General features: G+C 68.5%; 81 protein-coding genes and 1 pseudogene. 37 read left to right on the forward strand and 45 right to left on the reverse strand.

Going from position 1 to position 91,445, the window contains the following annotated elements:
- Window positions 1–165, reverse strand: a pseudogene (locus BFF94_RS31150) (ISL3 family transposase); the annotation flags it as partial.
- 176 nt (window positions 166–341) lie between these two features.
- On the opposite strand from BFF94_RS31150, the gene BFF94_RS31155 reads away from it, so the two are divergent.
- The 8 genes from BFF94_RS31155 to lnt all read left to right on the forward strand — a co-directional run bounded on the left by BFF94_RS31155 (window position 342) and on the right by lnt (window position 8,654).
- Window positions 342–1,274, forward strand: a complete 933-nt coding sequence (locus BFF94_RS31155) for a LysR family transcriptional regulator (RefSeq protein WP_128844826.1) — start codon at window positions 342–344, stop codon at window positions 1,272–1,274.
- 214 nt (window positions 1,275–1,488) lie between these two features.
- Window positions 1,489–2,862 (forward strand): tRNA (N6-isopentenyl adenosine(37)-C2)-methylthiotransferase MiaB, encoded by a 1,374-nt coding sequence (gene miaB / locus BFF94_RS31160; protein ID WP_128844824.1) that lies wholly within the window; start codon window positions 1,489–1,491, stop codon window positions 2,860–2,862.
- A gap of 29 nt (window positions 2,863–2,891) precedes the next feature.
- Window positions 2,892–3,938: a PhoH family protein gene (locus tag BFF94_RS31165; RefSeq protein ID WP_128844822.1), complete on the forward strand. Its 1,047-nt coding sequence runs from the start codon at window positions 2,892–2,894 to the stop codon at window positions 3,936–3,938.
- 130 nt (window positions 3,939–4,068) lie between these two features.
- Window positions 4,069–4,845 carry an rRNA maturation RNase YbeY gene (ybeY, locus tag BFF94_RS31170; RefSeq protein ID WP_128844820.1) on the forward strand — a complete coding sequence of 259 codons (777 nt, stop codon included), beginning with the start codon at window positions 4,069–4,071 and terminating at the stop codon, window positions 4,843–4,845.
- Window positions 4,846–4,857: 12 nt separating this feature from the next.
- Window positions 4,858–5,490 carry a gamma-glutamylcyclotransferase gene (locus tag BFF94_RS31175; RefSeq protein WP_128844818.1) on the forward strand — a complete coding sequence of 211 codons (633 nt, stop codon included), beginning with the start codon at window positions 4,858–4,860 and terminating at the stop codon, window positions 5,488–5,490.
- A 71-nt stretch (window positions 5,491–5,561) separates the two neighbouring features.
- Complete coding sequence (locus tag BFF94_RS31180; protein ID WP_219140199.1) at window positions 5,562–5,711, forward strand: hypothetical protein; 150 nt, start codon at window positions 5,562–5,564, stop codon at window positions 5,709–5,711.
- A 311-nt stretch (window positions 5,712–6,022) separates the two neighbouring features.
- The gene (locus BFF94_RS31185; protein WP_021160150.1) at window positions 6,023–6,910 is read left to right on the forward strand and encodes a CorC family transporter; all 888 of its coding nucleotides are present in this window, start codon (window positions 6,023–6,025) and stop codon (window positions 6,908–6,910) included.
- Window positions 6,911–6,962: 52 nt separating this feature from the next.
- Window positions 6,963–8,654, forward strand: a complete 1,692-nt coding sequence (gene lnt / locus BFF94_RS31190; RefSeq protein ID WP_219140200.1) for an apolipoprotein N-acyltransferase — start codon at window positions 6,963–6,965, stop codon at window positions 8,652–8,654.
- Window positions 8,655–8,756: 102 nt separating this feature from the next.
- Here lnt and BFF94_RS31195 read toward each other — a convergent pair whose 3' ends face one another.
- Window positions 8,757–10,379, reverse strand: coding sequence for a tetratricopeptide repeat protein (locus BFF94_RS31195; RefSeq protein WP_219140201.1), 1,623 nt, complete (start codon window positions 10,377–10,379; stop codon window positions 8,757–8,759).
- 333 nt (window positions 10,380–10,712) lie between these two features.
- On the opposite strand from BFF94_RS31195, the gene glyQ reads away from it, so the two are divergent.
- Genes glyQ through BFF94_RS31220 form a run of 5 tightly spaced genes read left to right on the forward strand, consistent with a single transcriptional unit; the run spans window position 10,713 to window position 16,155 of the window.
- The gene (gene glyQ / locus BFF94_RS31200; protein WP_128844280.1) at window positions 10,713–11,717 is read left to right on the forward strand and encodes a glycine--tRNA ligase subunit alpha; all 1,005 of its coding nucleotides are present in this window, start codon (window positions 10,713–10,715) and stop codon (window positions 11,715–11,717) included.
- Window positions 11,718–11,739: 22 nt separating this feature from the next.
- On the forward strand, window positions 11,740–13,839 hold the full coding sequence (glyS, locus tag BFF94_RS31205) for a glycine--tRNA ligase subunit beta (protein ID WP_128844283.1): 2,100 nt from the start codon (window positions 11,740–11,742) through the stop codon (window positions 13,837–13,839).
- 10 nt (window positions 13,840–13,849) lie between these two features.
- Window positions 13,850–14,413, forward strand: a complete 564-nt coding sequence (gmhB, locus tag BFF94_RS31210; protein WP_128844286.1) for a D-glycero-beta-D-manno-heptose 1,7-bisphosphate 7-phosphatase — start codon at window positions 13,850–13,852, stop codon at window positions 14,411–14,413.
- 43 nt (window positions 14,414–14,456) lie between these two features.
- Window positions 14,457–15,221, forward strand: a complete 765-nt coding sequence (locus BFF94_RS31215) for a lysophospholipid acyltransferase family protein (protein WP_128844288.1) — start codon at window positions 14,457–14,459, stop codon at window positions 15,219–15,221.
- 46 nt (window positions 15,222–15,267) lie between these two features.
- A complete protein-coding gene (locus BFF94_RS31220; RefSeq protein ID WP_219140202.1) occupies window positions 15,268–16,155 on the forward strand; it encodes a M48 family metallopeptidase in 888 nt (295 codons plus the stop codon).
- A gap of 112 nt (window positions 16,156–16,267) precedes the next feature.
- Here the strand turns inward: BFF94_RS31220 and gloA are convergent, their stop codons facing one another.
- The gene (gene gloA, locus BFF94_RS31225; RefSeq protein ID WP_128847323.1) at window positions 16,268–16,657 is read right to left on the reverse strand and encodes a lactoylglutathione lyase; all 390 of its coding nucleotides are present in this window, start codon (window positions 16,655–16,657) and stop codon (window positions 16,268–16,270) included.
- A gap of 399 nt (window positions 16,658–17,056) precedes the next feature.
- On the opposite strand from gloA, the gene BFF94_RS31230 reads away from it, so the two are divergent.
- On the forward strand, window positions 17,057–17,992 hold the full coding sequence (locus BFF94_RS31230) for a DMT family transporter (protein WP_128847321.1): 936 nt from the start codon (window positions 17,057–17,059) through the stop codon (window positions 17,990–17,992).
- A gap of 105 nt (window positions 17,993–18,097) precedes the next feature.
- Here BFF94_RS31230 and rsmA read toward each other — a convergent pair whose 3' ends face one another.
- Genes rsmA through BFF94_RS31250 form a run of 4 tightly spaced genes read right to left on the reverse strand, consistent with a single transcriptional unit; the run spans window position 18,098 to window position 23,746 of the window.
- The gene (rsmA, locus tag BFF94_RS31235; protein ID WP_128847318.1) at window positions 18,098–18,925 is read right to left on the reverse strand and encodes a 16S rRNA (adenine(1518)-N(6)/adenine(1519)-N(6))-dimethyltransferase RsmA; all 828 of its coding nucleotides are present in this window, start codon (window positions 18,923–18,925) and stop codon (window positions 18,098–18,100) included.
- A gap of 49 nt (window positions 18,926–18,974) precedes the next feature.
- Window positions 18,975–19,964, reverse strand: coding sequence for a 4-hydroxythreonine-4-phosphate dehydrogenase PdxA (pdxA, locus tag BFF94_RS31240; protein ID WP_219140203.1), 990 nt, complete (start codon window positions 19,962–19,964; stop codon window positions 18,975–18,977).
- Window positions 19,965–19,975: 11 nt separating this feature from the next.
- Window positions 19,976–21,334 (reverse strand): peptidylprolyl isomerase, encoded by a 1,359-nt coding sequence (locus BFF94_RS31245; protein WP_128849515.1) that lies wholly within the window; start codon window positions 21,332–21,334, stop codon window positions 19,976–19,978.
- Between the two features lie 51 nt (window positions 21,335–21,385).
- Window positions 21,386–23,746, reverse strand: a complete 2,361-nt coding sequence (locus BFF94_RS31250) for an LPS-assembly protein LptD (RefSeq protein ID WP_128849512.1) — start codon at window positions 23,744–23,746, stop codon at window positions 21,386–21,388.
- A 212-nt stretch (window positions 23,747–23,958) separates the two neighbouring features.
- Between BFF94_RS31250 and BFF94_RS31255 the strand changes: the two genes are divergently transcribed.
- A complete protein-coding gene (locus BFF94_RS31255; protein ID WP_128849509.1) occupies window positions 23,959–25,008 on the forward strand; it encodes an aminoglycoside phosphotransferase family protein in 1,050 nt (349 codons plus the stop codon).
- Window positions 25,009–25,048: 40 nt separating this feature from the next.
- Window positions 25,049–25,768 (forward strand): N-acetylmuramate alpha-1-phosphate uridylyltransferase MurU, encoded by a 720-nt coding sequence (murU, locus tag BFF94_RS31260; RefSeq protein WP_219140204.1) that lies wholly within the window; start codon window positions 25,049–25,051, stop codon window positions 25,766–25,768.
- A 153-nt stretch (window positions 25,769–25,921) separates the two neighbouring features.
- Here the strand turns inward: murU and BFF94_RS31265 are convergent, their stop codons facing one another.
- Window positions 25,922–27,793 (reverse strand): ABCB family ABC transporter ATP-binding protein/permease, encoded by a 1,872-nt coding sequence (locus BFF94_RS31265; RefSeq protein ID WP_128849503.1) that lies wholly within the window; start codon window positions 27,791–27,793, stop codon window positions 25,922–25,924.
- Between the two features lie 177 nt (window positions 27,794–27,970).
- On the opposite strand from BFF94_RS31265, the gene BFF94_RS31270 reads away from it, so the two are divergent.
- Window positions 27,971–28,366, forward strand: a complete 396-nt coding sequence (locus tag BFF94_RS31270; RefSeq protein ID WP_128849498.1) for an acyl-CoA thioesterase — start codon at window positions 27,971–27,973, stop codon at window positions 28,364–28,366.
- A 37-nt stretch (window positions 28,367–28,403) separates the two neighbouring features.
- Here BFF94_RS31270 and BFF94_RS31275 read toward each other — a convergent pair whose 3' ends face one another.
- Entirely contained in the window at window positions 28,404–28,886 is a 483-nt protein-coding gene (locus tag BFF94_RS31275) for a nitrate reductase associated protein (RefSeq protein ID WP_128849495.1), read from the reverse strand.
- A gap of 115 nt (window positions 28,887–29,001) precedes the next feature.
- Here BFF94_RS31275 and fdhD point away from each other — a divergent pair, with 115 nt between their 5' ends.
- Window positions 29,002–29,856, forward strand: coding sequence for a formate dehydrogenase accessory sulfurtransferase FdhD (fdhD, locus tag BFF94_RS31280; protein ID WP_219140205.1), 855 nt, complete (start codon window positions 29,002–29,004; stop codon window positions 29,854–29,856).
- Window positions 29,857–29,931: 75 nt separating this feature from the next.
- Here the strand turns inward: fdhD and BFF94_RS31285 are convergent, their stop codons facing one another.
- The 18 genes from BFF94_RS31285 to BFF94_RS31370 form a co-directional block, all read right to left on the reverse strand.
- Window positions 29,932–30,699 carry an enoyl-CoA hydratase gene (locus BFF94_RS31285; RefSeq protein WP_128849492.1) on the reverse strand — a complete coding sequence of 256 codons (768 nt, stop codon included), beginning with the start codon at window positions 30,697–30,699 and terminating at the stop codon, window positions 29,932–29,934.
- Window positions 30,700–30,791: 92 nt separating this feature from the next.
- On the reverse strand, window positions 30,792–31,991 hold the full coding sequence (locus tag BFF94_RS31290; protein ID WP_128849490.1) for an acetyl-CoA C-acyltransferase: 1,200 nt from the start codon (window positions 31,989–31,991) through the stop codon (window positions 30,792–30,794).
- Window positions 31,992–32,102: 111 nt separating this feature from the next.
- Entirely contained in the window at window positions 32,103–34,538 is a 2,436-nt protein-coding gene (locus BFF94_RS31295; protein ID WP_128849487.1) for a 3-hydroxyacyl-CoA dehydrogenase/enoyl-CoA hydratase family protein, read from the reverse strand.
- A gap of 113 nt (window positions 34,539–34,651) precedes the next feature.
- The gene (locus tag BFF94_RS31300) at window positions 34,652–36,439 is read right to left on the reverse strand and encodes an acyl-CoA dehydrogenase C-terminal domain-containing protein (RefSeq protein WP_128849484.1); all 1,788 of its coding nucleotides are present in this window, start codon (window positions 36,437–36,439) and stop codon (window positions 34,652–34,654) included.
- 58 nt (window positions 36,440–36,497) lie between these two features.
- On the reverse strand, window positions 36,498–37,097 hold the full coding sequence (locus tag BFF94_RS31305) for a TetR/AcrR family transcriptional regulator (protein ID WP_128849481.1): 600 nt from the start codon (window positions 37,095–37,097) through the stop codon (window positions 36,498–36,500).
- Window positions 37,098–37,299: 202 nt separating this feature from the next.
- Complete coding sequence (clsB, locus tag BFF94_RS31310; protein ID WP_128849478.1) at window positions 37,300–38,574, reverse strand: cardiolipin synthase ClsB; 1,275 nt, start codon at window positions 38,572–38,574, stop codon at window positions 37,300–37,302.
- On the reverse strand, window positions 38,571–39,065 hold the full coding sequence (gene nudB, locus BFF94_RS31315; protein ID WP_128849476.1) for a dihydroneopterin triphosphate diphosphatase: 495 nt from the start codon (window positions 39,063–39,065) through the stop codon (window positions 38,571–38,573). The genes clsB and nudB overlap by 4 nt, the downstream gene beginning before the upstream one ends.
- Before the next feature lie 158 nt (window positions 39,066–39,223).
- Complete coding sequence (aspS, locus tag BFF94_RS31320) at window positions 39,224–41,026, reverse strand: aspartate--tRNA ligase (RefSeq protein ID WP_128849474.1); 1,803 nt, start codon at window positions 41,024–41,026, stop codon at window positions 39,224–39,226.
- 67 nt (window positions 41,027–41,093) lie between these two features.
- A complete protein-coding gene (locus BFF94_RS31325) occupies window positions 41,094–41,744 on the reverse strand; it encodes a DUF502 domain-containing protein (protein ID WP_162285585.1) in 651 nt (216 codons plus the stop codon).
- A gap of 61 nt (window positions 41,745–41,805) precedes the next feature.
- Window positions 41,806–42,153, reverse strand: coding sequence for an FmdB family zinc ribbon protein (locus BFF94_RS31330; RefSeq protein ID WP_219140206.1), 348 nt, complete (start codon window positions 42,151–42,153; stop codon window positions 41,806–41,808).
- A 95-nt stretch (window positions 42,154–42,248) separates the two neighbouring features.
- A complete protein-coding gene (locus tag BFF94_RS31335) occupies window positions 42,249–42,875 on the reverse strand; it encodes a class I SAM-dependent methyltransferase (RefSeq protein ID WP_128849468.1) in 627 nt (208 codons plus the stop codon).
- A 17-nt stretch (window positions 42,876–42,892) separates the two neighbouring features.
- On the reverse strand, window positions 42,893–44,470 hold the full coding sequence (gene ubiB, locus BFF94_RS31340) for a ubiquinone biosynthesis regulatory protein kinase UbiB (RefSeq protein WP_128849465.1): 1,578 nt from the start codon (window positions 44,468–44,470) through the stop codon (window positions 42,893–42,895).
- A gap of 12 nt (window positions 44,471–44,482) precedes the next feature.
- A complete protein-coding gene (locus BFF94_RS31345) occupies window positions 44,483–45,109 on the reverse strand; it encodes a ubiquinone biosynthesis accessory factor UbiJ (protein WP_128849462.1) in 627 nt (208 codons plus the stop codon).
- Between the two features lie 164 nt (window positions 45,110–45,273).
- On the reverse strand, window positions 45,274–46,314 hold the full coding sequence (locus BFF94_RS31350; protein ID WP_219140207.1) for a Tim44 domain-containing protein: 1,041 nt from the start codon (window positions 46,312–46,314) through the stop codon (window positions 45,274–45,276).
- Window positions 46,315–46,355: 41 nt separating this feature from the next.
- On the reverse strand, window positions 46,356–47,087 hold the full coding sequence (gene ubiE / locus BFF94_RS31355) for a bifunctional demethylmenaquinone methyltransferase/2-methoxy-6-polyprenyl-1,4-benzoquinol methylase UbiE (RefSeq protein WP_128850208.1): 732 nt from the start codon (window positions 47,085–47,087) through the stop codon (window positions 46,356–46,358).
- Between the two features lie 52 nt (window positions 47,088–47,139).
- The gene (locus BFF94_RS31360) at window positions 47,140–47,553 is read right to left on the reverse strand and encodes a gamma-butyrobetaine hydroxylase family protein (RefSeq protein WP_034179009.1); all 414 of its coding nucleotides are present in this window, start codon (window positions 47,551–47,553) and stop codon (window positions 47,140–47,142) included.
- Window positions 47,550–47,993 (reverse strand): HIT family protein, encoded by a 444-nt coding sequence (locus tag BFF94_RS31365; RefSeq protein WP_128850210.1) that lies wholly within the window; start codon window positions 47,991–47,993, stop codon window positions 47,550–47,552. The genes BFF94_RS31360 and BFF94_RS31365 overlap by 4 nt, the downstream gene beginning before the upstream one ends.
- Before the next feature lie 85 nt (window positions 47,994–48,078).
- Window positions 48,079–52,113: a DUF3683 domain-containing protein gene (locus tag BFF94_RS31370; RefSeq protein ID WP_128850213.1), complete on the reverse strand. Its 4,035-nt coding sequence runs from the start codon at window positions 52,111–52,113 to the stop codon at window positions 48,079–48,081.
- A 577-nt stretch (window positions 52,114–52,690) separates the two neighbouring features.
- On the opposite strand from BFF94_RS31370, the gene ilvA reads away from it, so the two are divergent.
- Window positions 52,691–54,214, forward strand: a complete 1,524-nt coding sequence (gene ilvA, locus BFF94_RS31375) for a threonine ammonia-lyase, biosynthetic (RefSeq protein ID WP_128850215.1) — start codon at window positions 52,691–52,693, stop codon at window positions 54,212–54,214.
- Between the two features lie 11 nt (window positions 54,215–54,225).
- Window positions 54,226–55,050 (forward strand): NADPH-dependent 7-cyano-7-deazaguanine reductase QueF, encoded by an 825-nt coding sequence (gene queF, locus BFF94_RS31380; protein ID WP_128850217.1) that lies wholly within the window; start codon window positions 54,226–54,228, stop codon window positions 55,048–55,050.
- 115 nt (window positions 55,051–55,165) lie between these two features.
- Here the strand turns inward: queF and BFF94_RS31385 are convergent, their stop codons facing one another.
- The 3 genes from BFF94_RS31385 to BFF94_RS31395 form a co-directional block, all read right to left on the reverse strand.
- Entirely contained in the window at window positions 55,166–55,552 is a 387-nt protein-coding gene (locus tag BFF94_RS31385; RefSeq protein WP_011353171.1) for a RidA family protein, read from the reverse strand.
- A gap of 126 nt (window positions 55,553–55,678) precedes the next feature.
- Window positions 55,679–57,160, reverse strand: a complete 1,482-nt coding sequence (locus tag BFF94_RS31390; RefSeq protein WP_128850219.1) for an N-acyl-D-amino-acid deacylase family protein — start codon at window positions 57,158–57,160, stop codon at window positions 55,679–55,681.
- Window positions 57,161–57,162: 2 nt separating this feature from the next.
- Entirely contained in the window at window positions 57,163–58,101 is a 939-nt protein-coding gene (locus BFF94_RS31395; protein WP_128850221.1) for a MurR/RpiR family transcriptional regulator, read from the reverse strand.
- Window positions 58,102–58,221: 120 nt separating this feature from the next.
- Here BFF94_RS31395 and BFF94_RS31400 point away from each other — a divergent pair, with 120 nt between their 5' ends.
- Window positions 58,222–59,502: an amino acid deaminase gene (locus BFF94_RS31400; RefSeq protein ID WP_128850223.1), complete on the forward strand. Its 1,281-nt coding sequence runs from the start codon at window positions 58,222–58,224 to the stop codon at window positions 59,500–59,502.
- A gap of 168 nt (window positions 59,503–59,670) precedes the next feature.
- The gene (locus BFF94_RS31405; RefSeq protein WP_219140208.1) at window positions 59,671–60,252 is read left to right on the forward strand and encodes a DJ-1/PfpI family protein; all 582 of its coding nucleotides are present in this window, start codon (window positions 59,671–59,673) and stop codon (window positions 60,250–60,252) included.
- 121 nt (window positions 60,253–60,373) lie between these two features.
- Here BFF94_RS31405 and BFF94_RS31410 read toward each other — a convergent pair whose 3' ends face one another.
- Window positions 60,374–60,820 (reverse strand): MarR family winged helix-turn-helix transcriptional regulator, encoded by a 447-nt coding sequence (locus tag BFF94_RS31410; protein WP_128850227.1) that lies wholly within the window; start codon window positions 60,818–60,820, stop codon window positions 60,374–60,376.
- 43 nt (window positions 60,821–60,863) lie between these two features.
- Entirely contained in the window at window positions 60,864–62,459 is a 1,596-nt protein-coding gene (locus tag BFF94_RS31415) for an MDR family MFS transporter (protein WP_128850229.1), read from the reverse strand.
- A gap of 106 nt (window positions 62,460–62,565) precedes the next feature.
- Between BFF94_RS31415 and BFF94_RS31420 the strand changes: the two genes are divergently transcribed.
- Window positions 62,566–63,408: an EcsC family protein gene (locus BFF94_RS31420; RefSeq protein WP_128850231.1), complete on the forward strand. Its 843-nt coding sequence runs from the start codon at window positions 62,566–62,568 to the stop codon at window positions 63,406–63,408.
- Here the strand turns inward: BFF94_RS31420 and BFF94_RS31425 are convergent.
- The 5 genes from BFF94_RS31425 to BFF94_RS31445 form a co-directional block, all read right to left on the reverse strand.
- Complete coding sequence (locus tag BFF94_RS31425) at window positions 63,378–64,340, reverse strand: alpha/beta hydrolase (RefSeq protein WP_219140209.1); 963 nt, start codon at window positions 64,338–64,340, stop codon at window positions 63,378–63,380. The genes BFF94_RS31420 and BFF94_RS31425 overlap by 31 nt on opposite strands.
- Before the next feature lie 89 nt (window positions 64,341–64,429).
- Window positions 64,430–64,864: a CHRD domain-containing protein gene (locus tag BFF94_RS31430; protein ID WP_128850233.1), complete on the reverse strand. Its 435-nt coding sequence runs from the start codon at window positions 64,862–64,864 to the stop codon at window positions 64,430–64,432.
- Between the two features lie 339 nt (window positions 64,865–65,203).
- Window positions 65,204–65,977 carry a class II aldolase/adducin family protein gene (locus tag BFF94_RS31435; RefSeq protein ID WP_128850235.1) on the reverse strand — a complete coding sequence of 258 codons (774 nt, stop codon included), beginning with the start codon at window positions 65,975–65,977 and terminating at the stop codon, window positions 65,204–65,206.
- A 146-nt stretch (window positions 65,978–66,123) separates the two neighbouring features.
- Window positions 66,124–67,746 (reverse strand): phospholipase D family protein, encoded by a 1,623-nt coding sequence (locus BFF94_RS31440; RefSeq protein ID WP_219140210.1) that lies wholly within the window; start codon window positions 67,744–67,746, stop codon window positions 66,124–66,126.
- 199 nt (window positions 67,747–67,945) lie between these two features.
- Window positions 67,946–68,662: a FadR/GntR family transcriptional regulator gene (locus BFF94_RS31445; RefSeq protein ID WP_128850237.1), complete on the reverse strand. Its 717-nt coding sequence runs from the start codon at window positions 68,660–68,662 to the stop codon at window positions 67,946–67,948.
- A 128-nt stretch (window positions 68,663–68,790) separates the two neighbouring features.
- Between BFF94_RS31445 and BFF94_RS31450 the strand changes: the two genes are divergently transcribed.
- The 4 genes from BFF94_RS31450 to BFF94_RS31465 are packed head-to-tail and all read left to right on the forward strand — an operon-like array spanning window position 68,791 to window position 73,525.
- Entirely contained in the window at window positions 68,791–69,594 is an 804-nt protein-coding gene (locus BFF94_RS31450; RefSeq protein ID WP_219140211.1) for a (Fe-S)-binding protein, read from the forward strand.
- Window positions 69,591–70,316, forward strand: coding sequence for a LutC/YkgG family protein (locus BFF94_RS31455; RefSeq protein ID WP_219140212.1), 726 nt, complete (start codon window positions 69,591–69,593; stop codon window positions 70,314–70,316). Before BFF94_RS31450 ends, BFF94_RS31455 begins: the two co-directional genes overlap by 4 nt.
- The gene (locus BFF94_RS31460; protein WP_128842708.1) at window positions 70,313–71,758 is read left to right on the forward strand and encodes a LutB/LldF family L-lactate oxidation iron-sulfur protein; all 1,446 of its coding nucleotides are present in this window, start codon (window positions 70,313–70,315) and stop codon (window positions 71,756–71,758) included. Before BFF94_RS31455 ends, BFF94_RS31460 begins: the two co-directional genes overlap by 4 nt.
- 60 nt (window positions 71,759–71,818) lie before the next feature.
- Window positions 71,819–73,525 (forward strand): lactate permease LctP family transporter, encoded by a 1,707-nt coding sequence (locus tag BFF94_RS31465; RefSeq protein WP_128842707.1) that lies wholly within the window; start codon window positions 71,819–71,821, stop codon window positions 73,523–73,525.
- 102 nt (window positions 73,526–73,627) lie between these two features.
- Here the strand turns inward: BFF94_RS31465 and loiP are convergent, their stop codons facing one another.
- The 5 genes from loiP to BFF94_RS31490 all read right to left on the reverse strand — a co-directional run bounded on the left by loiP (window position 73,628) and on the right by BFF94_RS31490 (window position 77,941).
- A complete protein-coding gene (gene loiP, locus BFF94_RS31470) occupies window positions 73,628–74,389 on the reverse strand; it encodes a metalloprotease LoiP (protein WP_128842706.1) in 762 nt (253 codons plus the stop codon).
- A 199-nt stretch (window positions 74,390–74,588) separates the two neighbouring features.
- A complete protein-coding gene (locus BFF94_RS31475) occupies window positions 74,589–75,371 on the reverse strand; it encodes a glycosyltransferase family 2 protein (protein WP_219140213.1) in 783 nt (260 codons plus the stop codon).
- Window positions 75,372–75,487: 116 nt separating this feature from the next.
- Window positions 75,488–76,741 (reverse strand): chorismate transformation FkbO/Hyg5 family protein, encoded by a 1,254-nt coding sequence (locus BFF94_RS31480; protein ID WP_219140214.1) that lies wholly within the window; start codon window positions 76,739–76,741, stop codon window positions 75,488–75,490.
- An 88-nt stretch (window positions 76,742–76,829) separates the two neighbouring features.
- Entirely contained in the window at window positions 76,830–77,546 is a 717-nt protein-coding gene (gene fabG, locus BFF94_RS31485; protein ID WP_219140215.1) for a 3-oxoacyl-ACP reductase FabG, read from the reverse strand.
- A gap of 110 nt (window positions 77,547–77,656) precedes the next feature.
- Window positions 77,657–77,941 (reverse strand): phosphopantetheine-binding protein, encoded by a 285-nt coding sequence (locus BFF94_RS31490; protein WP_128848640.1) that lies wholly within the window; start codon window positions 77,939–77,941, stop codon window positions 77,657–77,659.
- A 554-nt stretch (window positions 77,942–78,495) separates the two neighbouring features.
- Here BFF94_RS31490 and BFF94_RS31495 point away from each other — a divergent pair.
- The 10 genes from BFF94_RS31495 (at window position 78,496) to BFF94_RS31540 (ending at window position 88,896) form a co-directional block, all read left to right on the forward strand.
- Window positions 78,496–79,149, forward strand: coding sequence for a COG4648 family protein (locus BFF94_RS31495; RefSeq protein WP_219140216.1), 654 nt, complete (start codon window positions 78,496–78,498; stop codon window positions 79,147–79,149).
- A 64-nt stretch (window positions 79,150–79,213) separates the two neighbouring features.
- A complete protein-coding gene (locus BFF94_RS31500; RefSeq protein WP_219140217.1) occupies window positions 79,214–80,974 on the forward strand; it encodes an AMP-binding protein in 1,761 nt (586 codons plus the stop codon).
- On the forward strand, window positions 80,971–81,948 hold the full coding sequence (locus BFF94_RS31505) for a lysophospholipid acyltransferase family protein (protein ID WP_219140218.1): 978 nt from the start codon (window positions 80,971–80,973) through the stop codon (window positions 81,946–81,948). The genes BFF94_RS31500 and BFF94_RS31505 overlap by 4 nt, the downstream gene beginning before the upstream one ends.
- Window positions 81,945–82,610 carry an outer membrane lipoprotein carrier protein LolA gene (locus BFF94_RS31510; protein ID WP_128848232.1) on the forward strand — a complete coding sequence of 222 codons (666 nt, stop codon included), beginning with the start codon at window positions 81,945–81,947 and terminating at the stop codon, window positions 82,608–82,610. The genes BFF94_RS31505 and BFF94_RS31510 overlap by 4 nt, the downstream gene beginning before the upstream one ends.
- Window positions 82,610–85,078, forward strand: a complete 2,469-nt coding sequence (locus BFF94_RS31515) for an MMPL family transporter (RefSeq protein ID WP_219140219.1) — start codon at window positions 82,610–82,612, stop codon at window positions 85,076–85,078. The genes BFF94_RS31510 and BFF94_RS31515 overlap by 1 nt, the downstream gene beginning before the upstream one ends.
- Window positions 85,075–85,968, forward strand: a complete 894-nt coding sequence (locus BFF94_RS31520) for a polysaccharide deacetylase family protein (protein ID WP_219140220.1) — start codon at window positions 85,075–85,077, stop codon at window positions 85,966–85,968. The genes BFF94_RS31515 and BFF94_RS31520 overlap by 4 nt, the downstream gene beginning before the upstream one ends.
- Window positions 85,969–86,031: 63 nt before the next feature.
- A complete protein-coding gene (locus tag BFF94_RS31525; RefSeq protein WP_219140221.1) occupies window positions 86,032–87,243 on the forward strand; it encodes a beta-ketoacyl-[acyl-carrier-protein] synthase family protein in 1,212 nt (403 codons plus the stop codon).
- An 8-nt stretch (window positions 87,244–87,251) separates the two neighbouring features.
- Complete coding sequence (locus tag BFF94_RS31530; RefSeq protein ID WP_219140222.1) at window positions 87,252–88,067, forward strand: beta-ketoacyl synthase chain length factor; 816 nt, start codon at window positions 87,252–87,254, stop codon at window positions 88,065–88,067.
- The gene (locus tag BFF94_RS31535) at window positions 88,067–88,570 is read left to right on the forward strand and encodes a hotdog family protein (protein WP_219140225.1); all 504 of its coding nucleotides are present in this window, start codon (window positions 88,067–88,069) and stop codon (window positions 88,568–88,570) included. The genes BFF94_RS31530 and BFF94_RS31535 overlap by 1 nt, the downstream gene beginning before the upstream one ends.
- Window positions 88,571–88,596: 26 nt before the next feature.
- Complete coding sequence (locus tag BFF94_RS31540; RefSeq protein ID WP_246637463.1) at window positions 88,597–88,896, forward strand: hypothetical protein; 300 nt, start codon at window positions 88,597–88,599, stop codon at window positions 88,894–88,896.
- Window positions 88,897–88,986: 90 nt separating this feature from the next.
- Here BFF94_RS31540 and BFF94_RS31545 read toward each other — a convergent pair whose 3' ends face one another.
- The 3 genes from BFF94_RS31545 to BFF94_RS31555 form a co-directional block, all read right to left on the reverse strand.
- The gene (locus BFF94_RS31545; RefSeq protein WP_219140223.1) at window positions 88,987–89,193 is read right to left on the reverse strand and encodes a hypothetical protein; all 207 of its coding nucleotides are present in this window, start codon (window positions 89,191–89,193) and stop codon (window positions 88,987–88,989) included.
- Window positions 89,194–89,302: 109 nt separating this feature from the next.
- Window positions 89,303–90,046 carry an acetoacetyl-CoA reductase gene (gene phbB, locus BFF94_RS31550; RefSeq protein WP_128847183.1) on the reverse strand — a complete coding sequence of 248 codons (744 nt, stop codon included), beginning with the start codon at window positions 90,044–90,046 and terminating at the stop codon, window positions 89,303–89,305.
- A gap of 217 nt (window positions 90,047–90,263) precedes the next feature.
- On the reverse strand, window positions 90,264–91,445 hold a 1,182-nt coding region (locus BFF94_RS31555; protein ID WP_219140224.1), incomplete at its 5' end, for an acetyl-CoA C-acetyltransferase.

Consider the following 91,445-nt stretch of genomic DNA (forward strand, 5'->3'; position numbering starts at 1 on the left):
GTGGATCTGCTGGCAGCGCGCCCCGCATTGTTCGCAGTACATCACCTTGCTGACCGGCTTCAGATACAGCGACAGCGTGTGGCTTTCTCCTTCCGGCCATTCCACCCGCTCTAACCGATAGCCGGTCCAGCAACCCAGCGCTTGAAGTGCCTTGCGATCGAGCAATTCTTCCTCCTGACCTCCTAAAGTCAGGCGTCAGATTACGCAATCGCCCTCAAACCCTCCACGGTTTCCTGCGAAGAACCAAAAAAAACGGGATGTGCGCGCATTGTCCCGAAGACGCCTATATTTGATAATTGGCTTGGCATTTGAACCATTTTCAAAAATTTCTGGAAAATCGCATGGACCGACTGGGCGATATCCGGTTGTTCGTCGAGGCGGCGGAACTGGGCAGCCTGTCCGCTGCCGGGCGCAAGCTGAACCTCACGCCGGCCGCCGCGAGCGCGCGCCTCGCGAAACTCGAGGCGGCGGTCACGACCCGGCTGTTCGACCGTTCGACCCGGCAGTTGCGGCTCACCGACGAGGGCCGCCTGTACCTGAACGGGTGCCGGCAGGCGTTGCAGGCGCTCGACGACGCAAACGCGCTGCTGCAGGCCGGCCGCAACGTCGTCGGCGGCCGCGTGCGGCTGTCGGCAACGTCCGATTTTGGCCGCCGCCGGCTGCTCGACTGGCTCGACGAATTCACCGCGCGCTACCCGGACGTGACGTTCTCGCTGACGGCGTCCGACTCGACGGTGAACCTGTGGCAGGACGAGATCGATCTCGCGATCCGCTTCGCCGCGCCGCCCGACGGCGCACTGATCGCACGCCGGCTCGCCGCCGACCGGCGCGTGCCGTGCGCGGCGCCGTCGTTCGTCGAACGCCACGGCACGCCGCGCGATCCGCACGATCTGGCCCGCTTTCCGTGCAACGTGATCACGGTGGCATCCGGGCCGATGAACACGTGGCGCTTCACGCGCGGCGACGACACGCAGACCTGCACGGTGCCGCTCGCCACTGCGTTCGAGACCAACGACGGCGGCCTCGCCCGCGAGTGGGCGCTGCGCGGCAACGGCATCGTGCTGAACTCGATCTGGGATGTCGCCGACGACATACGCGCCGGGCGGCTCAAGGTCCTGCTGCCCGACTGGCGGCACCAGGGCGCGCCGCTGCACGCGATCTACCCCGGCAAGCGCTACATGGCGCCGCGCGTGCGCGTGCTGCTCGACTTCCTCGTCGAACGCTTCGCGCGCGAGGAAGCCGCGCTCGACGACCTGCTGAACGCGTGCCGCTGACGGCCGGCGCGCCGCCGCCAAGGGGTCGGGACCTGACAGGCGGCGGCGCGCGGCCGCAACCCGCCACCGGTCCGGGGCGGCGTGAAAAGCTATAATGGAAAGCTTTCCCGACGGCTCTTCATGCTTGGCGCGCGCAATCTGCGCGCAGCGCACGGCCGTCCCGATTCACCCTTGACGACGCCCCCAGGTCAACCACTGCGAACGGCGAATCCCCATGACCAAGAAAGTTTACGTAAAGACCTTCGGCTGCCAGATGAACGAGTACGACTCGGACAAGATGGTGGACGTGCTGAATGCGGCCGAGGGCCTCGAAAAGACCGATACGCCGGAAGACGCGGACATCATCCTGTTCAACACGTGCTCGGTCCGTGAAAAGGCGCAGGAGAAGGTGTTCTCCGATCTCGGCCGCGTGCGCGAGCTGAAGGAAGCGAAGCCCGGCCTGCTGATCGGCGTCGGCGGCTGCGTCGCGAGCCAGGAAGGCGCGTCGATCGTGTCGCGCGCCCCCTACGTCGACCTCGTGTTCGGCCCGCAAACGCTGCACCGCCTGCCGCAGATGATCGACGCGCGCCGCGCGAGCGGCCGCGCGCAGGTCGACATCACGTTCCCCGAGATCGAGAAGTTCGACCACCTGCCGCCCGCGCGCGTCGAGGGGCCGAGCGCGTTCGTGTCGATCATGGAAGGCTGCTCGAAGTACTGCAGCTACTGCGTGGTGCCGTACACGCGCGGCGACGAAGTATCGCGCCCGCTCGACGACGTGCTGACCGAAGTGGCCGGCCTCGCCGACCAGGGCGTGCGCGAAGTCACGCTGCTCGGCCAGAACGTGAATGCATACCGCGGCGCGCTGACGGCCGGCTCGTCCGACATCGCCGATTTCGCGACGCTGATCGAATACGTCGCCGACATCCCCGGCATCGAGCGGATCCGCTACACGACGTCGCACCCGAAGGAATTCACACAACGCCTGATCGACACCTACGCGAAGGTGCCGAAGCTCGTGAGCCACCTGCACCTGCCCGTCCAGCACGGCTCCGACCGCATCCTGATGGCGATGAAGCGCGGCTACACGGTGCTCGAATACAAGTCGGTGATCCGCAAGCTGCGCGCGATCCGCCCCGACCTGTCGCTGTCGACCGACATGATCGTCGGCTTCCCCGGCGAGACCGAGGACGATTTCGACAAGATGATGGCGCTCGTGCACGACATGAGCTACGACACGAGCTTCTCGTTCATCTACAGCCCGCGCCCCGGCACGCCGGCCGCGAACCTGCACGACGACACGCCGCGTGAAGTGAAGCTCAAACGCCTGCAACATCTGCAGGCGACCATCGAGGAAAACGTCGCGCGCATCAGCCGGTCGATGGTCGGGAAGGTCGAGCGGATCCTCGTCGAGGGCCCGTCGCGCAAAGACCCGAACGAACTCGCGGGCCGCACCGAGAACAACCGGGTCGTGAATTTCCCGGCGCCGCTCGCGTCGCACCCGCGCCTGATCGGCCAGATGATCGACGTGAAGATCAACCATGCGTACCCGCACTCGCTGCGCGGCGAGCTCCTGCTCGTCAGCGACGACGCGAGCGCGGCCACCCACTGACTGACGTTCCACAGGAGCCCGACGCTACTTTGAAGACCGTCCAAGCACTGGAATTCACCGCACCGCGCGACGACAACGCGCGCCTCGCCAACCTCTGCGGCCCGCTCGACGAGAACCTGCGGCAGATCGAACAGGCGCTCGACGTCACGCTCGCGCGGCGCGGCCACCGGATCACGATCCGCGGGCGCGGCGCCAAGCTCGCGCACGCCGCGCTCGAAAACTTCTACAACCGCGCGCGCGATCCGCTGTCGGTCGACGACATCCAGCTTGCGCTGGTCGAAGTGCGCCACACGGCCGGCAACGGCCGCCAGGACACGCTCGACGTGCGCTTTCGCGGCGACCCCGACCATCCGTTCGACGAACCCGTCGTGCAAATCGACGACGAAGCGCCGGGCGAAGAGCCCGGGCCGAAGCTGTATACGCGGCGCGCCGACCTGCGCGGCCGCACGCCCGCGCAGCGCGAATACCTGAAGCAGATCCTGTCGCACGACGTGACGTTCGGCGTCGGGCCGGCCGGCACCGGCAAGACTTACCTCGCGGTCGCGTGCGCGGTCGACGCGCTCGAGCGCGACCAGGTCAAGCGGATCGTGCTGACGCGCCCGGCCGTCGAGGCCGGCGAACGGCTCGGCTTCCTGCCGGGCGATCTCGCGCAGAAGGTCGATCCGTACCTGCGTCCGCTGTACGACGCGCTGTACGACCTGCTCGGCTTCGACAAGACCGCGAAGATGTTCGAGCGCCAGATGATCGAGATCGCGCCGCTCGCGTACATGCGCGGCCGCACGCTGAATCACGCATTCATCATCCTCGACGAGGCGCAGAACACGACGCCCGAGCAGATGAAGATGTTCCTCACGCGGATCGGCTTCGGCTCGAAGGCGGTCGTGACCGGCGACACGAGCCAGGTCGACCTGCCGCGCGGCCACAAGAGCGGCCTCGTCGAGGCGCAGCAGGTGCTCGGCGGCGTGCGCGGCATCGCGCTCACGCGTTTCACGAGCGTGGACGTCGTGCGCCATCCGCTCGTCGCGCGCATCGTCGAGGCATACGACGAATTCCACGCGCAGCACCAGGACGGCTGACCGGCGGCGCCCGTGCGCTGCCCCGGCCCGGCCCGCCAGACGGCGCGCCGGGCTTTTTTTCGCCCGCGCGAATTCGGGTGCGATCGGCCGTTTGGTGTATCCTCAACGCGTCCCAATCGCCGCACGCGTCATGAAATCCTCCCGTTCCCGCAAGTCCGGGCGCGCCCAGTCCGCCGCGCCCGAATCTCCCCGCCTTTCGCTGTTCGATGCGAAGGGCAAGGCCCGGACCGTCAGCGCGCAAGGGCTGCGGATCGACTTCCCGGACGGTCGCAGCCTGATGTTCGACCTGTCGGGCAGCTCGGGCGACGCGGCCGTCGCGATCGTCGCGCAGCACAACGATCCGGCGATGCGCGCGAAGCTCGCGCTGCAGCCCGAGCACTACGACAGCGTGACGCTGCACGTGGGCGCCGAACTCGCGCCGCGCGAAGACGAAATCGAAGACGAGCTGCGCGCGCCGGAACTCGACCTGTCCGTGCAGTACGGCGACGAGATCACGAGCGACGTGCGCAAGACGTGCCCCAAGCGCAAGCTGATCGCCGAATGGATCGAGCCGGCGCTGTTCGCCAGCGCGCAGCTCACCGTGCGCTTCGTCGGCGAAAACGAAGGCCGCACGCTGAACGCCGGCTACCGCCACAAGGACTATCCGACCAACGTGCTGACCTTCGCATACGACACGGCGCCCGACGGCACCGTGATCGGCGACCTCGTGCTGTGCTGCCCGGTCGTCGAGAAGGAAGCGCACGACCAGGGCAAGCCGCTCACGGCCCACTACGCGCACCTGCTGGTGCACGGCGCGCTGCACGCGCAGGGCTACGACCACGAGACGAGCGACGAGGACGCGGCCGAAATGGAAGCGCTCGAAGTCGACATCCTCGCGAAGCTGGGCTTCCCGAACCCGTACCAGTAAGCCGGCCGCACGATGCGCAACGCCGCGATGCTCCCGCCCGCCTATCCGCCGTCGATCGGCGACGGGCGCTTGCTGACGGAAGACGAGCTCGCGGCATCGCTCGCGCACACGATGCGCGACTGGGACGGCCGGCAGGATCTCTGGCTGTTCGGTTATGGCTCGCTGATCTGGAACCCGGGGCTGCCGACCGTCGCCGCCGTGCGCGGCAAGGTGCACGGCTACCATCGCGGGCTCTACCTGTGGTCGCGCGTGAACCGCGGCACGCCCGAACGCCCGGGCCTCGTGCTCGCGCTCGATCGCGGCGGCTCGTGCTCGGGCATCGCGTTCCGGCTCGCGGGCCCGACCGCGCAGCCGCACCTCGAGACGCTGTGGAAGCGCGAAATGCCGATGGGTTCGTACCGGCCCGCGTGGCTGCCGTGCTCGCTCGAGAACGGCGAACGCGTGAACGCGCTCGCGTTCGTGATGCGCCGCGACGTACCGACCTATACGGGCAAGCTGTCCGACCCCGTCGTGAAGGCAGTGTTCGGCTGCGCGGCCGGCCGCTACGGCACGACGCTCGACTACGTGAGCCGCACGGTCGACGCGCTGCGCGCGAGCGGCATCCCCGATCGCGCGCTGGAAGGGCTGCTCGCGCGATGCCGGTGACGCGACACGACGCCCGGCTTGGCCGCCATGCGATGCCGCCCCGCCCGCGCATTCGAATCAGGACACTACCGATGAAACCGTCACACTGGTCGCATTGCAAGGTCGCCGCGCTGATCGTCGCCGCGAGCGTCGCGCTGTCCGGCTGCGGGATATTGGGCTGCGGCGGCGCCGCGACCAACGGCGCGGCCGCCGGCGGCTGCTCGACCGGCATGCGGTTCTGAACCGCGGCCCGGCGGCGCCCGCGTGCGGCAGAATGTCGCCGCCACGGGCGGCGTCGGCCGGACGCCTTCCCGCTTCGCGCCTGCCCGCCCTTCCCGGTTCCGTTTTTTGCCGCCGCTGCCCCACCGCCCTTTTTCTGGGATAGGATGGACCCGAGGACGGTGTCGCGCCCCGGCGCGGCCGTCCGCGAGCGAGGCCCGCGCGAGCTGCCCGCCCTGGCCGTGCGGCCGGGGTGACACGGCCGCGTCGTGCCCTTGGTGTATCCTTGCCTACTCCGTGACAGCGCGCCCCGGCACGACCCGGGCGCACCACCATGAACGATTCGTATCCCAGTCGTAAGCCAACCGACAAACCGCAAGAAAAGCGCTCGCTGCTCGAGCGCCTGACCGACTTCATCTCGCCCGAGCCCGAATCCCGCGGCGAGCTGCTGGAAATCCTCCAGGACGCCCACGAACGCAACCTGATCGACGCCGATTCGCTGTCGATGATCGAAGGCGTGTTCCAGGTATCCGACCTGTGCGCGCGTGACATCATGGTGCCGCGCGCGCAGATGGACGCGATCAACATCGCCGACAAGCCCGAGGATTTCATCCCGTTCGTCCTCGAAAAGGCGCACTCGCGCTACCCCGTGTACGAGGAAAACCGCGACAACGTGATCGGCGTGCTGCTCGCGAAGGATCTGCTGCGCTTCTACGCCGAAGAAGAGTTCGACGTGCGCGGGATGCTGCGCCCGGCCGTGTTCATTCCCGAATCGAAGCGCCTGAACGTGCTGCTGCACGACTTCCGCGTGAACCGCAACCACCTCGCGATCGTCGTCGACGAGTACGGCGGCGTCGCGGGCCTGATCACGATCGAGGACGTGCTCGAACAGATCGTCGGCGACATCGAGGACGAATACGACTTCGACGAAGAAGCCGGCAACATCATCTCGGGGCCGGACGGCCGCTACCGCGTGCGCGCGCTCACCGAGATCGAACAGTTCAACGAGACATTCGGCACCGATTTCCCCGACGACGAAGTCGACACGATCGGCGGCCTGATCACCCATCATTTCGGACGGGTTCCGCACCGCGGCGAAAAGCTGCAGCTCGGCAACCTCGTATTCGAAATCCAGCGCGGCGATGCGCGCCAGGTTCATGTGCTGCTGGTGCGCCGCAACCCGCTCGCCAGCCGTCGCGCCGAAACCTCGCACGAGGACTGACCGTCCCGCGCCAGCCGCGTCTCCTTCAACCGCTCGCCCACTTCCGCTTCACATGGACGATCCGATCCCGTCCCGCCCGGCTGGCGGCCTTCTCGCGCCGGCGCCCGGCCGCGCGCTGCCGCGCTGGCACTATCCGGCCGCGCTGCTCGCCGGCGCAGCCAATACGCTCAGCTTCGCACCGACGCCGCACGGCGGCTGGCTGCAACTCGTCGTATTCGTCTGGTTTTTCGCGCAACTGACGCGCACGTCGAGCTGGCGCGGCGCCGCGCTCACGGGCGGCGCGTTCGGCTTCGGCAACTTCATCAGCGGCGTCTGGTGGCTCTACATCAGCATGCACGTGTACGGCGAGATGGCCGCGCCGCTCGCGGGCGGCGCACTCGTGCTGTTCTCGCTGTACCTGTCGCTGTACCCGGCGTTCTCCGCCGGGCTGTGGTCGTTCTGCGCGGGCCACGCGTGGCATCGCCGCGAGCCCGACCCGCGGCCGTTCTCGCCGACCTGGCACGGCGCGTTCGCATTCGCGAGCGCGTGGGCCCTCGGCGAATGGCTGCGCGGCACCGTGTTCACCGGCTTTCCTTGGCTCGCGAGCGGCTACCCGCAGGTCGACGGCCCGTTCGCGGGCTTCGCGCCGGTCGCCGGCGTGTACGGGATCGCGTGGGTGCTCGCGCTGTTCGCCGCGCTGGTCGTGCAGTCGCTTGCCGCCGCGCGCCCGTCGCCCGCACGTGAAAGCGCGGCCGGCGGCAGTGCGCGCATCCGCGTCGCCGCGCCGGCCGGCATCGCCGTCGCGCTCGTCGCGGCCGGCCTCGGGCTGTCGCAGGTCACGTGGACCGTGCCCGCGAACACGCCGCTCACCGTGCGGCTGCTGCAGGGCAACGTGAAGCAGGACATCAAGTTCGAGGAAGCGGGCATCGACGCGGCGATCAAGATGTACACGCAGATGATCATCGAGAAGCCCGCCGACCTGATCGTCACGCCCGAGACCGCGATCGCGGTGATGATCCAGGAGCTGCCCGAGCCGTTCGCCGTCGCGATCCGCAAGTTCAGCGACACGACGGGCTCGGCCGTGCTGTTCGGCGCGGTCGGCGCATCGGTGACCGAGGACGGCCGCTACGTCGACTATACGAACAGCCTGTACGGCGTGACGCCGAACTCGCGCGACATCTATCACTACGACAAGCATCACCTCGTGCCCTTCGGCGAATTCATCCCGTGGGGCTTCCGGTGGTTCGTCAACCTGATGAAGATGCCGCTCGGCGACTTCGCGCGCGGCGCGCCCGTGCAGAAGCCGTTCCTGGTCCACAACCAGCCCGTGATGGCCGACATCTGCTACGAGGACTTGTTCGGCGAGGAAATCGCCGCGACGATCCGCGACAACCCGCAGCCGCCGGGCGTGCTCGTCAACGTGACGAACCTCGCGTGGTTCGGCGACACGATCGCGCTCGACCAGCACCTGCAGATCGCACGGATGCGTTCGCTCGAGACGGGCCGGCCGATGCTGCGCTCGACCAACACGGGGATGACGGCCGCGATCGATGCGCGCGGCCGCGTGCTCGGCCAGTTGAAGCCGTTCACGATCGGCTCGCTCGACGTGCGGATCGAAGGCACGAGCGGCTTCACGCCGTACGTGACGAGCGGCAACAACATCGTGCTCGCGGTGTCGTTCGTGCTGCTCGCGTTCGGCTTCACGTTCGGGCCCGGGCTGCGCCGGCGCAACGGCCGGAACAACGGCGGCGATAAGCCGGCATGACGCAACCGGCGGCCGCTGCGCACTGCGTGGAGGCCGCCGCCGCACGCGGCGGTGCGTGAGCGCGAACCGGCCGGCCGCTCAGGCCTGCCGGGCCGATCGAGCCTACCGTGCGGCCAGGCTCCGCAGGTCGCGGCTCACGTCCTCCATCACCGGTTCCCACGCGCCGAACGTTCGTTGCCGGTACAGCGTGGCGGTCGGATACCACGGGCTGTCGGTGCGTTCGAGCAGCCACGGCCAGTGCGGATTCACGTCGAGCAGCACCCACGTGCGCGCACCCAGCGCGCCCGACAGGTGCGCGACCGACGTGCACACCGTGATCACCAGATCCAGCGCGCCGATGAACGCGGCCGTATCGTCGAAACTCTTCAGTTCGGCCGTGAAGTCTTCGATCGCAAAACCGGCCGCGCGCGCCGCGGCGACATCCGCGTCCGCGCCCGGCTGCAGCGAATGAAACGCGACGCCGTCGATCCCGCGAAACGCATCGGCATAGCGCTCGAGCCCGACGCGCCGGAACGGATTGCGCTGGTGTCCCGCGCTGCCCGTCCACACGAGCCCGACCTTCAGCCGGCCGTCGCCGGCGAGCCGCGCGCGCCACGCGTCGCGCGCGTGCGAATCGGCCCGCAGGTACGGCACCGACGACGCGAGCGTCGACGTCTCCATCCCGAGCATCAGCGGCAGGCCGATCAACGGCACTTCGTAGTCGAAGGCGGGCAACACGTCGATGCCGCCGCCCGCGCTGAACGCGTCCGCGTGTGCGCCGAGGCTGCGTTCCATCAGCGCGCCCACCTGCGGAAACGTGTTCCACGCGAGCCGGCCGCCCTCCCGGTGCACGCGCTCGGCGAGCGGTGCGACGAAGCGGGCGAACTGCAGCACGTCGCCGAGCCCCTGCTCGCCCCACACGAGCAGCGTCTTGCCCGCGAGCGGCTCGCCCTGCCAGCGCAGGCCCGGCAACGCCGGCCGGCGGCCGCGCAGTTCGCCGGCGCCGTCCCAGCGCGCCTCGTGGCCGCGCCAGCCGGCCGCGAAGTTGCCGCGCACGAGCCGGATGATCGCGAGGTTGAAACGGAACGACGCGTCGTCGGGCGCCAGATCGCACGCGCGCGCCGCGTAACGCTCCGCGTCGTCCCAGCGCTGCGCCTCCTTCATCGCCATCGCGATGTTGTTCATCGCGAGCGCATTGTCGGGCGCGATCTCCGCGAGCCGCGCCGCGCACGCGAGCGCACCGTCGAGGTCCTGCGTCGCAAGCCGCGCGACGACCAGGTTGATCCACGCCTGCACGTCGAGCGGATCGGCCGCCACGGCCCCTTCGAGCAGCGCGATTTCCTCGCGGCGGTCGCCGCCCGACAGCCGCAGCGCGATCGCGAGGTTGTTGCGCAGCGACGGCCAGCCCGGATCGAGCGCATGGGCGGCGCGGTACGGCGCGATCGCGTCGGCGTGACGGCCGAGCATCTGCAGCGCATAGCCGTGATTGAAGCGGGCACCGGCATCGGGATACACGCGCGCCGCGCATTCGGCCAGCGCGAGCGCGTCGGCCGTGCGCTGCCGCGCGACGAGCGCCGCGGTGAGCTGCGCGAGCGCGGCCATGTCGACGGCATGCAGATGGCCGGCGGCGCTCAGCCAGAGCGCGTGCGCATCGCGCTCGCCGCGCGAGCGCGCGTCGGCGGCCTGCCCGAGCAGCGCAAGCAGCGGCGGCATCAGCGGAATGAGGAAGTCGTGCGTATCGTCCATGCGGTCCGGGCTCGGCAATCGGTGGCGCGGCAGGCGTCGCGCGCACCGCAATACGCGCATCTTAACGCCCGCGGAACGCGGTGCGGCAAGCGCATCGCGACGCCGCACGCGTGAGCCCACCGCACGCATCGGCCACCCGCGCACAGGCAGCGTGCGAGCCACGGGAACGCCGCCGACGGCCCCTTCATCCGTGTTCCGGCCGCATCCGGTCGCCGATCCGGTAAAATTACGCGTTTCAGCACACTAACAAGCCGCGCCGCCGCGCGAGCCGACCCTCCGGCCCCTGCCCGGAGCGCCGCCCGCAACGGAGCGCCAGCGCCACGAAGGCTCTTCATGCTTACGTTTCAGCAAATCATCCTGACGCTGCAGTCCTACTGGGACAAGCAGGGTTGCGCTCTGCTCCAGCCCATCGACATGGAAGTCGGCGCGGGCACGTCGCACGTCCACACGTTCCTGCGCGCGGTCGGCCCCGAGCCGTGGCGCGCCGCCTACGTGCAGCCGTCGCGCCGCCCGAAGGACGGCCGCTACGGCCAGAACCCGAACCGCCTGCAGCACTATTACCAGTACCAGGTCGTGCTCAAGCCGGCACCGGAGAACATCCTCGACCTGTACCTCGGCTCGCTCGAGGCGCTCGGCTTCGACCTCCAGCAGAACGACGTGCGCTTCGTCGAGGACGACTGGGAAAACCCGACGCTCGGCGCGTGGGGCCTCGGCTGGGAAGTGTGGCTGAACGGGATGGAAGTCACGCAGTTCACGTATTTCCAGGAGGTCGGCGGCCTCGAATGCAAGCCGGTGCTCGGCGAGATCACGTACGGCCTCGAGCGCCTCGCGATGTACCTGCAGAAGGTCGAGAACGTGTACGACCTCGTGTGGACGGAGTGGGAAGAGCAGGGCCCGAACGGCCCCGAGCTCCGCCGCCTGTCGTACGGCGATGTCTACCACCAGAACGAGGTCGAGCAGTCGACCTACAACTTCGAGCATGCGAACGTCGACCTGCTGTTCACGTTCTTCAACAGCTACGAAGCGGAAGCGAAGAAGATGATCGACGCGCAGCTCGCGCTGCCCGCATACGAACTCGTGCTGAAGGCCGGCCACACGTTCAACCTGCTCGACGCGCGCGGCGCGATCTCGGTCACCGAACGCGCGGCGTACATCGGCCGCATCCGCGCGCTGTCGCGTCTCGTCGCGCAGGCTTACTACGACTCGCGCGAGAAGCTCGGCTTCCCGATGCTCGGCAACCCGCCGGGCGTGCCGGGCCTCACCACCGATGCCCAGGACGCCGCACAGCCGGCATGGGCGCCGCCGCTCAAGGTCGAACGCAAGATCGATCAGGACTGACGAGACGAGATTTATTCCAATCATGACGCACAATCATCCCGCCCCCCTGCTCGTCGAACTGCTGACCGAAGAGCTGCCGCCGAAGGCCCTCGCGCGCCTCGGCGACGCATTCGCCGAAGGTCTCGCGCAACGCCTCGCGGCGCGCGACCTCATCGACGGCGAACTCGTGTTCGAACGCTACGCCACGCCGCGCCGCCTCGCCGTCGTCGTGCAGAACGTGCGCGCCGTCGCGCCTGAAAAGCAGGTCCGCGAAAAGGTCCTGCCCGTGTCGGTCGCGCTCGACGCCGAAGGCAAGCCGACGGCCCCGCTCGCGAAGAAGCTCGCGGCGCTCGGCCACCCGAACCTGTCGATCGCCGATCTCGAGCGCGCGCAGGACGGCAAGGCCGAAGCGTTCTTCGTCAACTACTCGGCAGCCGGCTCGACGCTCGCCGACGGGCTGCAGGCCGCGCTCGACGAAACGCTCGCGAAGCTGCCGATCCCGAAGTTCATGACCTACCAGCGCCCGGACGGCTCCGACGTGAAGTTCGTGCGCCCGGTGCATCGCCTGACGGTGCTGCACGACGATCGCATCGTGCCCGTCACCGCGTTCGGCATCGACGCCGGCGACACCACGCTCGGCCACCGCTTCCTGTCCGACGGCCTCGTCGCGATCCAGCATGCGCGCGCCTACGCCGACACGCTGCGCGACAAGGGCCGCGTGATCGCGCACTTCGCCGATCGCCGCGAAACGATCCGCACGCAGCTGAACGAACACGCGAACGGCGACACGGTCGTGATGCCCGAAGCGCTGCTCGACGAAGTGACGTCGCTGGTCGAATGGCCGGTCGTCTACCCGTGCCGCTTCGAGGACGAATTCCTGCAGGTTCCGCAGGAATGCCTGATCCTCACGATGCAGACGAACCAGAAGTATTTCGCGCTGACCGACATCGACGGCAAGCTGCGCTCGCGCTTCCTGATCGTGTCGAACATCGAGACGAAGACGCCGGGCGAGATCATCGAAGGCAACGAGCGCGTCGTGCGCCCGCGCCTCGCCGATGCAAAGTTCTTCTTCGAGCAGGACAAGAAGAAGCCGCTCGCCGAGCGCGTGCCGCAGCTCGCGAACGTCGTGTATCACAACAAGCTCGGTTCGGCGCTCGCGCGCGTCGAGCGCCTCGAGGCGCTGGCCGGCGAGATCGCGTCCGCGATCGGCGCCGACGCCGCGCATGCGAAGCGCGCCGCGCGCCTCGCGAAGGCCGACCTGCTGACCGACATGGTCGGCGAGTTCCCGGAGCTGCAGGGCACGATGGGCACGTACTACGCGCGCCACGACGGCGAAGCCGACGACGTCGCGCTCGCATGCGCCGAGCACTACCAGCCGCGCTTCTCCGGCGACGCGCTGCCGACCACGCCCGTGTCGACCTCGGTCGCGCTCGCCGACAAGCTCGAGACGATCGTCGGCATCTGGGGCATCGGCCTCGCGCCGACCGGCGAGAAGGATCCGTTCGCGCTGCGCCGCCACGCGCTCGGCGTGCTGCGCCTGCTGCTCGAGAAACAGTTGCCGCTCGATCTCGTGTCGCTGCTGCGCACGGCCCATGCACGCTTCGAAGGCGTGCCGGGCGTGGCCGAATCGACCGATGCGATCCTCGCGTTCTTCATGGACCGCCTGCGCGGCCTGCTGCGCGAGCGCGGCTATTCGGCCGGTGAAATCGACGCGGTGCTGAGCCTGAACCCGACGCGCGTCGACGATCTCGTCGCGCGCCTCGACGCGGTGCGCGAATTCACGCACCTCGCGGAAGCCGAAGCGCTCGCGGCCGCGAACAAGCGGATCTCGAACATCCTGAAGAAGTCGGAAGGCGGCGCGAACGGCGCGGTGCAGCCGACGCTGCTCGTCGAGGCCGCCGAGAAGGCGCTGCACGAACAGCTCGCGGCCGTGACGCCGCACGTGCAGTCGCAGCTCGAGGCGCGTGCGTACACGGGCGCGCTGTCTGCGCTCGCCGCGCTGCGTGCGCCGGTCGACACGTTCTTCAACGACGTGATGGTCAACGCGGACGATCCCGCGCTGCGAGCGAACCGTCTCGCGCTGCTGTCCGCGCTGCACCAGCAGATGAACTGCGTCGCCGACATCTCGAAGCTCGCCGCATAAGGGCCGCACGATGCCGATCAGCCCCAACCGAAAGCTCGTCGTCCTCGACCGGGACGGCGTGATCAACGTCGATTCGGATGCGTTCATCAAGACGACCGACGAATGGATCGCGCTACCCGGTAGCCTCGAGGCCATCGCCCGGCTCAACCACGCAGGCTATCGCGTGGTCGTCGCGACCAACCAGTCCGGCATCGGTCGCGGGCTGTTCGACATGGCCACGCTCAACGAGATGCACCTGAAGATGCATCGCGCGGCGGCCGCGGTCGGCGCGCGCATCGATGCGGTGTTCTTCTGCCCGCATACGGCCGAGGATCACTGCGACTGCCGCAAGCCGAAACCCGGCATGATGCAGATGATCGCCGAACGCTTCGAGATCGATCCCGATCACACGCCGGCCGTCGGCGATTCGCTGCGCGACCTGCAGGCCGGCGTCGCGGTCGGCTTCCAGCCGCACCTCGTGCTGACCGGCAAGGGCAAGAAGACGCTCGCCGCGGGCAATTTACCGCCCGGCACGAAGGTCCACGACGACCTGCGCGCGTTCGCGCTCGATTTCCTTTCACACGAATACGAGTGATGCGGCCGCCGTGCGCATCCTCCCTAACGCCAGACCGACGCCGATGCGCTTCATCCGCTCCCTGCTGCTGCTGATCTACTTCATCCTGTACACGGTGCCGTACGCCACCGCGTGCTTCATCGCGTTCCCGTTCATGCGCCCCGACGCGCGCTACTGGATGGCGGCCGGCTGGTGCAAATCGACGCTGTGGGTCGTGCGCTGGCTGAACGGCATCCACTACCGCATCGAAGGGATGGACAACCTGCCCGACGGCCCGGCCGTGCTGCTGTCGAAGCACCAGTCCGCGTGGGAGACGCTCGCGTTTCCGGCGCTGATGCCGAAGCCGCTCTGCTACGTGTTCAAGCGCGAGCTGCTGTACGTGCCGTTCTTCGGCTGGGCGCTCGGGCTGCTGCACATGGTCAACATCAACCGCAAGGAAGGCAAGAACGCGTTCCACTCGGTGATCCGCCAGGGCAAGAAGCGCCTGTCGGAAGGCGCATGGATGATCATGTTCCCCGAAGGCACGCGCACGCCGGTCGGCAAGCAGGGCAAGTACAAGACGGGCGGCGCGCGCTTCGCGATCGAAACCGGCGCGCCGGTCGTGCCGATCGCGCACAATGCAGGGCGGGTGTGGCCGCGCAACTCGTTCACGAAATTCCCGGGCGTCGTCACCGTGTCGATCGGCAAGCCGATCCCCAGCGAGGGGCTGACGCCCGATGCATTGAACTCGCAGGTCGAGGCATGGATCGAAGCGGAAATGCGCCGCATCGATCCGGATTCGTATCGCCAGGCGGGCAATGCCGGCACGCGCGATGCCGCGCGTGCCTGACGCCTCCGGATTGCAGCCGTTGCGTACGACAAAAAGAAGCGAACTGATGAAACAGCGTCCGCGGCCACGGCCAGCCGTCGTGGCCCTCGATCATCGCCAGATGGACCTGCCGCTCTTCGACGGGCCGGCCGCCGCACCGTCGGCGCCCGCCACGCCGCCGGCGCCGCCCGCTGCAGCGCCCGCCGCGCCCCTCGATCCGGGCCCGGCGCCCGACCGCTCGCGCGTACGCACGTTCGCGCTCGACAGCCGCGTCCTCGAATACCGCCTGAAGCGCTCGGCGCGCCGCACGATCGGCTTCACGATCGACGGCAGCGGGCTGTCGATCACCGCGCCGCGTTGGGTCACGCTCGCCGACATCGAAGCCGCGATCTCCGAGAAACAACGCTGGATCTTCGCGAAGCTCGCGGAGTGGAAGACGCGCACCGAGCAGCGCGCGCTGCCGCAGATCGACTGGCGCGACGGCGCGCAGCTCCCGTATCTCGGCAAGACGGTGACGATCGCGCTCGGTGCGGGCGCCGTCGCGTTCGACGCCGATGCGCTGCGGCTCTCGCTGCCGCTACCCGCGCAGGCCGACATGCAGCAGATCAAGGATCGCGTGCAGGGCTGGCTGCAGGGCGAGGCAAAGCGGATCTTCGGCGAACGCCTCGTGGTCTACGCGGAAAAGCTCGGCGTCACGTATTCGATGGTCGCGCTGTCGTCGGCCGCGACGCGCTGGGGCAGTTGCTCGAGCGACGGCAAGATCCGCCTGAACTGGCGGCTGATCCATTTCCCGATGTCGATCATCGACTACGTGGTCGCGCACGAGCTGTCGCACCTGCGCGAAATGAACCACAGCCCGGCCTTCTGGCAGACCGTCGAATCGATCTTCCCCGAGTTCCGCGAGGCACGGCACACGCTCAAGCATCACCCGCCCGAGCTGCTGCCGTCGCTGTAAGCACACGGCGGCACGCGCGCAAACGCGCACGGGCGGTGCGGGTTCCCCCGCACCGCCCGTGTTTCGTATCGCCGCGGCACACATCGCGCGCCGCGGCCCGTTCATCCGGCGCTCAGTGCGCCTTCTTCTGGATGAACTCGATCTTGTAGCCGTCCGGATCCTCGACGAACGCGATCACGGTCGTGCCGTGCTTCATCGGGCCCGCTTCGCGCGTGACCTTGCCGCCTTGCGCCTTGATCTTCTCGCACGCCGCATACGCGTCGTCGACTTCGAGCGCCAGGTGGCCGAAACCGTTGCCGAGATCGTAGGCCGGCGTATCCCAGTTATGGGTCAGCTCGATCACGGTGCCCGTGCTTTCGTCCTCATAGCCGACGAACGCGAGCGTGAACTTGCCTTCCGGATAGTCGTCGCGGCGCAGCACCTTCATGCCGAGCAATTCGGTGTAGAACTTGATCGAGCGGTCGAGATCGCCGACTCGCAGCATCGTATGCAGCAATCGCATGTGTTGTACTCCTGTGGGGCCTTTCCAGAACCGGGAACTCTACCAGAGTCGGGTGAACTTCGCCGGGGGCGCCTAGCCGGGGGCGCCTAGCCGGGGGCGCCTAGCCGGGGGCGCCTAGCCGGGGGCGCCTGGCCGGGGCGGCCGATATGGCGCATGGGCCCGACATGCCCGGGCACGAGTACGCCGGCAGAACCGGTCGCGCCCGACCTCCCCCTCTGGCCTGCCGATCGGGTACCATCTTCCACCTCGCACCAAAAGCGGGCATGTGCTCCCCGCCCGAACGCGACCACCCATCCTCCGATACAGCCACACTGCCGTGCGAAACCGCCGATTCGAGCACACCGGACGCGCCCCTCATCCGACCTCACTGCCGCCATGCCGGATTGGCGAGGCCCGCCGATGACCACGCTCGCCGCCGCCCCCATGCGCCGCGCGCTCGACACACGCGCCGTCGGCCTGATGCTGCTGCTATGCGCGGTCTGGGGCTTCCAGCAGGTCGCGATCAAGAGCACGAACGCCGCCATCGCGCCGATGTTCCAGGCGGGGTTGCGCTCGGTGATCGCCGCGGTGCTGCTGTGGGGCTGGGCCCGCTCGCGCGGCACGCCGCTGTTCCAGGCGGACGGCACGTTCACCGCGGGCCTCGCGGCCGGTGCGCTGTTCGCCGGCGAATTCATCTGCGTGTTCTTCGGGCTGACGCTGACGAGCGCATCGCACATGGCGATCTTCCTGTACACAGCGCCATGCTTCACCGCGCTCGGCCTGCACCTGTTCGCGCCAGGCGAACGGCTGCAGCGCACGCAATGGGCCGGCGTCGGCCTTGCATTCGCCGGGATCGCGCTCGCGTTCGCGGACGGTTTCCTGAAGCCGCGCGCGCCCGGTGCGTCCGTGCTGGCGGGGCTGGCCGGCGACGCGCTCGGGATTCTCGGCGGTGCGATGTGGGCCGCGACGACCGTCGTCGTGCGCTCGACGGCGCTCGCGCGGGCGAGCGCAAGCAAGACGCTGTTCTACCAGCTCGCGGTGTCGGCGGTCGTGCTGGTCGCGCTTGCCGCACTGTTCGGCCAGATGTCGTTCGCGCACGTCACGCCGGTCGCGGTGGCGAGCCTCGCGTACCAGTCGGTGATCGTCGCGTTCGTCAGCTACCTGTCGTGGTTCTGGCTGCTGACGCGCTACAGCGCGTCGCGGCTGTCCGTCTTCACGTTCCTGTCGCCGCTGTTCGGCGTCGCATTCGGCGTGCTGCTGCTCGGCGAATCGGTCGGCTGGCGCTTCATGTCCGCGGCCGCGCTCGTTCTGACCGGCATCGCGCTCGTCAACGCGCCGCCGCGCCGGCGGGCGTGACGGCCGCCAGCCGCCCGGCATGCACCACGCGCCCCCATAGTGAAAAAGGCTGCCCCGCGGGGCAGCCTCCTCGACACATCCGGTGCGCGGCGTGCGCCGCGCGCGTCATCCGGCCTTGCGCACCGCCGCGAGCGCCTGCGCGACGCCGACGTATTCGGCCACGCTCACGTCCTCCGCACGGCGCGCGAGATCGAAGCCGAGCGCGTCGAAATCGATCGTCTCGCGGTAGTCGCCGAGCGTATTGCGCAGCATCTTGCGGCGCTGCGAGAACGCGGCGGTGACGATTTCGCCGAGCAGCACGGGATCGACGTCCGGCAATTCGTGCAGCTCGTACGGAATCATCCGGACGATCGCAGAATCGACCTTCGGCGGCGGCTGGAACGATTCCGGCGGCACGTCGAGCATCTTTTCCATCACGTAGCGGTACTGCAGCATCACCGACAGACGCGAAAACGCCTTCGTGCCCGGCTCCGCCACCATCCGTTCGACGACTTCGTTCTGCAGCATGAAATGCTGGTCGATGACCGCATCGGCGAACGTCATCAGGTGAAACAGCAGCGGACTGGAAATGTTGTACGGCAGGTTGCCGACGATCCGCAGCGACGGCTTGTCGCCGGGCGCCGCGAGCGAACGGAAGTCGAACGCGAGTGCGTCGCCCGCGTGCAGCTCGAGCAGCGCGCCGAAGCGCTGTTGCAGGCGCCCGATCAGGTCGCGGTCGAGCTCGACCGCGTGCAGCGGCGACTCGGGCGTCGCAAGACGCTCGATCAGCGGCCCGGTCAGCGCGCCGAGCCCGGGGCCGATCTCGACCATGCGCTGGCCGCGCGCGGGACCGATCGTCGATACGATCGAGTCGATCACACCGTGATCGACGAGGAAGTTCTGCCCGAAGCGCTTGCGCGCGAAGTGGCCTTGGTGCTGTCTGCTGTTCGACATCGACTGAGTAAAACGAAAAATACGACGAATGGAGTCTGGGCGGGCTGCGTCAGGCCGCGCGGCGATGGCGTGCCATCGTAACGGCCGTGTCGAGCGCGGCAATCATGCTGCCCGGATCCGCGCGGCCCGTGCCGGCCAGGTCGAGTGCGGTACCGTGATCGACCGACGTACGGATGATCGGCAGCCCGAGCGTCACGTTGATGCCCTCGCCGAACGTCGCGTACTTCAGCACGGGCAGCCCCTGGTCATGGAACATCGCGAGCACGCAATCGGCGTCGGCGAGATGGCGCGGCTGGAACAGCGTGTCGGCCGGATACGGGCCGCGCGCGTCGATGCCCTGCGCGTTCGCGCGTGCCAGCGCCGGCGAGATCACGTCGATTTCCTCGCGGCCGAGATAACCGTTCTCGCCCGCATGCGGGTTCAGGCCCGTCACGAGGATGCGCGGCGCGGCCAGACCGAAGTCGCGCCGCAGGTCGCGATCGATGATCGCGAGCGTCTCGACGAGCCCATCGACCGTCAGCGCGGCCGACACGTCCTTCAGCGGCAGGTGCGTCGTCGCGAGCGCGACGCGCAGCGGCCTGTCGCCGGTGCCCGCCAGCATCATCACGACACGCGGCGTATGCGTGCGCTCCGCCAGGTATTCGGTGTGGCCGGTAAACGGCACGCCCGCATCGTTGATCGTGCTCTTCTGCAGCGGCGCGGTAACGATCGCGTCGTACCGGCCCGCCAGCGCGCCGTCGATCGCCGCATCGAGCAGCCCGAGCACGTACCGGCCGTTCGCCGCGTCCAGCTTGCCCGCGTGCGCGGGCACGGCGAGCGCGTGATGCGCGACCGACACCGGTCCGCCGCCGGCAAGCGCGGCCTGGCCGGCGCCGACGGCCGCCGCACGCGCGTCGAGCAGCGCCGCATCGCCGAGCACGGTGAAATGCGCGTCGGGCCAGCGCTGCGCGGCGTCACGCAGCGCCTGCACGGTCAGCTCCGGGCCGACCCCTGCGGGTTCGCCGGTCGTGATCGCGATCTGCAGCGCGGGTGTCGTCACCTGAAGCTCGCTCAGTTCGCCGGGCCGGCGCCGCCGATCTTGTACTGCACGTACGACGAATCGCGCAGCTCGCGCAGCCAGTCGGCATACGCCTGCTCGGCCTTGCGCTGGCCGATCGCCTGACGCGCGATGTCCATCTGCTGCTGCACCGAGCCTTCCGCGTCGCGGCGGCTCAGCACCTGGATCAGGTGATAGCCGTACTCGGTACGAATCGGCTGGCTGACCTGGCCGTCCTGCAGGTTGTTCATCGCGCGCTCGAATTCCGGCACGGTCTCGCCCGGGCTGATCCAGCCGAGATCGCCGCCCTGCGACGCCGAACCGTCCTGCGAGTAGGTGCGCGCGAACTTCGCGAAATCGCCGCCGGCCTCGACCTGGTTGCGGATGTCGGCCAGTTGCTGGCGCGCCTGGCCTTCCGACTTGCCTTCGCCCACGCGCAGCAGGATGTGGCGCACGTGCGTCTGGACGATCTTCGGTGCCGCGGCGGTCGCGCCCTGGCTCTGGCGGCGGTCGACGAGACGCACGATCTCGAAGCCGTCCGGCACGCGGATCAGCGTCGGGTTGACCTGGCCCGGGCGCAGCTTCGATGCGGCGTCGACGACGTCGGCCGGCAGCGCGCTCGGCGCCTTGAAGCCGAGGTCACCCCCCTTCTTCGCGTCGTTCGCTTCCGAATTGTTCTTCGCGAGCCGCTCGAAATCGGCGCCCGACTTCGCCTGCTGCAGCAGTGCTTCCGCCTTCTTCTGCGCGGCTTCGATGTCGGCCTGCGGCGCGTTGGCCGGTGCCTTGACGAAGATGTGCTGGAACCGCAGGTCCTGCTGCTGCGCCGCATTCGGCCCGCGCTGGCTCGCGATGTAGTTCGCGACCTCGGCGTCCGACACGGTGATCTTGCCGTCAACCTCGCGCTCGCGCAGCTTCGACAGCATCAGCTCGGTACGCGCGTCGCTCGTGAAGATGCTCCAGGGCACGCCTTGCGCCTCGAGACGCGCGCGGTACTGTTCGAGCGTCATCCCGTTCGCTTGCGCGAGGCGCTGCAGCGTGGACTGGACGGTCGCGTCGTCGATACGGATCCCGTCGTCCTTGGCCTTTTGCACCTGGATCCGCTCGAGCACCATCTGGTTCAGCACCTGCGCGCGCAACTGGTCGTCCGGCGGCACGGGTGCGTTCTGCTGCTGCAGCCGGCGCGCGATCAGGCCGGCGCGCTGGTCGAGTTCGCGGCCCGTGATCACGTCGTTGTTGACGACCGCGACGACTTCGTCGGCGAGCCGCGCACCTTGCGAACCGAGTGCCTGCGCCGCGGCCGGCGCGGCGGCGAGCAGTGCGGCGGACGCGGCGAGGCTGGACACGACTGCCGCGAAACGAAGGGTTTTCTTCATTGCCACTGAAACTCCATTGAAATCGTGCTGACCGGTGCAGACAAGCCGGCGTTACTCGTAGTTGCTGAAGCGGGACATCGGCGGCGGCGGCGGCGGCAGCGGCGTATAGCCCGGCACCCCGGCGCGGAATGCGGACACGAGGCCGTTATCGACGGTCGACAAGCCCTTGAGCGTCAGCTGCATCATGAATCGCGTCGACGAGTTCTGCTGTCCCGACGAATTGATGCCGTTCGCAGCCCGCTGCACCCCGACCCCGAGCGCCCAGCAATCCGCGTCGTATTGTAAGCCGACCAGACCGTCGACCACGCGATCGCCGGCGAGATCGTAGTTGAAGCGGCCGATCGCATACAGGCGGCGCGTGAGCGGCCATTGCGCGGACACCAGGAACTGGTTGATCGGCTGGTTGTCGAGCGTCGTGTTCGAGCGCGTATAGCGGTAGCCGACGTTGATCACGCGGCGCTCACCCGGGCTGTAGCCGAAACCGACGCTCGATTTCACGAGCTGGTTGTTGTTCTGGTTGTACTGGAACGCCGTCTCCGACATGAAGCCCGAGCCGAGCTTCAGCGCGGCGCCGACGATCAGGTCGGAGTGGCGCGCCAGCACGGCGCTCTGACCGGAATTCAGCGTGACGCGCTGATCGGCGAAGTAGTACTGCTGCGCGATCACGAAGCGCGCACGCTCGTCGCCGGTGCGCGGATCGATGAAGCGCGACGTGAGGCCGGCCGTGATCCGGTTCGCATCGGCGATCCGGTCGTTGCCGACGAACGTGTTCGGCTGGTAGATCTCCGCGAGGCCGAAGTCCGATTCCGCGGTGTCGAACAGCGGCGCGTTCGACTGGTCGCGATACGGCGTGTACACGTAGTACAGGCGCGGCTCGAGGGTCTGGATGAAGTCCTGGCCGAACAGGCGCACCGAGCGGTCGAAGATCAGGCCCGTATCGAAGCTCACGGTCGGGATCGACTCGGTGAAGCGCTTCGGGCTGTTCGGCGTGCCCGACGACAGGTGGTTCAGGTCGTACGACGCGAAGTGGTACTGCACCTTCGGCACGACGAAGTAGCCGGGGCCGTACACACCGTACGCGATGTACGGGTTGAAGACGATCCGGTCGCCTTCGGTCGCATCGCCCGTCGTGATGCGGAACCGCGAATAGTCGGCTTCCGCGCCGAAGTCGAACCCGCCGACGTTGTACTTCGTGTACTTCACGTTCAACTGCGGCTCGCGGCTGTACGGCGCGATCGACGGCGGCAGCGTCTGCCAGTGCTGGTAGCGCGCAAGCACCGACCACGGGCCGTTGTTGTACGTGAGGCCCGCTTCCTGCTGGTACAGCGTCTGCGTCCCGTTGATGAACTGGTTCATCGAACCAAGTTGTTCGGGATACGTGTTGTCCGAGACCTTGTTGTAGTAGACGTAGCCGCCGAACCCGCCGCCGAAGTTCTGCTGGTGCTGCCAGTAGATCGCGTAGCGGTTGCGGTGCTCGAGCCGGTCATTCGGCAGGTAGTTGGCCGTAAACGTGCCCGAATACGACGGCGACAGGTAGCGGAACGTCGCCTCGGCCATCACGCCGCGCCGCGAGATGATGCGCGGCGTGAGCGTCAGGTCGCGGTTCGGCGCGATATTGAAGTAGTACGGCAGCGTCAGCTCGAACCCGTTGCTCGAGTTCACCGAGAACGTCGGCGGCAGCAGGCCGCTGCGCCGGTCGCCCGACAGCGGGAACGTCATCCACGGGCTCGCGAAGATCGGCACGCCCTGGAAGAACAGCACGCCGTTGCGCGCGGTGCCTTCGTCGGCGCCCGTATCGAAGTCGAAGCGGCTGCCCTTGATGTACCACGCCGGGTCCGTCGAGCACTGGCACGCCGTGTAGGTACCGTTGACGAACACCGAGCGCTCGTTGTCGACCATGTCGACACGCTCCGCGCTGCCCGAGCCGCCCGTCACGTTGAAGTGGTACTTCGGCGCCGTCATGAAGCCCTGGTTCGCCTCGATCTTCAGATGCGCCTCGGGGCCGACGAACGACGTGCCGGAATTGACCACCTTGACCTGGCCGTACGCATCGGCCATGTCGGTATCCTGATCGTAGTGGATCGCGTCGGCCTTCACGACGACGTCGCCGCGCCGCAGCTCGGCCGAACCCTTGGCGGCCAGGTCCTGTTCGGCCGTGCCGCTCGTGTGGTCGGCGATCACGAAGGCGGACGGCTTCGCGCCGTCCTTCAGCGGACGATCCTCGAGCTGGGGCGCGAGACGCAGATCCCACGGCGAGTCGAGCGGCTGCGGCTGCGCGGCCGCACCCGACAGCTGCGCGTACGACACGGCCGGCACGAGGCCGGGCACGGCCAGGAGCGCGAGCGCGAGCCGCCGTTTGCGCGGCACCCCGTCACCGGGGAAAACATTCGGGAATAGCGGTTTGGGCGGCATCTATCGTTTGGCGAATCGCCCCTTGTCAACCGCGCCTTCACCCACGGCCAGCCGCGCCGTCGAACCGTGACTGCGGCTGAGCGCAAACCGGGGAGGCGATCGGGCGGACGGCGCGACAGGCGGCGGGCCTGCACGGCGGAAGCTGACGCGGGGCGCGTCAAAAAAGTCGTGGGGTATTATATGGCAAGACGTTCCCCCCTCCCCCGAGTTTCATGACGCCCCCATCCGCCGCATCCCAGTCCGACGCCCGCCTCGAAGCGCTCACCGCGTGGCTGCAGCCGCTCGCCGAGCGCTACACCCTCGACCTGTCGACCCTCGCACCCGCGTCGTCGGACGCCAGTTTCCGCCGCTATTTCCGTGTCGCGTCGGCCACGAGCCCAGGCGGCGCGCTGATCGCCGTCGACGCGCCGCCGCCCGAGAAGTGCCGCGAATTCGTCCAGGTCGCGCAGTTGCTCGCCGCGGCCGGCGACCACGTGCCGGATGTGCTGGCCCACGATTTCACCGCGGGTTTCATGCTCGTGACGGACCTCGGCCGCACGTCGTACATCTCGGTGCTCGATCCGGCCGACCCGGCCGCCGCGCGGCCGCTGATGCGCGAAGCGCTCGACGCGCTGATCCGCTTCCAGCTCACGTCGAAGCCCGACGTGCTGCCGCCGTTCGACGAGGCGTTCCTGCGCCGCGAAATGGAACTGCTGCCCGAATGGTACGTCGGCCGCCACCTCGGCAAGCCCGTCACCGATGCGATGCGCGGCACGCTCGACCGCACCTTCGCGCTGCTGGTCGCGAGCGCGCACGCGCAGCCGCAGGGTTTCATGCTGCGCGACTTCATGCCGCGCAACCTGATGGTCTGCGAGCCGAACCCGGGCGTGCTCGACTTCCAGGACGCGGTCTACGGGCCACTGACGTACGACGTCGTGTCGCTGCTGCGCGACGCCTTCATCAGTTGGGACGAGGAGTTCGAGCTCGACTGCTTTGCGTACTACTGGGAAAAGGCGAAAAAGGCCGGCCTGCCGGTCGACCCCGATTTCGGCGAGTTCTACCGCCAGCTCGAATGGATGGGGCTGCAGCGCCACATCAAGGTCCTCGGCCTGTTCGCACGCATCAATTACCGCGACGGCAAGCCGCACTACCTGAACGACCTGCCGCGCTTCCTCGCGTATGCGCGCAAGGTCGCGCTGCGCTATCGCCCGCTCGTGCCGTTCGCGAAGCTGCTCGACGAACTCGAGGGCAACGCAGCGGCCGACGTGGGCTATACGTTCTGACCGTCCCGACCGTCCCAATCGTCCCGATACCCAGCCGAACATGAGCAACACCCTGACCACGGCGATGATCTTCGCCGCCGGACGCGGCGAACGGATGCGCCCGCTGACCGACACCCGCCCGAAGCCGCTCCTCGAAGCGGGCGGCAAGCCGCTGATCGTGTGGCAGATCGAAGCGCTCGCGCGTGCGGGCATCGAGACGATCGTGATCAACCACGCATGGCTCGGCGAGCGGATCGAGGCCGCGCTCGGCGACGGTTCGCGCTGGGGCGTGCGGCTCGCGTATTCGGCCGAGGGCGAAGCGCTGGAGACCGCAGGCGGCATCGCGCAGGCGCTGCCGCTGCTCGAACGCGACGGGCGGCCGACGGTGTTCGCGGCGGTCGCGGGCGACGTGTTCTGCGCATTCGACTACCGGACGCTCGCCGCACACGCCGCGCGCATGGCCGCGCTCGACGCCCCCGCGATGCATCTCGTCATGGTGCCGAACCCGCCGTTCCATCCGGCCGGCGATTTCGTGCTCCACGACGACGGCCGGCTGTCGCTCACCGGCGCCCCGCGCGTCACGTTCGGCAGCATCGGCGTCTACGACACGCGGATGTTCCGCGACATCGTGCCCGGCATGCACCGCGCGCTGTCGCCCTACTTCAAGGCGACCATCGAGGCCGGCCGCGCGAGCGGCGAATTATATGAAGGCATCTGGGAAAACGTCGGCACACCCGCGCAGCTCGGCGAACTCGACGCGCGGTTGCGCGCCGCGGGCTGAGTAAGCGCCCGGCGTGCAACCGCCGGGCAAGCGGCCCGGCCGGCGTGAGGCCATCCGGCGCCATGCCCGACCCGCACGTCGGCACCACCCGCGCCCCGTCTTCCGGGAAACCGCCCTGCCAGCCGCACGCCGCAACCTGCGGCGCGCGTGGACTCAAGCGGCCTCGGCCTCTTCCCCGCCGGCCGCCGCGCGCTGCTGCTGCAGCGCCCACATCTGCGCATACAGCCCGTCGGCGCGCACGAGTTCGTCGTGCGTGCCGCGCTCGACGATCCGTCCGTGGTCCATCACCAGGATCTGCTGCGCGTGCACGACCGTCGACAGCCGGTGCGCGATCACGAGCGTCGTGCGATGCCGCGCGATCTGGTCGAGTTCATGCTGGATCGCGCGCTCCGAGCGCGAATCGAGCGCCGACGTCGCTTCGTCGAACAGCAGCACCGGCGGATCCTTCAGCAGCGTGCGCGCGATCGCGACGCGCTGCTTCTCGCCGCCCGACAGCTTCAGCCCGCGCTCGCCGACCGGCGTGTCATAGCCCTTCGGCAAGCTTTCGATGAAATCGTGGATGTGCGCGGCGCGCGCGGCCGCGATCACCTCGTCGCGGGTCGCGGTCGGCCGGCCGTACGCGATGTTGTAGTAGATCGAGTCGTTGAACAGCACGGTGTCCTGCGGCACGATCCCGATCGACGCGCGCAGCGAGTCCTGCGTGACGTCGCGAATGTCCTGGCCGTCGATCCGGATCGCGCCGCCCGCCTGCCGGTCGAGATCGTAGAAGCGGAACAGCAGGCGCGACAGCGTCGACTTCCCCGAGCCGCTGTGGCCGACCACCGCGGTCGTCGTGCCCGCGTCGACCGTGAACGTCACGTCGTGCAGGATCTGCCGCTCCGGCTCATAGGCGAAGTTCACGTGTTCGAAGCGCAGTTGCGCGCCGGTCACCGCGAGCGGCCGCGCATCGGGCCGGTCCGCGACTTCCTTCGCGGCCGACAGCAGCCCGAACATCCGGTCCATGTCGGTCAGGCTCTGCTTCAGCTCGCGATAGACGACGCCGAGGAAGTTCAGCGGGATATAGAGCTGCAGCATGAACGTGTTGATCAGCACGAGATCGCCGAGCGTCAGCTTGCCTGCGAGCACGCCCTGGGTCGCGCGCCACAGGATGAACACGAGCCCCGTGCCGATGATCGCCTGCTGGCCGAAGTTCAGCACCGACAGCGAGTTCTGCGAGCGGATCGCGGCCTTCCGGTAGCGCTTCAGGTTCTCGTCGTAGCGCTGCGCCTCCCACTCCTCGTTGCCGAAATACTTCACCGTCTCATAGTTGATCAGCGAATCGATCGCCCGCGAGTTCGCGCGCGAATCGAGTTCGTTCATCGTGCGGCGGAAATGCGTGCGCCAGTTGGTGACCTTCACGGTGAACACGATGTACGTGACCAGCGCCGCGAACGTCACGTATGCGTAATAGGCCTCGTACTTGACCACGAAGAAGCCGAGCACGAGCCCGACCTCGACGAGCGTCGGCAGGATGCTGTACAGCGAATAGGAAATCAGTTGCTGGATGCCGCGCGTGCCGCGTTCGATGTCGCGCGACATGCCGCCTGTCTGGCGCTCCAGATGAAACCGCAGCGACAGCCCGTGCAAGTGCCGGAACACCTGCAGCGCGAGCTGGCGCACCGCGCTCTCGGTAACCTTCGAGAACAGGATCTCGCGCAGCTCGGTGAACAGCGACGTCGACAGCCGCACGAACGCATACGCGACGACCAGCAGCCCGACGCCGCCCGCGAGCACGATGGCCGCCGACTGTTCGGCGCGGCCGAGCGCGGTGATCTGTTGCACGTAGGACAGGTGGTCGACGATGCGCTTCATCACGACCGGCACGCCGAGGTTCGCGACCTTCGCGCCGATCAGGCAGCCGAGCGCGAGCGCGACGCGCCATTTGTAGGTGACGAGGTACGGCAGCAGCGACCGGATGGTCTGCCAGTCGTTGCGGGGCCCGGTCGAAGCCGGCGCGGGCTCGCCGGAAGCAGGAAATCGGCGCATGGAGGGGGAAGGATCGGCGGCGGTGCCGGGCGCATGTATCGGCGACCGGCTCGCGCGCTTTCTCGTACAATTTGCGGACGTTGTATTGTCGCAGAAGCCGCTTCGCGCCGCTGCCGGCGGCCTCGCCGGCCGGCCTGCGCGTGGCGGCGCATTTATTACAGGATGAAAGCCCCCGCCATGACCGATTCGACCCTCGAACTCCCGCAAAAGCAGCCCGCGCTGCGCGTCGTCCCGCAACCGCACGACGCGAATGTCCACGGCGACGTGTTCGGCGGCTGGATCATGTCCCAGGTCGACATCGCCGGTTCGATCCCCGCGAGCCAGCGCGCGAACGGCCGCGTCGCGACGGTCGCGGTCAACTCGTTCGTGTTCAAGCAGCCGGTGTTCGTCGGCGATCTGCTCAGCTTCTACGCGACCATCACGCGCACCGGCAACACGTCGATCACGGTCGACGTCGAGGTGTACGCACAGCGCATGCGCCTGATGGGCGAAATCGTGAGGGTCACCGAAGCGACGCTCACGTACGTCGCGACCGGCCCGGACCGCAAGCCGCGGCCACTGCCGCCGCTCTGACCGGCGAGCGCCGCGCGACGGCGCGGCACGCGTCCCGTCAGTGCGTGGCCGTCAGCCCGAACTCCCGCATCGCGGGCAGGAAATCGTGATTCAGCTTCGGCTTGCGCGACAGCTTCACCAGCACGTAGCGCTGGAACGGCGCGAGCCGCTGCCACTGTGCGAGCTCGGGCGCCGTCAGCCCGGCCAGCGCGCTCTGCTGCACGAGCGACGCCGGCACCGTGTCGACGGCGCGCCAGCTCGGCAGCTCGTCCGGCTGGAACCACGACGGTTCCAGATCGGCGTGCGTGCGCAGCATTTCGAACAGCGCGTGATCGAAGTTGGGCTCGATCGCGATGTCGTCGTCGGCCGGAAAGCACGCGAGCAGCTTGCGGTCCTCGAGCGGCAGCAACTGCCACTGCTCGAGCGAAATCCGCAGACCGAAACGGTCGAGATTGAAACGCACGATCATCGGGATGTACGTCAGGTTTTCCGACGAATCGTGTTCGAAGTTGAATAGCAATGGAGCGTCGCTGAGTCCCATGGTCGTTACCTGATGTGGCGGATGCCGGCGCGGCTGGCCTGCCTGAGGTATTTTAGAACCTCTGCGCGCGGGCGGCGGACACGATTGTCGCCGGCCGTGCTTCGAACCAACGGGAGTGCTCGTGAATCCGACCGAATCCGGTGAACTGCGCGACGAACCGCGCACCGAACCGCGCGGCGCGATCGAATTGTCCGTTCGCCGCACGCGCGGCGGCGCCGTCGAAACCGCGCACGACTACGTGGGCCAGGAATGGCCCGTCGCCCTCGTTTTCAACGGCATCTCGCATGCGGTGATGATGTGTACGCCGTGCGACCTCGAAGCGTTCGCGGTCGGCTTCGCGATCTCGGAAGGGATCGTCGCGCGCGGCAGCGACATCAAGGACATCGAGGTGATCCTGCACGCCGACGCGCCGCTGCCGCACGCGGAGGTCCACCTTGAGGTCGTCCAGCAGGCGTTCGCCGCGCTGAAGGACCGGCGCCGCGCACTCGCGGGGCGCACGGGCTGCGGCGTATGCGGAATCGAAAGCATCGACCTGCTCGACCTTGCGCCCGAACGCGTGCCCGACACGGACTTTCTCGCGCGCCTCGCGCCCGACGCGCTGGCGCGCGCGGCACATGCGCTGCCGGCCCACCAGGCGCTTACGCAGCTCACGGGCGGCCTGCATGCGGCCGCGTGGTGCGACGCAACAGGCGCGATCGGGATCGCGTTCGAGGATGTCGGCCGCCACAACGCGCTCGACAAGCTGATCGGCTCGCTCGTGCTGTCGCGCGCCGACGCGACCGACGGCTTCGTGTTCCTGTCGAGCCGCGCGAGCTACGAGCTCGTGCGCAAGGCCGCCCGGGTCGGCATCCCGCTGGTCGCGACGATCTCCGCGCCGTCGTCGCTCGCGATCGAGATCGCGAAGGCGGCCGGCTTGCGGCTCGTCAGCTTCTGCCGCGAAACCGGCCACGTCGACTACGGCACAGCCTGATCGCGAACGCGGGCGCGCGCCGGCGATCCGCCGCCGGCGCGCGCCCGCGATCCGCCGCCGGCGCGACCTGCTCCGTCAGTCGAACTGACGGAAATCCGGCTTGCGCTTCTCGAAGAACGCCGTCATCGCCTCGCGCGCTTCCGGCGCGCGCAGCATCGCGGCGAAGTGGCCCGCTTCCTCGGCCATCCGTGCGGGCGTCGCCACGCCGCCCGTATCCTTCAGCAGCGCCTTCGTCACGCGCAGCGACGCCGCCGGCAGCGCCGCGAGCTTCGCCGCCTGCTTCGCCGCGAACGCGTCGAGCTCGGCAGCCGGCAGCACGCGGTTGACGATGCCGATCCGGTACGCTTCCAGCGCGTCGAACGCCTCGCCGAGCAGCAGCTTCTCGGCGGCGACCTGATGGCCGGCCAGGCGCGGCAGCAGCGCACTCGACGCGGCTTCCGGGCACAGCCCGAGCTGCGCGAACGGCAGCGAGAACGTCGCGGTATCGGCCGCGTAGACCAGATCGCAGTGCAGCAGCATCGTTACGCCGACACCGATCGCGAGGCCCGGCACCGCGGCCACGATCGGCTTGCCCGCGCTGCTGATCCGCGCGAGAAACTGGAACACCGATGCGGTGTCGTCCTTCGGCGGCGACTTCAGGAAATCCTCGAGATCGTTCCCCGCGCTGAAATTGCCGTCGCTGCCGCGCAGCAGGATCACGCGGACCGCCTTGTCTTCCTGCGCATCGGCGAGCGCATCGGCCATCGTCTGGTACATCGCCGCCGTCAGCGCGTTCTTCTTCGCCGGGCGCGCGATCGTGATCGTCATCACGCCTTCGGCGCGTTCCACTTGAATTTCGGCCACAACCGTCTCCTTTGACTTTCCTCTACCGGAATGAAAAAACGGTGCGCGAGCTCGTGGCCCGCGCACCGTCGTCGCTTTTCGTCGCGTCCCGCTTACAGGCGTTCGATGATGCCCGCGGCGCCCATGCCGGTGCCGACGCACATCGTGACCATCCCGTACTTCAGGTTGCGGCGGCGCAGGCCGTGCACGACGGTCGCCGCGCGGATCGCGCCGGTCGCGCCGAGCGGGTGGCCGAGCGCGATCGCGCCGCCCAGCGGGTTGACCTTCGACGGGTCGAGGCCGAGATCGCGAATCACCGCCAGCGACTGCGCGGCGAACGCCTCGTTCAGCTCGATCCAGTCGAGATCGTCCTGCTTCAGGCCCGCGGCCTTCAGCGCGGCCGGAATCGCTTCCTTCGGACCGATGCCCATGATTTCCGGCGGCACGCCGCGCACCGCGAAGCTCACGAAGCGCGCGAGCGGCGTCAGGTTGAATTCCTTGAGCACCTTCTCCGACACCACGAGCAGCGCGCCCGCGCCGTCCGACGTCTGCGAGCTGTTGCCGGCCGTGACCGAACCCTTGTTCGCGAACACCGTGCGCAGCTTCGCGAGGCCTTCGATCGACGTATCCGCGCGCGGACCTTCGTCGAGCGCGATCTCGCGCGTCTTCACGTCGACTTCGCCCGTCGCGAGGTTCGGGAAACGCTCGGTGAGCGTGTACGCGGCGATCTCGTCGTTGAACTCGCCGGCCTGCTGCGCGGCGAGCGCCTTGCGGTGCGACTCGACCGAGAACGCGTCCTGGTCTTCGCGGCTCACCTTCCACTGATCGGCGACGCGCTCGGCCGTCAGGCCCATCCCGTAAGCGATGCCGAAATCTTCGTTGCGATCGAAGATGTGCGGCGACATCGACGGCTTGTTGCCCATCATCGGCACCATGCTCATTGATTCGCAGCCGCCCGCGAACAGCGCGTCCGACTCGCCGACGCGGATGCGGTCGGCCGCCATCGCGAGCGCCGTGATGCCCGACGCGCAGAAGCGGTTGACCGTCACACCGCCGACCGTCTGCGGCAGGCCCGCGAGCAGCGCGCCCATCCGCGCGACGTTCAGGCCCTGCTCGGCTTCCGGAATCGCGCAGCCGATGATCGCGTCCTCGATCAGCTTCGTGTCGAAGCCGGGCACCTGCGCGACCGCCGACCTGATCGCGTGAACCAGCAGCTCGTCGGGGCGCGTGTTCTTGAAGACACCGCGCGGGGCCTTGCCGATCGGCGTGCGGCTGGCGGCGACGATGTATGCGTCTTGCAGTTGTTTGCTCATTTGAAGCTCCTGTCGGCCCGAGTTGGCGCTTCAGCGCTTACTCAGGCCCCATGCCTTGGCGATCGGCCGGAGTCGGTGCGTTAGCGCCGACTCCGGCCTCGAACACAGTCCTCAGTTACGCACCGGCTTGCCGGTCTGCAACATGCCCATGATCCGTTCCTGCGTCTTTTGCGTGCCGAGCAGCTCGACGAACGCGCGGCGCTCCAGCGCGAGCAGCCACTGCTCGTCGACGAGGCTGCCGGCTTCGACGTCGCCGCCGCACACGGCTTCGGCGATGCGGCTCGCGATCAGGTAGTCGTGGTCGCTGATGAAGCGGCCGTCGCGCATGTTGACGAGCGATGCCTTGATCGTCGCGATCGCCGAGCGGCCCGCGACCGGCACATCCTTCGCCCGCAGCGGTGCACGGTAGCCGGCTGCGGCCAGCGCACGCGCTTCCTTCTTCGCGGTGTCGAGCAGCTCGAACACGTTGAAGATGATCGTGTCGGACGGCTTCAGGTAGCCCATCGCGCGCGCATCGTGCGCGGACGCCGAGACCTTCGCCATCGCCGCGTTCTCGAACGACTTCGTGACGAACTTCAGGATGTCGGTGGTCGCGTTCGCGGCCGTGGCGGCGTCCGCCGCGCGCAGCGCCGCTTCCTTCAGGCCGCCGCCCGCCGGCACGAGGCCGACGCCCACTTCGACGAGACCGATGTAGCTCTCGACGTGCACGACGCGCTTCGCGCTGTGCAGCATCAGCTCGCACCCGCCGCCGAGCGCGATGCCCGACACGGCCGCGACGACCGGCACGTTCGCGTACTTCACGCGCAGCATGCCTTCCTGGAACTTCTTCACGAACGGCTCGATGCCTTTCGCGCCGCCCATCATGAACGCGGGCATCGCCTCTTCGAGGTTCGCGCCGGCCGAGAACGGGCCGCCCGGCGTGCCGAGCTTCAGCGACGTCGGCTGCCAGATCACCACGCCCTTGTAGTCCTTCTCCGCGAGCTCGATCGCCTGCACGAGGCCGTCGATCACGCTCGGCCCGATCGTGTTCATCTTCGACTTGAACGACACGATCACGACGTCGTCTTCACCGGCACGGTCGTCGACCCATGCGCGCACCGCGTCGGTCTCGAACAGCGTCTTGCCGTACGACTTCGGATCGGCTCCCGCTTCGCCGAGCAGCGGCGCGCGGAATACCTGCTTGCCGTAGACCGCGAGGTCCGAGCGCGGCACGAAGCGCTGCGCCGCCGGCGCCCACGAGCCTTCGGCCGTATGCACGCCGCCCTTCTCGGCGACCACGCCTTCGAGCACCCACGACGGCAGCGGCACGTTCGCGAGCGCCTTGCCGGCCGCGATGTCTTCCTGCACCCACTCGGCGACCTGCTTCCAGCCGGCAGCCTGCCAGCCTTCGAACGGGCCTTCGTTCCAGCCGAAACCCCAGCGGATCGCGAGGTCGACGTCGCGCGCGTTGTCGGCGATCGATTCGAGATGCACGCCGATGTAGTGGAACACGTCGCGGAAGATCGACCACAGGAACTGCGCGTGCGGATGGTCCGTCTCGCGCAGCAGCTTCAGGCGCTCGGCCGGCGGACGCTTCAGGATGCGGCCGACGGTTTCGTCGGCCTTCGCGCCGGCGTCGACGTAGCTGCCCGTCTTCGCGTCGAGCACCTTGATCGCCTTGCCTTCCTTCTTGTAGAAACCGCCGCCCGTCTTCTGGCCGAGCGCGCCCTGCTTCACCAGTTCGGCGAGCACGGCGGGCGTCTGGTAGACCGGGAAGAACGGATCATCGGCGAGGTTGTCCTGCATCGTCTTGATCACGTGCGCCATCGTGTCGAGGCCGACCACGTCCGCGGTGCGGAACGTCGCCGACTTCGCGCGACCGAGGCGGCTGCCCGTCAGGTCGTCGACTTCGTCGAAGCGCAGGCCGAACTTCGCGGCCTCGGTGATCACCGCGAGGATCGAGAAGATGCCGACGCGGTTCGCGATGAAGTTCGGCGTGTCCTTCGCGCGCACGACGCCCTTGCCGACGATGCTCGTCAGGAACGTCTCGAGCTGGTCGAGGATCTCCGGACGCGTATGCGCGGTCGGGATCAGCTCGACGAGGTGCATGTAGCGCGGCGGGTTGAAGAAGTGCACGCCGCAGAAGCGCGACTTCAGCTCGTCCGAGAAACCTTCGGACAGCTTCGTGATCGACAGGCCCGACGTGTTGGTCGCGAAGATCGCGTTCGGTGCGATGTGCGGCGCGACCTTCTTGTACAGGTCGTGCTTCCAGTCCATCCGCTCGGCGATCGCCTCGATCACGACGTCGCACTCGGCGAGCTTCGCGATGTCGTCTTCGTAGTTCGCTGCTTCGAGGTACTTCGCGTCGTCCTTCACGCCGAACGGCGCGGGCGACAACTTCTTCAGGTTCTCGATCGCCTTCAGCGCGATCGCGTTTTTCGGGCCTTCCTTGGCCGGCAGGTCGAACAGCAGCACCGGCACGCGCGCGTTGATGAGGTGCGCGGCGATCTGCGCGCCCATCACGCCGGCGCCCAGCACGGCGACCTTGCGAATCAGGAAATTGCTCACGGGATGTCTCCGGATGGTGTCGTGCAGCGCGGGAGGTGAGGGCTGCACGGCGTAGTGAGTACCAGGAACCGTTGCGTTCGGGCGGCGCGCATCGCGCACCGCCCGGACTCGCGTCAGAACAACGATTCGTCGACTTCCATCAGCGTCTTCGAGCCGGCGCGCGCGGCGCGGATCGTCGACGCCGTCTCGGGCAGCAGGCGCGCGAAGTAGAAGCGGGCCGTCGCGAGCTTCGACTTGTAGAACGGATCGCCCGATGCTTCGTTGTCGAGTGCGAGGCGCGCCATCCGCGCCCAGAAGTACGAGAACACCAGATGGCCGACGGTGCGCAGGTACGGTACGGCGGCAGCGCCGACTTCGTCCGGGTTCTGCATCGCCTTCATGCCGATTTCCATCGTCAGCTTCTGCACCTTGTCGCCGATGTCGGCGAGCGGGTTGATGAACTCGGCCATCTCCGGCTTCACACCTTCGGCTTCCGCGAATTCCGTGACGAGCTTGCCGAACTTCTTCAGCTTCGCACCCATGTCGCCGAGCACCTTGCGGCCCAGCAGGTCGAGCGACTGGATCGAGTTCGTGCCTTCGTAGATCATGTTGATCCGCGCGTCGCGCACGTACTGCTCCATGCCCCACTCGGAGATGAAGCCGTGGCCGCCGTAGATCTGCATCGCGTGGTTCGTGCACTCGAACGCGTTGTCGGTCAGGAACGCCTTGATGATCGGCGTGAGCAGCGCGACGAGGTCGGCCGATTCCTTGCGCACCGCTTCATCGCCGTGCGACAGTTCCTTGTCGATCTGCAGCGCCGACCAGTAGGTGAACGCGCGCGCACCTTCCGCGTAGGCCTTCTGCGTGAGCAGCATGCGGCGCACGTCCGGGTGCACGATGATCGGGTCGGCCGGCTTGTCCGGTGCCTTCGGGCCCGTCAGCGAGCGCATCTGCAGGCGCTCCTTCGCATACGCGAGCGAGTTCTGGTAAGCGACCTCCGTGAGGCCGAGGCCCTGCGCGCCGACGCCGAGGCGGGCCGCGTTCATCATCACGAACATCGCGTTCAAGCCCTTGTTCGGCTCGCCGACCATCCAGCCCTTCGCGTTGTCGAGGTTGATCACGCAGGTTGCGTTGCCGTGGATGCCCATCTTGTGCTCGATCGAGCCGCACTTGACGCCGTTGCGCTCGCCCGGCGCGCCCGACGCATCGGGAACGAACTTCGGCACGATGAACAGCGAGATGCCCTTCGTGCCCTGCGGCGCTTCCGGCAGGCGCGCGAGCACGAGGTGGACGATGTTCTCCGCCATGTCGTGTTCGCCGCTCGAGATGAAGATCTTCGTGCCGCTGATCGAGTAGGAACCGTCGCCGTTCGGTTCAGCCTTGGTGCGCAGGATGCCGAGGTCGGTGCCGCAGTGCGGTTCGGTCAGGCACATCGTGCCCGTCCATTCGCCCGTCACGAGCTTCGGCAGGTAGGCCTTCTGCAGTTCCGGCGAGCCGTGCGCGTGCACGCATTCGTACGCGCCGTGCGACAGGCCCGGATACATCGTCCATGCCTGGTTCGCCGAATTCATCATTTCGTAGAGCGCGTTGTTCACGAACGCGGGCAGGCCCTGGCCGCCGTAGTCCGGATCGCAGCCGAGCGCCGGCCAGCCGGCCTCGACGTATTGCCGGTAGGCCTCCTTGAAGCCGGTCGGGGTCTTCACGACGCCGTCGCCTTCATACGTGCAGCCTTCGCGGTCGCCGACCTGGTTCAGCGGGAACAGTACCTCGGAGCAGAACTTGCCCGCTTCCTCGAGGACCTGGTTGATCGTGTCGGCGTCGAGGTCCGCATGCCGCGGCATTTGCTTGACCTCGGCTTCGACGTTCAGAAGCTCGTGCAACACGAATTGCATGTCGCGCAGCGGCGCGGCGTACTGTCCCATGACTCTCTCCAAAGGTGGGCAAAACGGCTCGAGCTCCTGGCGGGCGGGTCACGCGCCGCTAACGGCTCTCGCTCTGATACGAAACAATCGTCTTTTCCAGCGCGGCCCACGTGAGGCGCACGGCATCCGGCGAATGCAGGAAGCGCGCGTCGTGATGCAGACCGAGCGTGAAGCTGTACAACTCGAAGAGCATCAGGTCCGGATCGGTGTCCGGGCGCAGATGCCCCTCTTCCATCGCCTGCGAAATCGCGCGCAGCAACGCCGCACGCCAGGCTGTCACGCTCGCGATCAACTGCTCGCGCACGGGGCTGTCCGGCCGGTCGTCGTACTCCACTGCACCGCTGATGTAGATGCACCCGGTCGTCACCTCCTGGATGCGCTTCTCGATCCAGCGCGCCAGCATCGCCCGCAGACGCGGTAGACCGCGCGACTCGCGCAGGCTCGGAAAGAACACCTCGTTTTCGAAACGATGGTGATACTCGCGGACGACCTCGACCTGCAGGTCCTCGCGCGATCCGAAGTGCGCGAACACGCCGCTCTTGCTCATCTGCATGCGCTCGGCCAGCAGGCCGATCGTCAGCCCCTCCAGCCCATCACGGCTGGCGAGGTCCAAAGCAGCTTCAAGTATCGCGGCACGCGTCTGTTCGCCTTTTCGCATAGCTATTTCTATAACCGTTCGGGGGTTCGAATAAAATCGAACGGCCGTACTATTATTGAGTGCGGCCGCTCGCGAAACAAGGAAATTATTAGAAACCGGTGTCTAACCGAGCCGCTATTTTGCGCGATTCCGGCGGGACCGGAGCGGCTTTTCCGCACGAACGTGCGGACAGATTTTTTGAAGCGAACGCTTAGTCGCAGCCTTAGTCGTAACTGCCGACCGTCAGCGCCTTCATCACGAGGCGGTAGGTGTTGTACGCGAGCCAGTTCAGCATACGCTCGATGCGCGGCCGTGCGGCGTACCGGGCGGCGTCGATCTCCCGGCCATCGGCGAACGCGGCCGCGATCGCGTCGCGCAGTTCGTTCGTGACTGCATCGTAGCGCACCAGCACGACGTTCGCTTCATTGTTCAGCATCAGGCTCAGCGCGTCGAGGTTCGACGAGCCGACCGTCGCCCAGTTGTCGTCGATCACGGCCACCTTGCCGTGCAGCATCGTCTTGTCGTATTCGGCGACGCGCACGCCCGCGCGCAGCAGCGCGTGATAGAGGAACGGCACGGCCGTATCGAGCGCCGCGAACTCCTTGCGGCCGATCAGGATCCGCACGTCGACGCCGCGTCGCGCGGCGCCCGTCAGCGCGCGGCGCAGCTTGCGGCCCGGCATGAAGTACGGATTCGCGAGCAGGATCTGCTGACGCGCCTGGCCGATCGCCGCGAGATAGGCCTTCTCGATCGCGCGGCGGTTCACGACGTTGTCGCGCGCGACGAACGCGACGCTCGGCTCCGTCACGACCCGCAGCGCGCCGGCCTTGATCCAGCGGTGGCTGCGCATCCAGCGCCGGAACATGTCGGGGAACGCTTCGCCGCCGTGCAGCCCGGCCGCGTATTGCGCATACGGCTTGTGGCCGAACCGGATCCGGTGCCATTGCAGCTCGAACGCGGCGCGCACGTCGGACACCGCGGGCCCCGCCATCTCGACCGCGAAATCCCAGCGCGGAAACGGCAGCGTCGTGCCGTTTTGCGCGTAGTCGTCGATGATGTTGATGCCGCCGCAGAACGCGCTCGCGTGATCGATCACCGCGAGCTTGCGGTGCGTGCGGGAGAAGCCGAAGCGGCCGAACAGGAAACGGTTGTAGATGCAGTGCTCGACGCCGGATTGCACCCACGTGTCGAACAGCGGCAGGCGCGCGGTACCGATGCCGTCGGTGATCACGCGCACGCGCACGCCGCGCTGCGCCGCGCGGATCAGCGCGTCCGACACCGGCCGGCCGGCCGCGTCGTCGCAGAAGATGTAGGTTTCGAGCATCACCTGCTCGCGCGCGGCGTCGATCCGTTCGATCAGCGAGTGGAAGAATTCGCCGCCGGTCTCGCACAGCCGCACGGTGTTGCCCGACGTGAATGCGAGCCGCGACGCGGAACCGCGTTCCTGCAGGAACATCTGCCGCAATTGCGCGAAGCGCTTGCGGGTCTCCGCATTCATGCGGACGAGCCGTGCGGCACCCGCGCGAGTGCCACGCGCACGGGCAATTGCAGGATCGCCTCGGCATTCGACGGCGAGAAGCAGCGCGCGGCCGCCTCGCGGAACGGCAGCCATGCATGGTCGACATGCTCGCGCGGCGACAGCGTCACGTCGACACGGCGCGGCACGCACAGGCCGAACCAGTGCTCGACGTTGCGCGTGACGCCCGGCGCATAGCGGTGCAGGTATTGCGGATAGATCGTGTATTCGATCCGGTGGCGCCAGTCGACCAGCGCGGTGGCCGGCACGTCCGCCGTGCCGACCGAAATGCCGGTTTCCTCCGCGACTTCGCGCGCGGCCGTGAGCGCGAGCGGCTCGTCGAGCGCGTCCTTCGAGCCGGTTACCGATTGCCAGAAATCGGGCTGGTCGGCACGCTTGATCACGAGCACATCGAGGTCGGGCGTGTAGATCACGACGAGAACGGATTCGGGGATTTTCGGCGGCTTCGTCATCTTTGTTTCACGCGGCACGGGGCCGTGCGTCGGCCATGTGCTCCGAACGTGCGGCAAGTGCTGCGACTGTACCGCAAAAAATGAAAAAGGCGCATCGCGGCGCCTTGTTCATGTGCGTCGTGTGCGCGTCGCCGCACACACGACCTGCGCGACGCGCGTTACGCCTTCGGCTGCTCCGGCTGACGCAGACGGATGTGCAGTTCGCGCAGCTGGCGCTCGTCGACCGGGCTCGGCGCCTGCGTGAGCAGATCCTGCGCACGCTGCGTCTTCGGGAACGCGATCACGTCGCGGATCGAGTCGGCACCGGCCATCATCGTGACGATACGGTCGAGGCCGAATGCGATACCGCCGTGCGGCGGCGCACCGTACTGCAGCGCGTCGAGCAGGAAGCCGAACTTGAGCTGAGCCTCTTCCGCGCCGATCTTCAGCGCGCGGAACACCTTGCTCTGCACTTCCTCGCGGTGGATACGCACCGAGCCGCCGCCGATTTCCCAGCCGTTCAGCACCATGTCGTAGGCCTTCGCGAGGCAGCGGCCCGGATCGGTCTCGAGGTACTCGAGGTGCTCGTCCTTCGGGCTCGTGAACGGGTGGTGCGCAGCGACGTAACGGGCATCTTCGTCGTCGTATTCGAACATCGGGAAGTCGACGACCCACAGCGGCTTCCAGCCGGCCTGGACGAGGCCGCTTGCCTTGCCGAATTCCGAATGGCCGATCTTCAGGCGCAGCGCGCCGAGGCTGTCGTTGACGACCTTCGCGCGGTCGGCCGCGAAGAAGATGATGTCGCCGTCTTCGGCGCCCGTGCGCTCGAGGATCGCCGCGATCGACGCGTCGTGCAGGTTCTTGACGATCGGGCTCTGCAGGCCGTCGCGGCCCTTCGCCTTTTCGTTGACCTTGATCCAGGCGAGGCCCTTCGCGCCGTAGATGCGCACGAATTCCGTGTAGCCGTCGATGTCGCCGCGCGACAGTTCGCCGCCCTTCGGCACGCGCAGCGCCGCGACACGGCCGTCCTTCGCGTTGGCCGGCGTGCTGAACACCTTGAAGTCGACGTCCTTCATCGCGTCGGTGAGCTCGGTGAATTCGAGCTGCACGCGCAGGTCCGGCTTGTCCGAACCGAAACGCGCCATCGCTTCCGAGTACGGCATCACCGGGAAGGTCGCGTCGAGCTCGACGTCGATCGTCGTCTTGAAGATGTGACGGATCATGTCTTCGAACAGGTCACGGATTTCCTGCTCGCCGAGGAACGACGTCTCGCAGTCGATCTGCGTGAATTCCGGCTGGCGGTCGGCGCGGAGGTCTTCGTCGCGGAAGCACTTGGTGATCTGGTAGTAACGGTCGAAGTTCGCGACCATCAGCAGCTGCTTGAACAGCTGCGGCGACTGCGGCAGCGCGAAGAACTGGCCCGCGTTCACGCGCGACGGCACGAGGTAGTCGCGCGCGCCTTCCGGCGTGCTCTTCGTCAGCATCGGCGTTTCGATGTCGATGAAGCCCTGCTCGTCGAGGTACTTGCGCGCCTCGATCGCGACGCGGTAACGCAGGCGCAGGTTGTGCTGCATCTGCGGACGGCGCAGGTCGAGCACGCGGTGCGTGAGGCGCGTCGTTTCCGACAGGTTGTCATCGTCGAGCTGGAACGGCGGCGTGACCGACGCGTTCAGCACGGTCAGCTCGTGGCACAGCACTTCGATCTTGCCGCTCTTCAGCCCGGCGTTGACCGTGCCTTCCGGACGGTTGCGCACGAGGCCCTTCACCTGCACGCAGAACTCGTTGCGCACGCCTTCGGCGGTCGCGAACATCTCCGCGCGATCCGGGTCGCACACCACCTGCACGAGGCCTTCACGATCGCGCAGGTCGATGAAGATCACACCACCGTGATCGCGGCGGCGCTGCACCCAGCCGCACAGCGACACGGTTTGGCCCAGCAGGTGTTCGGTCACGAGACCGCAGTATTCAGTACGCATCGACATGATGTTTGCTTTCGTTCGGTTTAATCAACGGGCGCCGCGACGCGCGGCCCGGGCGATGATTCTTTACTTACAGCGGCGGCTCGACGGGGCGGCGGGCGGGCGCCGGAGCCGGCGCCGTAGGCGCCACGACGCCCATCGAGACGATGTACTTGAGCGCGGCATCGACCGACATGTCGAGTTCGATGACTTCGCTCTTCGGCAGCATCAGGAAGAAGCCCGACGTCGGGTTCGGCGTCGTGGGCACGTACACGCTCACGTACTCTTCCGTCAGATGGTTGACCACGTCGCCGCCGGGCGTGCCGGTCAGAAACGCGATCGTATACGAGCCGCGGCGCGGGTATTCGATCAGCAGCGCCTTGCGGAACGCGTTGCCGCTGCTCGACAGCAGCGTGTCCGACACCTGCTTGACGCTCGTGTAGATCGGCCCGACGACCGGGATGTGACGCACGACCGCGTTCCACCACGTGACGAGCTTCTGGCCGATGAAGTTCCGCGTGGCCAGGCCGACGACGAAGATGAACGCGAGCGTCAGCACCGCGCCGATCCCCGGCAGGTGGAAGCCGAGCAGCCGCTCGGGCTGCCACGATTCGGGCAGCAGGAGCAGCGTCTGGTCCATCGTACCGATGATGAGACCGAGCACCCACAGCGTGATCGCGAGCGGGACGAGAACCAGCAGGCCGGTCAGAAACACCGATTTCAGGGTCGTCTTTTTCATCATCTGCCGTCAATGAACCGCGCCTGCGGCGCGGATTGGTCGCGACCCGGGCGGGCCGCGACGGTCAACTGCTGGCGGCGGGCGCTGCAGCCGGGGCGGGCGCGGCGCTCGTCGTCGTGCTTTCGGAACTGCTCGCCGCAGCCGGCGCGGCCGCTGCGGGTGAAGCTTCCGCCGGAGCTGCCGGCGCCGCGTCGCCCGACGCCGTCGGCGGCGCGCTGGCACCAGCCGAACCGCCGCGGAAATCGGTGACATACCAACCCGAACCCTTCAGCTGGAAGCCTGCGGCAGTGACCTGCTTGCGAAACGCATCCTTCCCGCATTCCGGGCACTGCGACAGCGGCACGTCGCTCATCTTCTGGAGCACGTCCTTCGCGAAGCCACACGCTTCGCATCGATAGGCGTAGATCGGCATGATATTTTTCCCGCAGAAACTGGAAACGGCTTGCAAAACCTTGAATTATAGCTGAAACCCCGGCGCACTCCGGCAATGACCGCGACGCCCGGGCATCAGCGGCGGCGCCACGTGAGCCAGCGCTCGTGCCCTTCGAATACGGCCAGCGAATCGGTCACGGGCAAATCCTCGATCAGTTCGAAGTGCGGCGAGAGCAGCGCGTCGAGTTCGGCGCGCTCGATCCCGAACGGCGGCCCCTTCGGTTTCGCCATCAGGAAGAAATAGCCGGCCAGCAATCCGTCCGCGGGCAGCAGCTCGGCCATCCGTGCCGCATAGTCGGCGCGCATACCCGGCGGCAGCGCGCACAGGAACGCGCGCTCGTACACCCACTGCACGTCGAACGGCGGCCGGTACGCGAAGAAGTCGGCCTGCTCGACGACGTCCGCGTGCGCACCGAGCTGCGCCTTCGCGGCGGCCACCGCCTGCGCGGCGAAATCGATCGCACGCACGGGCCAGCCGGCCTGCGCGAGCCATCCGGCCTCCTGCGCACTGCCGCAGCCGGGAATCAGCACCGTGCACGGCTCGAGCCGGTGCGCGAATACGCGAAAGCCGTCGGGCACGCCGCCGAATTCCCACGGCGTCACGCCGCGCTCGAAACGCTCGTCCCAGAACGATGCGTTGCCGGGGTCGCGCGTCGCGAAATCGGCGGCCGCCGGTGCGGCCGGTTGCTTCGGATCGGACATCGCCCTGCTCCTTTCGGTCATGTGCCGTACGCAAGCGCGAGCAGCACGCGCGCGACGAGCGCCCCGACGCCGACGGCAAGGCCGAAGATCAGCAGCGCCTGCAACAGCCGGTTCGTGCGTTTCTGCTCGATGAGGATCTGGCGCATCAGGTCCTCGCTCGCGGCGCGCGGCGCGTCATGGCGCGCCGCCATCGCGTGGTGGATCAGGCGCGGCAGTTGCGGCAGCGTCTTGCTCCACTGCGGCGCCTCGACCTTGAAGCGCTCGTACCAGCCGCGCAGGCCAATCTGCTCGGTCATCCAGCGCTCGAGGTACGGCTTCGCGGTCTTCCACAGATCGAGTTCGGGGTCGAGCGAGCGGCCGAGCCCTTCGACGTTCAGCATCGTCTTCTGCAGCAGCACGAGTTGCGGCTGGATCTCGACGTTGAAGCGGCGCGACGTCGAGAACAGGCGCATCAGCACCTGGCCGAGCGAGATGTCCTTCAGCGCACGGTCGAAATACGGCTCGCACACGGCGCGGATCGCGCTTTCGAGCTCCTCGACGCGCGTCTCGGGCGGCACCCAGCCCGATTCGAGGTGAAGCGTCGCGACGCGGTGGTAGTCGCGCTTGAAAAATGCGAGAAAGTTCTGCGCGAGGTAGTTCTTGTCGAAATCGGACAGCGCGCCGACGATCCCGAAATCGAGCGCGATGTAGCGGCCGAACGTGTTCGGGTCGAGGCTCACCTGGATGTTGCCGGGGTGCATGTCCGCGTGGAAGAAGCCGTCGCGGAACACCTGCGTGAAGAAGATCTCGACGCCTTCGCGCGCGAGCTTCTTGATGTCGACGCCGGCCGAGCGCAGCGTCTCGACCTGGCTGATCGGCACGCCGGTCATGCGCTCCATCACGAGCACCTGCGACGTCGAGAAATCCCAGAACATCTCGGGCACGAGCAGCAGGTCGAGGCCCGCGAAGTTGCGGCGCAACTGGCTGCCGTTCGCGGCCTCGCGCATCAGGTCGAGCTCGTCGTGCAGGTATTTGTCGAATTCGGCGACGACCTCGCGCGGCTTCAGGCGCCGGCCGTCGGCCCACATGCGCTCGGTCCAGATCGCGATGTCGCGCATCAGCGCGAGGTCGGAGTCGATCACGGACAGCATGTTCGGGCGCAACACCTTGACGGCAACGGCCTTGCCCGCGTGCACGCCCTCCTTGAGCTTCGCGAAATGCACCTGCGCGATCGACGCGCTCGCGATCGGCTCACGCTCGAATTCGTCGAACAGCTCGTCGACCGGCGCGCCGAGCGACTTCTCGATGATCGCGATCGCGACCGCCGAATCGAACGGAGGCACCTGGTCCTGAAGCTTCGCGAGTTCGTTCGCGAAATCGACCGACAGCAGGTCGCGGCGCGTCGACAGCACCTGGCCGAACTTCACGAAGATCGGGCCGAGGCTTTCGAGCGCGTGGCGCAGCCGCACGGCGGGCGGATCGGAATAGCGGCGGCCGATGGTCGTGATCCGCAGCAGCAGTTTCACGCGCCGGTCGTCGATCCGGGACAGCATGACTTCGTCGAGACCAAAGCGGATGACGGTGTAGACAATCTTGATAAAACGGAAAATGCGCATGCCCTGCGGCCCTCAGTGCGCGCCGCGCGGGCCGGAACCCGTGCGCGCGCCGATTTTTTGTTCGAGTCGCTCGACCCGCTTTTCGACCCGCGCGAGCGCATCGCGTGCGCGCGCCAGTTCGGCGTCGAAGCCGCCGAGCGACGCGCGCCGGACGACTTGCGGGTTCTCGTCGAGCCAGTATTCGGCGACGGTATCGAGCATGTTGCGGCCGGTGCGTCGCGCGCGGGCACCGGCGTCGCGCACGACCGTCGCGATCCGGTATGCCGCCGCGTCGCCGACCAGCTTCGCGAGATCTTCTTCAGGTTCCCAGCGCAGGTGCTCGGCCAGCTTAGCGATCTGCGTCGCGAACTCCGCGTCGCCCTCGATCTTCACATGCTTCATCACGGCCGCCTGGCCGCCCTGCAGGAACGCGGCGACCGTATCGCCGGCGAGTGCGATCGACACGTCGACCTGTTGCGCATCGTGCGCGTCGACGGCCGACAGATAGCCGTCGGGCTGCACCAGCAGCGTGAGCGTAACGGGAGGCACGTCGATCCGGGCAGTCTTGCCCGCATAGGGAATCAGGCGGTCGCGCGCCCACGATTCGCGCGCGAGCAGGTGATTGACAGCAGCAGCAAAAGGCTTGGCGGCAAAGGTCATCGGGCTGGGAAAGAAAAAACCCGCGCAGGCCGGGCGCCCACGCGGGTTTCTATTGTAACGTCGGATCGTCGGCAGACCGTGCCCGACCGCACACCCGGGCGGCAAGCGGTCGCAGTGCGGCGGCCGTCGCCCGGGTGACCGGCGGCACGGGCCGCCGGTCACGCTCAGTGCGTGTTGATCTGCTGGATGCCCGCGAGCAGCCAGCCCTGACTGCCCGACTTCGACAGGTTCCACACCTCGTCGAACGGCGCGGCCGACGCACTCGCCGACTCGCGGATCAGGCCGTGGAAGCGCACGCTCGCCGACTGCTCGATGCCGCGATCCTCGATCGCGACCAGTTCCGCGTCGAGCTGCACGACGTCGGTCTGGTTCGACTCGTTGCCGCGCGAATCGAGGTCGATCTTGATCTCGGCGAACATTTCGGGCGTCGTGAACTCGCGGATGTCGGCCAGGTTGCCCTGGTCCCACGCGGCTTGCAGGCGCACGAAATAGACCTTCGAGCTGCGCAGGAACGCTTCGGTGTCGAAGCCGGCCGGCACCTGGAGCGGCGCCGCCGCAGCAGCAGCGCCGGCGGCCGCGGCACCGCCGCCGAACACGCCTTGCGCTTCGTTCGCGTAGCTGCTGCCGCTGCCCGCATAGTTGCTGCCGGTGCTGTTCTGCTGGAACGACGGGCTTTGCGAGTAGCCGCCCGATGCTGACGACGACGCCGACGCCGAGCCGCCGACCGAGTACGCCGGCTCCTGCGTACGACGGCGGTTCATGAACTTGCGGACCAGCCAGATGCCGACCATCGCGAGCAGCGCGATCACGATGATGTTCGACATCATGCCGGCGAACGCCTCGCCGAGACCGAAGTGCGACAGCAGCGCCGCGATGCCGAGACCGGCCGCGAGACCGGCGATCGGCCCGAGCCAGCGCGAGCGGTTGGGCTGCGCGGCCGGCGCGGGCGCGGCCGGGTTCGCACGCTGCGCCTGCGACGGCGCGGCCTGCTGCATCGGCTGCTGCGCGGGCGGCGTGGCCTGGCGCTGCGTGACGGTGGAATTCTGGCGGCCGATGCTGCGCCCGCCGCCCACGCGCCTGGCTTCAGCGTCGAGCGATGCGAACGTGCCGGCCGTGAGCAGGCCGACCATCAGCAGCGTGCCGACCCGTCGAGCCCACGGCTTCGACGGCTTGCTACGGTTGAACAACGAACGCGAATCGGACATCAGTTTCTCCAGATGTAAGGCGAATGTATGGAAAGAACCCCTTAGTACTTGGTTCCCATGTGTAAAGCTACCACGCCACCTGACAAATTGTAATATTTGACGGCATCGAGGCCCGCTTGTTCCATCATCGTCTTCAGTGTGTCCTGGTCGGGGTGCATCCGGATAGATTCAGCAAGATACCGGTAACTTTCAGCATCTTTCGCGAACTTGTCGCCAAGCCACGGTAATACTTTGAAAGAATACAGATCGTACGCTTTTTTCAGCGGATCCCAGACTTTCGAGAATTCCAGCACCATCACGCGGCCGCCGGGCTTCGTCACGCGGCGCATCTCGGCCAGCGCGGCGTCCTTGTGCGTCATGTTGCGCAGCCCGAACGCGACCGTGACGACATCGAAGTAGTTGTCCGGAAAGGGCGTTTTCTCGGCGTCGCACAGCAGCGACGGCGTCACGATCCCCTTGTCGAGCAGCCGGTCGCGGCCGACGCGCAGCATCGATTCGTTGATGTCCGTGTGCCAGACCTCGCCCGTCGGGCCGGCCGCCTTCGCGAACGATCGGGTCAGGTCGCCGGTGCCGGCCGCGATGTCGAGCACCTTGAAGCCGGGGCGCACGTTCGCCTGCGCGATCGTGAACGCCTTCCACGCGCGGTGCATGCCCGCCGACATCAGGTCGTTCATCAGATCGTAGTTGCTCGCGACCGAATGGAACACACCCGCCACTTTCTTCGCTTTTTCGTTTTCCTCGACGCTTTCGAAGCCGAAGTGGGTTTTGCTCATCGCGTTGATCCTCAGTAAATGGCAAGACGGCGCCGAGCGGGCGCCGTCGATTTCAGTGGCAGTGGCCGTGCGGCGCCGCGGCCGCCTGCATCGGGGCGTCGCGATCGGCGCCCGCCGCCTTCAGTTTGTCGAAATAGTCGCGCCACAGCGCATCCTGCTGCGTGGCCAGCTCGTACAGCAGATCCCACGAGTAGATGCCGGTCGAATGGCCGTCGGAGAACGTCGGCTGCAGCGCATAGTTGCCGACGCCCTCGAGCGCCGTGATCGTCACTTCGCGCTTGCCGGTCTGCAGCGTCTCCTGGCCCGGCCCGTGGCCGCGCACCTCGGCCGACGGCGAATAGACGCGCATCAGCTCGAATGGAATCCGGTAGCTGTCGCCGTTCGGGTACTGCAATTCGAGCACGCGCGACACCGCGTGCACGACGACGCCGGACGGAATCGGCGTCGTGGAAGTCAAACCGCTCATGGCTGCCTCGAATCGGTCATGCGTTGAATTTCCTCGCGCACCGCATTGTGCAGCAGCGAGGCCTGCGCGGCGCGCGTGCGCAGCAGCGCCTCGGACACGCTGCGCTGGCGCGGCGCCCACACGGGCTGCGGGAAATGGGCGTCATTCGAAAAGCGCGGGATCACGTGCCAGTGCACGTGCGGCACCATGTTGCCGAGGCTCGCGAGATTCACCTTGTTCGGCTGCATCACGCGGCGCACGGCCCGCTCGACCGCGGAGACCACGCGCATCAGGTGTGCCCGCTCGGGCTCGCCGAGATCGGAGAATTCGGCCACGTGCGCGCCCCAGATCACCCGGCAGAAGCCCGGGTACTCGTGCTCGCCCGTCGCGAGGACGACGCGCAGCGCATCGTCCCGCCAGAGCAGCTCGCCGCCGTCTTCACGGCAAAACACGCATTCCATCGTCGCTCCCATGTGGACGGGCGCCGGCACTGCTGCGCCGGCGCCCGCTCATCCCAAGCCCGGTCGGGCGGTCGTCATGCCCGCATTAGACCAGCACGCGCTCGATCCCGCCATTGTTCGCGTGTGCGACATAATCGGCCATCCAGTTCTCGCCGAGCACCTGGCGTGCGATTTCGACCACGATGTAGTCAGCTTCGAGGTTCGCGTCCTCGCTGTAGCGCGACAGCCCCTGCAGGCACGACGGGCAGCTCGTCAGGATCTTCACGTCCGGGCCGTTCGCGGCCGCGGCGGCCGCTGCAGCCGGCCCGGGCGCATCGCCTGCCACGACCGGAATCGCGCGCAGCTTCGCGGCGCCCTTGCGGATCTCCTCTTCCTTGCGGAACCGGACCTGCGTCGAGATGTCGGGACGCGTGACCGCGAGCGTGCCCGATTCGCCGCAGCAGCGTTCGTTCTTCTCGATCTTGTAGCCGTCCTTCTCCGCGCCCATCAGCTCGTTGACGAGCTTCACCGGATCCATCGTCTTGATCGGCGTGTGGCACGGGTCGTGATACATGTAGCGCGTGCCCGCGACGCCGTCGAGCTTCATCCCCTTCTCGAGCAGGAACTCGTGGATGTCGATGATCCGGCAGCCCGGGAAGATCTTGTCGAATTCGTAGCCTGCGAGCTGGTCGTAGCAGGTGCCGCACGACACCACCACCGTCTTGATGTCGAGGTAGTTCAGCGTGTTCGCGACCCGGTGGAACAGCACGCGGTTGTCGGTGACGATCTTCTCGGCCTTGTCGTACTGCCCCGAGCCGCGCTGCGGATAGCCGCAGCACAGGTAGCCCGGCGGCAGCACCGTCTGCACGCCCGCTTCCCACAGCATCGCCTGCGTCGCGAGCCCGACCTGCGAGAACAGGCGCTCGGAGCCGCAGCCCGGGAAGTAGAACACCGCTTCCGAATCGACCGTCGTCGACTTCGGGTTGCGGATGATCGGCACGATCTTGTTGTCCTCGATGTCGAGCAGCGCGCGCGCCGTCTTCTTCGGCAGGTTGCCCGGCATCTTCTTGTTGACGAAGTGGATCACCTGCTCGACGACGGGCGGCTTGCCGACCGTCGCCGGCGGGTGCTGCGTCTGCTTCGTCACGACCTTCTTCAGCATGTCGTTCGCGAAGCGCTGCACCTTGTAGCCGACGCCCATCATCACGCCGCGCGCGACGTTGATCGTCTGCGGGTTGGTCGCGTTCAGGAAGAACATGCCCGCCGCATTGCCGGCGTTGAACTTCTTCTTGCCCATCTTGCGCAACAGGTTGCGCATGTTCATCGTGACGTCGCCGAAGTCGATCTTCACCGGGCACGGCGTCGCGCACTTGTGGCACACCGTGCAGTGGTCGGCCACGTCGTTGAACTCGTCCCAGTGCTTGATCGACACGCCGCGGCGCGTCTGTTCCTCGTACAGGAACGCCTCGACCAGCAGCGATGTCGCGAGGATCTTGTTGCGCGGGCTGTACAGCAGGTTCGCGCGCGGCACGTGGGTCGCGCACACCGGCTTGCACTTGCCGCAGCGCAGGCAGTCCTTCACCGAATCGGCGATCGCGCCGATGTCGGACTGCTTCATGATCAGCGATTCGTAGCCCATCAGCCCGAAGCTCGGCGTATAGGCGTTGCGCAGATCGGCGCCGTCGAGCAGCTTGCCCTTGTTGAAGCGGCCGTTCGGGTCGACGCGCTGCTTGTACGCGCGGAATTCGGCGATCTCGTCGTCGGTCAGGAACTCGAGCTTCGTGATGCCGATGCCGTGCTCGCCGGAGATCACGCCGTCGAGCGAACGCGCGAGCTTCATGATGCGCGCGACCGCCGCGTGGGCGTCCTGCAGCATCTCGTAGTTGTCGGAGTTGACCGGCAGGTTGGTGTGGACGTTGCCGTCGCCCGCATGCATGTGCAGCGCGACGAACACGCGGCCGCGCAGCACGCGCTTGTGGATCGCCTGCGCTTCATCGAGGATCTGCTTGAACGCACCGCCGTTGAAGATCGCGCGCAGCTCCGCGCGGATCTCCTGCTTCCACGAGATGCGCACCGTGCGGTCCTGCGTGACGTGGAACACGGTCGCGCCCGGCTGGTCGTCCGCGCGATCCGCGAACTTCTCGGCGAGCGCCTCGTAGCCGAGCTGCACGAGGTAGTGCTGCGCCTCGCGCAGCGGCTGGTCGAGCCGGTCGCGCACGAATTCCCAGCGTGCGCGCACGCGCTTGAGCAGCTCCAGCGCCTGCTGCACACGGTCTTCGAGCAGTTCGGCGCTCGGGATCTCGTTCGCGTCGTCGGTCTTGCCGAGCGGCAGGTTGCCGGCCCGGAAGAACGCTTCCAGCGCGTCGACGAGCTGCAGCTTGTTCTTCAGCGACAGCTCGATGTTGATCCGCTCGATGCCGTCGGTGTACTCGCCCATCCGGTTCAGCGGGATGACGACGTCCTCGTTGATCTTGAACGCGTTCGTGTGCTTCGCGATCGCGGCCGTGCGGCTGCGGTCGAGCCAGAAGCGCTTGCGCGCCTCCGCGCTGACCGCGACGAAGCCTTCGCCGCTCTTGCCGTTCGCCATCCGGATCACTTCGGACGTCGCCTGCGCGACCGCATCGGCATCGTCGCCGACGATGTCGCCGATCAGCACCATCTTCGGGAATGAATTGCGCTTGCTCTTGGTCGCGTAGCCGACCGCGCGCAGGTAGCGCTCGTCGAGATGCTCGAGGCCCGCGAGAATCGCGCCGCCCTGCTTCGACGTCTCGAACAGGTAGTCCTTGATCTCGACGATGCTCGGGATCGCCTCGCGCGCCTGGCCGAAGAATTCGAGGCAGACGGTGCGCGTGTTCGCGGGCATCTTGTGCAGCACCCAGCGCGCGGACGTGATGAGCCCGTCGCAGCCTTCCTTCTGCACGCCCGGCAGGCCGGCGAGGAACTTGTCGGTCACGTCCTTGCCGAGCCCTTCCTTGCGGAACCGGCGGCCTTCGATCTCGAGCATCTCGGTGCGCAGCAGCTTCTCGCCCGGCGCATACGCGCCGTCGAACCACTTCAGCTCGAAACGCGCGACCGCGATGTCGTGGATCTTGCCCTGGTTGTGCTCGTGGCGCGTGACCTCGAGCCAGTTGCCGTCCGGGTCGACCATCCGCCACCAGGCCAGGTTGTCGAGCGCGGTGCCCCACAGCACGGCCTTCTTGCCGCCCGCGTTCATCGCGACGTTGCCGCCGATGCACGACGCGTCGAGCGAGGTCGGATCGACCGCGAACACGTAGCCGGCCGCCTCGGCCGCTTCCGTCACGCGGCGCGTGACGACGCCCGCGCCGGAAAAGATCGTCGCCACCTTGTGCGCGACGCCCGGCAGTTCGGTCAGCTCGACCGCGCCGAGCTGCTCGAGCTTCTCGGTGTTGATCACCGCGGAGAACGGCGTGAGCGGCACCGCGCCGCCCGTGTAGCCGGTGCCGCCGCCGCGCGGGATCACGGTCAGGCCGAGCTCGAAGCAGGCCTTGATCAGCGCCGCGATCTCGGCTTCGGTGTCGGGCGTCAGCACGACGAACGGGTATTCGACCCGCCAGTCGGTCGCGTCGGTCACGTGCGACACGCGCGACAGCCCGTCGAAGCGGATGTTGTCCTTCTGCGTGCAGCGGCCGAGCGCCTTGGTCGCGCGGCGGCGCAGGTCGGCCAGTTTCTCGAATTCGTCGGCGAACTCGTCGACCGCGCGCTGCGCGGCGGCTTCGAGCATCTCGACGCGCGACGCACGCTCGCGGCCCGCGTCGTCGCGGTGGGTGGTGAGATCCGCGCTGCGACGCTTGCCGATCTCGGTCAGGCGGTGGTTCAGCGCCTCGATCAGCAGCGCGCGGCGCTTCGGGTTGTCGAGCAGGTCGTCCTGCAGGTACGGGTTGCGGCGCACGACCCAGATGTCGCCGAGCACTTCATACAGCATCCGTGCCGAGCGGCCCGTGCGGCGCTCGGCGCGCAGCTCGTCGAGCACCGACCACGCCTCTTCGCCGAGCAGGCGGATCACGATCTCGCGATCCGAGAAGGACGTGTAGTTGTAGGGAATCTCGCGCAACCGGGGCGCGGGGTCGGCGGCGACGGCGGCGGCCGCGCCATGCGGATCGAAAACTTGTGGTGCGTTCATGTTCGGACGACTCGGAGGGCCGATACACCGTACACGGGCGTCGGCATGCGCGTGGGCGCAATCTTGGGGAAATCTGTTCTGTTACCAGGCGCGCGGCTGTCCTTCATGGGGCCGGAGCGGGCGACTCGCCCCTCCTGGCCGGCGACAGGGCCTGGCGGCACTCGGAACCATCAGCACGATCGCGCGCGGCGCGCATGCCGTTCGGCCGCGGGGCTGGCTGCGCGCGGCGTCGGCTTCAACGGGGCGATCCGAGGGTGCCTCTGCATCTTCCGATCCTTGATTCAAAACGGAATTCTAACCCATGATCGGGCCACGCGTGACACGCCAGACAGGTCGTGGGGCTATCGCCGCAAGCCGCGCCAGGCCTGGTTCGGCGCGGTTTCGTGCGACGATTCGCCGGCCGTCCGGTCGGTAACCGTGCGGTTAAACCGGTAAAAAATGGATGCTCCGCGTCGCGAACGCGCCGCCCGCACGGCCCCGCGACCGCTCGCCCGGCATGCCGCTTGCATGCCGGTGGACCCTTGGCGCTATCATTGATCCTTTACCGTCTGCTTCCCCGCACTGCACGCGAGCGCCCATGGCATCCCACGATTACCTGAAGAAAATCCTCACCGCGCGCGTCTACGACGTCGCGCTCGAGACGGAACTCGAACCCGCCCGCAACCTGTCGGCCCGGCTGCGCAACCCCGTTTACCTGAAGCGCGAGGACAACCAGCCGGTGTTCTCGTTCAAGCTGCGCGGGGCATACAACAAGATGGCGCACATTCCGGCCGACGCGCTCGCGCGCGGCGTGATTACGGCGTCGGCCGGCAATCACGCGCAGGGCGTCGCGTTCTCGGCGGCCCGCATGGGCGTGAAGGCGGTGATCGTCGTGCCGGTCACGACGCCGCAGGTGAAAGTGGACGCGGTGCGCACGCACGGCGGCCCGGGCGTCGAGGTGATCCAGGCGGGCGAATCGTACAGCGACGCGTATGCGCACGCGGTCAAGGTGCAGCAGGAGCGCGACCTCACGTTCGTCCACCCGTTCGACGATCCGTACGTGATCGCCGGCCAGGGCACCATCGCGATGGAAATCCTGCGCCAGCACCAGGGCCCGATTCACGCGATCTTCGTGCCGATCGGCGGCGGCGGGCTCGCGTCCGGCGTCGCCGCGTACGTGAAGGCGGTGCGCCCGGAGATCAAGGTGATCGGCGTGCAGGCCGAGGATTCGTGCGCGATGGCGCAGTCGCTGAGCGCGGGCAAGCGCGTCGAACTGAGCGAGGTCGGCCTGTTCGCGGACGGCACCGCGGTGAAGCTCGTCGGCGAGGAAACCTTCCGGCTCTGCAGCGAACTCCTCGACGGCGTCGTGACGGTCGACACCGACGCGCTGTGCGCGGCGATCAAGGACGTGTTCCAGGATACGCGCAGCGTCCTCGAGCCGTCGGGCGCGCTCGCGGTCGCGGGCGCGAAACACTATGCGGAACGCGAAGGCATCGAGAACCAGACGCTCGTCGCGATCACGTCCGGCGCGAACATGAACTTCGACCGGATGCGTTTCGTCGCCGAGCGCGCGGAAGTGGGCGAGGCGCGCGAAGCCGTGTTCGCGGTCACGATCCCGGAGGAGCGCGGCAGCTTCAAGCGCTTCTGCTCGCTCGTCGGCGACCGCAACGTCACCGAGTTCAACTACCGGATCGCCGATGCGCAGTCCGCGCACATCTTCGTCGGCGTGCAGATCCGCCGCCGCGGCGAATCGGAGGAGATCGCCGCGAACTTCGAGTCGCACGGCTTCAAGACCGTCGACCTGACGCACGACGAGCTGTCGAAGGAACATATCCGCTACATGGTCGGCGGCCGCTCGCCGCTCGCGCTCGACGAGCGCCTGTTCCGCTTCGAATTCCCGGAGCGGCCGGGCGCGCTGATGAAGTTCCTGTCGTCGATGGCGCCGGACTGGAACATCAGCCTGTTCCACTACCGCAACCAGGGCGCGGACTACAGCTCGATCCTCGTCGGGCTGCAGGTGCCGCAGGGCGATCGCGCCGAATTCGAACGCTTCCTCGCGGCACTCGGCTATCCGTATGTCGAGGAGAGCGCCAACCCGGCTTACCGCCTCTTCCTGTCGTAAAGGCGTCACGCATGAATCCCGAACATTCCCCGCTCGGCAAGGCCACCGTCTACGCAGCCCAGTACGACGCGTCGCTGCTGTTCCCGATCCCGCGCGCCGGCGCGCGCGCGCAGCTCGGCATCACGTCGACGCTGCCGTTCTTCGGCACCGACATCTGGAACGCGTACGAGCTGTCGTGGCTCAACGCGCGCGGCAAGCCGCAGGTCGCGGTCGCAACGTTCTACGTGCCGGCCGAATCGCCGAACATCGTCGAATCGAAGTCGTTCAAGCTGTATCTCGGCTCGTTCGCGCAGTCGAAGTTCGACTCGATCGATGCGGTGCGCGACACGCTGAAGCGCGACGTGTCCGCATCGTGCGGCGCGAGCGTCGCCGTGCAGCTCGTGTCGGCGCACGATTTCCGCAAGCTCGAAATGGACGAACTCGACGGGCTGTCGCTCGACCGGCTCGACCTCGACACCGACGTGTACGAACCCGATCCGTCGCTGCTGTCGGCCGCCGAAAACGAAGCGCCGGTCGAGGAGACGCTCGTGTCCGACCTGCTGCGCTCGAACTGCCCGGTCACGGGCCAGCCCGACTGGGGCAGCGTGCAGATCCACTACGTCGGGCCGCAGATCGACCAAGCGGGCCTGTTGCGCTACATCATCTCGTTCCGCAACCACACGGGCTTTCACGAGCAGTGCGTCGAGCGGATCTTCCTCGACATCCTGCATGCGTGCAAACCGGTGAAGCTCGCGGTGTATGCGCGCTATACGCGCCGCGGCGGGCTCGACATCAACCCGTTCCGCACCAACTACAACCAGCCGATGCCGGACAACGCGCGCACCGCGCGGCAGTGACGGCGGCGGGCGGTCGCCGCCGGCCGTAGCGGCGTAGCGGCGAACCCCAAACGAAACAGCCCGGTCGGCTTCAACCGACCGGGCTGTTTGCTGTGCGCGGGGAAGCGCGAACGCGTTACTTCGCCGGCGCCTTGTACGCGATGCAGTCGACCTCGACCTTGCAGTCGATGACCATGCTCGACTGCACGCACGCACGTGCCGGCGGATGCTCGCCGAAGTACGAAATGAACACCTTGTTGAACGACGCGAAATCACGCGCGTCGTCGAGCCACACGCCGCAGCGCACGACGTGCTCCAGGCCGTAGCCGGCTTCCTTCAGGATCGCGATCACGTTCTCGATCGTCTGCTTCGACTGCGTGACGATCCCGCCTTCGACGACCTCGCCGTTCACCATCGGCGTCTGGCCCGACACGTACAGCCAGCCGTCGGCCTCGACCGCACGCGCGAACGGCATGACCTGACCGCCGGTCCCCTTCGCTTCGCCTACGCCATATCGCTTCATCGTTTCACTCCTTGTTTTGTCGACCCGGGCAGGCGCTTCGGCACTGACCCGGATCCCATGCAACGCACGGTTGCGGATGCGCGCGCCTGCAGCGGCACACGCGGAAGATCGGAACAAGAACCGCGTTCAGAACGCGGCGTCGGCACTCGCCGGCACGCGCTCGCCGCGCGCAACGAAACCGCCGGCGCGCTCGCCGGTCGGCTGGCCGTTCTCGTAGGTCAGCACGCCGTTCACCCACACGGCGTCGATCCCGTGCGCGGGCTGCTGCGGCTTCTCGAACGTCGCGGCGTCGAGCACGCGCGCCGGGTCGAACAGCACGAGATCGGCGTGATAGCCCACATGCACCTCGCCGCGCCGCGCGATCCCGTAGCGGCGCGCGGACAGCGACGTCATCTTGCGGATCGCCTCCTCGAGCGGCAGCAGGTTCGTGTCGCGCACGTAATGGCCGAGCACGCGCGGGAACGCGCCCCACAGCCGCGGGTGCGGCAGCGGATCGTTCGGCAGGCCGTCCGAGCCGACCATCGTCGCGGGGTGCGACAGGATCCGGCGCACGTCGTCCTCGGACATGTTGTGGTACACGGCGCCCGCCGGGCGGATGCGCTGCGCGGCCTCCTGCTCGGTCACGCCCCAGTCGGCCGCGATCGCCTTCAGCAGCTTGCCCGCGACTTCCGGATGCGGCTCCGACCACGTGATCGTGATGTCGATGTCGCCCGTCACCTGCTTCAGGTCGAGCGTCGACGAGCTGCGGCTGTACGGATAGCAGTCGCAGCCGACCGGCTGGTAGCGGCGCGCGCCGTCGAGCGACGCGAGCACTTCGGTGCTGCGCCCCCAGTTCGACGGGCCCGCGCACTTCAGGTGCGAGATCACGACCGGCACCTGCGCATGGCGGCCGACGCGATACGCCTCGTCCATCGCATCGAGAATCGCGTCGAATTCGGTGCGCATGTGCGTCGTGTACAGCGCGCCCGCGTTCGCGAGCGGCTCGGCGAGCGCCATCACTTCCTCGGCCGGCGCCGCGAACGCGGAGCCGTATGCGAGCCCCGACGACAGGCCGAGCGCGCCGTTCGCCAGCGCCTCCTCGAGCTGTGCGCGCATCCCGGCGATCTCGCCGTCGGTCGCCGCGCGGTCGAGGCGGTCCATCTGGTTGTTGCGCAGCGCCGTGTGGCCGACGAGCGCCGCAACGTTCACGGCCGGACGCGCGTCGTTCACGGCCGCGACGTAGTCGGCGAAGGTCGGGTACAGGAACGCGCCGCGCTCGCCGAGCAGGTTCATCGGATCGGGCGGATCGCCGGCGAGCGTCACCGGCGACGCGCTGATCCCGCAGTTGCCGACGATCACGGTCGTCACGCCCTGCGAGATCTTCGGCAGCATCTGCGGCGCGCGGATCACGTGCGTGTCGTCGTGCGTGTGCACGTCGACGAAGCCCGGCGCGAGCGCGCGGCCGTTCGCATCGACGACAGTCTCGGCGAGCCAGTTCGACAGGTTGCCGATCGCCGCGATCACGCCGTTGCGAATCGCGACGTCGCGCGTGACGGGCGGCGCGCCGGTACCGTCGTAAAGCTGCGCGCCGACGATCAGCGTATCGGCGGCTTCGGGATGCGAATGCATGGTCAGTCTCCTACCGGTTGACGGTCTCCGCCGCCGCGATGCGCATCGAGCGCATGCTTGATGCGGCGCAACGATTCTCGGCCCGCATCGCCGAGCCGCAGCGCGACTCCGGTGACGAGCACGTCGATCGCCATCATCATCGCGTAACGCGATGTCGACGGCTTGTAAATGAAATCGGTTTCGAACGCGACGACCGGGATCAGGTGGTCGGCCAGCTTCGCGAGCGGGGAAGCCGGCGCGGTGATCGCGATCACCTTCGCGCCGTAGCGCTTCGCGAGCCGGCAGCTCTCGAGCAGCTCGGGCACGCGTCCGCTCACCGACAGCGCGACGACGACGGCGTCGCGCGACAGCGTCGCCGACACCATCCGCTGCAGCAGGCTGTCCTGGTAGCTCGCGACCGGCCGGCCGAAGCGCACGAGCCGGAAGCGCAGCTCGTCGGCGAGCGCGGTCGAGCCGCCGCCCTGCCCGTACACATAGATCATCTTCGCACCGGCGAGCAGGTCGGCCGCCGCATCGAACGACGTGTTGCGCAGCAACTGGTGGTTGTGCGCGAGCGCCACGCGGATCTCGTCGTAGACCATCGACGCGGGGCTCGCGTCGCCGGCCGGCGCATCGTCGGACGGCACGAGAAAGCGCTGGCCGACGGCCGCCGCCTGCGCGACGAGCACCTTCAGTTCGCGCACGTCGCGGCAGCCGACAGCCTTCGCGAAACGCGTGACCGTCGCGACGCTGACCTCCGCGTCGCGCGCGAGCGCGCCGATGCTCGCATGCGCGGCACGCGCCAGATCGGCGAGGATGAACGCGGCGACCTTGCGCTCGGCTTCGCGCAGCTCGGGCGCGCATTCGGCGATCCGCGCGACGATGTCGAGGACCGGCGGAGCGGCCGGAGCCGGATGGGGCTCGGCCGCGAGCGGAGCGGACGGGGTGGCGGGCGTATTCATCTGCGGAAAAAGGGTGTGGCACCTGATGTTACTAAATAACATCACCGCGCCGATGCTACTTTCTGTACCATCGGCGTGTCAACTTCAGTGCAATGTATAGTAATGATGGAGCGGGATGACATGAAAGTTACAAACTATCAGGAAGCGACGATCGATCCGTTCGGCAAGGGTCTCGGCAATCTGCCGAGCGCAAGCGTGCCGCTCGGCGACGCGGGCCGCCTCGAGTGGAACCTGCTCGCGGAAGACGTCAGCCTGCCGGCCGCCGTGCTTTACGAGGATCGCATCGAACACAACCTGAACTGGATGCAGGCATTCGTCCAGCAGTATGGCGTCAAGTTCGCGCCGCACGGCAAGACGACGATGGCGCCGCAACTGTTCCGCCGCCAGCTCGACGCGGGCGCATGGGGCATCACGCTCGCGACCGCGCACCAGGCGCAGGCCGCGTATCACGGCGGCGTGCGGCGCGTGCTGCTCGCGAACCAGCTCGTCGGCCGCCAGAACATGACGATCATCGCCGGGCTGCTGTCCGATCCCGACTTCGAATTCTTCTGTCTCGTCGATTCCGCCGAGAGCGTCGACCAGCTCGGCCGCTTCTTCGGCGCGCTGAAGAAGCCGCTGAACGTGCTGCTCGAGCTCGGCGTGCCGGGCGGCCGCGCGGGCGTGCGCGATGCCGCGCAGCGCGAGGCCGTGCTGGCCGCGCTCGCGCGCTATCCCGACACGCTGAAGCTGGCCGGCATCGAACTCTATGAAGGCGTGCTGAAGGAGGAAGGCGAGATCCGCGCGTTCCTGCAGGACGCGGTCGCGCTCACGCGCGAGCTGGCCGAAGCGGGCCGCTTCGCGCGCACGCCGGCGATCCTGTCCGGCGCCGGTTCGGCGTGGTACGACGTGGTCGCGGAAGAATTCGCGAAGGCGTCCGACGCGGGCTTCGCGGAAGTCGTGCTGCGTCCGGGCTGCTACCTGACGCACGATGTCGGCATCTACAAGAAGGCGCAGACCGACGTGTTCGCACGCAACCCGATCGCCCGCACGATGGGCGAAGGGCTGCTGCCCGCGCTGCAGCTGTGGGCGTACGTGCAGTCGGTGCCGGAGCAGAATCGCGCGATCGTCGCGCTCGGCAAGCGCGACGCGGCGTTCGACGCGGGCCTGCCTGAGCCGGCGCGCCACTTCCGCCCGGGCCGCGACAGCGCGCCGCGCGACGTCGCCGCCGCCGAAGGCTGGGCCGTTACCGGGATGATGGACCAGCACGCGTACCTGCAGATCCCGCCGGGCGCGGACGTGAAGGTCGGCGACATGGTCGCGTTCGACATCTCGCACCCGTGCCTGACGTTCGACAAGTGGCGCCAGGTGCTCGTACTCGATCCGCAGTTCCGCGTGACGGAAGTGGTCGAAACCTTCTTCTGACGCGCGTTGCGCGCGCCGCCCCGCCGCTCGCGCGGGGCGGCCGTCACGCGCGCTTCAATCTGCCGGAGTACACTGCGCTTTCGTCCTCGGGGCCTCTTCGCGGTCGTTGCGCTTGCCTGCCGCGCACGGCGCGAACGGGCCCTCAACGCCGCTTCACTGGAGAAAGCCATGGCCGCGAAGAAGATCCTGTTCCTGACCGGTGATTTCGCCGAAGACTACGAAACGATGGTGCCGTTCCAGGCGCTGCAGGCCGTCGGCCACCACGTCGACGCAGTCTGCCCGGGCAAGCGCGCGGGCGACAAGATCAAGACCGCGATCCACGATTTCGAGGGCGACCAGACCTACACCGAGAAGCCCGGCCACCAGTTCACCCTCAATGCGGCGTTCGACGACGTCGACGAGACGCGCTACGACGCGCTCGCGATCGCCGGCGGCCGCGCCCCCGAATACCTGCGGCTCGACCCGAAGGTGATCGCGCTCGTGCGCGCGTTCGCCGAGGCCGGCAAGCCGATCGCCGCGATCTGCCACGCGGCGCAACTGCTCGCGGCCGCCGACGTGATCCGCGGCAAGCGCATCTCGGCCTACCCGGCCTGCGCGCCCGAGGTGAAGCTCGCGGGCGGCGAATACGCGGACATCCCGGTCGACGCGGCCGTGACCGACGCGCCGTTCGTCACCGCGCCCGCGTGGCCCGCGCATCCGGCCTGGCTCGCGCAGTTCCTCGTGCTGCTGGGAACGCGCATCGAGCTGTGAATGAAGTTGAAATGAGATGAAGTGAAACGCCGGGCGGCTGCGGGTTCGTGCGACCCGCGTGCCGCACCGGTCGCGATCGGCCGACGCGTGCGCTCCGTCGCGCTGCTTCCCGCCCTGCTCTTCAGTGCGATGCCGGCGTCGAGCCGACGTCCGCGATCCGCGATTCCAGCATCGCCAGCGCGCCCGACAGTGCGCTCAGCACGTCGTCCGGCAATTGCGCCATCGTCTGATCGAGAAACGCCTTGCGGCGCGGCAGGCACGCGTCGAACGCGGCACGGCCGTCGTCCGTCAGCGTCACATTGGTCACGCGATTGTCGCGAGCATCGGATTCGCGCTCGATCCAGCCGAGCGCGTCGAGCGATTTCAGCTGGCGCGTGAGCGCGCCCGGATCGATGCGCAGCACCTCGACGAGCTTCTTCTGCGACGAATGCCCGCCCATCGTGTGCAGCGCGACCATGATGCGCCAGCGCGGCATCGGCTGCCCGACGTGCGTTTCGAATGCGCTCATGAACGCGCGATACGTGCGTCCGAATTGCTGCAAGATCGCGACGCGGTCCTGTTCTTCCATGCGCTGATTTCGTTTCCGGTAAATCGTTGAATCATTGAATCGTTCAGTCGGCCGCGACGTGCGGCTCAAGCTTGCGCCGCAACGCGATCGGCGGCACGCGGCGGCACTGCCACACCGACACCACGGCGATGACGGCCGCCATCGCGACGCCCAGGTGAATCGCGCCGACGAGCGATTCGCGGGCCGCTTCCAGCAGCAGCGCGCCATTATGCCCGGCACGCGTGAGCTCGGCGACGAGACCGCCCTGCGCCGCGCGATCGATCAGGATCTGCGGATCGGCGAGCCGCGCATGCCACTGCATCGCATGGTCGGCCGCCAGCGCATCGCGCACGCCGCCCGAATACATCTGGTTCACGAGCGTGCCCGTCAATGCCGTGCCGATCATCCCGCCGACCATCCGCAGCGACTGCAGCAGCGCCGTCGCGATGCCGAGGTGCTCGCGGCCGGCCGTCTGCTGAGCGAACACGGTGAGATTCGGCAGCACGAAGCCGAGCCCGATGCCGCCGGCGACCATCAACGCCATCAGCATCCAGGTCGGCGTCGTGTGCGTCGACACGACGATGCCCGCGCACGTGATCGCGAACAGCACGAAGCCGACGTGCAGCATCGCGTTCGGATTGCGGATGCGCGTGACGACACGGCCGTTCATGATGCTGCCGATCGTAATGAACACGACGAGCGGCGTGATCACGAGCCCCGCCTCCTTCGGCGACATCCCGAAACCGCCCTGGAACAGCAGCGGCGCGTAGAACAGCAGCGAGAACATCGAGAAACCGGCGAGGATCGCGAGCACGAAAAGCGCCGACAGCGCGCGGTTGCCGAACATGTCGAACGGCAGGATCGGCTGCGCGCAGCGCTTCTCCCAGTGCCACAGGCCGAAGCCGGCCGCGAGCGCGACGACGAGCAGCAGCGACGCCCAGCTCGCGACGCCGTACTTCGGCAACCATTCGACAAAGAGTTGCAGCGCGCCGAGCGACAGCGCGATCAGCAGCGCGCCCGGCCAGTCGAGCCGCATCTTGCGGTCGTGCTCGACATGGCGCAGGTGCGGCAGGTAGCGCCACACGAACAGCAGCGACAGCAGGCCGACCGGCAGGTTCACGTAGAACACCGAACGCCAGCCGAACGACTGGGTCAACACGCCGCCGAGCGACGGGCCGACCGCGTTCGCGATGCCGAACGCGGAGCTCATCAGCACCTGCCAGCGCAACCGCACGACGGAATCGGGAAACAGGTCGGGAATGCATGCGAACGCGGTGCCGACCAGCATCCCGCCGCCGATCCCCTGCAGCCCGCGCGCGAGCACGAGATACAGCATGTCGTTGGCCATCCCGCACAGCACGGATGCGCCGGTGAACACGACGATCGACACGATGACGAACGGCTTGCGGCCGTAATAGTCGCCGAGGCGGCCGAAGATCGGCACCGTGATCACGGAACTGAGCAGGTACGAGGTCGCGACCCATGCGTACAGGTCGAAGCCCCGGAGCTCGGCGACGATGGTCGGCAGCGCGGTGCCGACGACGGTCTGGTCGAGCGCGACGAGCATGGTGACAAACGAGATCCCGATCATCGCCAGCAGCGATTCGCGGAACGGCAGGACTTGCCCGCTCGAATGGTGGGCGGCAGTATGGACGGCCATTTTTTGTCGATGCAACTTTTGACGGGTCAAACAATCTCAAAATTCTAGCATGCCGGAGTAATCTAGGCTGGCGCAGGTCAACCGGCTCCGGCCGCCAAGGAGAAAGATGGAACCGATTTCAATCACCCCCGCGACCACGCTGTCGCAGGAGGATCGGGACGCGCTGTGGCGCGCGAAGCAGGTGCTGGAAAGCCCGTCGCTGACGATGAAGCTGACGGGCATGCTCGGCGCGCCGGTCGAGAAAATGATCGCCCGGCTGCCGGATTTCGCGACCGGCAAGATCAACGATGCGACGCAGCTCGCGCTGCGCAAGTGCCTGAACATCGCGCTGCGCACGCTCGGCAAGCCGCCGGCGCCGGACGCCGAGCCCGACAAGCCGAGCAACCTGCTGCACAAGCTTGCGGTCGCAACGACCGGCGCGGCGGGCGGCGCGTTCGGCTTTCTCGCGCTGCCGGTCGAGCTGCCGGTGACGACCACGCTGATCTTCCGCTCGGTGTGCGACATCGCGCGCAGCGAAGGCGAGGACCTGGCGTCGGTCGATACGCAACTGCAATGCCTGGCGGTGCTCGGCATGGGCGGCAACCCGGACAAGCAGGAAGAGGACGCCGATCTCGGCTATTTCGTGCTGCGCGGCGCGCTCGCGCAGACGATTTCGAAGGCGTCGTCCGACATCACGACGAAGGGCATCGCCGCGCACAGCTCGGCGGCCGTGTTCAAGCTCGTGCAGACGGTGGCGTCGCGCTTCTCGGTGCAGGTGACCGAGCAGATGGCCGCGAAGTCGATTCCGGCGATCGGCGCCGTGCTCGGCGCGACCGTCAATACGCTGTTCATCGACCACTTCCAGCAGATGGCGCACGGCCATTTCACCGTGCGCCGGCTCGAGCGCAAGTACGGCTCGGTGGCCGTCAAGGCCGCCTATCAGGCGATCGACGGCTCGCCGACGCGCTGAACCGCACGTTCGACCGCGACGCGGCGCAGGAACGCGGCCGCGCGGTCGAGCGCGTCGCGCGCTTCCGGCACCATCGGCGCGTATAGCTGCCACACGTGCGGCATGTCCGGCCACACCTCGATCTCCACCGGCACGCCGGCCGCCTGCGCCTTCTCGGCGACGCGGCGCGAATCGTCGAGCAGCACCTCGGTGCTGCCGACCTGGATGTACAGCGGCGGCAGGCCCGCGAAATCCGCATAGAGCGGCGACGCGTACGGATTCGTCGCCGGCTCGTCGCCGAGATACAGCTTCGCGGCCTTCGGCAGCGCCGCGCCGGCGAACATCGGATCGGCGCCGTCGTTCGTGCGCAGCGTGGCGCCGGTGGCCGCCAGGTCGGTCCACGGCGAGAACAGGATCGCGCCGGCCGGCAGCGGCTCGCCACGGTCGCGCAGCGCGACGAGCGTCGCGAGCGCAAGGCCGCCGCCCGCCGAATCGCCGCCGAGCACGATCGACTCGGGCGGCGTGCCGAGCGCGAGCAGTTGCCGGTACGCGGCCAGCGCATCGTCGAGCGCGGCCGGGAAGCGGTTTTCGGGCGCGAGCCGGTAGTCGAGCGAGAACGAGCGCACGCCCGCGCGCTTCGTCAGGCCGAACACGAGCGGCCGATGGGTCTTCGTCGAACAGAAGTAGTAGCCGCCGCCGTGGAAGTACAGCAGCGTGCGGCCAGCGCCGCGACCCGCGCCCGCATCGGTGCGTTCGAGCCATTCGCCGCGCAACGGCGCGTCGCCCGCGCCGTAGCATTCGCGCAGCCGGTAGCCCGACGGCGCACGGCGCGGCACAACCATCCGCAGGTCGGTAAAGCGCCGGGCGCGCGCGGGGTCGAGCACCTCGCGCGTGGTCTCGGGACGAAACTGCCAGCGCAGCAGCCAGCACGCGAACTTGCTTTGCCAACTCATCGGACGCACTCCGTAATCACAGTGTGACGATGGTACGTGCGATCGTTCCCGCGCCGCTCGACAGGTGCCTCTACATCAAACGCCGGCGCTCAGCTCGCCGGCATCAACTGGCCGCGGATTTCGCCGGACGGGTGCTCCTTCGTATGGACGTTGAAATACCACTTGCCGCCCATCAGGTCGGTGACCTGCGCGTCGGTGAGCGCCTTCGAACCCTTGATCGGGCTCGCCAGCTCGTCCTTCGGAATCGGCACCTGCACGCCCGCGTTCTGGCCGACCGGCGCGGGCCCGTGGAAATGCGCGGCGATGGCCGGCCCCGTGAGGCGTTCGTAAGTCGCCGTCCACTGCAGCATGTGCGTGGCCGTGTCGTAGGTGGCGTCGACGGCGCCCGAACCTTTGGTCGCCGTCGGCGGCACTTCGCTCGACGGCTGGAGATTGGCGGACAGGCGCACCGTTTCGGCGGCGGCGCTGCCGGCGGCCAGCACGCCCGCGAGTAACGCGACCTGGAGCAAACGCAGCTTGAGCATAGGCTCTCCTTGTACGACGTTGTACGCCGCCCGAACGGGGGGCGCCACACATGATGGTAGTCGATCGCCGCCGATCCGGGAGTCCGCCGAACGGCCATGCAGCGAATCGCCGCACCGCCCGCCGCGTCGGTCTGCGTCAACCTGGAACAGACCTTTGCAGCCTGACGGCTGAATCCGCGCGCGGCCTTTCGCTACACTTCGTCTCACAGTTGCTTGTTTCCTTCGTCCGAAGGAGTCTGCGAGTATTCACGCGGCCACCCGGCCGCGTTTTTTTTGCGTGCGCCGCCGGATCCGGTTCATGCCGTATCGAGCATGGCGAAGCGATCACGCTGCTTCGCATCACGCGCGATAGCCAGGATCGATCCGATCGACGATGCGCTGCAACGCATCGAATGCGTCCTGCCCCGCGCCATGCTTCGGATCGAAATTCAGCGAATCGCGCACGCACGCTTCGAGCACGGGCGGTGCGATCGGCAGCGCGTCGCCAATCGCGTGCGTGGCGACCTGCACCTCGCACGCGCGATTGAGCAGCCACATCAGAGAGAACGTCTGTGCAAGCGTCGCGCCGATCGTCACGGGCCCGTGGTTGCGCAACAGCAGCACGGGCCGCCCGCCGGCGCTCTCGACGATGCGCCGCCCCTCTTCGAGATGCACGGTGATGCCCTCGAAGTCGTGATACGCGACCTTCCCGTACAACTGCGCCGAATAGAAATTCGAGAACGACAGCCCGTCGCGGGAACAGCACACGGCCATCGCGGGCGTCGTGTGCACGTGCATCACGCAGTGCGCATCGGGCAGCGCCGCATGGATCGCGCTGTGGAACGTGAAGCCGGCCGGATTGATCGGCCAGTCGGAATGACCGATCACGTTGCCGTCGATGTCGATCTTCACGAGGTTCGACGCGCACACCTCGCGGTAATGGAGCCCGAACGGGTTGATCAGGAAATGCCCGTCCTCGCCCGGCACGCGCAGCGAGATATGGTTGTAGATCAATTCGGTCCAGCCGAGGTAGTCGAAGATGCGATAGGCCGCCGCGAGCTGCACGCGCGCCTGCCATTCGGCTTCGGAGAAGCGGGCGGGACGCGTGAACGGCTGGTTCGGTACACGTTGCATGGGGAACTCCGGTTGCGGGTGGGCGCGGCGCGCGTGGCGCGAGCCGCCCGGCGGCATCGCCACGCTGCCATGATCGTTGCGCACACAACCATATCACCTTCCCCGCGCCCGAGTAACGCGGGTTTAGCCGGAGCGTTTCCGTCCCCTTAAAGCTGGTCGTCGACCGGCAGCAGCATGAAGATGCCGGTCATCAGGTTGCGCAGCAGCCCCGCGTGCGGATCGACGTGATAGGTGGTCGGCTGGCCGTTGTCGGTGCCCGTCCATTCGAGTTCGGGCGTGCCGCCGCCCGCCGGCGTCACGAGGCTCACGCGATAGCTTTCGTCCGGCTGCGTCGCGCGCGCGAAGATCGTCGCCGCCTGCTGCGCGAGCGCCGGGCTGTGGATCACGAGGGCCAGTTCGGTATTCAGGTGCGCGGAGCGCGGATCGAGGTTCAACGAGCCGATCACGAGGATCGCCCGGTCGATCACGTACGCCTTCGCGTGCAGGCTCGCCCGCGAGCGCGACCCGAACAGGCGCGCGCTCGGCCGGCCCGGCTGCGCCTTGAATTCGTACAGCTCGACGCCGTGCTGCAGCAGCGGCACGCGGTACGGCCCGTAGCCGGCCTGCACGGCGACCGCGTCGGTCGCGGCGAGCGAATTCGTCAGGATCGCGACGCGCACGCCGCGCGCGCTCGTGTCGCCGAGAATCTTCACGCCCGCGTCGTGCGGCACGAAGTACGGCGAGAACGCGAGGAATTCCTGCTGCGCGCCGCGTACCAGCTCGGCGAGGCGCCGCATCGGCGGGCTCACGTACGCGTCGGTCGGCTGCGCGACCTTGTCGGGCGCGTCGGCCTCGAACTCGGCCGGCGCCCACACGAGCCCGAGCTCGTCGCGCGCGATCTGCTGCGCGAGCGGCGTTGCGTTCAGCGGCTTCGCGTTGTACGGATCGGCGTTCTTGCGCCAGTGGTCGCGCAGCTCGTCGCGCATCGCATCGAGATCCTTCGGATCGAACGACTGGTGATTCAGCACGCGTAGCGGATAGCTGCTCGCGCTCGACCAGTAGGTGTCGAAGCTCGCCGAGATGTCGTTCGTCACGGCGCCCGCCGCGAGCACGTCGAGATCGCGGAACTGCAGCGTCGGGCTCGCGCTGAAATATTCGTCGCCGAGATTGCGGCCGCCGACGATCGCGAGCTGGTTGTCCGCGATCATCGCCTTGTTGTGCATCCGGCGCGTGAAGCTGTCGATGCGCGTGAAGAAATCGGCCGTGCGCTCGACCATGCGCTGCGACGCGCCGAACGGATTGAACACGCGGATCTCGATGTTCGGGTGCGTGTTCAGCGCGGCCATGATGCGATCGATGTCGCGGAAGTTCAGGTCATCGACCAGCATTCGCACGCGCACCCCGCGATCGGCCGCGTACAGGGCCGCGGCAAGCAGCAGCTTGCCCGTCGTGTCCTCGGTCGCGATGTAGTACTGCATGTCGAGCGTCTTCGTCGCGGCGCGCGCGAGCGCGATGCGCATCTGCAGCGCCTCGGCACCGTCGGCCAGCAGCCGGAAGCCCGACTGGCCCGGATGCGCGGCCTCGGGTGCGGCCAGCGCGTTGCGTAGCGGCGTCGCGGTATCGGGCGGCAGCGCATGGGAAACCGGGCGATCGAGCGTCGTGGCGGGCGGATGCGTCGCGCAGGCGGCGACGAGCGACAGCAGCGCGCACACGGCCAGCGCGCGGGCCGGGCGGCTCACGGCGCGCCACGACAGCGCGGCCGGCACGCGCCGGATCAGAAACGTGAGCACGGAAGCTTCCTCGACAGGCGGGTCAAAGGGTCCGCACTCGCCGCGGCGCGCGGCTGACGGGCGGTTCCAGCCGATTCTAGTAGGCGCCCGACGAACCGGTCAATCGCGCGGGCGGCACGGCCAGCGGCAGGGCGTCAATGTCCCGCCGCAGCGCATTCGCCCGCCGGACGGGCCACGCAACGAACTGGTCCGACCAATCTCATCGCGCATCGCCGCTGCGCTCGAAATGGCTGCGCACGTAGTCGATATGCGCCTGCATCGCGGTGCGCGCCTCTTCGGGCCGGTGCGCGCAAATCGCGTCGCACACGACGCGGTGCTGCAGCAACAGCAGCTCGGACGCCTGCTCGTCCCCCATCGTCATCCCGGCCACGTTGATCGAGATGTGCTCGCGCAACATCCCGATCACGCTGGTATGCAGGTGCAGGAACATCGTGTTGTGCGACGCGAGCGCGATCGCCTCGTGCAGCTTCGCGTCGGTCGCGGCTTCGACGGCCGCGGCGCCGTTCGCGTGCGCGGTTTCGAGTTCGCGCAGCAGCGTACGGATCCGGCGCCGGTCGGTCGCGTCGGCCCGCAGCGCGGCGAAATACGCGGTCGCGCCTTCGAGCACGCGGCGGAATTCGAGGATGTCGTCGCGCAGCGCCGGATGATCGGCGACCAGCTGGCCCCACGGCGACGCGATGCCCGCGCGCAACTGTTCCGTCACGTAGACGCCCGCACCGCGCCGGCTCTGCAGCAGCCCGCGCGCGACGAGCCGCTGGGTCGCCTCGCGCACCGTATTGCGTGCGACGCCGTACTCCTGCGCGAGCACGCGCTCGGCCGGCAGCCGCGCGCCGGCCGGCCAGGTGCCGTCGAGCAGCGCCGTCTCGATCTTGCGCATCACTACTTCGGTCCGGCCCCGCGCCGTCATCGCTGCCATCGTCGTGCCCCTCTCCGGAATGCCCGTCGCGCCGATTGGCCCAACCAATTTGAGCTGCGGCGCCGTCGCGGGAATTATGCAGCGAAATCGTCGTCCCGCATGCCGGGCCGTCGCCCCTGGAGCGAGACATGAACGAAAGGCAGTACCCCGCCGCCGCCGCCGCTGCGCACGTCTATCTGTTCGCGACCTGCCTGGTCGACCTGTTCGTCCCCGAAGCGGGGCTCGACGCGGTCCGCCTGCTGGAGCGCGAAGGCCTGACCGTCCACTATCCGCGCGGCCAGAGCTGCTGCGGGCAGCCGGCCTACAGCAGCGGCAATCCCGACGAAGCGCGCCGCGTCGCGGCCGCGCAGCTCCACCTGTTCGCCGAACCATGGCCCGTGATCGTGCCGTCCGGCTCGTGCGCGGGCATGATCCGGCACCACTGGCCGGCGCTGTTCGCCGACGATCCGGTCCACGGTCCGAAGGCCCGCGCGATCGCGGAGCGGACCTACGAACTCGCCGAATTCCTCGTCCATGTGCTCGACGTACACGTCGACGCGGCCCCGGCCAACGCCGGGCCCGACGAGCGCGTCGTGCTGCACACGTCGTGCGCGGCGCGGCGCGAGATGGGCACGCGCGGGCACGGCGTCGCGCTCGTCGACGCGCTGCCGGGCGTGACGCGCATCGAACACGAACGCGAATCCGAATGCTGCGGCTTCGGCGGCACGTTCTCGCTGAAACATCCCGACATCTCCGGCGCGATGGTGCGCGACAAGGTCGCGTCGGCCTGCGCGACGGGCTGCGACCGGCTCGTGTCCGCGGACTGCGGCTGCCTGCTGAACATCGGCCACGCTGCGACCAAGGCCGGCGCGCCGCTGCCGGTCGAGCATCTCGCGAGCTTCCTGTGGCGGCGCACGGCCGGCGCCGCATCGCTGCGCGGAGGCAAGCGATGAGCGCGCGCGCCGCGATTCTCGCGCGCCTGCGCGCAGCCGCCCCGGGCGTCGCCGCGACGGCCGCCTCCGCGCTCGACGCGCGCATCGACACGCATTACGACACGCGCCGCGCGTCGGTCTCATACGATCCGCATACGCTCGCGCAGGCGATGCAGGCCGCGCTCGCCGCCTCGCATGCGGACGTCTGGTGCGCGACCGAAGACGCATGGCCCGCGCAGCTCGCCGCGCGTCTTGCCGACGCCGGCGTGTGCCGCCTGCTGCTCGACCCGGCCCGCGCCGAATCCGCGGCGCTCGCCCACGTGCTGCCCGGCACGATCGCGCCGGTGCCGTTCGACCGGCCGATCGACGCGTGGAAGGCCGAGCTGTTCGACACGATCGACGCGGGCTTCACCGTCGCGCGCTCGGGCATCGCGGCAACCGGCACCGTCGTGCTCGCGCCCGACGCCGGCACGCCGCGCACGGTGTCGCTGGTGCCGCCGCTGCATGTCGCGCTTGTCCACGCGAACACGCTGCATGCGGACCTGCACGCGGCCGTGCACGCGGAGCGCTGGCACGCCGGCATGCCGACCAACCTCGTGCTGGTGTCGGGCCCGTCGAAGACATCCGACATCCAGCAGACGCTCGCCTATGGCGCACACGGCCCGCGCCGCCTGTGGGTCGTGATCGTCACCGATGCCGCCGCCCGGCCGGCCGCAACCGCCAACGAGGACCTGCCGCGATGAGCGACCACACGCTGCAATTCGTCGCCCCCGGCGACTTCAAGGCCCGCGCGCGCGCCGCGCTCGACGATCCCGCGCTGCGCCGCAGCTTTCGTGGCGCGATGGACTTCCTGCAGGGCAAGCGCGCGACGCAGTTCCCCGACGACGCCGAGTTGCAGCAGCTGCGCGATCTCGGCGAAGCCGTGCGGCAGCATGCGCTCGCGCAACTGCCCGCGCTGCTCGAGCAACTGGAGACGAAGCTCGCCGAAGCCGGCGTGCACGTGCACTGGGCCGAGACGGCCGCCGACGCGAACGCGATCGTGCTCGGCATCGCACAGGCGAAGAAGGCGCGCCGCGTGATCAAGGGCAAGTCGATGGCGAGCGAGGAAATCGAGCTGAACCATTACCTCGCGGAGCACGGCGTCGACTGCATCGAGTCCGACATGGGCGAGTTCATCGTGCAGCTCGCGGGCGAGAAGCCATCGCATATCGTGATGCCGGCGATCCACAAGACGCGCGGCGACATCGCCGAACTGTTCGAGAAACACATCCCCGGCACGCGCTACACGGAGGACGTCGACGAGCTGATCCAGACCGGCCGGCGTGCGCTGCGCCGCGCGTTCGCGGAAGCCGACGTCGGCCTGTCCGGCGTGAACTTCGCGGCAGCCGACACGGGCACGCTATGGCTGGTCGAGAACGAAGGCAACGGCCGGCTCTCGACGACGGTGCCCGACACGCACATCGCGATCATGGGAATCGAGAAGGTCGTCGAGAAGCTCGAGCACATCGTGCCGCTGTCGAGCCTGCTCACGCGCTCGGCCACCGGCCAGGCGATCACGACTTACTTCAACCTGATCTCGGGCCCGCGCCGCGACGGCGAACGCGACGGCCCGCGCGAACTGCATCTCGTGCTGCTCGACAACGGCCGCACGCAGGCCTACGCGGACGAACAGCTGCGCGCGACGCTGCAGTGCATCCGCTGCGGCGCGTGCATGAACCACTGCCCCGTCTATACGCGCATCGGCGGCCACGCATACGGGACGACCTACCCGGGGCCGATCGGCAAGATCATCTCGCCGCACCTGCTCGGCCTCGACGCGACGGCCGACCTGCCGACCGCGTCGACGCTGTGCGGCGCATGCGGCGAGGTGTGCCCGGTGCGGATTCCGATCCCGCAGCTGCTCGTGCGGCTGCGCACCGAGGCGAACCGCAAGCCCGACGAACCGGTCACGCACCCGCTGCGCGGCCAGGGCGCGAACTACAGCCGCGCGGAAGACCTCGTGTGGCGCTTCTGGTCGGGCGCGTTCGCGCATCCGCGCGCGTACCGCGCGTTCCGCTGGGCCGCGACGCGCCTGCATGCGCTGACGCCCGCGAAACAGATGGGCTGGACGCAGCACCGCACGCCGCTCGAACCGGCGCCGCGCAGCCTGTCCGACCTGCTGCGCGCACGCGGCCAGCCCGAATAGCACCCCGCTTTACCCGCCAGTACCCATAGAGATACAGACACACAGATGGAGGAGACACCCATGCAGGTTTGGCATCAGATCTACACCCCGCTCGGCAGCCTCGGGCTGTCGGCATTCGTTGCCGCGATCCCGATCATGTTCTTTTTCGTCGCGCTGGCCGCGCTGCGGATGAAGGGCCACGTCGCCGCGGCGATCACGCTGCTGCTGTCGCTCGGCGTCGCGATCCTCGCGTACGGGATGCCCGTGCCGCAGGCGCTCGCGGCGGCCGGCTTCGGCTTCGCATACGGCCTGTGGCCGATCGCGTGGATCATCGTCGCGGCCGTGTTCCTGTACAAGATCGTCGTGAAGACCGGCCAGTTCGACATCATCCGCGCGTCCGTGCTGTCGATCACCGACGACCAGCGCCTGCAGATGCTGCTGATCGGCTTCTCGTTCGGCGCGTTCCTCGAAGGCGCGGCGGGCTTCGGCGCGCCCGTCGCGATCACGGCCGCGCTGCTCGTCGGCCTCGGTTTCAAGCCGCTGCATGCGGCCGGGCTGTGCCTGATCGCGAATACCGCGCCGGTCGCGTTCGGCGCGATGGGCATCCCGATCATCGTGGCCGGGCAGGTGACCGGCATCGACCCGTTCCACATCGGCGCGATGGCCGGCCGCCAGTTGCCGCTGCTGTCGCTCGCGGTGCCGTTCTGGCTGGTGTTCATGATGGACGGGCTGCGCGGCGTGCGGCAGACGTGGCCGGCCGCGCTCGTCGCGGGCGGCAGCTTCGCGCTCACGCAGTACTTCACGTCGAACCACATCGGGCCCGAGTTGCCGGACATCACGTCGTCGCTCGTCAGCCTCGTCGCGCTCGCGGCCTTCCTGAAGGTCTGGCAGCCGCGCACTGCGAGGCAGCCGGCAGGCGGGATCGTCGCGTCCGGCGGCGCTGCCGCGCTGGCCGGGTTCGGTGCAGGCGGCAACGGCTTCGGCACGGGCCCGAGCCGGCAGGCATCGCCGTACACGCTCGTGCAGACCGTGCGCGCGTGGTCGCCGTTCCTGATCCTGACGGCCGTCGTCACCGTGTGGAGCATCGCGCCGTTCAAGGCGCTGTTTGGCGCGCACGGCGCACTCGCATGGACCGTGCTGAAGTTCCATGTGGCGGGGCTCGACCAGCTCGTCGTGAAAACCGCGCCGATCGCCGCGACGCCGAAGGCGCTCGAAGCCGTGCTGAAGCTCGATCTCGTGTCGGCGGTGGGCAGCGCGATCCTCGTGACCGCGCTGATCTCGATGGCGCTGCTGAGGATGAAGCCGCGCGACGCGCTCGTCACGTTCGGCGAGACGCTGAAGGAGTTGACGCGCCCGATCCTGTCGATCGGCCTCGTGCTCGCGTTCGCGTTCGTCGCGAACTACTCGGGGATGTCGTCGACGCTCGCGCTGATGCTGGCCGCAACCGGCGCGGCGTTCCCGTTCTTCTCGCCGTTCCTCGGCTGGCTCGGCGTGTTCCTGACCGGCTCGGACACGTCGTCGAACGCGCTCTTCTGCTCGCTGCAGCAGGCCACGGCCCATCAGCTCGGCGTGCCCGAAACGCTCGCGGTGGCCGCGAACACGACGGGCGGCGTGACCGCGAAGATGATCTCGCCGCAGTCGATCGCGGTCGCGTGCGCGGCGACGGGCCTCGTCGGCAAGGAGTCGGAGCTGTTCCGCTTCACGGTGCGGCACAGCCTGCTGTTCGCGGTGATCATCGGGTTGATCACGCTCGCGCAGGCGTACGTGCTGCCGGGGATGGTGCCGTAAGCGGCGCGCAGGCCAAAAAGACAAAACCCCACGCCCGGAAGAGCGTGGGGTTTTTCTTTCAGCTTCACGATCGCCGGCGCTGGCCGGCGATCGGCGGCTCGATCAGCTGCCCTTCGCGATGCGATCCTCGATGTGCTGCGCACGGCTCGACGACGACGGGTGCGAGCTCATCATCGAGCTCTGGCCGCCGTCGAGCTTCGCAAGCTTCTGGAATGCGGTGACGAGGCCCTTCTGGCTCATGCTCTTCTGCTTCATCAGGTCGAACGAGTAGTCGTCCGCCGCGCTTTCCTGCGTCTGCGAGAACTGCGCGTTGATGAACTTCTCGGTGATGTCGCCGAGCTGCGAGCTCGACAGCGCCGCCACGCCCGGCGATGCCGCGCCGGCCGCGCTGCGCGCCGCGCTCACCGCGTAGGCCGTCTGCATCGCCTTCTTCGAGTGACCCAGTGCGACGTGGCCCATTTCATGGCCGATCACGCCGCGCAACTCGTCGTCGTTCATCATGTCCATCAGGCCGCTGTACACGCGCACGCAACCGTTGCCCATCGCCCACGCGTTGACGTCCTTGGTCATGTAGACCTTGTAGTTGACCTTCTGGCCGTTCAGCGTCATGTCGCCGAAGCCCTTCATCACCTTCGTCAGGCGCTTCGCGTACGCGCTGTTCGCCGGCGCGATCTTCGATTCGGCATCGCTGGACTTGCACGATTCGTTCGACAGCGCGGCGATATCGCTGTCCGACAGCGTCGCCGCCTTGTACAGGTTCGTCCCCGCCGACGTCAGGCTGTTCGCGTCAAGGCTCTGTACCCCACCGCATGCGCTCAACAGGAACGCCACGCCACACGCCGCCACCGCTTTCTTGAGTTGCATCCCGGAATCCCTCGATAGTTGTATTTGGAAGCGGGGATTTTGCATAATCCGGCAGGAAATTACCAGATGTTTACATCCGATGACACGTTCATTACTCAGAAAATTGGAATGAGACGGCGATCCGGAACGAAATTGAGGACAAAAAGAGACGCAATCGCCGCGATCGGGCGATGGCCAGGATCGAACCCGCGCACGCCGCTCAGGCCGCCTGGTCGCGGCGTCGCGTCAGCCGCCGCGCGACCAGCATCGGCAACCGCACCGCGAAGCCGGCGAAGAGCCGCAGGTGCATCCACGCGAGCAGCGCGTTGTCGCGGCCGTAGTGAAAGTGCGACACCCCCCCCTCGTGCCGGCCGAAATAGCGCACCGGCGCGTCGATGCGGATCGGGCGCACGCCGGCCCAGCACAGCCGCACGGCCGCCTCGGGATCGAAGTCGAAGCCGCGCATCCACGGCTGGCGGCGCATGATCGCCGCAAGCGGCGCGACCGGATACACGCGAAACCCGTACAGCGAATCGCCGATCCCGGCCCACAGCGTCTCGAGGTCGGCCCATGCGTTCGACAGCCGGCGCCCCTGCACGCGCAACTGCGGCGCGCTCGCATCGAACTTCGGCACGCCGAGCACCATCGCGTCGGGCGCGGCCTGCGACGCGGCCATGAACGCGGGAATCAGGTCGGCCGGATGCTGGCCGTCGGAATCCATCGTCAGCACGTGCGTGAAGCCGCTCGCGGCAGCCGCGTCGAGCCCCGCGAGTACCGCGGCGCCCTTGCCGCGATTCTCCGGCAGCACGATCACGCGCAATCCGGGATCGCGCTCGGCCATTGCCTGCAGCCGTTCGGCGCTGCCGTCGGTGCTGCCGTCGACGACGACCCACACCGGATTCCACTGCGCGCGGGCATTGCGCACGGTCGTGTCGACCTTGACGCCCGGGTTGTAGCTCGGGATCAGCACGAGATGGGTGGACGAGGCGTGCAGCTTGGACATGGAAACGGCCGATGGCGAAGACGGGGATCCTGACAAAAGTTTATGACTTGCCGGCGACCGTCGGCAGGCTTCGTCGACGCCTGCCGACGGTTGCCGGATCGTGAAGCTCTCGCGCCTCATGACAGCCACTCCACCGCATGACCCGCGCTGGCCTCGATCTCGACCAGCAGGTCGTCGCGGCACACGTCCGCATGGACGACGAGCGGCCGCACGCCGGGGCCGGCCGCATCGCGCAGCACGCGCTCGATCGCGGCCAGCGCCGCGGCATCGCCGGCGTCGCGCACGTAGACGCGATAGCTCAGGTCGGCGAGCGAGAACGGGCCATGCCCCTGCCGCGCGGCCTGCTCGAGCACGGCCGCGAGGTTCGCGACCGTCTCGCGCGTTTGCGCGACGACGTCGCCGTGATGCACGGTGCGGTGCCCGACGATGCTCGCGGTGCCCGACACGAACAGCACCGGTGCGGCGTCGCCGTCCGTCCACGCGGCGGCGCGCGCGAACGTCGGCGCACGCGGGCCGTACTGCGCCGGATAGTGATACGCGCTGACCTGGCGCGGGTTCTCGACGGAATCGGCCGGCGTGCGGCTCGCGAGGAAATGGATCGCGAGCGGCGCCGCCGGCGGCTCATCGCCCGCGACCGGCACGACCGAGCCGAGCGCGCACGCGGCCGGCACGCCGCCCGTCAGCGCACGGCGGCATGCGTCGAATGCGCGCTGACGGCCGATATTGAACTGACGATAGCGTTCGATCCCGAACTGCACCGCATTGATCGCCGGCACGGTATTCCAGATGCGCAGCGGATGCGGCATGCCGAGCGTATCGAGCAGATCGAACAGCGCGCGGTACGCATCGAACGTCGCGCATTCGAGCGGCGTGCCGCCGTCGCGCGGCACGCCGTGCGTCCCGTTCGTTTCGTACACGACGATGCTGCCGAATACGAGGCCCGCCGATTCGGAGTAGCGATAGTGCAGCGCGCCGCGCCGTTCGCTGCGCAGGTCGCGCGCGTTGCATTGCCAGATTTCGTACACCGCATCGCCCGGCGCGGCATCGGCACCGAGCAGCGCCATCGGCACCGGGACGACCGGCAGGTCGGGCGCGGCATCGGCCAGTATCCGCTCGGCCGCACGGGCATGAGATTCGGTTTGAGATTCGTCCTGCAACCCGGCCGCGCCGATGCACACCGCGCCCAGCGCACCGGGAAACGCGCGGTCGAATCCGTCGTTACGGATGCGCGCATCGTGCAGCAACGCGGCGAGCCGCGCATGGCTCATCTGGACGAGCCGCAGTGCGCGGTCGCCGCCGTGCGCGAGCGGCGCGGCGGGGGACGACAGGGAATACGGGCGCCGTTCGGCGGCGACTGGATGCACGGACACTTCGATTTCCTCACTATGCGGCACTGGCCACGCGGCATCGCGGCCCTGCGCCGCGTTGCGTTACGTCAGGCCGACGCTGCGCGCTTCGTCATGCGAGCCCGCCGTTGACGGACAACACCTGCCCCGTCACATAGGCCGCGGCGTCGGACACCAGATAGGCGACCATCGCCGCGACTTCGTCGGGCCGGCCCGCGCGCTGCGCGGGCACGAGCTGCTTGATACGTTCGGCGGGAAACGCCTGTTCGGCCATCGGCGATTCGATGATGCCGGGCGCGACCGCGTTCACGGTGATGCCGCGCGACGCGAGCTCCAGCGACAGCGACTTCGTCGCGCCGATCAGCCCCGCCTTCGCGGCCGCGTAATTGACCTGCCCACGATTGCCGGTCACGCCGGCCACCGACGCGATGTTGACGATCCGGCCGCGGCGCGTGCGGATCATCGGCAGCAGCAGCGGCTGCGTGACGTTGAAAAAACCGTTGAGCGTCACGTCGATCACGCTGTGCCACTGCCGGCGAGACATGCCGGCCATCGGCGCATCGTCGTGAATGCCCGCGTTGTTGACGAGGATCTGCACCGGCGTATCGTCGGCGAGCGGCGCCAGCGCGGCGAGCGTCGCATCGGCGTCGGTCACGTCGAACGCGATCGCGCGCGCGGTTCCGCCGGCCGCGACGATCTGCTGCGCGACCGCCTCCGCCTGCGCGAGATGGCGGTTCGCATGCACCCACACTTCATGGCCGGCCTGCGCGAGCGCCGCGCAGATCGCCTGCCCGAGTGCGCCGCTGCCGCCCGTCACGAGCGCCCGCATCGAATTGCTCCGTTCATCGCGTTCCACCTTGATCGACGCGGCGGCGTATCGTCTGACGATCGCCGCCGCGTGCCTTCATCACCTGCGCGCCGCGCCCGTGCGCGACGCCGTCACTTCGTGCGATGCGCGGCGACGTACGCAGCCAGTGCGCCGAGCGTCGCAAAGATCTTCTGGTTATCCGGATTGTCCGAGCGCAGTTCGAAGCCGTATTTCTTCGAGATCAGCAGCGCGATTTCCAGGATGTCGATGGAGTCGAGCCCGAAACCCTCGCCATACAGCGGGGTCCCGGCCGTCACTGTTTCGAGCGGGACGTCTTCGAGATTCAGTTCGCCGATGATCAGCGTGGCGAGCTCTTGTTCCAGTGCGTTCATCATGCGTGCGGGCAGGCGGACCATGGCAGCGGGAGGCGCCCGGAAACGGCAACTGTCGTGCACGCCCGGCGCGTGCAAATCTCCGTCCCTCCGGCGTCTGCCGGCGTCCCCGCCTGCGTTATTTGGGGATCGTTTGTAAAAGTTACGCGGATTCTAGACGAAGGTGTATCGGGCCGTATACCGCGAATGGTTACAGACTGGCGAGCCGGCGCCGCAGCGCGTTTCGGGACGCAAATGCACGAGACGCTTGAGCCGCTTTGGATGGATATGGACCGACCCCGCGAAACCGTTCGCCCGGTGCCATACAATCGGTTACAAAACCCGCTCGCGCCCGCCCCGAACACGCGGTGCAGCGGCCCTAAAATGAGCGTGCCCGACCACCGGCCCGGACCCGCGTCCCGGTCGCCATTCATATGATGTTTGACGGCCCGACCACCGCGTCCGGCCACGATCCGCCCGATGTCTCCAGTCATGCCGCGCCCGTCCTTGCGCTCCGTTCCGGTTCGCCCGTCCTCCAGCCGCTGCACCGCAGCGCAAGCCGGACGCGCAGGCTCGCGCCGCGCGCCCGGAGGCCATCGATGAGCCGGCTGCTGCCCGTCGCGCGCGGCGTCGCCGCGGTCGGCGCCGTCGCGGCCTACCAGGCCGGCGCGCACTACGCGGCCGCGACGCCCGGCGCGCACGGCTTCGGCCTCGCGATGGCGCTCGTGCCGCCGCTCCTGCTCGCGCTCGGCGCTGCGCTGCGCTCGCCAAAGCGCGCATGGCTCGTGCCGGCGTGGCTGCTTGCCGCCGCCGTGCTGTGGGCCGCGCGCGCACCGCTCGCCCGGCATTTCGAATGGGGCCTGTATCTGGAGCACGCGAGTTTCAACATCGCGATGGCGCTGCTGTTCGGCAGCACGCTCGCGGCGGGCAAGGTGCCGCTGTGCACGCGCTTCGCGACGATGATCCACGGCACGATCACGCCGGCCGTCGCGCGCTATACACGGCAGATCACCGTTGCGTGGACGCTGTTCTTCGTCGCGATCGCCGCCGTGTCGACGCTGCTGTTCGCGACCGCGCCGATCGTCACGTGGTCGACATTCGCGAACTACCTGTCGCTGCCGCTCGTCGCCGTGATGTTCGCCGCCGAGCATGCGTGCCGGCGCTTCGCGCTGCAGCACGAGCCGCGGCCGCGGATGGTCGACGCGGTGCGCGCGTATCGCGCGTCGACACACGCATCGCAGGCCTCACGATGAATTCACGACCGGCGCGGCGCCGCAACGCGGCCGCGCCGGCCTTCGCTCCCGTTTTTACCGATTTATGCCGACTCACCCGCTGGTATTCCACTCCTCGCCGGACCAGACGATCGCCTGGCGCGACGGCGCGCCCGTCACCGTGCGTGCGTTCGTCGCCGACGTCGCGCGCGTGGCCGCCGCGCTGCCCGCCGGCGCTCACGTGTTCAACGTGTGCCGCGACCGCTACCGCTTCGCGGTCAGCCTGTGCGCGGCGCTCGTCGCCGGCAAGGTGAGCCTGCTGCCGTCGACGCACACGCCGGAAATGGTCCGCCAGCTCGCGTCGTTCGCCCCGGACGCGTTCTGCCTGCACGACGCGCCCGACTGCGCGATCGACCTGCCGCGCTTCGCGTACCCCGATGCCGCACCGGGCGGCCTCGCCGGCGATGCGCCGTTCGCCGTGCCGCAGATCAACGCGGCGCGGATCATGGCCTACGTGTTCACGTCCGGCTCGACCGGCGCGCCGGTGCCGCACCGCAAGACCTGGGGCTTCCTGGTCGGCTGCGTGCGCGCGGCGGCCGACCGCCTCGGACTGCTCGACGGCCGCGCGGCCACGCTGATCGGCACGGTGCCCGCGCAGCATATGTACGGCTTCGAGTCGACGGTGCTGCTCGCGCTGATCGGCGGCCTCGCGTTCAGCAACCGCCAGCCGTTCTACCCGGTCGACATTCGCGACGAACTCGACGCGATCCCGCAGCCGCGCGTGCTCGTCACGTCGCCGATCCACCTGCGCGCGCTGCTGTCGGCCGGCCATGCGCTGCCGCGCGCGGCGCTCGTGCTGTCGGCCACCGCGCCGCTGTCGGAAAAGCTCGCATGCGAAGCCGAGGCCGCGCTCGACGCGCCGCTCGTCGAGATCTACGGCAGCACCGAGACCGGCCAGATCGCGACCCGCCGCACGTCGCAAGGCGCGACGTGGCAACTGTTCCCGGGCATCCGGCTCGACGCGCGCGACGAGCCGGATGCCGACGGTACGTGCGACGACGGCGGCCCGACCGTCTGGGTGTCGGGCGGGCACGTCGAGGCGTCCGTGCCGATGGGCGACGCGCTCGAACTGCTCGGCGACGGCCGGTTCCTGCTGCACGGCCGCAAGGCGGACCTCGTCAACATCGCCGGCAAGCGCACGTCGCTTGCGTACCTGAATCATCAGCTCAATGCGATTCCCGAGGTGATCGACGGCGTGTTCTTCATGCCCGACGAAGCCGCGCCGGCACACGCCGACGCAGGCCTCGAACCGGTCACGCGCCTCGTCGCGCTCGTCGTCGCGCCGACGCTCGCGGCGGCCGATCTGCAGCGCGCGCTGCGCGAGCGGATCGATCCCGCGTTCATGCCGCGCCCGCTCGTGTTCGTCGACGCGCTGCCGCGCAACGAAACGGGCAAGCTGCCGCGCGACGTGCTCGCCGCGCTCGTTGCGCAACACACGCGCGCCGCAGCCGCGCCGACGCCCGAACGCGACACGGCCGGCACGCCCGCGCCCGTGCTCGCATTCACGATTCCCGCCGACCATCCGGCGCTGCCCGGCCACTTCCCCGGCCATCCGGTCGTGCCGGGCGTCGTGCTGCTCGATCATGCGATCCACGCGATCGGCGCGGCGCTGAACCGTCCGCTGCACGCATGGCGGCTCGGCTCCGCGAAATTCCTGAGCCCGGTCGCACCCGGCGAACCGCTCGATCTCGCGTTCGACGCCGCGGCCAGCGGCGCGATCCGCTTCACGCTGCGCGCCGGGCCACGCGAGGTCGCAACCGGCGTACTGTCCGCGCCGCCGGCCGCGCAGGACGGCGCGCGGCCATGAAGCGCACCGCGTGGGCCGAACGCCAGGAGCGCAGCAACGCGGGCTTGCTGCGCGCGATGACGTGGATCTCGCTGCGCTTCGGCCGGCAGCGCGCGCGCGTCGTGCTGCATCTGATCGCGACGTATTTCGTGCTGTTCTCGCCGCTCGCGTGCGCGGCATCGCGCGACTACCTGCACCGCGTGCTCGGCCGCCCCGCGCGCTGGCGCGACGTGTACCGGCACGTGTTCACGTTCGCGGCGACGATCCACGACCGCATCTACCTGATGAACGGGCGCTTCGACCTGTTCGACATCCGGCTGCACGGCGAAACGCTCGTCGACGATGCGCTCGCGGGCGGACGCGGTGCGTTCCTGATGGGCGCGCATCTCGGCAGCTTCGAGGTCGTGCGCGCGATCGGCCGCACGCATCCGGACCTGCGCGTCGTCGTCACGATGTACGAGAAGAACGCGCGCAAGATCAACGCAACGCTCGCCGCGGTGAATCCCGCCGCGGTGCCTGAAGTGATCCCGCTCGGGCAGGTCGACTCGATGCTGAAGGTGCGCGAGCGCCTCGACGCGAACTGCATGGTCGGCATGCTCGCCGACCGCACGCTGCTCGACGACTCGGCCGCGTCGCTGCGGCGGCTGCCGCTGCTCGGCGCGCCGGCCGCGTTCCCGCTCGGCCCGCTCTACATGGCCGCGATGCTGCGGCGCCCGGTGATCTTCATGGCGGGCCTCTATCGCGACGGCAACCGCTACGACGTGCATTTCGAGACGCTCGCCGATTTCTCCGACGTGCGGCGCGACGCGCGCGCGGCGGCCGTCGACGCGGCGCTCGCGCGCTACGTCGCGCTGCTCGACAAGTACTGCCGCACGGCCCCGTACAACTGGTTCAACTATTTTGATTTCTGGCAAGCCGGCGATGCCGCGGCCGCGCGCCGCGACGCGGCGCACGCCGGTGCCGACCTGCCCGCCACGAGGGATTCCGACGCATGACCGCCGTTCGCCGCTTTCCGCCCCGCCGCCTGCCCCCGTTCCCGCCCGCACTGCATCGTGCCGTCCGCACGCTCGCCGTCGCGATCGCGGCAACTGCTGCCGTGATCGCGCTGGCCGTGCCCGCGCAGGCAGCCGACACGGGTTCGACGTGGAGCCTCGACCGGCTGATGTCGACGCTCGCGCAGCACAAGTCGGGGCGCGCGACGTTCACCGAGACCAAGTACCTGTCGATCGCCACGCAGCCGGTCGAATCGTCCGGCGAACTCGTGTTCGTCGCGCCCGACCATCTCGAGAAGCACACGCTGAGCCCGAAGCCCGAACACCTCGTCGTCGACGGCGACATGCTCACCGTCGAGCGCAACAACCGCAAGTACACGCTCGCGCTCGCGCGCTATCCGGAACTCGGCGCGTTCATCGACAGCATCCGGGCGACGCTCGCCGGCAACCGATTCGCGCTCGAGCAAATCTACAAGGTCGCGCTCGCCGGGCGCGGCGACGACTGGACGCTGACGCTCACGCCGCTCGACTCGCGGATGCTGAAGGTCGTCAGCACGATCACGCTCGACGGCACGCGCGACGTGTTGCGCAGCGTCGCGATCCGGCAGGCCGACGGCGATCGTTCGGTGATGCGCCTGCAACCCGTTCCGGCGAACCCGAACTGATGGACGAACGCATCCGGCCCTCGCCCGTCAGCCGTCGCCTGCATGCGTTGCGGCAGCGCGCGGTGCTCGTGTGGCTGCTCGCGCTCGTCGCGTGCGGCATCGCGATCGGGCGCGCGCACTTCACGGCCGACCTGTCCGCATTCCTGCCCGGCTCGCCGAGCGCCGGGCAGCGCGTGCTCGTCGACCAGTTGCGCGACGGCATCGTGTCGCGGCTGATCCTGGTCGCGATCGACGGCGGCGATGCCGCCACGCGCGCCGCGCTGTCGCGGCGCGTCGCCGGCGCGTTGCGCGCCGATCCGCGGTTCGCGGCCGTTCATAACGGCGAAGCCGCGAACGACGCGCGCGACCGGCAATTCATCTTCGACCACCGCTACCTGCTGAGCCCGGCGGTCACGCCGCGGCGCTTCAGCGCCGACGGCCTGCACCAGGCGCTCGGCGACAGCCTCGACCTGCTGAGCTCGTCGGCCGGCCTCGTGGCCAAGGCGATGCTGCCGCGCGACCCGACCGGCGAAGTCGCCGCGCTCGTCGACCAGCTCGACAGCGCGGCGGAACCGGCCAGCCGCGACGGCGTGTGGGCGTCGCACGACGGCACGCGCGCGGTGCTCGTCGTGCAGACGGCCGCCGCCGGCTCCGATACCGACGCGCAGGCCCGCGCGATCGACGCGGTGCGCCGCGCGTTCGCCGCCGCCAAGCTGGCCGTGCCGGACGCGGCCGCCGCCACGCTCGCGATGACGGGCCCCGGCGTGTTCTCGGTCGACATGCGCGACACGATCCGGCACGACGTCGAACGGCTGTCGACGGCGAGCGTCGTGCTGATCGTCGCGCTCCTGCTGACGCTGTACCGCTCGCCGCGCACGCTCGCGCTCGGGTTGCTGCCGGTGCTGACGGGCGTCGCGGCGGGAATCGCGGCGGTCAGCGTCGCGTTCGGCACGGTCCATGGGCTGACGCTCGGCTTCGGCACAACGCTGATCGGCGAAGCCGTCGACTATTCCATCTACCTGTTCGTGCAATCGGCGCAGGCCGGCACGCGCGGCGCCGTGCGCCCGGCCGACGCGACGCGCGCGTGGCTCGCCGCGTACTGGCCGACGATCCGGCTCGGCGTGCTGACGTCCGTGTGCGGTTTCGCGTCGATGCTGTTCTCCGGATTCCCGGGCCTGGTGCAGCTCGGGCTGTATTCGATCGCCGGGCTGACGGCCGCCGCGCTCGTCACGCGCTTCGTGCTGCCGCACCTGCGCGGCGAGCATGTCGCGATCCGCGACGTGTCGCGCGTCGGCGCCGTGCTCGCGCGCGCGGCCGACGCCGCGCCGCGGCTGCGCTGGCCGCTCGCCGCGCTCGTGGTCGCCGCGCTCGCGACGCTCGTACTGCATCGCGACGGACTGTGGAGCCGCGAGCTCGCCGCGCTCAGCCCCGTGCCGGCGCAAGCCCAGGCGCTCGACGCACGGCTGCGCGCCGATGTCGGCGCGCCCGACGTGCGCTATCTCGTCGTGATTTCCGCGCCGACCGAACAGGCCGCGCTCGAACGCGCGGAACGGGTCGCCGCGCAGTTGCAGCCGCTCGTCGAGCGCGGCGCGCTCGCGGGTTTCGAAAGCCCCGCGCGCTACCTGCCGAGCGACGCCGCGCAGCGCGCGCGCCAGGCGAGCCTGCCGGATGCGGACGCGCTCGCCGCGCGGATGCGCGACGCCGTCGCGAATCAGCCGATCGCGGTAAAACCCGGCCTGTTCGCACCGTTCATCGCCGATGTCGAGGCCACGCGCCACGCGCCGCTGCTGACGCGCGCCGACTTGCGCGGCACGTCGATGGCGCTCGCCGTGGACGCGCTGCTGACCGAACGCGAGGGCCGCTGGAGCGCGATGCTGCCGCTGCGCGCGCCGGACGCCGCGCGCACCGCGCAGCCGGCGCCGGGGCTCGACGCGACGCCGGTTCGCGCGGCCGTCGCGCGCGCGGGCGTGCCCGATGCGCTGTTCGTCGACATGAAGGCCGAAGCCGATCGCCTGTACGTGAGCTACGTGCACGAAGACATCCGGCTGTCGCTCGCGGGTTTTGCCGCGATCGCCGTGCTGCTGTTGATCGCATTGCGCTCGCCGCGCCGCGTCGTGCGCGTGCTCGCGCCGCTCGTCGCGGCCGTGCTGGTCGTGACGGCCGGCTTCGCGCTCGCCGGCGTGCAACTGACGATCCTGCACCTCGTCGGCATGCTGCTGATCGTCGCGGTCGGCTCGAACTACGCGCTGTTCTTCTGCAAGCGCGACGACGCGCAACCCGTCACGCCGACCACGCTCGTGTCGCTGCTGATCGCGAACCTCGCGACGGTCGCCGGCTTCGGGCTGCTCGCGCTGTCGCACGTGCCGCTGCTCGAAACCTTCGGGCTGACCGTCGGCCCGGGCGCGATGCTCGCGCTCGCATTCGCGGCGATTCTCGCGCCGCGCGCAGCCGCCGCGCCCGGCAATCGTCATCCAGGAAGCCGCGCATGAACGCACCGTCATCCGTCCCGCCCCGTCGTGCCGGCGATACGCGCCGCTGGAAGCCGACCCCGCTGATCGCGGGCACGGCCGCGCTGCATGCGGGCGCGGCCGCCGCCGTCGTCGCGCAGCCGGGCGCGTGGCCGTGGGCCGTCGGTGGCGTGGTCGCGTCGCATCTCGCGCTGACCGCAGCCGGCCTGTGGCCGCGCAGCACGCTGCTCGGCCCGAACTGGACACGCCTGCCGGCGAGCGCCGGCCGCCGGATCGCACTGACGATCGACGACGGCCCGGACCCGGACGTCACGCCGCGCGTGCTCGACCTGCTCGACCGTTACGACGCGCGTGCGACGTTCTTCTGCATCGGCGATCTCGCGCGCCGCCATCCGCGGTGGATCGAAGCGATCGTCGCGCGCGGTCACGCGGTCGAGAACCACAGCCAGCGGCACCGCCATACGTTCTCGCTGTCGGGGCCCGCCGCGCTGCGGCGCGAGATCGCGGCCGCGCAGCAGACGCTGACCGAGATCGCCGGTACGCGCCCGCTGTTCTTCCGCGCACCGGCCGGCCTGCGCAATCCGTTTCTCGAACCGGTGCTGTGCGAGCTCGGCCTGCAGCTTGCGAGCTGGACGCGCCGCGGCTTCGACACGCGCGCGCGCGATGCCGCGACCGTTACGCGCCGCCTGCTGCACGGCCTCGCACCGCGCGACATCCTGCTCGTGCACGACGGCCACGCGGCGCGCGACGCGCGCGGCGAGCCGGTCGTGCTCGACGTGCTGCAAGCGGTGCTGCGCGCGGCCGACGACGCGCGGTTGCACTGGACCACGCTGCGCGCGGCGCTCGCGCCCGAACCGCCGGGCGGCCCGCGCGCGCCGGGTGGCTCGGCACCCCCGTTTGATAAAATCTGACCTCGAACGGCGCGCCTGCCAGCCCTGCTGCGGCGCCCGTTCCGGCCACCGGATGCGACCCTCGTGAAACCTCTCCTGCTCTCGCACTTCACCGCCACCAGTTGCATCGGCCACGGCCTCGACGCGACCCTCGATGCACTGCGCCATGCGCGCGGCGGGCTCGTGCCGTGCAACTTCGAGCGCGCGGATCTCGACACGTGGATCGGTGCGGCGGACGGCGTCGATGCGCAACCCGTACGCGCGGACCTCGCCGACTTCGACTGCCGCAACAATCGCCTCGCGCAGCTCGGCCTCGCGCAAGACGGCTTCGACGCAAGCGTCGCGGCGGCCGTGGCACGCCATGGCGCGGCGCGCGTCGGCGTGTTCGTCGGCACGAGCACGGCCGGCATCCTCGAGACCGAGCGCGCGTACCAGCGCCGCGATCCGGCGAGCGGCGCGCTGCCCGCCGACTTCCACTATGCGCACACGCACAACCCGTATTCGCCGGCCGCGTTCGTGCGCGCGTATTTCGCGCTGCGCGGGCCGGCGATGGCGATCTCGTCCGCGTGCTCGTCCGGCGCGAAGGTGTTCGGCTCCGCGCGGCGCATGATCGAGGCCGGGTTGATCGACGCGGCCGTCGTCGGCGGCGTCGATTCGCTGTGCCTGACGACGCTGTACGGCTTCAATTCGCTCGAACTGCTGTCGCGCCGGCCATGCCGGCCGTTCGACGTCGCGCGCGACGGCATCTCGATCGGCGAGGCCGCCGCGTTCGCGCTCGTCGAGCGCGTGCCCGAGCCGCCCGCCGCGCTCGACGGCAACGCGATCCTGCTGCTCGGCATCGGCGAATCGAGCGACGCGCATCACATGTCGTCGCCGCATCCGGAAGGGCTCGGCGCGCGCGTCGCGATCGAGCAGGCGCTCGCGTGCGCCGGCCTCGGTGCGCACGACATCGACTACGTGAACCTGCATGGCACCGCGACGCCGAGCAACGATGCGGCCGAAAGCCGCGCGCTCGGCACGCTGTTCGCCAGCACGCCGTGCAGCTCGACGAAGGGCGCGACCGGCCATACGCTCGGCGCGGCGGGCGCGCTCGAAGCGGTCGTCGCCGCGCTCGCGCTGCGCGAGCAGTTCGTGCCGGCCGGCGTCAACACGACACAACCCGACCCTGCGCTGGCCGCCGACTACGTGCTCGCGAGCCGCGAGTCGCGCGTGCGCGCCGTCCTCTCCAATTCGTTCGGCTTCGGCGGCACGAATTGCAGCCTGATCCTCGGCCGCGCCGACCACGCACGCCGTTGAGGCCCGACATGACACTCACCGCCTTCATCGAAAGCATCGGCCTCGTCGGGCCGGGATTGAACGACTGGCCGCACGCGGCCGACGTGCTCGCGGGCCGTGTACCCTATGTGCCCGCCCGTACCGAGTTGCCGCCGCCGGCCGGCCTGCCGTCGGCCGAGCGCCGCCGCACGGGCCCCGTCGTACGCGTCGCGCTCGCGGTCGGCCACGAGGCGGCGGCCGCGAGCGGACGCGATGCGGCCACGCTCGCGACCGTGTTCAGCGCGTCCGGCGGCGACGGCCAGAACTGCCACGCGATCTGCGAAGCCCTTGCCGGCGACGATCGCCAGCTATCGCCGACCCGCTTCCACAACTCCGTGCACAATGCGCCGGCCGGTTACTGGAGCATCGCGGCCCGCGCGATGGCGACGTCGAACGTGCTGTGCGCGCACGACGGCAGCTTTGCCGCGGGCCTGCTCGAGAGCCTGTGCCAGGTCGTCGTCGATCGCGTGCCGAGCCTGCTGATCGCCTACGACACCGACTATCCGGAACCGCTGCGCGCGGTGCGGCCGATCGGCGACGCATTCGGCGTCGCGCTCGTGCTCGCGCCCGAAGCGAGCGAACGCGCGCTCGCCCGTATCGACGTACAGCTCACCGACGCGCCGGCCACGACGCTCGCGAATGCCGAACTCGACGCGCTGCGCACCGGCAATCCGGCCGCGCGCGTGCTGCCGCTGCTCGACGCGCTCGCCGCGCGGCGTTCGATGCGCGTCGTGCTCGACTACCTGGCCGATACGCGCGTGCAGGTCGATATCGCGATGCCGGATACCGTTGCGGAGCGCGCATGATGGCTGAAACGATCACGTTGACGCCGCCGCTCGACCACGCGTGGATCGCCGCGCACATTCCGCACGGCGGCGCGATGTGCGTGCTCGATACGGTCGATGCGTGGGATGCCGAACGCATCCGTTGCACCGCGACGAGCCACCGCGATCCGCACAATCCACTGCGCTCGCACGGCCGGCTCGCATCGGTCTGCGGCATCGAATACGCGGCGCAGGCGATGGCCGTGCACGGCGCGCTGCTCGGCGTGCACGAAGCGCACCCGCGCGTCGGCTATCTCGCGAGCGTGCGCAATGTCGACGCGTTCGTCGACCGGCTCGACACGTTCGAGCAGCCGCTCACCGTCGACGCGGAACGCGTGAGCGGCGACGGCCGTTCGGTGCTGTACGGCTTCGCGCTGCGCTGCGGCGATCGCGTGCTGCTGTCCGGCCGCGCCGCGGTGATGCTCGACGCATCGACGGGCGGCGCGTTTCGCCCGGCGCCTGCCGGCAATGCGAATCCTCGATGAAGCTATTTACCCAAGGAAACCAGGTCGTGAAAGTTCGTCAGTTCATTGGCACCGCGCTCGTTCTGGCGCTGATCAGCCCGATCGCGCACGCGGACATGTCGGAAGTAAAACAGGACATCAAGCGCGATTCGAAGGAAGCCGCGCACAAGACCGGCGAGGCGGCCCGCAGCTTCGGTCACGCGACCGCGAGCGCCGCGAAGTCGGTCGGGCACGGGGTCGCCCACGCGTCGCGCGAGGGGTGGGACGCCACCAAGCGCACGACGAAGCGGATCTTCCACAAGAACGACTCGGGCGAGTCGGGCAGCAAGAGCGAAAAGAGCGATTGAGCACACGCATCGCGCGCCTCACCGACTGCATGCGCGCGATGCGTGACCGCTCGTCGATCGTGACGCGTCAACGCCGCGCTACCGCCGCCGTCAACGCGCGGCGCGCATCCGGCGTGCCCGCCTCGCCGGCCCGCGCGCGATGCACTTGCCGTACGCGACGAGCCAGCAATCGCGATGATCGAAGTTCCGCAGCAGCCGCGCGCGGCGCCGCTCGAGCCAGTAGAGCGAGATCGCCATCGTCAGCGCGACGGCCAGTGCCGAGCCGCCGATCGCGAGTCCCATCCAGGTGTCGCCCATGCCTTCTCCGGAATGCGGGGCCGAAGCGGCGCGCCTGCCGCCGCTTCGGCACTGGATACAGCGGAACGCGGCCCGGCACGTTCGCGAATGCCGTCCGGGCCGCCGCGCGTCAGTGCATGTGCTGGCCGCCGTTGATCGCGATGTTGGAGCCCGTCACGAAGCCGGCCTCCTCCGAGCACAGGTAAGCGACCAGCGCCGCGACTTCCTCGGGCTTGCCGAGCCGGCCCGCCGGAATCTGCGGGAGGATCTTCGTGTCGAGGATCTCCTGCGGGATCGCCGTGACCATCTTCGTCGCGAGGTAGCCCGGCGACACCGTATTCACCGTCACGCCCTTGCGCGCGACTTCCAGCGCGAGCGATTTCGTGAAGCCGTGCATGCCGGCCTTCGCGGCCGCGTAGTTGGTCTGGCCGACCGAACCCTTCGAGCCGTTCACCGACGAGATGTTGACGATGCGACCCCAGCCGCGCTCGACCATGCTCTCGCAGACAGGCTTCGTCATGTTGAACACGGAGTCGAGGTTCGTGCGGATCACCGCATCCCAGTTGACCTTGTCGAGCTTGCGCAGCGTCATGTCGCGCGTGATGCCCGCATTGTTCACGAGAATGTCGACCGGGCCGACCTCCCGCACGATCTTCTCGATACATTGCTGGCACGAGTCGTAATCGGCCACGTCCACCGGGTACGCATGGAACTCGCGGCCGGCCGCGTGCATCTCGGTCAGCCAGCGGTCCGCGCCGGTGTTGTTCGGCGAATACGTGACGACTACCTGGTGGCCCGCGTCGTTCAACCTGATGCTGACCGCTTCGCCGAGGCCGCCCATTCCACCTGTCACAACTGCAATTCGCTTAGTCATACTATTTATTACCGACAAAAAAGTAATCGATGAAAGCGGGGCGACGGCATCGCACATGCTGCCGCCCCACCGCTTCGATGCGCAGCCGCCCGCGTCGCGGGCGCGGCACGCACCGGAACCTCGCGCTTGTTGTTGGCTGCCTGTCGCGCGCGAAAACCGCTTTGCCCGCCTGCGGTGCCTGCCGGCGCCACGGGCGAACCATGTCGTCAGACCCTGCTCAGACGCGCTCGACCGCGAGCGCGACGCCCATCCCGCCGCCGATGCACAGCGACGCCAGCCCGCGCTTCGCATCGCGCTTGGCCATCTCGTGCAGCAGCGTCACCAGGATCCGGCAGCCCGACGCGCCGATCGGGTGACCGATCGCGATCGCACCGCCGTTCACGTTCACCTTCGACGTGTCCCAGCCCATCTGCTTGTGCACCGCCAGCGCCTGCGCCGCGAACGCCTCGTTGATCTCCATCAGGTCCAGGTCGCCCGGCGTCCAGCCCGCGCGCTCCAGGCACCGCCGCGATGCCGGCACCGGCCCCATCCCCATCACGCTCGGATCCACACCCGCGTTCGCGTACGCCTTGATCCGCGCCAGCGGCGTCAGGCCCAGCGCCGCCGCCTTCTGCGCCGACATCACCAGCACCGCCGCCGCGCCGTCGTTCAGCCCCGACGCATTCGCCGCCGTCACCGTGCCTTCCTTCGAGAACGCCGGCTTCAGCCCCGCCAGCGATTCCGCCGTCACGCCGTGACGCACGAATTCATCCGTCGCGAACTGCAGCGACTCGCCCTTGCGTTGCGGAATCGACACCGGCACGATCTCGTCGTCGAAGCGACCGGCCTTCTGCGCCGCTTCCGCCTTGTTCTGCGACAGCGCCGCGAACGCGTCCTGCTCGTCGCGCGTGATCCCGTATTCCTTCGCGACGTTCTCCGCCGTGATGCCCATGTGGTACTGGTTGTACACGTCCCACAGCCCGTCGACGATCATCGTGTCGACCAGCTTCGCGTCGCCCATCCGGAACCCGTCGCGCGAGCCCGGCAGCACGTGCGGCGACGCGCTCATGTTCTCCTGGCCGCCCGCGATCACGATCTCCGCATCGCCCGCGACGATCGCATTCGCCGCCAGCATCACGGCCTTCAGGCCCGAGCCGCACACCTTGTTGATCGTCATCCCCGGCACTGCCGCCGGCAGCCCGGCCTTGATCAGCGACTGCCGCGCCGGGTTCTGCCCCGAGCCGGCCGTCAGCACCTGGCCCATGATCACTTCGCTGACCTGATCGGGCTTCACGCCCGCACGCTCCAGCACCGCGCGGATCACCGTCGCGCCCAGCTCCGGCGCCGCAATCTTCGCAAGCGAGCCGCCGAATTTGCCGACCGCGGTCCGCGCGGCCGATACGATCACTACGTCCGTCAT

Origin of the sequence: Burkholderia catarinensis, assembly GCF_001883705.2 — a bacterium.
Lineage (GTDB): Bacteria > Pseudomonadota > Gammaproteobacteria > Burkholderiales > Burkholderiaceae > Burkholderia > Burkholderia catarinensis.

Coding starts and splice junctions, on each gene's coding strand:
- BFF94_RS31465 (WP_128842707.1), top strand. CDS start 71,819: ATGCAGGTTTGGCATCAGATCTACACCCCGCTCGGCAGCCTCGGGCTG.
- BFF94_RS31220 (WP_219140202.1), top strand. CDS start 15,268: ATGAAACAGCGTCCGCGGCCACGGCCAGCCGTCGTGGCCCTCGATCAT.
- BFF94_RS31475 (WP_219140213.1), bottom strand. CDS start 75,371: ATGTCCAAGCTGCACGCCTCGTCCACCCATCTCGTGCTGATCCCGAGC.
- BFF94_RS31445 (WP_128850237.1), bottom strand. CDS start 68,662: ATGGCAGCGATGACGGCGCGGGGCCGGACCGAAGTAGTGATGCGCAAG.
- BFF94_RS31345 (WP_128849462.1), bottom strand. CDS start 45,109: ATGACCTTTGCCGCCAAGCCTTTTGCTGCTGCTGTCAATCACCTGCTC.
- BFF94_RS31530 (WP_219140222.1), top strand. CDS start 87,252: ATGACACTCACCGCCTTCATCGAAAGCATCGGCCTCGTCGGGCCGGGA.
- BFF94_RS31515 (WP_219140219.1), top strand. CDS start 82,610: ATGGACGAACGCATCCGGCCCTCGCCCGTCAGCCGTCGCCTGCATGCG.
- BFF94_RS31275 (WP_128849495.1), bottom strand. CDS start 28,886: ATGGGACTCAGCGACGCTCCATTGCTATTCAACTTCGAACACGATTCG.
- BFF94_RS31305 (WP_128849481.1), bottom strand. CDS start 37,097: ATGCGAAAAGGCGAACAGACGCGTGCCGCGATACTTGAAGCTGCTTTG.
- BFF94_RS31175 (WP_128844818.1), top strand. CDS start 4,858: ATGCGCAACGCCGCGATGCTCCCGCCCGCCTATCCGCCGTCGATCGGC.
- aspS (WP_128849474.1), bottom strand. CDS start 41,026: ATGTCGATGCGTACTGAATACTGCGGTCTCGTGACCGAACACCTGCTG.
- BFF94_RS31265 (WP_128849503.1), bottom strand. CDS start 27,793: ATGCGCCGATTTCCTGCTTCCGGCGAGCCCGCGCCGGCTTCGACCGGG.
- miaB (WP_128844824.1), top strand. CDS start 1,489: ATGACCAAGAAAGTTTACGTAAAGACCTTCGGCTGCCAGATGAACGAG.
- ybeY (WP_128844820.1), top strand. CDS start 4,069: ATGAAATCCTCCCGTTCCCGCAAGTCCGGGCGCGCCCAGTCCGCCGCG.
- BFF94_RS31420 (WP_128850231.1), top strand. CDS start 62,566: ATGGAACCGATTTCAATCACCCCCGCGACCACGCTGTCGCAGGAGGAT.
- rsmA (WP_128847318.1), bottom strand. CDS start 18,925: ATGTCGAACAGCAGACAGCACCAAGGCCACTTCGCGCGCAAGCGCTTC.
- BFF94_RS31395 (WP_128850221.1), bottom strand. CDS start 58,101: ATGAATACGCCCGCCACCCCGTCCGCTCCGCTCGCGGCCGAGCCCCAT.
- BFF94_RS31325 (WP_162285585.1), bottom strand. CDS start 41,744: ATGATGAAAAAGACGACCCTGAAATCGGTGTTTCTGACCGGCCTGCTG.
- BFF94_RS31435 (WP_128850235.1), bottom strand. CDS start 65,977: ATGCAACGTGTACCGAACCAGCCGTTCACGCGTCCCGCCCGCTTCTCC.
- BFF94_RS31250 (WP_128849512.1), bottom strand. CDS start 23,746: ATGCCGCCCAAACCGCTATTCCCGAATGTTTTCCCCGGTGACGGGGTG.
- BFF94_RS31415 (WP_128850229.1), bottom strand. CDS start 62,459: ATGGCCGTCCATACTGCCGCCCACCATTCGAGCGGGCAAGTCCTGCCG.
- phbB (WP_128847183.1), bottom strand. CDS start 90,046: ATGACTAAGCGAATTGCAGTTGTGACAGGTGGAATGGGCGGCCTCGGC.
- BFF94_RS31505 (WP_219140218.1), top strand. CDS start 80,971: ATGAAGCGCACCGCGTGGGCCGAACGCCAGGAGCGCAGCAACGCGGGC.
- BFF94_RS31390 (WP_128850219.1), bottom strand. CDS start 57,160: ATGCATTCGCATCCCGAAGCCGCCGATACGCTGATCGTCGGCGCGCAG.
- queF (WP_128850217.1), top strand. CDS start 54,226: ATGAATCCCGAACATTCCCCGCTCGGCAAGGCCACCGTCTACGCAGCC.
- BFF94_RS31410 (WP_128850227.1), bottom strand. CDS start 60,820: ATGGAAGAACAGGACCGCGTCGCGATCTTGCAGCAATTCGGACGCACG.
- ubiE (WP_128850208.1), bottom strand. CDS start 47,087: ATGAGCAAAACCCACTTCGGCTTCGAAAGCGTCGAGGAAAACGAAAAA.
- ilvA (WP_128850215.1), top strand. CDS start 52,691: ATGGCATCCCACGATTACCTGAAGAAAATCCTCACCGCGCGCGTCTAC.
- BFF94_RS31385 (WP_011353171.1), bottom strand. CDS start 55,552: ATGAAGCGATATGGCGTAGGCGAAGCGAAGGGGACCGGCGGTCAGGTC.
- BFF94_RS31335 (WP_128849468.1), bottom strand. CDS start 42,875: ATGTCCGATCCGAAGCAACCGGCCGCACCGGCGGCCGCCGATTTCGCG.
- BFF94_RS31255 (WP_128849509.1), top strand. CDS start 23,959: ATGACGCCCCCATCCGCCGCATCCCAGTCCGACGCCCGCCTCGAAGCG.
- BFF94_RS31195 (WP_219140201.1), bottom strand. CDS start 10,379: ATGGACGATACGCACGACTTCCTCATTCCGCTGATGCCGCCGCTGCTT.
- BFF94_RS31500 (WP_219140217.1), top strand. CDS start 79,214: ATGCCGACTCACCCGCTGGTATTCCACTCCTCGCCGGACCAGACGATC.
- BFF94_RS31270 (WP_128849498.1), top strand. CDS start 27,971: ATGACCGATTCGACCCTCGAACTCCCGCAAAAGCAGCCCGCGCTGCGC.
- BFF94_RS31370 (WP_128850213.1), bottom strand. CDS start 52,113: ATGAACGCACCACAAGTTTTCGATCCGCATGGCGCGGCCGCCGCCGTC.
- gmhB (WP_128844286.1), top strand. CDS start 13,850: ATGCCGATCAGCCCCAACCGAAAGCTCGTCGTCCTCGACCGGGACGGC.
- BFF94_RS31495 (WP_219140216.1), top strand. CDS start 78,496: ATGAGCCGGCTGCTGCCCGTCGCGCGCGGCGTCGCCGCGGTCGGCGCC.
- BFF94_RS31180 (WP_219140199.1), top strand. CDS start 5,562: ATGAAACCGTCACACTGGTCGCATTGCAAGGTCGCCGCGCTGATCGTC.
- BFF94_RS31425 (WP_219140209.1), bottom strand. CDS start 64,340: ATGAGTTGGCAAAGCAAGTTCGCGTGCTGGCTGCTGCGCTGGCAGTTT.
- BFF94_RS31520 (WP_219140220.1), top strand. CDS start 85,075: ATGAACGCACCGTCATCCGTCCCGCCCCGTCGTGCCGGCGATACGCGC.
- murU (WP_219140204.1), top strand. CDS start 25,049: ATGAGCAACACCCTGACCACGGCGATGATCTTCGCCGCCGGACGCGGC.
- BFF94_RS31455 (WP_219140212.1), top strand. CDS start 69,591: ATGAGCGCGCGCGCCGCGATTCTCGCGCGCCTGCGCGCAGCCGCCCCG.
- BFF94_RS31215 (WP_128844288.1), top strand. CDS start 14,457: ATGCGCTTCATCCGCTCCCTGCTGCTGCTGATCTACTTCATCCTGTAC.
- BFF94_RS31230 (WP_128847321.1), top strand. CDS start 17,057: ATGACCACGCTCGCCGCCGCCCCCATGCGCCGCGCGCTCGACACACGC.
- glyQ (WP_128844280.1), top strand. CDS start 10,713: ATGCTTACGTTTCAGCAAATCATCCTGACGCTGCAGTCCTACTGGGAC.
- BFF94_RS31490 (WP_128848640.1), bottom strand. CDS start 77,941: ATGGTCCGCCTGCCCGCACGCATGATGAACGCACTGGAACAAGAGCTC.
- BFF94_RS31535 (WP_219140225.1), top strand. CDS start 88,067: ATGGCTGAAACGATCACGTTGACGCCGCCGCTCGACCACGCGTGGATC.
- loiP (WP_128842706.1), bottom strand. CDS start 74,389: ATGCAACTCAAGAAAGCGGTGGCGGCGTGTGGCGTGGCGTTCCTGTTG.
- BFF94_RS31245 (WP_128849515.1), bottom strand. CDS start 21,334: ATGAAGAAAACCCTTCGTTTCGCGGCAGTCGTGTCCAGCCTCGCCGCG.
- BFF94_RS31185 (WP_021160150.1), top strand. CDS start 6,023: ATGAACGATTCGTATCCCAGTCGTAAGCCAACCGACAAACCGCAAGAA.
- lnt (WP_219140200.1), top strand. CDS start 6,963: ATGGACGATCCGATCCCGTCCCGCCCGGCTGGCGGCCTTCTCGCGCCG.
- BFF94_RS31460 (WP_128842708.1), top strand. CDS start 70,313: ATGAGCGACCACACGCTGCAATTCGTCGCCCCCGGCGACTTCAAGGCC.
- BFF94_RS31350 (WP_219140207.1), bottom strand. CDS start 46,314: ATGTCCGATTCGCGTTCGTTGTTCAACCGTAGCAAGCCGTCGAAGCCG.
- nudB (WP_128849476.1), bottom strand. CDS start 39,065: ATGACGAAGCCGCCGAAAATCCCCGAATCCGTTCTCGTCGTGATCTAC.
- BFF94_RS31365 (WP_128850210.1), bottom strand. CDS start 47,993: ATGGAATGCGTGTTTTGCCGTGAAGACGGCGGCGAGCTGCTCTGGCGG.
- BFF94_RS31510 (WP_128848232.1), top strand. CDS start 81,945: ATGACCGCCGTTCGCCGCTTTCCGCCCCGCCGCCTGCCCCCGTTCCCG.
- gloA (WP_128847323.1), bottom strand. CDS start 16,657: ATGCGATTGCTGCATACGATGCTGCGAGTCGGCGATCTCGACCGCTCG.
- BFF94_RS31405 (WP_219140208.1), top strand. CDS start 59,671: ATGGCCGCGAAGAAGATCCTGTTCCTGACCGGTGATTTCGCCGAAGAC.
- BFF94_RS31290 (WP_128849490.1), bottom strand. CDS start 31,991: ATGAGCAAACAACTGCAAGACGCATACATCGTCGCCGCCAGCCGCACG.
- BFF94_RS31360 (WP_034179009.1), bottom strand. CDS start 47,553: ATGAGCGGTTTGACTTCCACGACGCCGATTCCGTCCGGCGTCGTCGTG.
- BFF94_RS31155 (WP_128844826.1), top strand. CDS start 342: ATGGACCGACTGGGCGATATCCGGTTGTTCGTCGAGGCGGCGGAACTG.
- BFF94_RS31300 (WP_128849484.1), bottom strand. CDS start 36,439: ATGGGACAGTACGCCGCGCCGCTGCGCGACATGCAATTCGTGTTGCAC.
- BFF94_RS31330 (WP_219140206.1), bottom strand. CDS start 42,153: ATGCCGATCTACGCCTATCGATGCGAAGCGTGTGGCTTCGCGAAGGAC.
- BFF94_RS31545 (WP_219140223.1), bottom strand. CDS start 89,193: ATGGGCGACACCTGGATGGGACTCGCGATCGGCGGCTCGGCACTGGCC.
- clsB (WP_128849478.1), bottom strand. CDS start 38,574: ATGAATGCGGAGACCCGCAAGCGCTTCGCGCAATTGCGGCAGATGTTC.
- BFF94_RS31430 (WP_128850233.1), bottom strand. CDS start 64,864: ATGCTCAAGCTGCGTTTGCTCCAGGTCGCGTTACTCGCGGGCGTGCTG.
- BFF94_RS31400 (WP_128850223.1), top strand. CDS start 58,222: ATGAAAGTTACAAACTATCAGGAAGCGACGATCGATCCGTTCGGCAAG.
- fabG (WP_219140215.1), bottom strand. CDS start 77,546: ATGCGGGCGCTCGTGACGGGCGGCAGCGGCGCACTCGGGCAGGCGATC.
- BFF94_RS31450 (WP_219140211.1), top strand. CDS start 68,791: ATGAACGAAAGGCAGTACCCCGCCGCCGCCGCCGCTGCGCACGTCTAT.
- glyS (WP_128844283.1), top strand. CDS start 11,740: ATGACGCACAATCATCCCGCCCCCCTGCTCGTCGAACTGCTGACCGAA.
- ubiB (WP_128849465.1), bottom strand. CDS start 44,470: ATGCGCATTTTCCGTTTTATCAAGATTGTCTACACCGTCATCCGCTTT.